This window comes from Gammaproteobacteria bacterium (assembly GCA_029881255.1).
Taxonomy (GTDB): Bacteria; Pseudomonadota; Gammaproteobacteria; order S012-40; family S012-40; genus JAOUMY01.
The window spans coordinates 1-86,746 of sequence record JAOUMY010000015.1; the positions used below are offsets into that span (position 1 = coordinate 1).

Genomic DNA, 86,746 nt, shown 5'->3' on the forward strand with positions numbered 1-86,746 from the left:
TCGCAAGAATGAACATGTTCTTGTCGTCAGCGCAGCTGCGGCTTGGCCATGCGGCACACTTGTCAGCACTGGTTACCTGGTTACGGTTGATGCGGTTCCAGTCAGCGTCATAGTAGTACGATGCATAAGAAACCATCGGTGGCAAGCTGCCAACTGAACCGTCAGTGATCGCTTCACCCGTCTTCGGATTGACCAGTTTCACATTGGTAACACGTGAACGCAGACCTTTACCGTACTTGTTAAAGTTTGGCTTGTATACATCAAGATCGAAGTTCACACCACTGTAGTTGAAGAACCAACCACCGCTCCAGCCAGGAACATTCGACTGCTGTGTACCATTACCAGACAATTCCATTTCCTGTACCAGGCTGCGTGGCCATGCCATGTAATGACAGTCGTTCTTCTTGTGGTTAACTTCAACAGAACCGATGAAACAACCTTTGCCGTCGCCATCGACATCGGCCGCTTCCGCTTCTGGAGAAGACGGAATTTCACCACTGGCAACCATCGCACCGATAGTCAAGCTGTGGTAAACGTCATCGATAGTCACAGGACCAGGCATAATGGTGTTGTTGTAACGGAAACCACGCAGTGCACCAACATCTGCATTAGTCAACGCGCGGAATGCATCCGTGTATACATCATGCAAGGTACCTTCGATGTCTGCTGGCATCTTCAGGTTGTCCTTCTCATGCTCGTAAGAGAAACGATTACGTTCCAACACGATCTGCGTAGAGGCCATCTGGAAATCCAGTGGCTTGGTCAGCGTATAACCGTTGAAAGGATTCACGAACTCATCGCCTTCTGTCCAATCACCACCCGCAACCGCGCTCATGAACGGTGCTTTCGCATCTTCGATCAGATCCGCAATTTCGGCGTCTGGTGCAACAGTTTCATCGATGTCGTAACGTGTCCAATCCCAACCAGCCAGTTTGCCATTCGCGAACTCTAGCTCGATCAAGCCAACCTGCATTCCGTCCTCACCTTCTTCGACGACAACCGTCTTGTTACCATCTTTGTTGGTAACAACCACAGGTTGACGTGTACGCTCGTGCGTATCGGAGGACAGTACCACTTCAGGAAAGCGAACACCTTCAGGCATCACTGCGTGTTCAGCATTCCACACGCTTTCAGGGATACCGGCTTCTGACATCAATACCACCAGGTCGACGCCTTCACCCTTGTAAGGCGCGCCAGTTTGAGAGTTGATGTACTTGGTGTCGCTATCTTTTGCTGCACGCAGAATTTCCGTGAATTTCACGATTTCTGGAACGGTTTGATAGCCAACAGTACTTCCCCACGGAGCAACTTCAGCGCCCGCTGGATTCGTAACGCTCACTTCTTTCGCTTTGTTGCGATTTGGGTGATCATCCGATGTCCACTGAATCGGCTTATTTTGTGGGAATTTCACATCACCCATACAGTTGGTGAATGTAACACCCTTGGTGACATTACTACTTACCACTTGTGGACCACGGTTCGTGGTACAACCGAGGAAGCCCACGCGAATGCCGTTAACATTTTGCACATAGTACGGATCGGTAAAATATTCACCAGCCGCTTTGGTATTTACACCTGGGCCTGGGTTTTCACCATTGTAGTAGGCATTAGCCGCAATGGTACGCCAGCGGCGTTTTTCACCATTTTGGTCGCTCATGATCGCATTTTTAGCGTTGAAACCCTGATATACCTGACCACTAGGATCCATCGGCTTCATGAACATTGAGCTGTATTCTGTTGGAGCGATAGGTCGAATATCGCCTTCTGCGCCAAACAACTGCTGATAACGGTACAGACCATACACGTATTCCCAGTTACCTGTTGCGAATACATCGGGAGCGAGCGCATCCCATACGTCGACAAGAGCCTTACCCTGAGTATAAGTGGCAATTGCACTACCCTGGATGGTATCACCGGTATGACCCCAGACAATCTTGCCTGCGTGGTCTTTTTTCAGTTTCTTAATGACTGTCGCCGCACGCGCCAATCCACCTTCCAATACGCCTGTCGCATCATCACGCGCGTTTGGATGTGTATCCAAATCACCGTGCAAATCACCGGTATGCATAATGTAGATCTTTTTTAGATCGCCATCATAGTTTTCATCCGCTGCGAATGCTGGAGTAACAGTTACTGCAGCTGTCGCTACTGCGGATGCTAATATCGATCTCCTGAACAGCTTTCCTACTTTCATATAAAAAATCCCCTTTTTTTTAAAACAAAATAACGCGCAAAATTTTTCCTCTGCGAGTTGCAACACCAAACGCGGATACCGAAAACGTGAACTTTCGGAACTGACGTTAGTTTTGCGGTGGGGATTGGACCGCGGGACAGATTAAGATGTCAAGTTAATTCATTAATATTATTAGCTTTTCAGGCTTTTGATGCCTACAATACATCAATATAATTAGGTTTATTATTTAATTTACTGATTAAACTATGGTTTTTGCCGTTTCTTTCCGCTACTTTTTTATCAAACTCAAGAAGATATCGTCTATTTGTCGTTAGTTCGCGACAATTAATACCCTATTCAAGACGGATAGGGACAGACACATTTAAAAATATCACTGTAGTGTCACATTAATAGTTCGACTACCATTCAAGACCACCGTGATCTCGTCGCCTGCATTTCCAAGAACATCGATACTTAAGGTGTTGTAGTCGACATAATCTACGGTGACATCAATGTTGGAAAGATGTGCGGTATCGAATTGTGACATGATGTCTGTGCCGTCTTTCGGAACGAAGTAAATGAAGCTTTTACCACTTTTGGAAATCGTGACATCGTTTTGTTTACTCGTTAAACGATAAACTGGCCCATCGAGTACGCGTGTTGTGAATCTCCACATAACACTCTTCTCAACACCGTCCTGTTGGTATTCCAGCTCTACACGATAACGTCTTCCCCATTCCAGTCGTTCCAGTGGAAATAAGGCAAAATCCAACTCGCTAAAATTCCCGTTTGGATCGTTTGTCGCGTCCATAAGGTGAGTACTAAGCACGTATGAATAAGTGGATTCGTCATATAGGTGAAAAGCGGTGATACTGGCGTTCTGCACTTTAGCAGGATTGAATTGCACAGAAATGGGATTGCCAGATACAGAATGATTTGGCAAAGGATCAGGCGTTTCTTCGTAAAATGCTGGAGGAATGTCTACTGCGTTTTGCTGCGGCCAGACGATCATTTCTGGATTTAGTTGAGCGATTTCATTAACCGCACCATCAACAACCGTCGCCGAAATATTAAACTTAGGAGAACAGATATCAGGATAATAACTACCACTACTTATGGCTGACTCCGTTTGGCAAACCTGATTCACTCGGCTATTTCCCATGTTGTGAACCAAAATGTCCAGGGAGGTGGCTTGTGGCGAAACATAGTGGATGCCGATTTCGTCGTACGTCACATTAAACAAAGTGAAGCGGTGATAAATCGCAGACATCAGATTGTCCATTGCGCCTGTTTGTGTGCGCGAATTGGCTATCCCCTCGCCCACGTTATACGTGCTGTAGCCAACGCTCACTGCTCGATCTCCAGCATGAACCCCTGTATACCCAGGCATACCCAGCGTTTCCTCATGCTGGATAATGCCGTTGTTAAGACTGAGATATTCGGCATGATTAACCGCTGACGCGACGAGAAATGAATTTTGCGTCACTTCAATCATCCCGGCGTTAGTGCGTAATAGATTGATATAATCATAGGGATCTTCGACGCCAACCGTACTCGTGTTTCCAAGATCCGGCAGTTCGTCTCCTGCCCATTCATTCGCTACGATGGGTGTAAATTTGCAGGCAGATAAAGCCAAACACATCACAACAATCGTTAGACAGCCTCTTAATTTCGAACTGAGTCCTATTCGATATTCTGTGTTAAGCGCTTCAGTCATTGGCTTTCTTTCCCTGTCTATGTTCGTCGCAGCAATGCTGCAACCATCAAATTCAATGCCAGGATAGATCGCCAATTCTCAATATTCAGCCTCATCGAAAAACCAGATCAATTCAGGTACTTCATTCATAACATATTCACTTGCCTCAACAATTTTGCATTTGTATAGTACGTGCCACAAGTTCGGTTAATCCGGCGCGAACCATGCTAAGGTTTTCTTGTCACAGGGCTGTAACAACAACGAAGAGGAATGAATTATGAGTCTTGTCCCCGATTGTCAACGTATCAGTAATTCTTCACTGGGCCAGGAACTGGAGCTGGATGAGTGCAAGGTGTTGGCAGGCGTGATGTCAGCTGTTTCGCTCAAAAAAGGAGAAACACTCGCATCCCGTGGCGACAAAAATACTGCTCTGTATCTATTGGTAGAAGGCAAGTTGGACGTCATTAGTGAAGTCGAGGGTGAGGATAAGACTGTCTACACCATGGTACCGGGAGAATGCTCAGGAACCCGCGCGTTCGTAGATAGAAATTCACGCAAGGCAACGTTGAAAGCGACGGTAGACAGCGTTGTCTACTCCATGGTGCCAGACAAATTCGAAACCTTACTCGACTCGCATCCGAGAGTTGTCTACAAGGTGATGCGCGCCATCTTTCGTATTACGCATAAAAATCTGATGAAGATGAATATGGAAAGTCAGCAATTGGCCAATTACATCAGCAAGAGTGGTGGTAGATATTAAGCGAGATTAGTTCGCCAGCAGGTGCTGGAGTTCTTTCATCTCGTCTTTAGCTTCCGCCAGTAATTCCATGCTTGCGCCTGGGCCTAGCTTAAACACAGGAAATTTCCCCATCGCCGGCAACTCTTCCAATGACGGCAACTCCTCTGCCTCTGGTTTGCCAAAGGCCGCATGGATTTGCGATACAAGAACTACGTCACCGTAGTCTGGGGTTTCCACAGGATCTCGATACCAATCCTCTGCTGCCTCAATCACGTCGACAAATTCCGTATCAAAACGCCAGTTGGACAATACCAATTTACCCAAGGCGACTCTTAGCTCCCGCTCCATACGAAATATCGCCTCAGGATCTTTGAGAAGATCGGCACGGCGTTCAAGATACCCCAATAGCGGTAGGACACCTACATCATGGATTAATGCCGCCAGCATGGCGTGATCGGGATGTAGCTTAGGGGTAATACGGGCCAATATAAACGCAATCGAAGCGACCTGGACGCTGTGCTTCCAAAGTTGCTCGACTCGCTTGCGCGTGGGCGCGCTTCGGGCCGTAAACGCGCGACGCAAGGCGAAGCTGGTTACCAGGTTTTTAGTAACATCTAAACCCAGGCGGGTAATTGCTTTGTGACAATCGTCGACAGGTTTAACCCCGCGATACATAGGACTATTGGCGATTTGAATCAACCTGGCAGTCAATGGGATATCACTCTGAATAATCTTACTAATCACCATGATATCCGCATTTTCCTTGGCAATAGCCTTGCGTACCCTCAGGGCAATATCCGGCAGCCCGGGGAGCATCTGTTCTCCGGACTTAAGCATCTCAGTGATTTCGATTAAAATTTCGCCTGGATTACTACTCATACACTTCTCTGTGTCGAATTACCTTTCTATCGACAGATAAGCTATGAAACTACAGGAATTGATCAGGGACACGACAGCGCGTGCCCCAGTAACACATCAGGAAAAAATATTGGTACATGCCGTAATCAATGCACCTGGGAATATTCCAAGTAGCAGTACTGCAAGACCATTTACACTAATTGCCGCCCGCATATCCACCCCAGCACGTATGGGCTCATGATCCGTGGCCTTATCAAAGTACATCAGTTTGATGACCCGTAGATAATAGAATGCGCCAACGATGGAAAATATCACTGCGACAATCGCTAACCATACATGCCCTGCATCAACAACTGCCTGTAACACAGCCAATTTGGCGTAAAAACCGAGAGTCGGCGGCACGCCAGCCATGGAAAACATCAAAATCAACATAATCAGAGCAAACCAGGGGCTGCGCTCATTAAGACCCTTGAAGTCTTCCAGCTCTTCCGCCTCAAACCCCTTGCGGCTCAACAGCAATATCATTCCAAAACCGCCCAGGCCCATCAAACCATAGGCAATCGTGTAAAACATGGCGGCGCTATAACCGTCCTTACTGCTTGACAGCACGCCTAGAAATAAGAATCCCATATGCGCTATCGTCGAATACGCCAGCATGCGTTTGATATTGGTTTGCGCAATCGCGACCACATTACCAATGACGAGTGACAGCACTGCCAATATCATCAGTAAATCATCCCACTGGCCGTGCAGACCGCCCATTCCTTCGACCAGCATACGCATCACCATCGCGAAACCAGCAAGCTTCGGCGCTGTACCGATATAGAGTGTTACGGCGGTTGGTGCGCCATGATAGACATCGGGCACCCACATATGAAATGGCACAGCACCTAGCTTAAAGGCCAGACCTACAACAGTGAACACCAGTCCGAGCAGTAACACCATATCCTTTTCTGTGGAAGCAGCGACGTGCTGACCCAGCTTGCTAATGTCCAGAGTGCCTGACGCACCATATAGCATTGACATTCCGTACAGCAGCAAACCGGAGGCTAATGCTCCAAGTATGAAATATTTCATTGCTGCTTCAGTCGCTCGCGCCGAGTCACGCTGCAAGGCGACCATGGCATACAGAGACAGTGATAAAAGCTCCAGGCCAAGATATAAAGAAATCATGTTGTGGGCAGAGACCATCACATTCATACCCAGTACACCGAACAATGCCAGTACCAGAAATTCGCCTTTGAACAAATTTCGATCCATCAGGTATTGGCGTGAATAGATGAGCGTGCCTATCGTCAAAAGATAAATAAACATCTTGAGCATAACGCCCATCTGATCACTGATAAATGTCCCGGACAATACAATTTCGGGCGCATCTGGCATTAGCTGAAAACTAATTACTCCCGCCCCAATCAGGGACAAAATCGACAGCGCGTAAACAATAGCGCGCATATCCTCGCCAAGATAGACATCGAGCAGCAGGATGATACACGCCATGCTGAGCAAAAAGATCTCAGGCAATAGTGGTACAAATTCGGTTAACGCAACACTCATGTACAAATCTCTTACGGTAGTTTTGGATCAGTGATATGAACCAGTAAATTATCCACACTGGCGTGCATAACCTCCAGCAATGGATTTGGCCACACACCAATCAACAAGGTAAATGCGGCGAGTGTTCCAAGGAATATCCACTCGCGTAAGTTAATATCTTTCAGTTTGGCGACATTGTCATTGGCGACTTCACCAAAGAATACGCGCTTGACCATCCATAGCGTATAGGCCGCACCGATAATCAGGGTCGTTGCTGCCAGGAAGGCAATCCAGAAATTTGCTTTTACAGACGCCAAAATAACCATGAATTCGCCAACGAAGGCAGAAGTACCTGGAAGGCCTGCATTGGCCATGGCAAACAACACCGCGAAGGCGGCAAAGGCCGGCATCGTATTTGTTACACCGCCATAGGCAGAAATGTCACGGCTGTGCATTCGGTCATACAGTACGCCGACACACAGGAACAATGCGCCTGATACAAAACCATGAGAAATCATTTGTACCATCGCACCTTCGATACCCATGGCCGCACCCTGCATGGTGCCATTATTGGTTTCGTAAATCATGAATGGAATAAAGAAACCGAGCGTAACAAATCCCATATGCGAGATTGACGAGTAAGCGATAAGCTTCTTCATATCCTGCTGAACCAGGGCGACAAAACCGATATAAACGACTGCTATCAAAGACAGCGTAATCATGAGCCAGTCGAGTTCATTACTCGCCGCAGGCGTGATCGGCAAACTGAAACGCAGAAAACCGTAGGCACCCATTTTCAACATGATCGCCGCCAGTATCACCGAACCACCTGTTGGCGCTTCAACGTGTGCATCCGGCAACCAGGTATGTACTGGCCACATGGGCACCTTAACTGCGAAAGCAATCAGGAAGGCCAGGAAGATAAGTATCTGCTCGTTCATGCCCAGTTTGAGGTCATGAAAATCGAGTATGCCAAAGCTGCCAGACTGAACATACATATAGATCAGCGCCACTAACATGAACACCGATCCGAGAAAGGTATATAAAAAGAATTTAATAGTGGCGTAGACGCGACGTACTCCACCCCACATACCGATAACCAGGAACATCGGTATCAACATCGCTTCCCAGAATACATAGAAAAGCACCGAATCCAAGGCAGCAAAAACGCCAACCATCATACCTTCCATGATAAGAAAGGCTGCCATGTACTGAGCGGTTTTATACTGGATAACTTCCCAGGCTGAAATGATGACCAGAACAGTAGTGAACGTCGTGAGTACAATTAGCGGCATGGAAATACCATCCACGCCGAGGTGATAAAACACATTGAAACTGCTGATCCACGAAACTTTTTCAACAAACTGCATCTCTGCAGTCGTGATATTGAAACCCGTGAACAGTGGGATAGACAAGACAAACGTTAATAACGAAACTAAAAGTGACAGGCCACGCGTGATACCTGCACTTTTGTCCGACCCCGTGGCCAGTACCAGCATACCGCCAAATATCGGTAGCCAGATTACGATACTGAGTAATGGTAAATCAGAAAACATTCAGTCGTGTCCTTTCCTTGCGGGCCCTAGACCACGTAAACCCACGTTAACAATGCTGCCAGGCCAAAAAACATGGCGAATGCGTAGTGATACAAATAACCGGATTGGATATTGCGTACTACGCTTGAAATCCAGCCAACACTTTTTGCCGTGCCATTAACCATCATGCCGTCAATCAGACGCGCGTCACCAACTTGCCATAGCAAACGACCAATACCGCGACTGCCGCCTGCAAAAACTTTTTCATTGAATGAATCAAAACCGTAAGCGTTATCAAATATGCGATGCACAAAAGCAAATTTCTGTTTCGCTGTCGCGGCGATATCCGGACGCTTCATGTAAATGAACCATGCGGTAAATAAACCGAGCATTGCCAGAACAAAAGCAGGGCTCATCATGCCATGCAAAATAAATCCGACAGGACCGTTAAAGTCGATCTTAGCTAATACATTACGCTGTTCAAACACCACCAGCGAAGAACCAAAATAATCACCAAACAACATCGGGCCAATCGCCACAAAACCTATCATCACTGATGGGATTGCCAACAGTATCAGCGGAATGGTGACAACCTTGGGACTCTCGTGTAGATGTGAACGTGTGTGCTCATCCATGCGTTCCTTCCCGTGGAAGACCAGGAAGAACATCCGAAAGCTATATAAAGCGGTAATGAACACACCTAGTAGTACCGCGACATAGGCGAATCCTGCGCCAGGTATCGTCGACGCGTGCACCGCTTCGATAATCGCGTCTTTCGAAAAGAAACCTGCAAACCCTGGAAAACCAATCAAGGCCAAAGAACCTACGAGTGATGTCCAATAGGTAATCGGCATGTACTTCTTCAAGCCACCCATTTTGCGAATGTCTTGCTCGTGATGCATGGCGATAATGACAGAACCTGCAGCGAGGAAGAGCAAGGCCTTGAAGAAGGCGTGTGTCATTAAATGGAACAAACCTGCCGCATAGGCCGATGCACCAAGCGCCACAACCATGTAACCCAACTGGGACAGGGTCGAATAGGCCACCACGCGTTTGATATCGTTTTGTACCAGCCCGAGGAAACCCATGAACAAGGCGGTGATCGCACCAATCACCAATACCACACTGAGTGCCATCTCGGACATCTCGTATAGCGGTGACATACGCGCCACCATAAACACGCCGGCGGTAACCATGGTGGCGGCGTGGATCAATGCGGAAATCGGTGTTGGACCTTCCATGGAATCGGGAAGCCACACATGTAGCGGCACCTGAGCCGATTTACCCATGGCGCCGATGAATAGCAAAATACAAATCACCGACATCAACGACCACTCAACACCAGGAAGTATCTGAACGGTAACTTCATTCATGCGTGGCGCAGCAGCGAAGACATCGTTGTAATCAAGGCTGTTGAAATACATCAACACCATGGCAATACCAAGAATAAATCCGAAGTCGCCAACGCGGTTTACCAGGAAAGCCTTTAGATTGGCGTATATTGCCGTCTCTTTCTTGAACCAGAATCCGATCAACAGGTACGAAACCAAACCTACCGCTTCCCAGCCAAAGAACAACTGCATGAAGTTGTTGGCCATGACCAGCATGAGCATCGAAAAGGTGAACAGGGAAATATAACTAAAGAAACGTTGATAGCCAGGGTCGTCGTGCATATAACCAATGGTATAGATATGCACCATTAGTGAAACAAAGGTCACAACCACCATCATCATCGCTGTTAGACGATCGACAAGAAAACCGACTTCTATGGTGATACCGTCGGTGAATCCCCAGACGTACACAGCCTGATTAAAAATTGCGCCGCCGTCCCATACGATGTTTTTGAACACATACATGGACAAGACACAAGATATTGCCACGCCAGCTATCGTTGCCCAATGTGCGCCGGCACGTCCGATTTGCTTGCCAAACAAACCAGCAATAATAGAACCTATTAAAGGGGCGAGAACGATCGCTATTAATATGCCTTCCATAGTCCGTCCCCTAGCCTTTCAATGAGCCAATATCGTCGACGTTGATACTTTGTCGGTTACGAAACAGCACCACCAGTATCGCCAAACCAATTGCTGCTTCCGCCGCTGCAACAGTGAGTATAAAGAACACAAAAATCTGGCCAGCTGTGTCGCCAAGATAATGGGAAAACGCAACAAAATTGAGATTGACGGCGAGCAACATTAATTCAATAGCCATCAATAGGATAATGACGTTCTTTCTGTTCAGAAATATACCGGCCACGCTGATACAAAACAGTATCGCGCCCAATATCAAAAAATGTGACAGTGGAATCATTTTTCCCTCAGCTCGACTTTTTATTTCTTGCTCTGGTCAGAACCGCGCTTCTTCTCCGAAGGCATTCTCACCATGCGTACACGATCATTACGCTTAACAGCTACCTGAACATCTGCGGATACGAATTTGGTCTGGCGAGATTTGCGCATAGTCAATGCTATCGCCGCAATAATCGCTACTACCAGTATCACCGCCGCCAACTCAAACGGATAGACATATGTCGTATAAAGAACGCGCCCCAATTCTTTGGTGTTACTGTATTCAGCACCTTTCGTCACCGGATCAGGCATGTTTTCCAAGCCAAATCGATCGCCGCCCAATACCATACCCAGTTCGATTACAACGACTATCGCGACGAACGCGCCGATGGGCAAATAACGGGTAAACCCTTCACGTAGTGGTATAAGGTTGATGTCGAGCATCATGACCACGAACATAAACAACACCATGACCGCGCCCACATATACCAGCACCAGCGTGACAGCTAAAAACTCCGCTTCCAGTAGAATCCACAAACCTGCGCTTGCAACAAAAGACAGTACCAGAAACAACGCCGCCTTAACGGGGTTACGAATGGTTATAACCATCATGCCCGCAGCGATCAGAATGGCGCCGAACAAGTAAAATAGGGCTAACTCAATATTCATCTGGCTTTCCTGTTCTAACGGTAAGGTGCGTCGGCTGTACGATCTGCAGCGATCTGCGCCTCTAGTTTATCGCCTACCGCTAATAATTTTTCCTTAGTCATGATGTTCTCGCCACGCTTTTCGAAGTGGTACTCGAATATACGTGTCTCGACTATAGAATCAACGGGACAGGATTCCTCACAGAATCCGCAAAAAATACATTTGAACAAATCAATATCGTAACGCGTCGTACGACGCGTCCCATCGGCGCGCTCTTCCGAGTCGATGGTTATCGCAAGTGCCGGGCAAACAGCTTCGCACAATTTACACGCAATACAACGCTCTTCACCGTTGGGATAACGACGCAAGGCATGCAAACCGCGAAAACGTGGAGACAACGGCGTCTTTTCTTCGGGATAGCGGACAGTGATCTTGCGGGAAAACATATAGCGCCCAGTCAGGCTCATGCCCTTGAGCAATTCCCACAAAAATAAACTTTTAATGTAGTTGACTACACCAGACATGAGTTACTCCAGTCCTTTTCCTAATCGAACCACGGTCCAACTTTACCAAGTATCATCACACCCACGACCAGTATCCAGACGATGGTGATGGGTATAAAAATCTTCCATCCCAGACGCATGATCTGGTCGTAACGGAAGCGTGGAAACGTGGCACGCAGCCAGATATAAAGAAATAAAAATATCGACGTCTTAGCTAGCAACCAAATAATACCCGGTACCCAGGCAAAGAGGTCTTCCAGCATGCCCATGCCCTGGAATGGTGACAACCATCCACCAAGAAACATCAACGATGTCAGCAGCGAGATCAGTATCATGGCTGCAATTTCTGCCAGCATAAACACGCCAAACATGATTCCCGAATATTCCACAAAGAATCCCGCGACGATTTCTGATTCACCTTCTGCCATATCAAAAGGCGGACGATTCGTTTCGGCAACACCTGCGATGAAATAGATAACAAACATGGGAAACAATGGAATCCAGAACCAAGTCCAGAAACCACCGGATTGCGCCTCGACGATATCGACCAGATTAAGACTGCCACCGGCCATCAACACAACCACCAGCGCGAATCCCATGGCAATTTCGTAGGAGACCACCTGTGCAGACGAACGTAGCGTGCCCAGGAATGCATACTTTGAATTTGAAGACCAACCGGAAAGAATAATGCCGTATACCGACATAGACGTGATCGCCAGAATATATAACAGCCCCGCATCGATATCCGCGAGCAGCATATCCTTATCAAACGGTATGACGGCGAAGGCCGCAATAATCGGCGTGAAAGACAATACCGGCGCCACCAAAAACATAAAACGGTTTGCATTGGTGGGAACGATGGTTTCCTTGAGTATCAGCTTAATACCATCGGCTATCGGCTGTAACAGCCCCCATGGTCCAACACGGTTTGGACCAAGACGTACCTGCGCGTAACCCAGTATTTTTCTTTCTGCCAGTATGACGTATGCACATCCGATCATAATCGGCAACACGATGGCGACGATCTTGATAACCGTCCATACCAAGGTTGGCAGCGGATCAGGCAAACCTGAAAACAGACCTTGTATTAAGTCAACCATGCAACGTTCTCACAATTCTCTCAAAAGCGATTTTGTTTGTTATGACTTGATCAAGGTAACTGGATCAAGCGAACCACCTAGCGGCAGTGTTTTAGTTGTTGCTGTAGCAATACGTACACAGGACTGCGCAACACGATTATCGATGACGACCTTTAGACGTGCGCTTCGATCACCCTGTTGAACATCAACGTTCTTACCTTCTTCTACTGCCAGTTGTTGCGCAGTCTGTTCGTTCATGAATACGGCTGCAACAGATGCATCTTCTGTTTTCTGCAAGGCATCTGCGCGCCTAACAATAGAATCTACATTATAAATAGGCATTTCAACAACTCGTTGTATGCCTTTCACCTCAGCACCAAGATCAGGTGGACAACGCCAGGTTAAATGGTTATCAACGCGTATGTCGCCAACACTTTTGCTGACGTCCCCGCGAACTTCTTCGATATCCATGTAATCAAATCCCTGGAGCTCGCACATATTGCCGAGTACACGTAAAACTTTCCAGGCGGGACGAGCCTCCATGTGTGGCGAAGTCATTCCCTCAAAAGATTGTACAGTACCTGCCGCGTTTACAAATGTTCCCGCTGTTTCAGCATAAGTTGAAATTGGCAATATAACATCCGCATATTGTTCAATCGTCGCCGTCTTATACGGCGTCAGACTGATAACGAAACCCGCCTTGCTCATCGCCTGCATAGCCTTTTGCCCGTCGATGCAGTCGTATTCCGGTTCAATATTGAGTAGCACATAGGCGTCTAGTTTGCTTTCGAGCATCGTCGAAGCATTCAATCCTGTTTTCGCTGCGGATTTATTTCCCGCTTCGCGATGCGGTAACACGCCAGCGGCTGATGCACCCACACTATTAGCTGAATGATTGAGAAAACCCAGCTTGCTCTCGCTCATTTGCGCAATGGCAAACGCAAGCATGCGCAGCTTGTTGTATTCGGGATGTTGCATAGCCTGCATTCCCAACAATACTGTCGCATTATTGTTTTGGACCAGATCCTTCGCCATCGCCTGATGTGTGGCATTGGATTCAACACCTTTTAACAAACCATCAAGCCCTTCCATAGCAGGCATTTTCGTTTGCGCTTGAACCGCTTTGGCTACGGCAGCTAATTCACGAACAAATTCCGATGGTGGTACAAGCGCGCTCTCGGCGACAGGAAAGCGAACTTCATAGTCTACGGCATTGATAAAACTAACTCGGGCTTGATTGTTAAGCGCCGCTTTGCGAATTCGGTGCGAAAGCAAAGGCTGGTCTTTGCGTATATTAGCGCCGACGATGAGCGCAGCACCGATATTTTCCAGATTCTCGATTGACTGTCCCAGACTTGTTGTCATGGGATCGCAGTCCTGGTCAGCAAAGTCACGCTGTTGCAGACGATGATCGATATTACTGACGCCCAAACCCCTCGCCAGCTTTTGGAATAAATAATGTTCTTCGAGCGTGGCATTGGCCGCAGCAAGAAAGCCCATTTTATCCGCACCCTGACTTACCACCGACTTCAAGCCTTCCACCGCATAATTCAAGGCAGTTTCCCAGCTAACTGTCTTCCAACCGCCGTTGTCCTTAATCATCGGCGAACCGACTCGGTCATCGTGATACAGACCTTCGTAAGCAAAGCGATCTCGGTCAGATATCCAGGTTTCGTTTATCTGTTCGTTGTCTAGTGGCACGACACGCATGATCTCGCCACGACGCACATGCGCGTTGATATTAGAGCCCAAACAGTCATGTGGCGCGATTGAACGATTCTGCTGCATTTCCCAGGAACGGGCGGTGTAACGAAATGGTCTCGAGGTCAAAGCACCGACCGGGCACAGATCTATCATATTGCCCGATAACTCTGAATCGACAGTCGCTTCAACATAGGTACCGATCTGCATGTGTTCACCACGACCGGTTGCGCCAAGCTCTTTAATGCCGGCAATTTCGCTACCAAAACGCACACATCGCGTACAGTGAATACAGCGCGTCATATCGGTTGCGATGAGTGGACCGATATATTTTTCCGCGACGACACGCTTGCGTTCAGAGAATCTTGATACATCGCCACCATAACCCATGGCAACGTCTTGCAATTCACACTCACCGCCCTGGTCACAGATCGGGCAATCCAGTGGGTGATTGATTAATAAAAACTCCATCACGCCTTTTTGCGCCATCAAGGCAATGCGTGAACGGGTAAATACTTTCATACCATCAGTCACCGGCGTCGCACATGCCGGTAATGGCTTACGCGCCTTGTCCACTTCCACGAGACACATGCGACAATTGGCCGCTACTGAAAGCTTTTTGTGATAACAAAAGCGTGGAATATAGACACCGGCATCATCGGCGGCCTCGATGACCATCGCGCCGTCTCTTGCCTGAATTTCCTTACCGTCTACTTCTATCTTGACCATATCGCTTTTCTCTACACCATGCACTTCTTGTGATCGATGTGATATTGGAATTCATCGCGGAAGTGTTTGATAAAACTTGCCACAGGCATTGCCGCTGCGTCGCCTAGAGCACAAATCGTATGTCCTTCAATTTTGGCCGCCACATCATCGAGAAGATCGAGATCTTCCGGACGCCCGTGACCGTGTTCAATGCGATGTACTACGCGCGAAAGCCAACCGGTTCCTTCGCGACACGGCGTACATTGGCCACAAGATTCTTCGAAATAGAAATGTGAAATACGCGCCAGTGTCTTCACCATGCAGGTCGAGTCATCCATGATAATGACTGAACCAGCACCAAGCATCGAACCGGCTTTGCCAATCGAATCGTAATCCATGGTTACGTCCATCATCTTACTTCCCGGAAGCACCGGTGTAGATGATCCGCCTGGAATGACAGCCTTGAGCTTACGGCCCTTCCACACGCCACCCGCCATTTCCAGTAACTCAGCGAACGGCGTGCCCATGGAAATTTCGTAATTACCCGGTTTGTTCACATGGCCAGAAACAGAAAATAATTTGGTACCGCCGTTGTTCGGTTTGCCGAGATCAAGAAACCACTTTCCGCCATTGCGTAAAATCGACGGAATGGAAGACAATGTTTCCGTATTATTAATAGTCGTCGGTCGGCCGTATAGACCAAAACTTGCTGGAAAAGGTGGCTTGAAACGCGGCTGCCCTTTTTTACCTTCGATAGATTCGAGTAATGCGGTTTCTTCACCACAAATATACGCACCCGCACCGAGATGTACTTCAAGGTCGAAATCGATACCCGAACCCATGATGTTCTTGCCCAACAAACCTGCAGCGCGAGCATCTTCAATCGCGGCCTGAAACCGTTCATACGGTTCCCAGAATTCGCCACGGATATAGTTGTAACCTTTCGTCGCGCCTATGGTGTAGCCAGCGATCGCCATGCCTTCAACTAATGCATGCGGGTTATATCGCAAAATGTCGCGGTCTTTGAATGTTCCTGGCTCACCTTCATCCGAGTTGCAGACAATATACTTTTGCCCAGGGGTGTTGCGCGGCATGAAACTCCACTTCAAACCCGTAGGAAAACCCGCACCGCCACGACCACGCAGAGCAGATGCCTTCACCTCGGCTATAATATCCTCAGGCGAAGTCTTTTCCTGCAGAATCTTCTTCCATGCCTCATAACCCCGGTGCTTTTGATAGGTTTCTATCGTCCAGGGCTTTTCTTCATGTAAGGTGCTAAAACAAACCTCGTTAACCATTCCTGACCTCTGCGTCTATTAGGATGCGGACTGCTCAAGCGCGTCCAGAATCTCATCAACCTTTTCAGGAGTGAGATTTTCATAATAGGTTTTATCAATCTGAAACATCGGCGCGCCACCACAGGCACCCAGACATTCCACTTCCTTTATTGAATACCTTCCGTCGTTACGCATTTCGCCGAGGCCTATACCTAAACGACTTTTCAGCTTGGCTACTATCTCGTCCGAGCCCCGCAGCATGCACGACACATTGGTGCACACGCAGATCTTGGTCTTGCCGACAGGCTTCAATTCATACATGGAATAGAACGTCGCTACTTCATAAACAGAAATCGCCGGCTGTACCAGATACTCGGCAATCGCGTCCATTAAATCATTGGTGAGATAACCTTCATTATTCTCTTGCGCAATACGTAAAGCCGCCATCGTCGCTGATTGTTTTTGTTCCGCAGGATATTTCGCAATCCACACATCAATCTCAGCGCGAACCGAATCACTTAACAAATGTAATTTGGAACTACTCATTAGCGGTCGACCTCACCAAATACGATATCCTGTGTACCAAGGATGGCGACGAGGTCCGCAAGCATGTGACCGCGGGACATTTCATCTACCGACGCCAGATGCGCGAAACCTGGTGCGCGTATCTTCATACGATACGGCTTGTTCGCTCCATCAGAGACCATATAGATGCCGAATTCACCTTTTGGATGTTCCACTGCAGAGTAAACTTCGCCTGCAGGCACACAATAGCCTTCAGAAAATAATTTGAAGTGGTGAATCAAGGCTTCCATGTCACCCTTCATTTGTTCGCGCGTCGGTGGCGTGACTTTATGATCATCTAACATCACTGGGCCCGGATTGCGACGCAACCACTCGATGCATTGATTAATAATGCGAATCGATTGACGCATCTCTTCCACGCGCACCAGATAGCGATCATAGGTATCGCCTTCTACGCCAACAGGAATATCAAAATCCACTTTGTCATAGGCCGCATAAGGTTGTTTCTTACGCAAATCCCATTCGATACCGGAACCGCGCAACATCGGGCCGGTAAAACCCAGTTGTAAGGCACGCTCAGGCGTGACTACACCGATACCAACCGTTCTCTGTTTCCAGATACGATTGTCGGTCAATAAAGTCTCATATTCGTCAATGTGTTTTGGGAAACGGCGAGTGAAATCATCGATAAAATCCAGCAAACCACCCTGACGATTGGCGTTCTTGTGCACCAGGTCACGAGAAGTTGTCCACTTGGACTGCTGATATTGGGGCATGCTATCGGGAAGATCGCGATAGACACCGCCTGGACGATAATAGCTCGCATGCATACGTGCGCCAGACACGGCTTCGTAGGCGTCGAACAAGTCTTCACGATCGCGGAAACACAAGAAGAACACGGTCATCGCACCGATATCCAGCGCCTGTGCACCTAGCTGCATCAGATGATTCAGTATTCGTGTGATCTCATCGAACATGACACGGATGTATTGAGCGCGAACTGGCGCTTCAATACCGAGCATCTTCTCAACCGCTAATACGTAGGCATGTTCGTTACACATCATGGATACGTAGTCGAGTCGATCCATGTAACCGATGCTTTGGTTAAACGGCTTTGTTTCTGCCAGCTTCTCTGTGCCACGATGCAAAAGACCGATATGCGGATCAGCACGCTCGATAACCTCACCGTCCAGCTCTAATACCAGACGCAAAACACCGTGCGCAGACGGATGCTGAGGACCAAAATTAATGGTGTAATTTTTGATTTCACTCATGATTAGGCCTCTGCGCTTTCTTTTTCGATGTAGCGAAAATCATCACGAATGACACGTGGAACAAGAACACGCGGTTCGATATCAACCGGTTCATATACCACGCGTTTCTTTTCTTCGTCATAGCGCATTTCAACATGACCGAAAACCGGAAAATCTTTGCGCAAGGGATGCCCGATAAATCCATAGTCTGTCAGCAGGCGTCGCAAATCTGGATGCCCGACAAAAACTATTCCGAACATATCAAAGGCCTCGCGCTCAAACCAGTTGGCGCAATTCCAGATACCGATGACTGAATCAATAAACAAATTTGCTTCGTCGACAAACACTCGAACACGAAGGCGCTGATTGTTTTTATATGAGATCAGGTGATAAACCACGCCAAAACGCGGTTTAGACCAGAGATGCTGGGCATTTTTATCTTTGATACGACCACGGCTAAAACCTTTTTCAGTCGCCTTTTCCGTACTCCATTCAGTATCGCCATAACCCAGATAGTCGATGCCACATAAATCGATTAATTGTTCAAATCGAAACGCATCATCATCACGCAAGGTTTTACAGACTTCGAGCAACCTGTTCTTCTGAACTTCAATCGTAATTTCATCAAGCGCTACCGTGCATGACGTTATCGCTGAACCTAATCGTTTATTGAGATTTTGTATTAGTTTATCCATAACAAGAACTCTGGATCTATGCTTGGCGAGCGATGGTGTTAGTACGAATGATCTTATTTTTCAGTGCCAGCATGCCGTAAAGCAATGCCTCGGCGGTAGGTGGACAACCTGGGATATATATGTCAACTGGAACAATTCGATCACAACCGCGTACAACAGAATAGGAATAGTGATAATAACCGCCACCGTTAGCGCAGGAACCCATGGATATTACCCAACGTGGTTCAGCCATCTGATCGTAAACTTTGCGTAGTGCTGGCGCCATCTTGTTACACAGCGTACCCGCAACAATCATCACGTCCGCCTGGCGAGGACTGGGACGAAAAGCCTCCCAGCCAAAACGGGCAACGTCATAACGCGGCGCAACAATGTGCATCATTTCGACCGCACAACAAGCAAGACCAAACGTCATTGGCCACAATGCGCCTGTGCGTCCCCAGTTGATCAATGCATCAGCGGAAGTCGTGATCACGCCTTCTTTAAGAACGCCTTCTATTCCCACTCCAGGGCCCCCTTCTTCCACTCATATATAAACCCTATGACGAGTATCCCAAGGAATACCACCATGCCGATAAAACCAAACCAGCCTATTTCTTCAAGCACGACGGCCCACGGGAAGAGAAACGCGATCTCGAGATCGAAGATGATGAATAGAATGGCAACCAGGTAATAGCGTACGTCGAATTTCATACGAGAGTCTTCGAATGCTTCGAAGCCACACTCGTACTGCGACAGCTTGGCCGGGTCCGGTTTTTGAGTAGCCGCGACAACGCTAAGCACCAACGGTGCACCGCCGAAGACAGCACCCAACAGGATGAACAGTAATATAGGAAAATAGTTTTCTAGCACACTCCCCCCTACAAAAGTGTGTTTCAAAAATCTGATTTACGAAAGCTGATTTAATTAATCAAACGACTTAGTTACTTGTTTGATTTTGACGCTATTTTAGAACGAAGCCAGTCTAGGCTAGAGACCATCTCCATGTCAAGCGGGCACCACGCTGATATTCACTTACAAAACAACTAGTTACAAACTCATTGAAATTTTCTTAATGCCACATTAAGCCTAAGGTCGAGAAGATTGGTGCGGATGGCCGGACTCGAACCGGCATGGCTTGCGCCACTACCCCCTCAAGATAGCGTGTCTACCAATTTCACCACATCCGCAATTTTTACTGCGCCGGCTCCTCAGGAACTGGCGACTCTACCGGTACCGCCGGTACATCTTCACTCATTGGCGCCGCGGGTATTTCACTTGAGGATTGAACTGGAACATTCCCATCCAGCTTATCCACAATACTGACACCTTCACGCGCCTGTCCGGCAAAATATGCCAGAGTCAAACTGGTGATGAAGAAAACTGCCGCTAATATGGCCGTGGTTCGAGAAAGAAAATTGGCTGATCCACGAGCTCCGAATACGGTTTGTGACGCGCCCGCGCCAAACGCCGCACCCATGTCTGCACCTTTGCCCTGTTGTAACATTACCAGGCCAATGAGTCCCAAAGAGGCAAACAGATGAATCAAGATAAGCGCTGTATCCAAGGATAACTACCCCGCTGCCTTACAAATAGTCAAAAACTCGTCCGCATCCAAAGATGCGCCACCTATCAAGCCGCCATCGATATCGGCCTGAGAAAATAATTCGGCTGCATTGTCGCCTTTAACGCTACCGCCATAAAGAATGCGAATAGTATCGGCAACCTTAGCACTTTGTCCACGTATCCAATTACGGATAAAGGCGTGCACCTCTTGGGCCTGCTCTGGTGAAGCAGTTTTACCCGTACCTATCGCCCAAACGGGTTCGTAGGCCACAACACACTGCCCCAGTGTGTCTATTCCACAATGGTCAACAACAGCCTTTAACTGACGTTCAACAACTGCTTCTGTTTGTCCGCCTTCACGCTCTTCAAGCAATTCTCCAACGCACAAAATCGGCGTAACGCCACCTTTGATTGCGGTGTCAACCTTTTGAGCCACCATCTCATCGGTGTCTCCATACAAACTGCGTCGTTCGGAATGTCCAATAATGGCGTATCTGCAACCAACATCTTTGAGCATATCGACGGAAACTTCTCCGGTAAACGCACCTGAAGTTTCTTTGGCCACATCTTGCGCACCAACAGCAACGGCGCTACTACCCAGCTGTCTAGCCACGTCAGAGATAAAGACATATGGAGGACATACAACGATGTCAGCCTTGGTAACGGCTTTACTGCCTGACAGTATTCCTTCAACGAGAGCCTGGACGCTGACCCGTGAGCCATTCAATTTCCAGTTCCCGGCAACCATTGGTTTGCGCATTATTGTCATTCCCCGAACTTCAAAAGCAGGCAAGCTTACCGACAGACCATGGAAAAATCAACCAGTTGTCGTTAAACAGGCACAATCCCCGCCCATCAGGACGGGATTCGAACACAACTTGAAGCCATGGAGAACAAGCGCTTAGCTGACAGCCTTTAGACCTTTTAGCGCAGACTCAACTTTTTCCGCCAATTCACGGGCCAATTGATCGACTTCCATAGCGTCATTGCCCTCTATCATCACCCGGACCAGAGGCTCTGTACCGGACGCACGTAGTAATACACGTCCATTGTCTCCAAGTTTGGCTTCCGTTGCTGCAACAGCCTCCTGAATGGATTTCTGGTTTAGATCTGGCTTACCTGCCACGCGTACATTAATCATCGACTGCGGATATTTACGCATACCAGACTTCAGTTCACTCAGGCTACGACCACTTTCGATCATTGCCGCTAATACCTGCAAGGACGAGGCAATACCATCGCCCGTGGTGGTGCGATCGAGACATATTATGTGCCCAGATGATTCACCGCCAAGCATCCAGCCATTTTCCTTCATCAACTCCATAACGTAGCGATCACCGACTTTTGCGCGCAGGAATGGAATCTTGTGCGACTTGAGCGCCTTTTCCATGCCGAAGTTACTCATCAAAGTACCGACAACGCCACCATTCAACTGTCCTTGCTGTTGACGAGAACGGGCAATCACGTAGAGCAACTCGTCGCCGTCAACTACCGAGCCTTTTTCATCCACCATGATCAGACGATCACCGTCACCATCGAGGGCGATACCTACATGAGCAGAATGCTCGAGTACTTTTTCCTGCAAGAACTTAGGCGCTGTCGAGCCAACACCACTATTGATGTTGATACCATCAGGTTGATTACCGACAGCAATAACCTCGGCGCCGAGCTCTTTATAAACTCGAGGGCCGACAAAATAACCCGCGCCATGGGCACAATCGACAACGATTTTTAATCCCTGAAGTTCCATGCTGAGCGGGATAGTACTCTTACAGAATTCGATGTAACGACCTGCCGCATCCTCAACGCGGGCCGCTTTGCCCAGTGTAGCGGAATCTACTATCGTCATCGGCTTTTCCATCTCAGCCTCAATCGCCAATTCAACCTGGTCGGGTAATTTCGTTCCATCTCCCGAGAAAAACTTGATGCCATTGTCATAATGCGGATTGTGTGAGGCGCTGATAACGATACCGGCACGCGCGTGCAGTGTGCGCGTAAGGTAAGCAATTCCAGGAGTAGGCATCGGCCCGAGCAAACGCACATCAACCCCTGCAGCAATCAAACCCGCTTGCAAGGCAGACTCAAACATATATCCGGATATACGCGTATCCTTTCCGATGACCACTTTACGCCGACCTTCTTTGGCCAATATGCGCCCAGCAGCCCAACCCAGCTTGAGTATGAATTCCGGATTGATCAGGGACCCGCCTACTTTTCCTCTGACGCCATCTGTTCCAAAATATTTGCGATCTGCCACTATGGGTTACTCCTCATCTGAGTTCGCTGATTTCATCGCGGTGTACATTCGTATTACATCCATTGTTGCACCGACGTCGTGAGTTCGGATGATGTCAGCACCACGCTCAAGCGCAAAAGCTGTTAGCGCTAAACTTCCGTACAACCTGCCATCAACCGTTCTATCTCCTAATAGTTTACCAATCGTACTCTTGCGAGACACTCCTACTAACAGGCTATAGCCCGATCCTTGATATAAATCCAGATGTTGGATTAACTGCAAATTGTGTGTAACTGTTTTGCCAAAGCCAAATCCGGGATCAAGGAGAATATTCTCGGCTGGAATTCCGGCAATCTCACACTCTTTTGCTCGGTTAATCAAAAACGCTTTCACTTCATCGACGACATCTTCATATATTGGATTTGACTGCATAGTACGAGGCTGACCTTGCATGTGCATTAGGCAAACGGGCACATTCAAAGCAACGGCCGCTTCTAGAGCGCCAGGCTCCCGAAGTGCGCGCACGTCATTAATCAAATTCGCGCCGGCAGAGACTGCCTCACGCATCACCACAGCCTTGCTGGTATCAATAGAAATGGGAATGTTGGATACGGCGCGTATCGCCTCTATTATCGGGATAACACGCGTGAGCTCTTCGTCTATAGTGACTGCGGCAGCGCCTGGGCGGGTCGACTCTCCACCAATATCAATGATACTGGCTCCCTCTTCGACCATGTGCATCGCCTGCTTCAAAGCAGCATCCCTGGAAACGAAATTACCCCCGTCCGAAAAGGAGTCGGGGGTAACATTCAGTATGCCCATAATCCTGGGCGAGGATAAATCCAGACGTCCGTCTAACACGTTGAACTCAGGATCAAGACTGGCCTACCGGCCCACCCAGTTCGCCTTTGCCTGATTTCTTGTCGTCCTTGGATTCGTCCGACACACCGGCGTCTGGTTTGTTTGCATCCAGATCAGACTCTTCCCAATCACTCGGTTCACCCGGTGGTTTACCGTCCATGATGTTATCAATCTGACCACGATCAATGGTTTCAAACTTGATCAAGGCATCGGCCATGGCATGCAACTTATCCATGTGATCAATCAGGATCTGCCTGGCACGCTCATAGTTGGTATCGACAAAACGACGCACTTCCTCATCAATCAGGTGTGTTGTCTCATCAGAGACCGCCTTGTGTTGAGTGACAGATCGACCAAGGAAAACCTCACCCTCGTCTTCGCTGTATACCATCGGCCCGAGTTTTTCCGACAGACCCCACTTGGTCACCATATTGCGTGCGATATCCGTGACGCGCTGGATGTCGTTCGAGGCACCAGTAGTCACAAAGTCAGCACCAAAGATCAGTTCTTCCGCAATGCGACCACCGAAGAGACTACAAATATTACTCTCCAGCTTTTGCTTGGAATAACTGTAACGATCTTCTTCCGGCAGGAACATGGTCACGCCGAGCGCACGTCCGCGCGGAATGATCGATACCTTATATACCGGGTCGTGAGACGGCACTTTGAGACCCACAATCGCATGACCGGCCTCGTGATAAGCGGTGAGTTTCTTCTCTTCGTCATTCATGACCATGGAGCGGCGTTCCGCACCCATGAGGATCTTGTCTTTGGCCTTTTCGAATTCCTGCATGCCTACCAGCTTTAGGTTGGCGCGCGCGGCAAATAAGGCCGCTTCGTTTACCAGATTAGCTAGATCGGCACCGGAGAATCCGGGCGTACCGCGAGCAATAACGCGTGGTTTTACATCGTCTGCTATGGGCACCTTGCGCATATGTACACGCAGAATCTGTTCACGACCACGCACATCGGGCAGCGGCACAGTCACCTGACGGTCGAAACGTCCGGGACGCAATAGCGCTGGGTCGAGTACATCAGGACGGTTGGTGGCGGCGATGATGATGACGCCTTCATTACCCTCAAAACCGTCCATCTCAACGAGTAATTGGTTGAGCGTTTGTTCACGTTCGTCGTGACCACCACCCAAACCAGCGCCACGATGGCGACCTACGGCATCGATCTCATCGATGAAGATAATACAAGGCGCATGTTTCTTGGCCTGATCGAACATGTCACGAACGCGGGACGCGCCTACGCCGACAAACATCTCAACGAAATCAGAACCGGAGATAGTAAAGAAAGGTACCTTTGCCTCGCCGGCAATGGCCTTGGCCAGGAGCGTCTTACCAGTACCTGGAGGACCAACCATCAACACGCCACGGGGAATCTTGCCGCCCAACTTCTGAAATTTACCGGGATCGCGCAGGAACTCGACCAATTCGCCAACTTCCTCTTTTGCTTCCTCTACACCAGCCACATCAGCAAAAGTGACCTTTACCTGGTCTTCGCTAAGCATGCGCGCCTTACTCTTGCCGAAGGACATGGCACCTCTGCCGCCACCACCGCCCTGCATCTGGCGCATGAAGAATATCCATACGGCGATCAACAGCAACATCGGGAACCAGGAAATAAAGATCTGCATCAACAGCCCCTGCTGCTCAGGTGGCTTGACGTCAATAATAACGTCATTGTCCAGCAAATCGCCGATCAACCCAGGGTCACCGGGGCTATAGGTCACAAAGCGCTCTCCAGACTGCTTGGCGCCTCGTATCATACGTCCTTCAATCAGAACGCGGGAAACCTGCCCGGATTTAATATCCTGAATAAATTGAGAGTACTCCGTGTGACGCGACGACGTCTGGCGTGGTGCGAAATTGTTGAAGATAGACATCAACACTATCGCGATGACGACCCACAGAATGATGTTTTTTACCATTTCGTTCAAAGTAATTCCCTCATCACTTATAACTTCGGGATATTCAATATCTTCCCACGTTTAAGCTGTTGAAATGCACCCTTTTTGTGCACAGAAACTGGGTATATATATTAATCGGACACCTGCCGGGATTCTACACGCCCCAACTGACCTAAACAATCCGCTCTCGCCCCAATAGATACACCTCACGGCTCTCAGCACGCGAGGCTTTTGGTTTGCGAGTCAATAACTTGGAGAAGGATTTCTGTATTTCACGGCGCATATCCTCAATTCCCTCGCCCTGAAAAACTTTGACCAGAAAATCTCCCCCGGGTTTTAAAACCTGTCTAGCCAGCTCAAGTCCAAGCTCCGATAAATACATCGCTCGCGGTATGTCTACCGACTTCAAACCGCTAATATTTGGGGCAATATCGCAAATTACAAGGTCGACTTTTGTATCGGCTATGGCATCAATGAGCTGTTGATAGACTTCGTCTTCACGAAAGTCACCTTGGATGAATTCCACGTTGGGGAAGGGATCCATAGGCAGGATATCGAGCGCAATCAATTTGCCATGATCTCCGATCAGATTTGCAGCGACCTGTGTCCAGCCGCCGGGTGCCGCGCCGATATCGATTACCATCATACCTGGTTTGATTAGTTTATCTTTTTCCTGAATTTCCAGCAGCTTATATGCCGCACGCGAACGATATCCATCACGCTGTGCGCGTTTTACATAGTCATCGTCCAGGTGTCGCTGCATCCAACGACTGCGCGGTTTACTTTTGGCCATTACTGCTATTATCGGACACATCAACGGCTTTCTGCGGTGCCTGTTTTAGAATGGAACGAGTGCGTAATAATACCCAAGTCATTCCTGCACCACCGATCCCAATAAGCGACACAAGTTGACCAACGGGGTCTGAGACATGAAATTCCACCAGAAGGCCCAACGCCACCAATACCAGTACAATTAGCCCCAGCTCCAGTTTTACCACATTCAGTGGGCTCGGGTTTACTATCAATCTACGCCGCGTTTGCGCTACACTATGCTCTCTTTCAGTCACCGGATTAAAACCTCTTTATGTCGATTACTTCGAAACAGAAGCAACACCTCAAAGCGCTCGCACATGCCCTCAAACCCGTCGTAATTATTGGTGCCAATGGCCTCAGTGAAGCCGTCAGCGTTGAAATCGAAAATGCCCTCGCACACCACGAATTGTTAAAAGTCAAAATTAACATTGGCGACAAAGACGATCGCATGGAAGTCGCCAATACCATCGCTACCAATCTCAATGCGGAGTTGGTCCAAAATATCGGACGCATTTCTATTTTCTACCGACCTTCACAAAATCACAAAATTCAACTGCCGTATTAGAGGAAGTGTTTTTTCTTATGAATACCGGCAAACAGCAACACCACGCCGGACAAAGTCGTGACCAAATACAGAACCGACGAAACGCCATGCAGAATACCAAAACGTTTCGCGTTTTCGCTGCCAGGTTCAATCCCCAGTGCTTTGATATCGGCAATTATTGGTTGCAACACAAAAAAACCCATTGCTACGCATAACACCATTAGTCCCAGGACCCAAAAACGCCATTCACGAAATGCTGTTTTTTTTGTCCGAAACTGGTAACTGAGAAATAGCGATATACCGATCACCAAGCCAACTACGGCTACGATGTAAAACATCTGTCCAGCCAGATTCCCAGCAAGACTGCGATCGTCCAGAGTCTTAAATAGAACCGGTGCAGCGATATAGCCGACTCCTACAAGACAGCCAACCCACAGAGACAAAAAAAGATTTTCGATGCGTTCGTGTAAATTCACTGGCAGATAACCTATTGTATTGGGACGGAGAGTATATCAAAGCCCTCGCGATAGATCCTCTTTGATATCTTCAATATCTTCCAGCCCGACCGCCACCCTCAACAATCCATCAGAGATTCCGGCGCTGGCTCGTTGCTCATCACTCAATCGTCCATGCGTCGTTGTGGCCGGATGGGTAATCGTCGTTTTCGCGTCACCCAGGTTGGCAGTTATGGAAACCATTTGCGTCCCGTCGACGAGCTTCCACGCCTGCGTTTTATCCGCAAGTTCAAAAGAAAGAATACCACCAAACCCAGATTGCTGTCTGGCTGCCAGTTGATGTTGCGGATGGCTTTCGAGGCCCGGGTAGAACACACGTTTTACCTGAGGCAAGGATTCCAGCCACTGAGCGAGTTTAAGCGCCGATTCACTATGCGCTTTCATGCGCAACCGCAGCGTCTCCAGGCCCTTTAGGAAAACCCATGCATTGAAGGGACTCATGCTTGGACCTCCTGTGCGTACAAAGCCGAAAACGTCCTGCCCGACGACTTCTTCGGTACCAATAATTGCGCCCCCCAGACATCGCCCTTGCCCATCAATGTACTTTGTCGCGGAATGAATAATGATATCGGCGCCAAGCTTCAGAGGTTGCTGTAACGCAGGAGTACAAAAACAGTTGTCCACTACCAAAAGACAACCATGTTTGTGCGCAATGCCTGCCAATGACTCAATGTCAGCAATCTCGGTCAATGGATTGGACGGTGTTTCCAGAAACAGGAAACGGGTATTAGGCTTGATCGCCGCTTCCCATTCGTCAAGATTGGTCTGAGATACATAAGTGATTTCGACGCCAAACTTGGCAATGAAATTATTGAACAATACCGTCGTCGATCCAAAAATCGCACGCGAGGAAATTATGTGATCACCTGCCTTCAACAGACCGTAGCAAGTCGTCATGATAGCCGCCATACCCGAGGCCGTCGCGACGCAACGTTCTCCGCCTTCAAGTGTTGCGAGACGCTGCTCGAATGTGCGCACGGTTGGATTGGTAAATCGTGAATAGATATTTCCCGGCTCCTCACCAGAAAATCGTGCCGCCGCCTGCGCGGCCGAATCATAGACATAGCTGGAGGTAAAAAATACCGGTTCTGAGTGCTCTTGCTCAGCTGTTCGCTGTATGCCCGCACGCACCGCCGCCGTATCGAATCGCAAATCTTTGTCTTTCATGGCTGTTTCCTTAAGTCGTTCGACGGGCGCAAAAAAACCCGCTTAGCACATGCTAAAGCAGGTTCGCTCCGCTTTAGCCGTATTTATTACGCGCCCGCAAGCTGTTAGATCAAATCGGCGCGAAGACGAAACATTAGCCTGAGGGACCTCTCTTGTCAACCTCGCCGGGACGCTTTCTTTTTAGACGTCGGATAAGAAATCTGGCGCTGTGTAATTGCGTAAGATGAGTGCGGGATAAACACCGAGGCGTGTCCTCAATCGTATCGGCGATTAATTCCGCCGATGCAACCGCGTTGGTCAGACCATGGGAACCGTGCCCGACATTGAGATAGAGGCCTGGGAGATATTGTGCGCTTAGATATAGTCTTGCAGGTCGTCCGTGATATAGATCATCGTAGCTGCGCCTATAGAAGGCGGGGTCATATACTGCCGAGACGATAGGCAAATGGTCGCGCGTCGCTGCACGAAATGCTGTTCGCCCGCCAGTAATATTGGCATCAATTTCATGCCCGACTAGCTCGGAAACGCTGTCGAGATTGTGCTGATGATCACTTTCGCGCACGCTTTTGTCGCTATCTCCAGGTTGGAATGTGGCACCTAGTATGTTCGCGCCATTGTGAATCGGAAGAATATAGGCATTTGCATTCAAGGGGCGTTTCAGCCCGATTAATTCCGATGACTCAACATAACTGAGTTGCCCGCGAACCGTATGCAGACTTAGTTCGTGGTGTGGTAATAATCGGTTTGCATCGACAGCGTTAGTCAATATTACATGTGATGAGGTCCAACTGTGCGTTGCTGAGCGCAACAGCCACGCATCCTCTTGAAACGCCAGGGATTCAATTTGTTGCATAGGTTCAACGCAAATGTGTTCGGAATACAAATCCAGTAGTTCGCGACAAAGCTTTTGAGGATTCAACATACCGGCTTGCGGAAAAAACACAGCGCTTGCCAAAAGTTGCAAACCGCTCATTTCCGCAATCTCGTGCTTATCTATAGCCTGCATAAACAAACGATTGATAACGCTCCAGTCAAAACGTTGCAGTTCGGCGATCTGTAATACACCACTGGCTTGCCATGCATCATATGCTTGGTAAAAGGCGCTGGCTTGCAGAAAAGCGGCTGTATTAAACGTCGACCAGGAATGCACACCACTGCCCAAATGTGGCGCCACCAAGCCAAGCGGATTTCCAGACCCTTCTTGTGCCACCGCCGCATTGCGTTCGATCAAAGTCACTTTCCAACCGCGACTCGCCAGGCTAAAAGCATTTAACACCCCAGCAATCCCTGCTCCTACAACAATTGCTTGTTTGTCACCTGAAAACGCGTCTGGAGGACAAAACCATGGTTGCTCATCCGGTGTCTTTTGTTCTCCAGTAAAACTCCCCCTCAACATCTCACGCTTGGCACCATAGCCAGAAAACTTTTCGACCGCAAAGCCGACGTTTTGTAAGCCTCTGCGAACGAACCCGGCGGCGGTAAACGTGGCGAACGTCGTTCCTGTTTTACTGTGACGAGCAATTTCACTAAACAAGTCATCATTCCACATACCCGGATTCTTTGAGGGTGCAAATCCATCCAGATACCAGGCATCTGCCTTTCCCTGCATTTCCGGTAACAAATCCTTTACATCACCTAGACACAGCGTAAGAACCACTCTATTGCCATATAGATAGAGCCTGTGCATACCCGCCAGCAAGGGCGGATAACGATCGAGCAATTCTTCACTGAGCTCGCCCAGATCAGCCCAATGTGCGTGTATTTTTTGGAGGTCCTCGCGACGAAAGAGGTGTTTTTCGAAACTGACATAGTGCAGGCGTTGATCAGGGCGGCTCTCCCTCAACCACAGTTGCGCCGTGGCGAGAAAATTCAATCCGGTTCCAAACCCGGTCTCAGCAATGACGAAACGCTCTCTGCCTTGCCAACGCTGCGGTAATCCATTCTGCCGAATGAATACATAGTGGCTCTCCTCAAACCCGCCTTCACGCGCAAAGTAATGATCGCCATAGCGATCAGAGTATGGATGCGCATCCTGAAAAGTTAATTCAGCTGGTTCTAAGTTCAGGTCAAGTTCATTGTTTTTTCTCATGATTCAGTATGACTTAAGTCTGATGCTCGATAGTTCAGCGTTGACAAGTACCAATTTAATGGCCCGGCACGAAAATAAGAAACCGAATGATACGGTTTATAACGCGTCGGGCAATGACTAATTTGCGCAAGTTGCGCTTTTGGAGGGGGTTTCCAATATGTCCAAGCTTCGTCATTCTGTCCTGATTCCTGTAATCGGGGCGATCTCGATATCTATGCTCAGTGGCTGTCTGGAATCACCCAAACCGTTTTCGGAGACCCATCCAGGTGCGGCAGATGCCGGAATGGACCACAGCGCTCACAATCAGAACAATCAAAATCAAAACCAGACACAGACGCAGAACACGACTATAGACTATGTACCGAGCCAATGGGGTGCGAAACAGGAACTTGCCACCGACAATGTCACTGATAGTGGCGTAATGTTACATAGCCTTAAATTTACGCCGACCGCCCAAGGAAGCGGTTACGCGAATTGGGAGATCATGGGCCCAACAGGTAAAAGCGGTTTTGCATACTATGATGCTTCTGCATCTGCTCCAACCTTGACAGCATCCTCGCCATTACCAACAGATCACACCGCATCTCATATCAGTTTTGCATACGATACATCCGCTGGCGATACGCTGGCTGCGTGGAGCAACAATAACACTATACACACCAATCTGTTTATGCCTGGTATGGGAGCGTCCTGGATGACTGCGCAGGCTCGCGGCGCAGGTAAAAACCCACACGCCTTTATCAATAGCACGGGAGACCAGTTTGTCCTGGCTGAAGTAGCACTGACAGACGGCTTCGCGCTAGGAATGTATTCAAAATTATCCAGCAGCAGCAATTGGTCAACAACCGCAGCTCAGCTTGACCGGATTGGAAAAACGTTAAAGCAATATACTGTCGCGGTAGATAAGGACGGTGCTCCTGTCGTTGCCTGGTTAGAACAAACGCCAAATGCGGCAACAACAGATGAGCAATTTAGCGTCAACGTTGCACGCTATTCCACCACTGGTGGCTGGACACAAACTGGAACCGATATTTTCCCGTCTGGCAGTATCGTCACCGACGGCAATATTGTGTCTATGGCCCTGGCGATTGATAACGCCAATAACACATATATGATTGTTAGTACAAGCAACAATGGGCGTCACATTTATTCTGCCAAGCAAAGCAGCACAGCTTGGAACACTACGCAATTGAACAACCCTAACAAAACCAATACACATGTTGAAAACACGCCCGTTGTTGCTGGCTTTAAAAACAACAAAATGCTAATCGCCTGGCTTGAACATGATTTGAATACAACTACGAACTCAGCAAAACCTGCGCTCTATTCGGGTGCCTCACTCAAAATCTACGCCCGTGAGGGTACCGGGGGAACAACGCGAATTATTGAACGTAGCATAAGCGCCGATACTCTCGCCGCTGAACGTGTTGTTGCTTCATCAACCACCGGTATGACTATCGGAGCGCTTAGCGCTAATCTTGTCAATTCCGGCGAGGCCATACTATCCTGGGCTGAGAAAGGGGCATCAACGACCAATATAATGTCCAGCAACTACACCATCAATACATCAGGCGCTGGCACCTGGTCTCAAAAAGAATTGATATTCTCGACGAACAGCACATCAATTCAGGTCGAAGCAACGTCGACTATGATAGACGCTAATAAAAAAGGCGTTACCTTCTGGAGTGAAAAACCACCGGCGACAACGACGGGAACAAGTATCAAGATCTCACGTTCAACCAGAACCAACAGTTTGAACATACAAAGTTCCAACAATAACGATACGACTAACAACAATAACGATAACAATCAGAATGATAATAACAACCAAAATTCCACGTTGAGCCCAAACTGGCTTTCTGGAAACACCGCAGACATCACATTCCAAAGTTTTGATGGTGAGCAGATCGAAGGGCCTAAGATGCTTATCGACAACCTGGGAAATCGGATTGTTTACTTTTCGCGTAGTCCGCAAAGTTACGATTTTAATCAAGCCATGGAAGTAACGAATTACTTTGTTCGCTATAGCAATGGCGTATGGACACGGTTGCTACAAAACAGCACCATTCTTGACGGCTTAGTTCAGCCTATTCGATTCAGCCAACTGCATATGGCAAAGAACACTGGAACGTTGGTGGGATTGGTTTCTGATCAGACACGTTATTTCGTTATATTCTATTCACCTGTCTCGGGGTGGAATAAATCGGTTGTTGAAGGAATTTCTGCGGGAAATACCCCGCCACGCCTTCATGTCGACGACGAAGGCATGGTGACGCTGATATACACAAAGTTTACACAAAATGTAACGACGCTAAACGCGGTCCACTATATGACTGCCACCAGCTTCAGCAATGTATTTGAACTCAGCATCCCGAATGGCTCATACGAACTTGGGCACAATCATAATGTCACGCCTGGTGGAATTGTGCATATTGGCTGGATCGATACCGTTTTACATCAGACCCAGGGAGTTATTCGCGAGCTACATACTGCGACTTTTACTCCTCAATCTGGATGGACGGAAACTACACAAGTATTATCTAGCAATCAATTGGATAATTATCTACATACCCACTATATTGTAACGCCTACTGGTAAACAGGTTTTTCTTCAAAACGATGTACTCAATCACCGGCTACGGTACTCAATAAGAAGCACTGACGGAAGCTGGGGCGCGATAACCACATTGATCGAAAACTTTGTACCGGTGTCTGACCAATATGACAATCTGCTATCGTCTAAATCTCTACATGTGGCCACAGGTCGAGATGACAATGTTTTAGTCGTCTGGAAAGAGCCAATGGAAAATACATCCGCCGTCCCCATGTTTATGTATAAGTCAGTGATGCTTAACGGAACGGACAATACATGGAGTTCTCCAAGCTCTATCTCTGGCGAATTACACGAAAGTCAGAAGCAATTGAATGTAACGCTTGTAGACAATACAACGGCTGTCGCTACCTGGGTTACAGGAGATTGGAAGAAGATTTATGCAAATACCTTTTCTCTCACTAGTGGTTGGGCGGTTACACCGAGTTTAATCGCAAATGAAGCTGGTGCTTCTAACTTATTGAAGCCGACTATTGTAAGCAACCTGACCGATACGATAATCGCTTGGAAAAAACAAACTCAGACAACAACCGGCTATGACAATAGCATTTGGAGTTCAGTAAACCAATAAAGTTGATCTATATTAACTTCATAGCCCTCAGGATCTAGATCCTGGGGGCTTTTTCATATAACGATTTCAACACTCAGCCATTGCTTCTCGTTTTGCACGGTCAGCCGATATTCCATCTGTCCCGATAAACCTTCGTCATCTAGTACGCAGCTGTTGAGCTAAAGAGTATCACCATTAAGAACCAGAGGAGTTTATTCTGATTATACGGAGTAGGCATTTGACTGATTTTACATCGCGATCGTGCAGACAGAATAGAACACATAGACAGCAAGAAACTAGTAATGCTTGCGACCCAAAACAAGAGCTCGCTCAGCAGAGTGAAGTCAAATCACGAATATTCCTTAGCCTAATATCACTCGCAATTTATTCCTACGTTTGGAGGTCAAAACATGGCAGGTCGGTTTGAACAGCTCAGGGTATTGGTATGCAATGGGAAACGCTGCAATCTATTCACGCGAAACCAACAGGGTTCTGTCTTGCATAAATAAAAAAAGCCTGCGGTATTCACCGCAGGCTTTAATTCAGGCCCCGTTCTTATTACTGTTGAGGACCCGGCCTGAACTGAAAAAACGTCTAGAACATCGCCTCAAGGGCAAATGTTGCTATCCAGGTAGTACGCATTTGCGGACCCCACAAGTTTTGATATACCGGCAAAGTCAGCTCTGCTCTTGCGCCCCACATGCGATCTGCCGTGTTAACCTTGAAACCTAAGGTTCCATCTAAGCGCATGCCGCCGTAAAGAGAAGGATCAGCAGCGGGAGAACCCGGCATATCCATCATGTTATGAGACATAGTAGTATTGATGTATATATGTTTGCCTTTGATTTTCTCTATGTCACTGAATGTGCCGCGCGCAAGTAGTGAAAAATAGCGAGAGACATGCCACTCAGTAAAAGCATTCAACTCACCCTTGTTTCCTAATCGGTACCCTGCGTTATTGTCATGAACTCTATAGATGTATTCGAATCCAGTACCCAGTGTGAAATCTCCGAAACGGCGCGAGTACTTGAGTGAAGGCCTAACATCGAAAGAACCAGAACCTAGCTGCATACCGTAAGGCAAATAGGTATCTTGTATATTTGTCGCGTCCATCACCATTTTGCCAGACTCATAAATTGAACCGCTAGGAATTCCAACCCCCATTCCAATCACAACATCAAATGGCGTGCTATACAATAAACTGACTACAGAATCTCCGAATCCAGCGCTGGTCATAGTAGAGTCGACGCCGGTACTGGTTGCACTGCCATTATTCGTCGTCATACCCATTTCGTTGGCCATGAAATGCACCATCGCCATCACTGTCAGATTATTGGTAATGCCATACATACCCATCAGCATGTGCATCTGCATACTCATATCAGTGGGCGACATCATATAACCATAGGAATTGAGCACATCTTTAGCTGTAACGATTTTGGTCGTGTCGAGCATGTCCGCCATATTCATATAGGAATAGCGATACTCAAACATCCACATTCCCTTACCATGAGACCCGTGATGATGTTGATGAGCACCGGAGTCACCTCCACCGCCACCTACGCTCGACATCAATGTGCCGTCAGGCATTAGGTGGTATCCAGCAGGTGCGACAGCAGTAGCAGGGTTATTGGCCATGATGCGTCCGTCTGGCATGCGATGAAAACCTGCAGGGACATCTTGCGCGATAACCCTTGCAGGTGGTGGCGGTTCCGCACCTTGCTCAAGTTTTACCAGGACACCATTTGCTCGCATGTAATATCCCGGAGGAGCGATGGCTGATGCAGGATTATTCGCCATTAGTCGTCCATCGGGCATTCGATGAAAGCCCGGTGGCGTTTCGAATTCGTCTACCAATACTGTCGCGGGCTGAGAAACTGCCGGTGCAGATTCTTCCAGCTTGACCAGGACGCCGTTAGAGCGCAGGAAATAGCCAGGAGGAGCAATTGCGGTGGCAGGGTTATTTGCCATGATGCGGCCATCAGGCATTCGGTGGTAACCGGGAGGGAGCTCCTCAGCACCAGCAGGCGATGCAGATGTTACGGATGCCGCGAGTAGCAACGAATAAAATATGCGCTGCTTAAAACCAGAACAAAACTGCATAATCGACTTTCCCACACATTTATAGTAATGCGTTGAATTTTCACATCAAAACCTGAAGTCAAAATTACGAATTACGCTATTATTTTTAATCTATATTTGGCTTGATTTTAACCAGGGAATTAAAGCCAAATCCTTGACGCCTTTGTGTTTTTTTCCGCTTGTTATAATCCTTTTGGGTGATACCCAGCTTAGTTTATTTCCTTTAGTATGGCCACCAGATAGAAAGACCTCAGCAAGGAGAATGGACAGGGACGTCACCTATTCCATGCTGTTAGGGAAAAAGAGAATGGATTCACCTTCAGGAACGATTCTAACGATATCGCCTACGCTGCAACTCTCGACAAACTCTCGATTCACTGCCTCAATCACTGTTCCATCGCTTAACGCTATCTCTACTTCACATTCATCGATTGATGTCACCACATGAATAATCTTTCCGGTCAAGGCCACTTCGTCTTTATGCGCTAGTCGCAAATCTGATCGCTTAAAATACAAGCGACCGCTTTCACCTTTAAACCCTGACTTGTATCTACAACTTCCCCAGGATCCAAACAAAGTATCGTTTTGGACTCTTTCAACCTCAAGACAGTTCGTCCATCCGAGCATTTTGGCTGCAACGGAATTTATCGGTTGTTCAAATAAAGTGTTCTGTTTTCCTGACTGGACAACAGAACCTTCATGCATCAAAACAAGCTCATCGGCGAAATACCGCGCTTCATCCAAATCGTGGGTAACTAAAATGACAGTTTGGTTCCACTCACGCAACACTTGCTTAATTTCACGACGTAACTGACGCCGCAAAGAAAAATCAATAGCGGATAGCGGCTCATCAAGAAGTAAGAGCGCCGGTTCGGTGGCTAGCGCTCTGGCCAATGCAACACGCTGTCGTTGCCCACCCGATAATTGCGCTGGTATTGAGGAAAGCTGATTTTCAAGATGTAGGCGTTTAGACCAATTAGTTGTTTGTTCTCGACGTCTATCCCGATTCACACCGAAACCTATGTTCTTTTCGACAGATAAATGTTCAAACAATGCGTAATCCTGAAACACCATACCGATGTGTCTATGTCGCGGTGGTAAGTAACGCTTATGTTGACTGTCAAACCAGCATTCATCGTTAAAATCAATTCTGCCCTCGTCGGGTTTTTCCAGCCCAGCAATGAGCCTCAATAATGTCGTTTTACCACTGCCCGATGGGCCGAGTAAGACAACAATTTTTCCACCTTCAAATTCGAGATCTACGGACAAGGCGAATTCACGGTATTGCTTGCTGCAAGTTATGCTCAGACGACTCATACCCGCACTCCGCGATACCATCGTCGATTTGAGGTATACACTGCCAACAGGACTATAAATGAGAACAGCAACAAGATCGCCGAACTGATATGCGCAGAGGCGAAATCTATGGTTTCGACTTGCTCATAGATGGCAATAGAAATAACTTTAGTCTCACCTGGAATGTTACCGCCTACCATTAAAACCACACCGAATTCACCAACAGTATGGGCGAAACCCAAAACCAGCGCTGTAATGAAACCGCGTCGTGCAAGTGGCATCACTATCAGAAAAAACGTTTGTACTTTGCTTTTTCCTAAGGTCCAGGAAGCTTCAATTACTCGTTTATCGATTAACTCGAAAGCGGTTTGCAAAGGCTGTACGACGAACGGCAACGAATAGAAACAGGACGCGATAACTAATCCACTAAAGCTAAATGTCAGTGAGACACCAAACATTGACTGCCACACTTCGCCAATGGTGCCATTGGGACCAAGTAGGATAAGCATGTAGAACCCAAGCACCGTGGGCGGTAAAACCAGCGGCAACGCTGTTATCGATTCGATTACCGTTTTCGTGGCGCTTCGTGTTGTCGCCAGCCACCACGCCAATGGCGTGCCCAATATCAACAGAACGAAAACCGTCAGTGCCGCCAGTTTAAAAGTCAATATGAATGGTGTAACGTCTATAGCCATAAACTACTCGGCGTAGCCCATTTTGTGGATGAGTGCTTGCGTCTTAACGGATTGCAAAAAGTCATAGAAAGCATGAGCTGCCGCATTGTCTTTCGCCCTTTTCAGGAGTACCGCTTGTTGCTCGATCGGTGTGTAATATTTCTGATTGGGAATCCAAACCTTGCCTACAGGTATTTTATCGTACGCCTCTATAATCTGCGAAAGCGCCACAAAGCCCATATCGACATTCTGCGAAACTGTATAAAGAAACACTTGTCCTACGTTTTCGGCGCGTATGAGATTGCGTGGCTCAACCGCCTTTGAATATTGCCTTAGCACCTGATCGGCAGCGACGCCATAAGGTGCGAGGAGAGGATTGGCAATCGCAATTCGAGCCGATGAGTTTACCTGTTCAATAGTTAACGACTTTTCTGCTTGTATTGAAAATAAGGCGAGAATTCCACGAGCGTAGGTAAAACGACTACCCGCCAGCACCCTACCTTCTTCCTCCAAACGCTGTGGCTCTGATTTATTTGCCGCGAGAAAAATATCGTATGGCGCGCCATTGAGTATCTGCGCATACAATTTTCCGGTCGATGCGCTGCTCATTTGTACTTTATGACCAGTCGTTGCTTCAAATTGTGACGCGATTTTTTTTGCGCTACTCAAAAAATTACTGGAAACCGCAATCGAGACTTGCCCGGCATCAACCCTCCCTGAACTGCAGAGCACACCGAATAGTAGGAGAATAACTCCCCCCTGAGTCGACTTTTGTCTGGAAAATAACGCCAAATTAATCACAGAAATCAAGGTATTGAAAGCCTAATTCAATGCATCAGCAAGCAATAATATACTGTTATTCTCAACTATACACAATCAATAACTCTATGTTTTCTTGGAATAAACCCACTAAGTCTGCAAATGAACAAATATGACTTATGGACGCTCATAGACCGAAAAAGATGTAATCCAGATACATAAACTTATTCTGAGACATGTCCGATATGCAATGAAATTTAACAATTCGTTTCAAATCGTTATCAGCGGTAAAGTGGCGAAGGCAGTATGAAACAGATCAAATTCAAACAATTACTATTCTTTATGGCTTTGGGTACCGGAACCCTGCTCAGTATATTTGGTATAGGCACATACCAGACCAGTAGTGATCTTACTGAAGCCATACGCAAACAAGAATCGCTTACCGACACCATGCTGTTACTGAAAGAGACACGTTTCAATATTGTGCAAATTCAGCAATTCCTGACTGATGTCGGCGCTACAGGTGACTACGGAGCGCAATCTGAAGCACAGGAACATCTCGCCGCTGCAAACTCCTTATTGGATAAACTTTCAAATGATCATCCCATACTCAAGGTGGCTCTGCTTGAGGCTAAGCAATCGCTACATGCGCTTTATGATACGGGTGTGCGGATGGCAGAGGCCTATGTAGAGATAGGCCGTGATGAGGGTAACGCGATAATGAAGGCCTCCGGCTCCGGATTTGATGATGCCTCAGCCCTACTCGCTTCACAGATTGAAGCCATGGTAAAAACGGTAGATGAAGAATATCGGGAATCTGTGCGCGTGCTTGACGAGGTAACTGCGCTAAAAACAAAATTTGGATACGCCAATGTTGCAACCACATTAATGTTATTCATGATTATTTTCAGTACGATTTATCGAAAAATTTTACCTCCATTGAATAATCTGATGCGCTCGCTTAACGATTTGAACAGTGGCCGCTCAGATCTGTCCCGCCGCTTGCCGGTAGACAGCTCAGACGAACTAGGACTCGTAGTAAATCAATTCAATCTATTCATTGACAAATTGCAGCGCATGGTCGACCAGCTTCGCAATTCGGTTACGCCTGTTGCAGACGCTGCACATAAAGTGGAAGAAGCCAGTAGCAAAACCCATGAAAGTTCACAGACCCAGGCTGAAGAGACTGAAAAAGTTGCTGCTGCGATCACTGAAATGGCTGCAACCGTGCAGGAAGTCGCAAGAAATGCGTCTACAACTATGGATGCCACTGACAGCGCAATGGATCAAGCCAAACACGGAAACGCTGTTGTTAAACAAACCATAGAAAATATCAATGCCTTGGCAAATGAAGTAGAAAACGCATCCAAGGTCATTAACCAAATGGATAGCTTTAGTATTGAGGTTGGTAACGTCCTCGAAGTCATCAAAGAAATTGCGGAACAAACTAATTTGCTGGCATTAAACGCCGCGATTGAAGCCGCACGAGCAGGAGAACAGGGTCGAGGATTTGCGGTTGTCGCGGACGAAGTGCGAACGCTTGCCGGACGCACCCAATCCTCAACAGCCGAAATTGAGGACATGGTGGACAAACTACAACGCACGGCGCGTACTGCGGTTAGCGCCATGCAGTCCGGCCATGAAAAGGCCAAACTAAGTGTTCATAGCGCCTCAATTGCGGGCGAGTCGCTCGACACCATCACCGCAGCGGTAACCACCATTCATAACATGACAGCGCAGATTGCAACTGCCGCAGAGGAACAAAATGCAGTCGCGGAGGAAATCAATCGAAACGTACTTGTTATCAGAGATATTGCCTCTAACAATTTTGTCTCGGCAAACGATGCGAAACGGGAACTCTCCGTGTTGGTCGAATTGGCCGACCATCTTAAAGAGGTATCGCAGCAGTTCTAAACTCGCCACTATGTATAAACTGATTGCGTTTCGAGAATACGCGACCTACCTAGGGTGATTTTCCTGTCCGATGATATCGAAACACCTCCAAGATAATGAAAATATAGAACTAGCGTCTCAATCGTCAGACGAGACAGTCCATTTTTTCAACACTCGTATCAACTGCTCTGGGTCTATCGGTTTTGCAACATAGTCGTTCATTCCAGCCTTAATACATCTGTCTCTATCACCTTCCATCGCATTCGCTGTCATAGCAATAACAGGAACACGATTCTTTTCGGACGCGAGTTTCCGTATTCGTCTTGTCGCCTCAAATCCATCTATCACCGGCATTTGACAATCCATAAAAACGAGATCAACTACGTAATCATTGAGCAAAGTCAAGGCCTCGTGTCCATTTTCTGCCACGAGAATATTTTGCAGCCCCATGCGTTCGAGCATCGCAATGGCAACGCGTCGGTTAATATGGTGGTCCTCTACGAGAAGTATTGTACATGTAGACAAACGAAAGTCGACTTTCGGAACGTTACAATATTCGTTCATATCATGTTTTAAACTGACGGTATCCGCTAGTTCTTGTTCAACGCTAAACCAGAGCGTGCTTCCACTCACACCGTCAGATACGACGCCTATTTCGCCCCCCATCTTCTTAACCAGCTGATAGCATATACTCAGCCCCAACCCTGTGCCTCCGTATTGTCGCGTGGTTGAACTATCTGCCTGGACAAATGCATTAAATATTTTTTTCTGTACGTTTACCGGTATTCCGATTCCAGTATCACTGACTTCGCACCGCAGAACGATGGATGAAGCTAATCTTGATTCTTCAAAGAGTGAGACTTTAACTTGCCCCTTTGAAGTGAATTTAATCGCATTATTGACCAGGTTCATGATGATTTGCCGAATCCTTGCAGGATCACCCAGATAATTCACATCAATTTTCGGGGAGAATTCTAATAATAGATCAAGATGTTTTTCACGAGCGGTAACCATCAAGACGGAAATAACGTCTTCTACTTCCGTCCGCAAAGTATACTCAACGTGTTCTAATTCCAGCTTCCCTGCTTCTAGTTTTGAAAAATCCAGGGTATCGTTAATCTGCTCCATGAGCATATCCCCAGAACGACAGGCGATATTGATATACTCTTTTTGTTCCTCGTTAAGTGGTGTATATTTCATGATATCTAACATGCCTAAAACGCCATTTAACGGTGTTCGGATTTCATGACTCATGTTTGCCAGAAATTCGGCTTTCACTCGCGTTGCTTCGTTTGCAGCTCTCAACGCGGTATCGAGTTGCTGATTCTTTTCTTCTAAACCTTTCCTGGAAAGTTCGAGCCGTGTATGCATAATTTGACGCTCCTGAATTTCCTCTGTCAGGTTAGCGATTAAATGTGACACTTTTTCGGCCATCTTATTAAACGAATCGACCAAGTCCTCGGTTTCTGCGAATGGTGCGTCTATGACGGGGTGATACTTCCCTTCGGCCAGAGATCTTGCAGAGTCTCGTACGGAATTTAGTGACAGGCGCATTTTACATGCCGCGATCCGTGACAACACGAGTATTGGACCTACAATTAAGATAGTAATGATGACGACGGCAATCGTCATGAAATCCATTCGCGCCTGAAATACACTGTTATCTGAACTTACCTGTATGCGCAAACCGGAATTTTCTTCTGTTGAATCCAACCAATGCTCAACAAAGAGATAATTTTTTTCTTCGGCAGGCTCTGGCCAGTCATCCGATTGCCAATGTATTTCACCCGCACCGTTACTCAAACGGATGGGCATTCCTAGCCTATCAACAAGCTCTCTGGATTTGAATGCCATATCTGCAATCAATTGTATATAATATGGCGGCCTCTCCTCGCCTAAAGGTCCAACGATATAGTAGTTGGTACTACTTCGATCCTTACAAATAGACCCAACAACATCTGTCTGTATGTTTTCCGAGAGAGAGGAAAACTCCTCGTGGACCAGTCCACACTGCGTCCTTTCCATCTCTTGCGCTTGTGTTTCATGAGCATTCGATACTTGATTTAAAAGTTGAAATTTTTCGTCGTAGATCCGTATGGTTTTTACATTGATGGCGTCTGCTGCGTTGCGGTGTATATTGAGTCGCTCCCCCAAAACACTAGCTATCTTCAATTTGTTTTTTGAGAACACGATTTCCTGAAGCTTCTCGTCGCTAGCCAGTTCACCGAGCAGATCAACCATATCCTTGGCCAATCCCATCTCTAGATTGCGCATTTCTCTTTTGACTATACGAGAAATTGCAGAACTCTCGTTGTCATAGGCGAGATCGACGAAAAGATTAATGCTGATCGTAAGCACCAACATAGACGCAATGCTGACTAGCAACACCACAATGATAAACACAGCGTTTATCGATGTTTTGTTTTCCTTTTTCATCGAACACTATCTATATGAGCACGTACAAATACTATCGGCGAACGATCAAATTAGTTTGATATTTCTATAGTTTTTATTTTGTCAGGTTATTCTCTGAACTTAACCTCCTTTAAAACATTCATGAAATTGAGATTCAATTTAAATCCAAGACTGACGATAACGAACTGAGATTGTGAATGACCGAGAAACATCATGAATTTCAATGTAAAACATCACGCGACAAAGATTTTTTTTGGCATTCTAATTCTTTTTGTGTTCGCCCCTACAAATGCAGCTGAACGTGATAACGTGCGATTGTATGGAAGCAAACCATTCTTCGGTTCAGAAACTATCCGCAATTATGTGTCCTGGAATAACACGTACAAACTTAACTATGATTTGGATAGCCTTAGACAAAGCGATGGAAAATGCAACGACGGTGACAAAACAAGCGCATTAGCATACGCCGGGCGTGGCTCTATATTTCACACGAATACCCGTGACAACAAAGATGAATTACTTTTTATCGAGTTTGAATATGTCGCGCCGGCAGAAAATCCACCAAAAAATGTCGCTAAAGCGGAAATAAATAAACCCTATTTTCTATGTCGCGATCGAAATATTACCAGCCCTAACTACTACCGCCAGGTGGGGGGCTTGAATACCGGTGTGCTCATTATTCCTCTTAAAATTCGTACCGATTTGACGATGACAGGTGCGGCGAGTATTGGTCCCTATTTTGGTCTGAGTAATGAAAAATTCACACTACTGGCCGCGGTGGGATTGTCACAACTACCCATTTTGCAAAACAGTGTTATTGAGAATAGAACCGGGCTTACCGCAGCCGTCGGCATAAACTGGCGCGTACAGGGCTACTTCAATCTTGGCGTAGTCGCGGGAATTGATCACTTACCGGGGGGAGACCAGAGCACGTATGCGTATCAGGACAAACCTTGGCTTTCATTTGCCGTGGGTTATACATTTTCCCGGTAATTGCACTCAGAAATCATAGCGTATTTCTCCAAACACGCGATCATTGCGCGCAACTGCATCGAGAAACAATCTGTCACCTGATTGATAGGCAATAACACCTGCCGAAACAGACAATGCATCCATCGGAATATACTTAGCCGATACCCGATAGAATCCGCCCCCCTCCGCCTTAAGACCAAATACGGAACCGAGAGCAACAATCTGCAATGTCTCGCGCAGGAAATTTCCGGTATAGCGAAACACAATCTGTGCAGCTTCTTCTTCCCTGTCATCTGGCGCCTGAATCAAGGCTGGCTGATAATCAAACAAATGCGACCACAGTGCTTCGACAGAAAATATATGATTATTGATGCCTGAGTAGTCAACACCTGCCATTAAATCACCACGGGAAAACTTGTTGTCCCCGGTGTTGAAAAACTGTATTCCATCGAACACCGCCAATTCTGATTTAATCAGCCAACTACCCACTACCAGATTGGTGGCAACTCCGCCCATACTGACGCGTGAATACGCTCGCTGGAGACTTGCATTACTAAGCTTGAAATGTGCTTGATCTTCGTAGACGCTAGCAAAATGTACGGATAAATCCCAAGCACTAAACTCGCCCGATATTGCCAACGCAAATTCGCTATCGCGCCAGTGTTCAGGGCGTTTCTCAGGCGGAAGGGGAAACGGTACCGGGAAGAAGTCGCTACCTTCCCCGGGAAACTTATTGCTACGGATTTCCGGTATCACCAGCGCTGTCACACTCCACGGAGCCTGAAAGTAATCCCCTCTCAGCATCGCTACAGGCAAACGTAAATCCTCGATATCCACCATACCGGGTTCACGCATATCGAGCGGATTGATGACATCAACCACGCGCAGGCTATCGGATTTTCCCCATACCACGATCTGCCTACCAAGCTTAATATCGACAACTTTGGCTATCGCACCGCGTACCCACAGCTCGCGCAGCTCCAATTCAGTTTCCGATACATCTAGATAAGTTGACGCATATTGATCACGACCGTTATAGCGAAAGGCACCGTCATAAAAACCACTTCCGCTGGTAAATACATCCCACTTTCGTGGTAAATCGATTTTTACCTCAGGTAATATTTTTAGACGAGCGCGAGACAGGCCGCGGAAATCTGTCTTCCCGCTCGCCGGTTTATCGTGCTGGTAGTTTATGCTCGCACTGAAGCTGCTATAGCCGCCAAAGGAAAGCCACGACGGCATACGTGAAGGTGTTTCTGGCGTGACGGCTACGCTTTCTTCGTTGCCGAATCCATCCATCAACGCGTCAATATCAGTCTTTTCCGGACCAGGTTTTTCACTGACTTCTTCTTGCGCAGCCTCTTCTGCCTGCTCTTCAAAGCCTCTCAGCAACTCGTCGATATTGTTCAACGCCCACGCCTGGGTGAAGGATAAAAACAAACACAATAGTCCCAGCCCCCATCTCTGCATAAAATTTAGAGACCTTTTTCCAAACGACGCGTAGAAAACATGCTGTCATCCATATTTTGATTGTATTTGACCTCGTCGAACTTCAATATGGTCTTGTGTAAGGTCTGCTTGCCTTGTTTTGTTGTCATATGCATTTCAAGTGGCGTCCAAATCCCGTCTATTTTTTTGAGTTCCTTGACATCCAGATACTTCATCCGACCACCATCTTTTTCCCAGCTTATGGCGCGTATTACGACGTAATTATCCTGGCGAACCAAAATAAGGGACTTCTTATAGCCAGTTTCATCTATCGTCTTTTGACTGCGCGGGACCGCCTCTATCGCCCACACTTTATCCCCATTGACTTCCATTTCTTTGCTGAGAGTAAAATCGTATTCATTCAAAGCGCGTGAGGTCATATCGGAATAATTAAAGTCCGAACCCATGAAGGAGCCACTCTTGTCACTGGCGGCGATGCGCTTGGTCTTCTTCAATGCCGGTAGATAAAGCCACTGGTCATCGTCCTTGGTCTCATCGTCGTAGTCGTAGGTCAGGAAACCGGTTCCCTCGACATCCGCTGGCGACTCGAAGAATATAATGCTTTGCGTATCCTTGCCCTGATCCCGCGAGTACGATACGGTACTGCGGACGCGCTCTTTGCCGCGTTTATCGATCAGTATCATCTGCATGCTTGAACGACGCTTGTCACCATCGTCCCTGTCTTCAACTTTCTGCATAATCTCCCTGGCCTTGGCATCATCTGCCAATACGACACCGGGGAAGAAAATCAAAAACAAAACACAGCTACCCAACACGGCCTTATATTTCATCTGCATCCTGACTCTCCAAATTCCTGTATTTGCTTAACCCTGGCCTGGTGACTTCTGATTTTTCTGCTTTCCATACATGATTTGCATCAGCGCTGGCGCTAGCATCAAATCCGCCAGCAATGCCAACAACACGGTTGCACCCACCAACGCACCGAAGCGAAAAACATTGTGCATATCACTTGCCATGAAAACGAAAAATCCCAGACATAATACAATTGTGGTGACAACAATTGCACGTCCTGTCGTCATCAAGGTATGCTCAACGGCCACTTTTACATCACCATAACGCTGATGATATCGCCGAAAATTATGCATAAAGTGTATGGTGTCATCCACAGCAAGTCCAATGGCGATCGAACCGACCAACATTGTGAACATATCCAGCGGTATTTTCATTAGCGACAAAGCGGCCAAGGCGATCACAATGGGTAAGAGGTTTGGAATCATGCTCACCAATCCCAACTTCAGGTCGGACAACAGCATAATCATCATCAGCGTAATTACCGCGACTGCAATCAGATAGCTGTCACGTGTACTTTTTATCGCCGCATCAAGCGTTCTGACAAACAGCGAACTCATCCCGGTAACATAGCTGCTTACCTCGTCGCCAAAGATCTCCTGCAATATCTGAGTTTCCTTCCTCACTGCCTCAGCGGAAGTTCCTGCGTCAGTCCACGGCCCCTTGAGCGTAATTCTCGCCTGCTGAAACTGGCTGTCGACAAAATTCTCCAAATCATCCGAACCTGAATTTTCAAATAAAAACAATTCCTGCGCGATCAGATCTCGCTGCTGAGGTACGCGATAAAAGGCTTCGTTATTTTCATGCAAGGCACGATTACTCTCCTTTAAAATATCGACGACGGAAACAGCCTTGCTTACCTGGTGCTCACCATATTGCAATCCGACTAAGCGCGCATGGCTCTGCTCTAGTCGGTTCATAATCGATGGCTCATATAACCCGTTTTCCTTACCCGTGTCGATTACCACTTCGACCGTGGTACTGCCTCCCATACGGGTGTCCACCAGTTCCGTCGCCTGACGAATCTCCCACTCTTCCGGAAGCCAGCTTAACGGGTCGTGTTTGAAGCGAATATCCATCACCACTACAACAGCGATTGCCATTAATACCAGCCCGAAGGCGACGATCGGCTTAGCGTGACGAATGGAAAAATGCCCCAGGGCCTGGAGAAAATTATCCATTAATGGATGATTGGCCGTCTCACGTTTACCACCGCGATGCTTAATCGGAAAAACCGCGATCATTACCGGCACCAGAATCAGCGTGTAGATCAGTGACAACATTACCCCTGCCCCCGCGAAACGGCCCAGATCAGAAATCGGCGATACCTCCGACGCAGCAAATGAAAGCAAGCCTGCTGCTGTGGTACTACTCGTCATGATGATCGCCAGACCAGAATGTCCCATGGCGTAACCTATCGCCGTACGTTTATTCGCCGTTTCATGATAGTTGCGATAGAACACTGCCAATAAGTGCACCGAGGCCGCGACGCTAACCGCCAATATTAAGGACGGCAATATCTGCGTCGGCAATTTTATTGCCGTACCGCTGGCCGCCATCAGGGCAATCGTCGACAGCAGAGACAAAATCACTACAACAAGCGGCAGCAATACCCCGGACAAGCGACGGAACAAAAAAAACAAGACGACGATGATCATGAGTAAAGCGAGCTTGGTAAAGCCTTGCATATCTTTTTGCATCGAACGCTTCAATTTATCGATGACGGCAGGTACGCCGGCAATATAAACGACGAAGTCATCTGCGCGATATTTTTCGACAATTTCGCGAACGGCTGCTACTGCCTCGCTGTTTTCCTTGTCTGTTAAAAAAACTGGCTTAGAATTTCCTTCTTCGTTTCTGCCCGGTTTACCGGTCGCGGCATCACTATCGTCAAACCCTTCCATCACGTTCTCACTCTGGCCAATGCTGGAATAGGCCTGAGTCTGGATAACAATCGTGGTTACCTTACCATCCCGTGATAAGACGAAATCCTGATAAGTGGTATTCGCCAACGCCCGTTGTCTTATCACGTTTAACGACTGTGGGTCTTTGGGCCAGTCCTCGAACAAATCTTCGACGATTAGTCGATCTCCTTCGCCGCGTGTATTACGGGCGTTGATCAAGCTGTTTACCTCATCCAGATGTGGCACTGTCTGTTCCAGTTCTCGATGTAAATCACGCAGTCGTTCGAGAAAGACCATATCGAAAATGTCTGGCGCTGTTATCGCCAGGAGTATCATTTCCTCCCGACCATATTGCGCGCGGTAATTATTGTATTGAATAAGGATAGGATCGTCTTCGTGGAGAAAACCTTCATTCGAGGTATCGATGGTAATCTTGGGTACCTGAGACAACAAGCCACCAACCAGAACCAACATAATCGGCAAGACAACGTATCGCTTGTCGAAAATGACGTGCCCAAGTGCCTCGAGTTTAGATTCTATAGCCGCGCGAATGCTCATGTTGCATATCCTTTTGCTAATTCGGGTCGCGGCACAGGAAAACCTACGTTCCGCGAGTTGCTATGTTATAACACCTAAACGGCTGGGTGCGATATACGGCTTCTAGCTGTAAGCTCTATATTGTTGCCCATTGGCGAGCGTCTATTTCAGTTTGCGCGACATTTAGCGCGTGTAAGTTTCCCTGCTAAGCTTCCACATTCGGCATATGACATCTATGCGAATTCAATTTCTGCATGCACTCAATCTTTGTTCATCAGTTCTGACCAACGCGCACCCAAATGCCTGATAGTTAGCATGTCATCTTTCAAAGGCGAAATGTTTCCCATTGTATTTTGTAGCGCGGCGCTTTTGCACCATAGTAGTTTAACATCTCTCAAGCCCCGCCTATTTCTGCAATCGTCCACTATCACTTTCTGGTGCTTTGTTTCCCTTTGTAAAACCTGGGTTGTACGCTGTTGACTAAAGTCACACATATGCCGATACTCACTTTACCCCAGTACAGCTGTCGGTTATTTATCTAGTCCCCGGTTTGCAAACCAGGAGAAAAACGGTGAGTGTTGCGATCGAACACGTACATCAGTTCGCCGAAGATATCGACGAATTCCTACTTAACGCATTCCCTACCGGGGTCATCATTTGCGACTCTGACGGCCTTATCATTCAGGTCAATAACGATTTGTGCGGCGCCTTTGGCTATAAGAAAGAAGAGCTCATTGGAAAACCGTTAGAGACACTGCTTCCCACGCCGCTACAACAAGGTCATCAATCGCACGTAAGAAATTTTCTTCAAAACCCGGAGAAACGCTCCATGGGTTCAGGCAGAAGTCTTTTTGGCATGCGCAAAGACGGAACGACTTTTCCCGTGGAAATCGGCCTGAACCCGATTCAAACCGCCGACGGTACGAGAGTGCTCGCTACCGTCTCTGATATATCACCACGGACACGCATCGAAGCCAATTTCCGTAAAATTATCGCGGCTGCTCCCATTGGAATTCTAATTATCGACAAGCAAGGAAAGATACTGGTCGCCAATCAGCAGATCACGTCTATTTTCGGATATGAGTTGGCGGAACTGGACAATGAACACCTGGAAATCTTGATACCGGAACGCTATCGCGAAAATCACCCCAGCTTGCGTCAACACTATCAGCGCAAACCTGTGACACGTACAATGGGATCGGATCGCGACCTGACCGGACGGCATAAAAATGGTTCTGAAGTTCCGGTCGAGGTCGGTTTGAGTCCCATCGAAACCGAAGACGGTCTGGCGATTGTAGCGACGATTATTGACGTTACTGCACGCAAAAAGGCCGAACTCGCTCTGAAACAGGCCAATGCCGACCTGGATGAATTCACTTATGTTGCCTCGCATGATTTGCGCTCACCGCTGCGCGGAATCAGCAGCCTGATCGAGTGGATAACGGAAGACCTCGGAGAAGTGCCCGAGGAAGTACAGAAAAATATCGATCGCATGGGCGTGCGTATTGAGCGCATGGAAAAACTCATCGACGACTTGCTTGCCTACGCCCGGGCAGGCAGAGTGCGCACCACGCCTGAAAGCATCGATGTGGAAAAAATGATTCATGACACCATCGAATTCATCGCGCCCCCCCAAAACTTCCACTTCGACGTAGACTGTAAGCTTGCGCGTATTTCTGCACATCGAACACCGTTAGAAACCGTGATACGAAACCTGCTGAGTAATGCCGTCAAACACCACGACAAAGACGCTGGACAAATTTCTGTCCGGGTTAGAGAAGACGATTCCTACGCGGTGTTTGAGATCGAAGACGACGGCCCAGGGATACCTGAGGCGGCACATCAACGTATATTTAAACTATTTCAATCGCTTTCCGCTGAGACCAATAATCGTTCCGGCGTTGGGCTGGCAGTCAGCAAACGCTTTGTCGAATCCCACGGCGGAACGATAGAAATCGTATCCGATAAAACGCGCAAAGGTAGCCTCTTTCGCTTCTTTTGGCCAAGATTTCAAAGGAGAGAACTTGAATGAATCCACAAAACGAATTCACCGTTTTGCTCGTCGATGACGACGATGTCGCATGTGAATCTGTGACTCGAAGCTTTCGCAAGCACAACATTCCGTTTCCCATTGTTGCCGCGCATGACGGACTCGAAGCCCTCGATATATTGCGTGGCAAACATGCGGAGAAATCTGTCACTGCGCCCTTGATTGTGTTGCTGGATTTGAACATGCCTCGCATGAACGGTTTTGAATTTCTGCAGGAAGTTCGCGCGGACCGGAACCTTAGCTCACTTGTCATTTTTGTGTTGACCACTTCCAATGATGACAGCGATCGCACCAGGGCTTATTCGGAAAACATCGCCGGATATATGGTGAAATCAATGGTAGGTCCACAGTTCAGCAAACTGGCGTCTTTGCTAATGGATTACCGACTTGCGGTTACCTTACCAACACACAGGATGGCCTCAAATGGCTAGTCAAAACGCAAAGCGGCTCCTCGACGAAGACCCTATCGTCCTGGACCACTGCTCTGCCAAACAACGAATCAATGAAGCATTCTTTGGACACAGTCGATTCGCATTTCTCGACGAGTCGAAAGATGACGCATTGAATGCCACTCGAAAAAGAAAACACCTTTTGGTCGTCGATGACGACGATGTTGACAGAGAGCGCATACACCGATACGTCAAAAAGTTTAAATTACCCCTGGCAATTATCGATGCCAGTAGTGGCTCAGCGGCACTTGAACAAATCCTGCAAAACGATATTGACATTATCTTAATCGACTACCAGCTCGGCGATATGACCGGTGTCGATGTGTTAAACAAGCTTCGAGACTCAAAAAATGCCGACATCCCGACCATTATGATAACCGGGCGTGGTGACGAATCGGCCGCATCCGAAGCTTTGAAGCTTGGCGTCGTTGATTATTTACCGAAACGAAATCTCTCGGCGGAAACGCTTTATTCATCGATAGAAGCAGTACTAGATGCCTCGCGCCTGCGCCAGGAAATAATCGAACACCAACGTAAACTCAAGCATATGAGTTTGTATGACGCGCTCACGGATCTTCCCAATCGAAATCTGTTTTTTGATCGATTGGAACAGGCCATCGAAATGGCGAATCGGGACAAGACCTGTTTTTCGGTGGTGATGATAGACCTGAATCTGTTCAAGGAAATCAATGACAGCATGGGTCATCCGGCTGGCGATAGGGCCTTGCAGTGTATTGCCGAGCATTTACAATCGGTGATGCGTAAGAGCGACACCGTAGCCAGGCTCGGCGGTGACGAATTCGTATGCATATTACGCGACACCAGGAACCTGGCCAACGCGACGCATTGCACCGAGAAAATACTGGATGCCATTTCCCAACCATTTCTTGTCAATAATCGACTTGTACAGATCGGCGCCTCTTTGGGTATCGCCAAATACCCCGAACACGGAAAAGACGCCAGCAGCCTGCTCTCCAATGCGGACAAAGCCATGTATAAGGCGAAGAAATCATCACGCAATTATGTGGTGTATAACGAAATCGATGACGGCCAACATACCGACTCGGTTCCACTAAGTCAGCTATTGTTCGATGCGCTCAAGGCCACAGACGAGGTATATTTGGAATACCAGCCCAAGATAAACCTCGACGACAACCGTGTTATCGGCGTCGAAGCGCTTGCTCGCTGGAATAGTCCAACATTAGGAATCGTCCCGCCCGATACGTTTATACAAGCCGCAGAACGCAGTACGCTTATACAGGACGTGACCAGCTATATCACCTGCATGGCGCTTAAACAGCTTCAAAAATGGAAGGCCGCAGGATTAAACATTCCCGTCTCACTCAATATCTCCGCGCGCAATCTCGATGATGAGTTATTTCCAGACTGGATGAATGCGCAATGTGCCAAGCATCGGATTTCACCCTCGGAAATCTCGCTCGAAATAACCGAGACCACGCTGTCTTCTAGCGGCGCTACCGCACGTAAAGTGTTGCGAGCCTTGAGCAACAGCGGATATCGCATCAGCGTCGATGACTTTGGTAAAGGCTATACCTCGTTTCAATTTATTCGTGATATTGATATCGATGAAATCAAGATCGACCGTATGTTTATAAACAACATTATTGACGGTGAGCGCGACAGCGCTATCGTGCGTTCATTGATTTTGCTTGCCAATAGTCTCGGATTAACTCCGGTCGCCGAAGGGGTTGAAACCAGGGAGCAGTGGGAGACACTCAAGTCTCTGGGTTGCCCTTGTGCCCAGGGTTACCACATCAGTAAGCCGATGAAACCCGAGCGCCTGATCGACTGGATAAAACAGCGTAAGGCCGGATAATTCCTTCCTATTGCCTGCTTACGCCTCCTATGCAATTTATTGCAACCCCTCCTCTATTCGGCAGATCTCATCCGTCTTTCTTTGATATACCTGACAAAATAACGGCTTGACCGATCACACCCATAGTTCTATAGTTCGAAACATGTCGAACTATGAAACTAATCCTCAGCAAACAGCCGAGATGTTCAAGGCCTTGAGCAATCCTCATAGACTCCAGCTGTTCAGACGACTGATGAGTTGCTGCGAGCCTGGCACCCGCTGTAGTACAGAGGAGGCAGTTCGCTACTGTGTCTCAGAACTCGGCCAGGGAGTTGATATCTCGCCATCTACTCTCTCCCACCATCTGAAAGAGCTTAATCGCGCTGGACTGGTGCATATGGAGAGAAAAGGCAAGTTTGTCGAATGCTGGGTCGAACCGGCGGTATTACAACATCTAAGTACATTTTTTGTAGTCAAATAAGGAGAAATTCCAGATGAATGACTGTTGCTCACCCAAGAACTCGCCCTCATCCCAAATTGAACACGACGGCCATCGCCAGCAAGTACGCGAGGCCTATAGCAAAGTCGCTAACGCCAGCAATGACACCAGGTCTTTTGGAATAGAAGGCAGTTGCTGTGGCGTGTCCGACGACAGTGCCCTCAATACGTTGATTTCGACGCGACTGGGTTATAGCGAATCTGATCTGGCCAGCGTTCCACAAGGTGCCGATATGGGCCTGGGGTGTGGCAATCCGCGCGCCATTGCGTCCTTACAACAAGGAGAGACTGTTGTTGACCTGGGTTCAGGCGGCGGCTTCGACTGTTTTCTTGCTTCGGCGGAGGTCGGTGAAACTGGCCGTATCATCGGTGTTGATATGACACCAGACATGATTAGCAAGGCAAGAGCGAATGCGCTTAAGGGCCAATTTTCGAATGTGGAATTCCGTCTTGGCGAGATTGAAAACCTGCCCGTCGCCAACGACAGTGCCGATGTCATTATTTCAAACTGCGTCATTAATCTTTCGCCCAACAAACAACGTGTATTCGATGAAGCCTATAGAATTCTAAAACCTGGCGGTCGACTGGCCATCTCAGACGTAGTTGCAACCGCGGATTTGCCAGAAGATATGCGAAATGACCCATTGTTGATCGCCGGATGCATGGGAAATGCGTCACTGATAGACGAATTGCACCAGATGATAGTAGACGCCGGGTTCAAGAATGTTCGCATCGCGCCGAAAGATGAATCAAAGGAATTCATTAAAGACTGGGCGCCGCAACACAATGTAACCGATTATGTGGTATCGGCAAGCATAGAAGCAGTAAAACCCGTCGCTAAACCCGGCTGTTGCTAGTTTCTTTATGGCAAATACCCGGCTTTGATTTAGCCGGGTATTTTAACCAGGCGTATTGATTTGACGACATGTTCAATTACAAATTTGTGGGGTAGTATCTGCTTATAATTAAAATGTATGCAGTAATATCATGAAAATTTTCATTTCGATTCTTATCATCGCGGGCTATCTATTGAGTACGCGCCTGGTTTCTACAGCGATCGAGCGCGTTGGCGCCGTGAAACAAGTGAATACCTATCGGATTAAATATGTTGTCCGTACAATTAATCTCGCACTGGGTGTTCTGTTTATATTCTTCTTACTCTTATTCTGGGGAATTCAATATTCCCAATTAGCCGTCTTTCTGTCCTCTGTTTTTGCCGTTGCCGGCGTAGCGCTTTTTGCGCAATGGTCTATTCTCAGCAATATTACCGCCAGCCTGATCATCTTTTTTTCCTTCCCTTATCGTGTAGGAGACCGAATTACCGTCGTCGACAAGGACGACGACATCAGCGGCATCGTCGAAGAGATTACCTTGTTTCACGTCATCATCCGCAATGGCGACCGGATAATTACCTATCCGAATACCATGATTTTGCAAAAGGCGGTAATTAAGGAAACCGGAATCCCCCCATCAGACTCGTCAACTGATTCCTAAATATTCCTGGCGACGCCAGTTCAAACATAAAATCTCTAAAGAGCGAAAAACGACTAAAAACGGGGGCTTTTACAAATTTCTGTTGACCGCAACACCCGAACACCTATATATAGCTCGAGGCTATTAAAAAAAATAATGAATTGTAAAGATAAACAAAATTTCTAGTAGAGTGGACTTACGCGGTGGATATCACTTTCATTCGTACTTATCTTGAGCTGTGTCGCAGTCGGCATTTCGGCAAGACCGCACAATCCCTGTTCATTACCCAATCTGCTGTTAGCGCCCGCATTCGACATCTGGAAGAACAACTAGGAGTCAAACTCCTGACCCGCGACCGAAACAACATTCAGTTGACCCCTGCTGGAGTGCGTTTTCAACGTCATGCCGAGGGCATCGTCTCTCTTTGGAATATTGCCCGACAGGAAACTGCGCTAGAGGACGAAAGTAAAACGCTTATGAGTATAGGCGGCGTCTATAGCTTGTGGGACACAGTTTTAATCTCCTGGCTTGGAAAGCTACGAGAAAGTCGCCCGGATCTGGCTGTACGCGCCGAGGCTCTGGACAGTAATTCAATCATTACCAGGATTAGAGAAGGCTCGGTTGATATGGGATTCTTCTTCGATGCCCCGCGAGTCAATCAGATCAAACTTTTTGAATGCGGCAAAGTTGAATTTGTGATGGTGGCCACCGAAGCAAATCTGACCGCCAAGCAAGCTGTCGAAAAAGACAATTATATTCTTGTCGATTGGGGAACAGAATTTACCACTTCCCATGCCAATTTGTTCCCGAATATGGCGACCGTTTCCCTACGCGTCAATCTGGGCCGACTGGCTCTGGACCAAATTGTCCGATACGGCGGTAGCGCCTATCTCGCGCGCGAAATGATACAACCCTATATCGATACCAAAGAAATTTTTCCAGTACTCGATGCGCCCACCATAGAGCGGAAGTTTTACATCGGATTCAGCATCAATAACCCGCGTCAGGACATGATAGAAGATATTTTAAACACGAGTTTCGCTTCATGCTCGGTGGTTTAAAGAGACGCAATTATGCTCAATGACAAAATCGTTGTTGGCAGTGAGGAATGGTGTAGCTTTCCAGGGCTGGGGGTTCCGGCCATAAAAGTCCGCGTGGATTCCGGCGCAAAAACGTCATCCATCCATGCATTCAATATTCATAGTTTTAAGCGTGACGGCAGAAACTGGGTTAGTTTTGACATACACCCGTTGCAACACAATCGCAAAGTCACCGTGCGTACAGAAGCACCTGTCATCGATCGACGCATCATCAAAAGTTCCAGCGGCCAGACTGACAAACGCTATGTAATCAATACCACTATGGGTATTGGCGGTCAAAGCTGGGTGATAGAGCTGACGCTGGCCAACCGCGATACCATGGGCTATCGCATGTTGCTTGGCCGCGAAGCGATGGAAAATCGCGTTCTTGTCGATCCATCGGAAAGCTTTCTGCTGGGTGATAAGACAGAAGAAGAAGTCGACGTTTTATATGGCAAACCTCAAAAACCTAAGCAGGGTTTGAAAATCGCCTTGCTTGCGAGCAATCCTGAACTTTACAGCAATCAACGCATACTGGAAGCCGGCACACAGCGCGGCCATGAAATGATTTTTCTGAATATCGCCCAGTGTTATATGAAACTCGACGCCAACGCGCCTGAAGTACACACCCGTGGCGGCGTTGTGCTTGACGATCTTGATGCGGTGATAACTCGGATACGCCCAAGCATGACGTTTTATGGCTGTGCATTGACACGGCACTTTGAAAGTATGGGCGTTTACACTGTGAATTCTTCTGCGCCGATTTCCCAGTCTCGGGACAAATTGTATGCGCTACAACTTTTGTTAAAAAATGGTTTGAGAATTCCTACTACGGGATTTGCCAATTCGCCGATCGACACGGGTGATTTGATCGAAATGGTCGACGGCGCTCCGCTAATCGTCAAACTGCTCGAAGGTACGCAAGGACGTGGCGTGGTCTTGGCCGAAACAAAAAAGGCGGCAGAGAGCGTGATTAATGCCTTTAAAGCTATCAAAGCGAATTTACTGGTACAAGAGTTTATACAAGAGGCAAAAGGCAAAGACTTGCGCTGTTTTGTTATCGACGGAAAAGTTGTCGCTGCAATCCAGAGAGAGGCCGCGCCGGGTGAATTCCGCGCCAACCTTCATCAAGGGGGTTCGGCTTCCGTGGTAAAGGTCACGCAGGAAGAGAAAAAAATGGCGGTCAAGGCTGCAAAAATACTTGGACTGCAGGTGGCAGGTGTTGATCTCATTCGTTCGGAAAAAGGTCCGTTATTATTGGAAGTCAACTCTTCTCCTGGACTGGAAGGTATTGAAACCGCCACGGGTAAAGATATCGCCGGGATGATGTTTGGACCGATAGAGAAGGCTTTGAGCTGGAAGGTAACCAATAGTACTCGCCGTCTGGACGAAGACGACACAGATGGATTTGATCCCGAATACACAATGCCAGACTCTGACGGTTGATTTCGTGGTTCATGCCATAACAACAAGACTCAATACATCTCAAGCTCTTGAGAAAAAAACAAGCTTAATCTTCGACGAGTAAATCCTCGATAGTCGCGCCATTGAGCATATTAATCGCCTCTTGCTTGCATGCTTCCAGCAATTCTTCAGCGAGTCGTTTGTCGTTCAAGGCACGGGCGACTGCGAGTCCCCCAATCATCATGGCGGTTGTCGCCATAACTCCCTGTCTTTCGCAATCGGAATACGTATCGACATATTTTTGAATAATCGCATTCATACCTTTAAACGTCTCTGTATAGGCCTTGCGAATTTGTGGGTCTCTAACTGCTACATCGGTCGCCAGTGACGCGAGTGGGCACTGACATTCACCATCCAGATTTTGTTTATGCAAATAGCCTTCGAGCAGAGTATGTATCCAGGATTCACCATCGACACTTTCCGGCTTATTTTGCTTAAGCCCACTCACACTCGCGGCATAGCGTATGGATTCCTGGTATAGAGCCGACTTGTTTTCAAAGTGGGCGTAAAACCCCCCGCGTGTCATACTGGCTTCGTTCATAATCTCATTGATAGAAACATTATCGTATCCTCTGGACGAGAATAAACGATAAGCACTCTCCAATATACGTTGTCGACTCTGCTGCTTGTGCTCTCCTGTGTATGGCATTTTACCCCACCCTCTAAATATGACCTTGATCATATATTATTTTGAACTAGCATGACTTGCCAGACTTTTTTTCAGAGGATGACCTATGAGGCGTGTGGTGGTAACCGGTATGGGTATCGTTTCAAGCATCGGAAACAACAAACACGAGGTGGAAGAGAGCTTAAAGACTGGACGATCCGGCGTCGTAAGGTCTGAAGAATATGCGGAGCGCGGGTTTCGCTCGCAAGTGCTAGGCTCGATTAAGCTCGATATCGAAGAGGTACTGGATAGGCGGACACGACGCTTTATGGGTGGCGCGGCGGCGTATTCCTATCTGGCCATGCTTGAAGCCATAGACGATGCGGGTTTGACACCAGCGGAGATTAGCAATGATATGACTGGGCTAATCGTCGGCTCAGGCGGACCGTCGACCAGCGCAATAGTGAGTGCCGCAGACATTGCCCGACAGCGGGGAGCCAGGCGCGTAGGTGTAACTCAAGTCCCCAAGGCCATGTCGAGTACGAGTTCAGCTAATTTGGCAACACTGTTTCCAATAAAAGGCGTGAGCTATTCCATCAGTTCTGCCTGCGCGACTTCCGCACACTGCATTGGCAATGCTGTTGAACTCATCCAATTAGGCAAACAAAATATGATGTTTGCTGGAGGTGGTGATGAAATCGATTGGACGTTTACCGTTTTGTTTGATGCCATGGGCGCACTCTCGTCGAACTATAACGACTCTCCTACTCTCGCTTCACGTCCGTTTGATGCACAGCGAGATGGATTTGTTATTTCGGGTGGTGGTGGAATACTTGTATTGGAAGAGCTCGAACACGCGAAGGCGCGCAGTGCGAAAATCTATGGTGAAGTCGTCGGTTATGGAGCAACGTCTGACGGTGTTGATATGGTTGCACCCTCTGGCGAAGGCGCGCAGCGCTGCCTGAAGATGGCGCTTAGAAAACTTGATTGTCCGGTGAACTATGTAAACGCTCATGCCACTTCAACAATAATTGGAGATGCGCAAGAACTACGTGCGCTAAAACAAATCTTCAATGAAAATCTACCCTATATCAGCTCGACCAAGTCACTCACTGGTCATTCACAAGGTGCGGCAGGTGTACATGAGGCGATTTACAGCTTACTTATGATGCAGCACAATTTTATTTGCGCTTCCTCCAATCTCGATACGATTGATCCGGAAACTCAAAGCACAAAGATCGTCACACAGACTCTCTTTGATATTGAATTGGATTGCGTGCTTTCGAACAGTTTCGGATTTGGTGGAACAAACGCCTGTCTAGTTTTTCGTAGGCTTGATATTTAATTGGCCGCGGTGAGAAACATCCTGACCGTGTGTAGCCTATCCTGAATATATTTTCTCACGTCAGGACTGAACTTTCCGATCTCGGCAGCACGTGTATATGCCTTTTCGGCTTCGGCGTATTGTTCTTCAAATTCATGGGACAGGCCAATACCTAGCCACCATCGCCCCTCATTTGGCTGAAATTCGATCGCGAGTGTGTAAGACTTAATCGCCTTTCGATATTCACCTATGCTCTGCTGCACCGCCGCCAAGGTACTGTGATACTCTGCGCTATCACGGTATTTACGAGGCGTATCCTCGATCAAGTCCAAGGCATCATCCTGATTGTCTATCGTCAAATACAACTGCGCCAGCAGTTCCCGAAAACGAAAATAGTCTGGCATCGCTTGTATACCGTCAGACAATAGTGTAATCGCGACATCGTTACGTTGCTGGCTGATTAACATACCTGCGAGTGTTTCTCTGGCGTCCTTGTGTCTGGCGTCAAATTTAAGTGCCGAATTCAGGTACTCTTCTGCCTTACGATAATCTTTATCTCGTATCAAGCGCAACGCAGCCGCATAGGTTTGTTGAGCCAGTTGTGGATTGGATAGCTCGTGTACTCGTTTTTCGACCACGCCATCGGTTTCCGACTGATTACTAGTCACAACTACATCTTCAGCACTTGTTTTTGCAGAAACTTTCTTTGCGAGCGCTTTTTTAACTTTCTCTGTTTTTGGCCTAGGCATTCCCTTTATTGGTCTTGCTTGTACTACCTTAGGCGTCGCATGAATCTCAGGCTTTGTTGTCGGGTGTGCCGATACTATAACGGGCTCAATCTGTTTGACCGGTTCAGGCTGTTTGACTGGACCAGGCAACTTTTCCGCAATCACCTCCGGCGTCGGTGTCGCAGCTTTCGGAATAACATGATTCTCGGCGTTATTTGCCTTATCGGGAACCTCTATACGACTAACAAATGGCTCTGAATACGAATGACTCTTGCTAGAGTCTCCCAGTATCTGCAATATTCCAAAGGTGACTATCGCTGTTAGCAGTATGCTAAGCAAAACATAGCTAATTGTGTTTCCTCCACTACGTTGCGGCACAGAATATCCTCCGCCAGAGTGACGGTGATTGTAGTCATTCATCATGCGACTAACGACGTTCACATGCGATACCTTATGTCATATAGTGCCATATCCCCAGTACACCCAAGCAGGTAAGCACAAAAGACGTCGCGATTACAGCCAACGCGCTCGCGAACCCAGAGCTATTCGCGTCTGCGCTGGCTTCGCGAATATGCTTCTTGTTAACTATCCTGTCACCCGTACCAAAGGCCAACATCATCCCCTTATGCGCTAGCGTATTTACTCGTCTCGGATTACCGCCGCTGGCTCGGTATATAGCATTGAGTGCCGCGCTAGAAAATACATCGCTGTTTCGATTACCACTGGATTTGATTCGTTGTGTGACATACTCTCGAGTCTGTGACTTGTTCATCGCCTTGAGTTCAACTGCAAACCCGATTCTTTGTACTAGACTATTGAGTCTGGGTTGTTTTAATTTTTGATCCAATAGTGGGTTCCCTAGCAGCACTAATTGCATAAGCTGCTGCGACTGCGATTCGAAAGCACTAAGTGTTGTCATGACCGCCAGCACACCGGTACTTAGCTGTTCCGCGTTATCAGCAACGAGTATGACCGGTATATTGAAGCGCTCATGGAAGGCGCGCAGACAGGAATAGAGTTGCTTCAACATGAATTGCGTACTGTAGTCACCGCGGTGTTCTATTCCCATTTCGTCGAGTATGCCCATGACGAAGGATTTCGGCGTGGCGGCAGTGCTCAACATATTCACGATAAAATGAGACTTGGCTAGTGTTTCCATCAATCTATTTGTCAGATATGTTTTGCCACTTCCGCTTTCACCACTTATCTTGACGATACCTTCACCGGACTGAATCGCATACTCTAACGTACTCAATAACTCGTACGCGGACGGATATACATAAAAAGTCTGACTATCCAGATTTGAAACAAAAGGCTTTTGAACAAGTGAAAAATGCGACAGGAACTCTTTATCCAAGGCCGGAGGAGTCGCTAGACTGTGGTGCTGTAGTTGATGATTTTCGCTTTGCAAGGCTAACATGTTCTCTCCTATTCAAGCTCGGAAAAACGTTCAATACCCAACTTGGCCTCGATATTCCAATCCGTTGGTTTCGAAATGACAGTAGGCTTCACCAATATAATGAGTTCTTTCTTTACTCTGCTGATACGCTGCTGCTTAAACAAATTTCCCAGGAGAGGAATACTTCCCAGCAAGGGGACTTTAAATCGATTTTCAATTGTGGATTCTCGCATCAGGCCGCCGACAACAATAATTTGTCCACTTTCGGCCTTGACGATATTATCAGTCTCACGGACGGTGCTGGCCGCCAAGGGCAAATCGAACGATCTCCCGTTGACAACAAAGTTCTTCGTTTTTTGTGCCACTTCACTGACCGTCGGATGCAGATGTAAGGTAATATCGCCGTTGTTTTCAATTTGTGGTGTAACATCCAATGCGATACCAGAGAAAAATGCTTCCAACTCGACAGAGGAATTAGGTTCTTGCGTTGTGCCCGCCTGATTATTTGTATAGTTGGTTTTGATTCCGGTAATAAAGAATTCGTCGCCACCCACCTTGATTACGGCCTTTTGATTATTCACAGTAGCAACACGCGGACTGGACAGCACACGCACATCGCCCTGCGACTGCATCAGCTCGATAAACGCACCAAAATTCGCACCTGTAACTGCCGCTGTAAACATTCCACCAAAGGCAGAAGTTGCCGTTCCGACGATGTTCTGAGTAACCAGATCCGGTGTACTTGCCCCGGAAAACGCCGCGTTAGTCCCCGGATCACTGAGATCGCCACTCCCAACCTGTCCTAAGGTAAGCGCGTTACCGGCAACGTTTAGTAGTTGTCCCCAATTCACGCCCGACTGAAAGGCATTGTTCAATTCAACTTCTAATATCTTGGCCTCAAGTATGACCTGGCGACTAATCGCGTTGTGTGTACTTTCAATAAATCGTTCAACCAATCTCAATTCACTATTCGATGCGGTGACAACCACGAGTCCACTTTGCGGGTTAACGATGACTTTGCGTCCTGTTTTTTTACCCACAATAGACTCCATACTCGCGGTGAAGCCTTTCCAGAAGTCTGTCTCCGTATCTGTCGTGACACCTACATTGGTTTTCTTGTCGGTAATTCCACCAGAGGATACATTCGTCGCCGAAGTCCCTTTGCGATTCACGTTAATATAGTTCACAGAAAAAATTCGCGTGCGTATGCCCTTGCCATAGACAAAGTAGCGATTTCCTTTTTTCTCGTAGTCGTAGCCATAGGTGTCACTCAAAGTAGCAAACACTTCATCCAGAGTGACGTTTTTGAGATTCAGCGTCACGCGCGCAGCAACGCCTTTATCCACAACCACGCTGAAGGATGTGTCTTTTACTAAACCAACGTAGACATCTCGGGCGATGGCGTTCTTTACCGAAAGATCAAATCGCTCATCGATCTCCGAATCCCCATCCTGATGCAGCCCAACAACTATCGGTGGCAGCAAGGCACGGCTCACGGCATGAGGAACGCCGACATTCTTTAACGACTGAGTATCCCTCGCCTCTTCCAGAGCTTCAGTAATGCGCACGTGGGTGGCGCCACTCCACATCGCAGGAAAAGACTGACATGCTGACATCATCAACAATAGGCCTGTTATGGTTAATCCGTACAAAAGCTGCCGCATGTTTGCCGTTTACCGGTGAATGTTTACCGGTTTGCCTCCATTGATCCTGTGTGCGTTATCAATTGTAATTCCATCTTTTTTTGTCCTTTTTGTAATACCACACTGTTATGTGAAATCGATATCACTGTTGCGCCCGTAATCTTGTCGCCGATGGACAGGGCCTTGCCGTTGATCACGGCAGTTTTTCTGTTTTGTGACAGCAGTATTTGCTGTAGTACTAACAAAGAGTTATCAAGCTTTTTTTGCGTAGGCGTATGGACTTTCGGCGCGCCATCCGGGTCAGGAGCGGTTGGATCTCGTAAACCCGAAAGTGAATCGGCTCTTGGCAGAGACACCCATAGGCTCAGCAACACAAAGATAATCAACGCTTTCATAGACGGGTATCAGCAACCCGTATGCCAAGCGTGTTTAGATAGAAATTGGGGAGATAGAGAGAGTTAGGCCGTGAGCAGAGAAACTAGATTCTTAGCCACTCGGCATCCATGCTTAGCGTATAAATCACTAATTGCAGCTGTGCATCCTTTTTCGCCTGGGTACGCAAGGTCGCACTGTTCCAGCTGATTTGCCAGGGGCTGGCTTCCAGTTTTTTAATATAACGAACTAAATCGAGGTATTTTCCACTTACCGTCAATTCGATGCCGTGACGATACATAATAAGCGCGTCTTTCTGGCTGGCAGCAGACGCCTGTGCTTGATTAGCATTTTTTACACTTTGCGCCTTTTCTTCGACTTCTGATGCCAGTTTGTCCGCCTGGGAAATTTGCGTGAGCTTTTCGACAGGAAGATTGTTCAAAGACTCCAGCTTGATGTGTCCGGTCTCGGACAATAGTTTGTGAATAAATGCGACCATTTTCTCCGGTGGAACAAAGCCGCGAGACTTTTGTGCGATTTGTGCATCAAGCGTCTTGTTTTTGCGTTTGAGCTGGACAATTTTTTCCTGGGTTGTCAGCGCAGGATCGATACCGGACTTGTTTTCCAACTCCAGAATACCCATTCCCAAGGCTTTGGTTTCCGCCTTTGCCTGCTCTATCTGACGAGTTAGCGCGCTGTATTCTTCCATGATGGGTTGTATGATCGCTGCATCCAGGATGAAATAGACGACCGCCAAAACACCGCTAATCAATAGACGTTTCACGCCCTTGCTTAACGAGCCGTATTCGCTTCTTACCTTGTCAAACGTCGTTGCACTCATTTACCTGTACCAAATAACTGGCCTTCCGATGCCTCGCCAAAATCTTTTGTTGAAATCAGAAACGCTGAATAGTTTCGGCCCTGATACTGTTTACTTTGATCGTCTGTGATCCGCATGCCTGTGAAATTGAGACCATGAAAACTGGTCTCATGGGAAAGCCGGTCAATATAGCGTGCCACTAAGGCCGGTGACGAAGCGGTGCCCGCCAGCGACACGACCAGTTCGCCGTCGTTCTTGTTTTCCAGATGTATGTTGCGCAACCATACGCCGCTTAGATCACCCTTGGCCAAAGACACGAAGTGATCCTGAAAACCCCGCGCTGATGTTGTTTTCTGCTGTTCGAGCAATTGTAACAATGCACTCTTCTTGCTGTATTCATCGCGTAGTGCTGCCAATTCCGCATTTTCTCGATCACGCTTTATCGATTCATTGGCTTGCTTGCGCATATTGTTAAAAGTGGTTTCTTTTATACTCTTTACCGATAACTCAAACTGGTACTGCTGTTGTAGTTGCTGAATTTTCCAGGACGCGGCATAGGTCATGGCAGCAATCGCGGCAATTGATAACAGGCTTAGAATTGTCGCTCGCGCAGAAAAAGGCCAGTGTTTTTTCGGCGGATAGAGGACGCGATAAAGATTAATCTGCTGTTTCACGACTAATCCCCTGTGCGCAAGGCTGCCCCCAAAGACAGCACGCTAATACTTGATTTGCTTTTTGGCAGTCGACGACGCCACTTGAAGTTCGCCTGATAGTCAAAATACGCGCAGGGAATAGACAGCTTTTTATCGAGATAGCCTGCAACATCTGGCATTTTTCCAGACATTGGAGCAACGACCATGCGCTCGATACCAACTGCGTTAAAATGGCGTTCAAAATATTCCAGCGAGCGTTGAACTTCCTGCGCCAGTTCTTTTGTCAATTGAGGCTGCTGCGCGAGGTGACGACTCCCGATATTCAAGGTACGGCAAAAATACATTATCGATTTACGTACAAATACCAACAGACTTTTCTCACCGCTGATATACAGAAACACCACGCCGTTCTTGTCCAGACCGACTGAGTTCATCAGATTTCTGATCGCTAGTTCGGGGACATCAATCGTCGTAAGATTCAGCCCGGCACTCTTAATTTGTTGCGCCTTAGCTTCGATAATACTTTTCTTCACAACAACCACGTTTACCTGACGCCCCTTGCCGATATTACTCACGGAAGGCACGTCATAAAATTCTAAAGCCAGGTCATCAACCGGTGTTTCGACAAATTCTGCGACCTGCCACTTGAGTGCATCGAGTAACTCATCTTCGGGAACGGCTGGTGCTTCTATGGAGAGTAACTGATATTCATCGATATCGAGACAGGTACTAACGGATTCATTCCTGAGCTTGTTTTTACTCACCAGGGAATGGAGTTGGTGTTCTGGCCCAACGCCATTGAGTTTTTCTTCGGCGTATCGCAACACCTTAGGACGTCCACGACCAGACACTACCCTGCTGACACTCAGGTAAGATGAACCGGATGAGATAGCGACGGAATTCGCCGTTTTTTTGCTGCCGAAAAATCGCATAAAACTAATATAAAAGCGGTTTTAGTCGACACAGTTAACGGACGAAACAAAGTTTTACTTTAATTTTTAAAGTAATTATAAAAAAAGGGTAATAGTAAAATGTAACGAATCATTGAGTTAGAAAAAAGGGCAAAAACTCAAATATCCACCTCCTCCCATCTGCTAACCGACCAGTCGGCACCCCCACCTCCACCGCCTACACTAGCAATATTGGTCAGCCGTATCTGGTCCATCGCCAGACTCGCGGTATTGCCAGTACCTCTTACACGCACGCGATACTCTATGCGCACGGTGTCATAGGTATTCGCAGGAATACTTACGCCAGTACTGCTCACCGATGTCCACCCGGCAACCGTATTAGTCCCAGCATCTGTAAATAACAGGTCAGCAGTCCCTGATGTGCGGATGAGCGATATCCAGACCGTTTGTATTAAGAAGCTGGTCGAGTCGGCCCAGCGATTGAGGTCCATAGAGATATCGGTGGTCAAAGTGCCCGACGTCGCATCAAGTGGGGGAAAAAGATTGTAATCGCGATAGCCGATAAACTCTGTTTGAAAGCCACCATTCTCTGCAAGTGCGTAAAACGAATTTCCGGTAGGTGTCGGTCCACAAGATGGATCGATACACAGCGTAGAACTACCTTCGTTCGCGGTAACGGTTTCTACCCAGGCATTATCAAGTTCTGTCTGATCGACGTAGTCGAAGGGTTCAAAAAAATCGAAGCCTCCTGTGCCGGCCACGCCGCCGGCATACACTGTCGTTGTGATAGACATTTCGTCGACAGAAGCCTGTGGATGGATATAACCGGGACCTGGATTCGTCCCGCGAAATTCAAAGCGAATGCGGATACGATCATAGACTCTTCCCGTCGGCAGAACGGTATCAGTAATATTGATTTGCTGCCAGCCGCTATCTCCGGTCGCAGTTAGATTGCTCCATAATTCTGTCGTTACGTTACTCCCGCTATCATGTAATTCGATATACAACCAATGACGAGTTGGTACGCCGCCTGTGCTGGAAAACTTACGGTAGCCTGCGCTAAACGATAGCGCTACATCGTCTACGGTTGTGTCAATATTTGGAATGACGGCTTCACGATATCCCCACATATCCCGCCAACCACCTGAGCCTGTGGTAGCGACATAAAAAGAATTGCCCGCAGGCGCGGCGGGAGAAGGCGGCGCAACACACGTACCAGCGGGACAATTGGCTGCCCCCCATCCCGACACACCTTCGCTACGCGTGAGCACTTCTGTCCAGGTTCCCGTCAGATCGGCGGTATTGACATAGATAAACTGTTCGAAGTAGCTAGGACCAGCGACACCGCCTCCGCCGCCACCTCCTCCACCGCCGCCGCCTCCACCACTATTACTTAGCGTGGACTCCAGATAGACAACGGTATTGTTGACCTGACCTTTGACCTTAACTGCACATGTGGATGTATCTCCTACTGGCGCATCGGCACCACCGAGCAATTCTGATGTTTCATCACCATTAAATGTTTGCACATCGGGCGCGACCAGGTTGCTGCAATCCGGATCGGTATTGTTGAGATTAAAAACCACGCGTTCTAATGCCGACTCTGCCAGAAACAAGGCCTGCATGTGTTCTGCCTGCCGGTTTGCATCCGACAAACTGCCAGAGGTGATGCGCAGACCAAAGATCACCATACCACCGAGTATGATTAACAAGATAAACACCGCGATCGCAGTCACGACGCCGCGTTGTAAAGCGAGCGCGTTCAATTATTATCCCTCAGCATTACACGACTACTGGTAGAGTAAGTCGCGTTGTTTTCTGTAATCGTAAAACTGTATTCGACGAAAACCAGATCAGAACCGTCGACTGCGGCAGCGGTTACACCATCGCTAGTGTAGTAATTAAAGGAAAACGCAGACATCTCACGACTAAGATCGCCATTAGTTGCAGGATTGGTGTAAGAGATATTCAATGTGTCAGTTCCGTTATAGGAAATCACCACATCATTGGCGCCGCTAATGTCGGTGTACTCAAACTTTGTTGCCGTCGTGTTTGCGGTCAATACATAGGCCCCGGCATTATAGTTTACCAGTCGCAATTCCTTCGCCAGGCGCTGATCGATATAGCGCATCTTCGTTAAGGCGGAAATATTCTCCACCGAACGACTAAAGCCAAGTATGCTTCTTCCCATGAAACCACTTATTGCAGCGACTACAAGTCCCAACACAATTATGGTGATTGCCAGTTCGATCAGACTAAAACCGCTTTGGAAAGATAATTTAAGTCTGTTTGATTTTCGATGCATGATTAATACACCAGATAAAAATACAAACTGGCTTTGGCCTGTGTCGCCGTTGCATTGTTTACTGCCACTGTCACCAGATCACATCCGCCCGAACCTGCCGGACAATTACCAGCGCCAGCCGCATCAGACGTAATGTTGAGTGTTTCCTGAGGTGAAGTAAAACCGGGAATAACAGGATCGTCGCATACTGTTAATGCGGGAGTAGCGGTAATTACGCCGGTTCGACGTTGTTGCAATACAAACTCGGCACACGCTCTCGCCAAACTATGGGCCTGAGTCAATTCCTTATCACTGATTTGCGTACGTGAGACATGCAAAAACGCATTGAAAAAAGGCACGGCAACAATACCCACTACGATGATGATAATTACCAGTTCGACCAGGGATACGCCTTGTTGTCTATATCCATGTATCATAACTTCACCACGGTGACATAGCCGGACAAAGGAACGACGCGAATTTCATAACTGACACCACTCTTGGTGAGTGTAAACACGGTGTCAGCACTGATGATACTTCCAACGATATCTATTGGACGTCCGAAGCTATCGAAGTAAAGGGTTTGATTGGCGCTAAAGACGATACCGTTAACCAACGTCGCAGTGAAATCGTTGCCGTTTCGTGGATCTTTTATCACGGTTGCCGCAGCGCTGCATATTTTTCCCGCGTAGCTGGATTTGCTCAAAACCTGATACTCAGCGGGCGCGGTTGTCGCGGCGATAGTCAGCTGACACCCCCAATGAATAGCCAGTGATTGGGTGTGGCGTATATCTGCAGCGAATGCCTCTGCCTGTTGGCTAAGGGTAATGCTTGACGTATTTACCCGTGTGGTCGCAATGGCCACTAAAATACCGATGACGACGATGCTGATGATTAACTCGATCAGGGTAATTCCATGCTGTCCTGATTTCATCGTATGTCCTTTACCCATCAAACAGAAAAGCCAGATGAGATTCCTCCCAACTGGCCTTTGTCTTTTTCGAAAATTCGGCGAGGCTTTAAACGCAAGTCAACTGGTAAGTATTATCTGCCTAACTTTCACCGACCGTATGATTTTGCTTCGTACAGACTACGCCCGCTCGTCCATCAATCTCCTGCGCTGTAAAAGGTGAACAGTTAATGTTAGTTCAGATTGACGCAGGGATCAGCGACCACAGGAGCAGCATTAACTGCGCCTTCTTTCATAGAAAATAATTGATCGGCGCCAGCAGCAACCGCGGTAACGCAGTTGGCGTCCGCGTAAAACTGGTATTGAACATCGGCATTCGTGTCACCATCAAAATCGGCAGAGTCACAAATACCGTTCGCCGCGCCACATGTCATATCGATAATCTTGCTGATGAATGTCGTCCAGGTCGGTGTATCCAGATCGGCGGCTACGGAAACCGTGTAGGCAGACATCACGCCTCCACGAGTACCCGCTTGCGCCGCTGCGACGGCGTCGGTTTTCAAATCGACAAATCGCGGCGCAGCAATGGCCGCAATAATCGCTAATACGATTATGATGATAACCAGTTCTATGAGGGTCATACCTGATTGCTGCTTCTTCACACTCGTTACCCTTAAGCCACGTATTCCATCTTCTACTCGCGTATCCCCTGAAATTGGTATTGGAGATTACGTTAGTTACATTCTTAAAACTAATTAACGACACAAGTTACCGAATACCTTAGTGAAGCGGCCTAAAAAAACAAAAAATGTGACATATTCGGCAATTTTTTCACTTTAAAAAATATCGAATGGACGAATGGAACAGGTTTTAAAAGAAAAATTGTAGCCTTTTCAAAGAAGAAACCTATGTTTTAAAGATGCAAACAGGGATTACGACTGAATTGTTGTGATCAGCTTTGAGCTAACTATTGCCAAGCATAGTAAGCACATTTGTTATTAGAAAAGCATCTGAAGAAAAATGACTAGCGTAGTTCGATACAGGCGTCAGCGGCGATGGGTGCGGCGTTTATCGCTCCCAGGCGAAAGGCAAATACCAGATCGGCACCTGCAGCAATGGCAGTGGTACATGTTGCGTCTGAATAGAATTGATATTGAAGATCGGCGTTGGCGCCCACATCGGTATCGAAATCTGCCGAATCGCAGATGCCGTTCGCAGCGCCACAGTTCATGTCTATGATTTTACTGATATATGTGGTCCATGTCGGAGTACCGAGATCTGCACCAACAGAAACGGTATAAGCCGACATCATACCGCCACGCGTCCCTGCCTGAGCGGCGGCAACGGCGTCGGTTTTGATGTCTACAAATCGGGGCGCAGCGATGGCGGAAATAATCGCCAGCACAATAATGATGATGACCAGTTCGATCAAGGTCATGCCCGATTGCTTTTTATGACTTTTCCCCATTAAATCTAAAACCTTAATTATTACGACTAAACCGAATCTTGCTCCGGCACTAATATTAACGACACGTTTTCATATTTATTTAGCCAATATCTCACAATTATTACGCAAGCCTGTGAAAAGAAGTCATTTTATAGCGCCTAGCAGACTGATCATGGGGAGAAATACACCCAGCGCCAGAATGGTCACAATGACGGCGATAAAGATAATAATAAGCGGCTCCAGGGCGGCAGAAAGCATCTTGATCGACTGATCAATCTCCCGTTCATAATATTCCGCTACCTCTGTGAGCATTTCATCCAGGGTTCCTGACTCTTCGCCGACATGAATCATTTGAATCACAATTGAGGGAAATATGCCTGCATGTGTAGCCGCGCGGGTAACACTTTCACCACGCTCTACCCGTGAGTGCATCGTCGCGATCTGCTGCTCCATATACAGATTGCCGACCACAGGACCAATGATTCTGAGACTTTGCTCCATAGGCACGCCAGCGCGATAGGTAATCGACATCGCATGAGCGAATCGACTGACGCTGCTTTGCTTAAGCAAGCTGCCCACAACGGGAATACGGTATTGTCGACGGTGCCAGAAGAAGCGACCTTCGTAGGTGCTAAGCCAGGCACGCATCAGCACAATAAAACCAAGCAGACCACCCGCCACGTAATAGCCATACATGCGCGTATATTCAGAAAATGAAATCAGTATGCGCGTCGCAATCGGTAGCGTGGCGTTGAAGTTTTTGTACAGCTCGACAAAGGCCGGTAACACAAAAAGATTCGCCACAACCAAACCAATGGTAACCACAATCATAACGGTGATGGGATACATCAATGCGGATTTTACTTTGTCCCGCGTGTCTTTTTCTTTTTGTAAGTAGTAGGCAATTGCACTGAAGATTTCATCCAGCTTGCCAGAGGTTTCACCTATACGTACCAAACTAATATATAGCCGGGAGAAAACATCATTTTGTCTCTGCATCGCGCCGGTGAGGTCGTAGCCTTCATCAAGACTGCGCCGTATACCTTGTATTGCTTTTTTCAGACGTTTGTTTTCACTGGTCTCGACCAGTCCATCGAGGGCGCTTAGAATCGGTACCGAGGATTTGGTAAGCGTATACATTTGCCGACTGAAAAATATCAGGTCATCAATTTTGAGTTTGTTGCGACCAAACCCTATTGCAGAACCAGACTCTCGCCCGTTATCTTTCACATGCTGCGGAGGCACGTCAGCATTAATGGCAATAGGTATAATACCGGAGGCTTGCAAATGCTTCGCGACAGCTTCCTTGCTATTGGCCTCAAGTTGACCAATCACTTTTTGCCCGGAGCGATTTCTTCCCTGATATCTAAAGATTGCCATCGTCTTCCTCTACGAAAGTCCCAGACGTATGACTTGTTCGACCGTCGTAATTCCCTTGGCGGCCATTTGTAATGCCGTTGTTTGCAGGCGCTTAAACCCCTTTTGTTGTCGCGCCAATTCTGCGAATTTGTCGATATCGGCTGCCTGAATGGCGCGCACCAGCTCAGGTTCCATCATCAGCATTTCATACACCGCGACACGCCCCGAATAACCCAGGTTCTGACATTTTACGCAGCCGCTACCCTGCTTGAAGGCAAGCCCGTCGATTTGCTCACCCCAGATTGAACGCATCAATTCCGTTTGTTTTTCATCCGGCTGATAGTCCTGGCTGCAATGTTTGCAGATTCGTCGCAAAAGACGCTGCGCCAGGATACCCTGTAACGACGAGGCGATTAAATAGGGTTGTGCGCCCATGTCGAGCAAACGGGTTATGGTAGAAATCGCATCGTTGGTATGTAGCGTGGACAAAACAAGATGACCTGTCATTGCGGCCTTCATACCGATTTCGACGGTCTCCTTGTCGCGCATTTCACCAACCAGAATGATATCCGGATCTTGCCGCAAGAACGTCCGCAGCACATCGGAGAAATCGAGCCCGATTTTTGGATTGACCTGTACTTGTATAATTCCGGGTAAGCGATATTCGATGGGATCTTCCACCGTGAGTATCTTGACATCCGGCTTGTTGATTTCGCTAAGCGCGCCGTAGAGCGTTGTTGTTTTACCGCTACCCGTAGGACCGGTAACCAGCAACATACCCTGGGCGGCAGAAGTCAGCTTTCTTACCTGCTCCAGTATGGCGCCCGTCATTCCGGTTTGTTCAAGATTGAGAATATCCTTTGATTGATCAAGCAAGCGCATCACGGCTGACTCGCCGTAATAGGCTGGCACCGTCGAGAGACGAACATCGATATCCGAATTTTTTATTCGTATCTGAAAGCGCCCGTCTTGTGGCAATCGTTTTTCCGAAATATCCAGACTGGCCATCAGCTTTAGGCGTGAGATCAAGGCAGCACAAAGTTTTTTGTCTGCCACTGCCTGCTCGGTTAACACACCGTCCTGACGCAAACGGATAGTGAATTTTTCTGCTCCCGGTTCGATGTGAATATCAGAGGCGTTTACCGCAATAGCGTCTTCAAACATGGTATGTAAAAACTTGGCTACCGGTGTCTCTCCGGTATTGACCGAGGTTTTTTCTTCCTTTACTGCATTGGCTTCGAGGTCGCGACCCAGTTCCGCAGCAAGGCCACGAATTTCAGAACCACGTCGGTAAACACTTTTAATGGTGTGCGTAATATCCTTACGCGGACCAATTGACGTAACAATGCGTTTGCCTAAAATTCTGGTCAGTTCATCGTAAGCATGTATATCGGTTGGATCGTCCATGACGACTTCAAAATGGGAATCGGTTTCGGCATAAACGAGACAGTTGTAATGACGGGACAACTGCTCCGGAAATTTTCTGGAAACATTGGGATTTAGCTTTAATTCGTTGAGATTGATTTTCGCGATGTTTAGTTGTTTTGCCAGTGCCTCAATCAAGGCATCTTCGTTAAGATGTCCGCCTGACAGCAGTTCCTGGCCGAGTTTTCGTCCAGATTTCTTCTGGGAATTCAGGGCGAGCTTGAGTTGCTTTTCGGTGATCACACCGCTTTGTAGCAACAGCTCACCCAACCGGAGACTTTTTGTCATGACTACCCGAGTCCAAAGAGGTGAATTTGCTATAGATACCAAGGGAGTAGCGACAAACCCGGATGTTTTCTTGAATCCAACCCTGTGGACGGATTTCCGCAGGTATAGGAACGCTTATGCTGAGAATATCGCGTATATTCTTTAACTTACCTCAGACCAAAAAGCGATGCCCTAATCCTGATTTAAACAAGTCTGCCTAGACTGGCGAAGCACAAGCGCCAAAAATAAGAATACGGGAGGAAAATGGCATGTTTTGCCAGCAAGGCTATACGAGCACGCAGATTCTGGCGGCGCTGCTAACCCTGGGCGTTATCTCCTCAACTTCCCTTCCCGCGCTGCAGCAAATCGTAAGCGAAGCGGACTACCACGCGTTGGCGCGAGCAAAGCAAGCACTACATAGCGCCATACAAGTGAATGCGACACTCGCACATGGCGTGGGTAAAACAATCGAGATCGACGGTGAAACGATTTTGACACGCAATGGTTATCCCCGAGCCTATTCCGAAAATCTACGCCGCTTAGCCACGCTCGAGGGTTTCGATATAGACGCGGAAGGCGATAAGGCTCGCATTTGGTCGCCAGGTCGACACTTCTGCCTGATCTACCAAGAACCCGCGCAAGATACCAACAAAACGCAATATCAACTGTCAGCGATTTATTCGGCTACAGAAAAGGAATGTGTTTAAGCAAACCGTTACACGTAGTGATCATCCGGCAAACTTATTGGACTTACTGAAGAGATGTGACAACGAGGCAAAAGCGCAACTCGTTGTCACTATGCTTTTAGGCTTCAAGCGCGACGACGGGCTCAAGGCAATAGTTGGGGGTCGAACGAGCAATTTCCAGTTCGGCCTCATTCATATCTGCCCCTATGTCACCAAACAAAGGCGTAGACAAGTATCGTTCTCCGGTGTCTGGAAGCATACACAAAATGTTGCTTCCTGCCGGTGCGGTTCTCGCCACTCTTAACGCGCCTGCCAGGGTTGCCCCTGCAGAAATACCAACAAAGATACCTTCTTTTTGCGCAAGGTCTTTGGAACAACGCATTGCGTCGGCGTTTTCAATAGCGAGTAACTCATCAAAGCTGTGACTGTCGATCACTTCTCTCACCAACTCAGGTATAAAATCCGGCGTCCATCCCTGCATGGGATGGGGCGTAAAACTTGGGTGCGTAATATCGAGGCCATTCTCGTCATGAGGTTGCGCAATACCACTGGCAATTAATTGTGCCGATGCAGGCTCGCACACGATGATCCTGGTATTCGGACTCCTTTCACGGAGTACTCGCGAAACCCCGTTGACGGTTCCACCGGTGCCGGTTCCACTCACCCAGTAATCGAGTGAAATATCGGCGAAGTCTTCAAGTATCTCTTGTGCCGTGGTACGCATATGCATTTCCGCATTCGCTGGATTTTCGAATTGTTTGGATTGCCACCAACCATGTTTGCGCGCCAGTTCATCGGCCTTGGCCACCATACCGGTCCCTTTCGTTGCGGCAGGAGTCAGTATGACTTTTGCGCCCAGAAAGCGCATCAACTTGCGCCTTTCGACGCTAAAGGACTCAGCCATCGTGATAACCAGCGGATAGCCGCGCTCGGCGCAGACCATGGCCAGGCCAATTCCTGTATTCCCGCTGGTCGCCTCTACGATGGTTTGACCTGGTTTCAACACGCCCCGCTTTTCCGCATCTTCAATAACACCAAGAGCCAGGCGGTCCTTGACCGAGCCCATAGGATTAAACGATTCCGCCTTAACAAACACATCTACACCTTTTGGCGCCAGCTTGTTTATGCGTATCACTGGGGTATTTCCCACTAGTTGTAGAATACTGTCGTATCTCCGCGTCACATTTCTCTCCTATAAAGATGTTTTCGCCAAAACAGCGATGGATGATTCCTAATTATTGCGTTACTGATTCTGACAGTCGCAACGTTCTTTATCTGTGTATCTGTCCCTGATTCATTGATTATAGCTATAGACCTTAACGATATGCCAGCAGCGAACTAGGCCAACAAATATTGACGCAACTCACCTGCACCTCAAGGGTGATGGCCACATTGGGTTCCAATCATTTCCGGCATGGCAATCCGGCATAGTTTGTAATACAAACAATATCTATCAAAATACTATTTATGCACAAAAAGAAAAGTGTATTAAGTTGGGAGGGGGTATTCTGAGCGAATTTTTATAAGTGAGGATATGCGTCGTTTTATCCATAACTGTCGATAAAAAAAGTCCTGTTGCATGAACAGGACTTTTTTCCGAGATGTCGGTTTTTACGGCTGGACGTAAGTGTAGCCCTGGCTCTGGAAATCCGATACTGCTGTCAAACCGGCGGTAACAAACTCAACACCCGCTACGATTTCGTTGGTTACATTACCCTGAGTCAACAAACCCTTGCTGATCAAAGATCTCGCAGCATTCTGACACATATAGAACTTAACACCTTTGTCTATCAGTTGAGTCACCTTACCTGCGAATGGATTATGTGTAGTATTGCTTAACATAAGCGGCGCACCAGCGGTATGTGCAATAACGGCTAATTCATAGTCACGACCGACTTGCATGCCGTGGGTAATTTCGTAGTCCTTAATCATGGAAAACAATTGTTGCAAGCCATAAGGACGTGTGCACTCAGAATTTGGCACGTTATCCATGCAATATGCATTTACTTGCATCATTAGCTTTACGGACTTTTGGTTGTCAAGGCAGTGTGTTTTCTCTGCCGCACCGGGTCCAAATTCATCATTCAGTGACAAATTGTTTACCAGTCCGACTACGCAGCCTTCATCGGCTGAAGCGGTATTGACAACACCCAAGACCAGGATCGCTGTGACGATCAACAGTACCTTTTTCATCAGAATATATCTCCGTTATTAAATTATTTTGGAGCGCAATCTATCCTACGACATTGTTTCGCACTTATAACTGTTTTCTAAAAAAACACTAAGAATTAAGCCAAGATAGTTAAAGGAAAAACAACGACATATTCCGGCAAGCAGCTCCGTACTTATACTTCATCCATATTACAAATACACGGCGTTATCCATGCAGATAAGACCATTAACGTGGCTTTCACCTAGCCTCGTCAACGCGGCGAATCCTAGTGAAATATAAAATCCCTGTCAACGAAATATTTCCGTTATCTGTCTCGAATTAATTTTTCGCATATCGCTACTGAAAAAGACAAAATAACCAACAATTATGGTTTGTCAATATCTCCAATTTTTCTCATCACGGTATCAATATTTTGTGGCTGCTGTAGTGAATATTTGATTTATATTTCTGACATCTAAAAATAAATACCTTAGTATTTCATTTTTTTTCATTTCACAGCGATTGCTAGCATGAAACTGTCTTGACGGTTTAAGTAGGCATTTTTACTTGAGTGTGATGTTAACTAGCCCATACTCGACAGCGTTTTCATAAATCGCTTTGGGTTGTCGCTAAATTCATCAAGTGCGTTCTGTACGCCGTTTTTTTTCATGTAGTCCAGTGAATGTTGGAATTCCGGAAGTTGCCTGCTCAGGCTGTTAGCATGTCTTGACAATTCTTCATCTCGCTCGTCAATTCCTCTTTCATGCAGAAAGTGTCTCGCCAGAATCACAGCGGCCGCCTCTGTCACCGTCTCACCGGAAAACCTCGCTATCGACTTCGCCTGTGCGCTATCCAATTTTTCTTTCAACTCACCCGCGTATTTCATCGCAGGGGTATGCGTAATCATGTGCAACAACTCGGAAAACGGCGATATCAGTGATGTCTCACCTCGGATAACATAAATGAGTCTCTGATCTGGATTGAAAATATCGCCTACGGAAGAATTCACGTAATGGATAGCGCGATTGACAGCTTGAGCATTAATCAAATGGGGTTCCAAAAGATGACCTTTTGCGTCAACCGCATTCACCCGCAAAACAAAATATGTGTGTTTTCCGACAAGCGCGTAGTCACCGTCAACATCATCGAAGTCCATATTGATGTCTAAACGCGCCCAACGCATATTCAATTCATCAATGTCACGAATGGTGTGATTTAAATACGTTTGAACCGACTGACAATATTCAATTAGTGGCTGCACAACAGAACTTTTATCAGGAACGCCATAGTGTTGATATGACCACGATAATCTATATTCTTCGTGCCATGCCTGGCCTGAGTTCATAAACTCCTCCTGCAAAACTCGGAGGGCATTCTGATACTCCGGCGTAGTCTCATCCATCGCGGGCAATGGCATCTCTCGATGCAATGCCACAAAGACCTCCTCTACATAAGGACCATCAATACGTGGTCCAAATCCACTTTTATCGACAAAAGGTAATTTTCGCGAAAATAATTTTTGTGTGGATTGTTGCGTGGCAAAACTGGTTGGGATGGGTGATATAAACGCTGCCAGACCTAGTCCCATTGCTTTGACTAGTCTTCTGCGGCTTATGAGGTCTGCCTGGTTCGCCATTCAACATGTCCCCCGATGTTAAATTGTTCAATGGAAACCCTGATGCACTCTGGTTTCACGCGATTTTTGGCAATACTGAATATCTTAACGACAGGCCTGCTTTCTCCTTTAATGCTGTCGCTTCTCGCATATAGTTACAGCTTGAATATAAAGACAATGACTACTTTTCTTGAGGAAATGATCTGCGCTTCCGTGCAACCATTAGTGTTGTCTCATCAAATTTTATGCCGGTTCACAAATTCTAATTCCCTTGTTTTTGCTTAACTAAATAGTTCTTTTGAATTAAGCAACACGCGCTATTTCATTCAAATAGTTAACTTTTTCGTCTTTGAACCGATAAAGAAACATCAGCTATGAACAATAGGTTTCACTCAAGATATGCAGGGGAGTTTGTGGTGTTAGTCCTTGTTAGTGGAAAAAGAATAACGGGAATGGTCTTAGTGGCTTTTTTCATTCTATTTCAAGCCGCTTTCGCCGAAACAAGCACGCCTGAGACAGCATCCAAAACCGATGCTGAAATCTTGAAATCTGCGAAACAACTGGTTCAACAAGGTGAATCGGAGCAGGCCTACAAGCTATTAATACCACTGGAAGAAGCGTACTCCGGTGAGCCCGCATATGACTATTTGTTAGGCGTCGCGGCACTGGATAGCGGCAATGCGAGTTACGCTGTATTCGCGCTTCAGCGAGCACTTGTCGTTAACACGAAGTTTGTTGGCGCAAAAATCGATCTGGGTCGTGCCTATTTCAAGCTTGGCGAATTTGACAATGCGGAAAAGGAATTCCAATCCGTACTTGCTGCCAAGCCCTCGCCGAAAGTGACGTCTTTTATCAATGACTACATCACACGCATCAAACAAGGAAATCCCGCACGGAATAAATACACGCTACAGCTATATATCGATAATAGTGCCGGTTACAGTTCCAATGCCAATAGCGCGACTGAGCTGGAGTCATTTCTCGGCCTGGATCTGTTGGATATCAATCGAAAATCACCGTCCCTGTTTTCATCCACAGGTGCCGGTATGAACTATAGCTATGCCATATTGCCAGCAATTTCAATGGTCGGTGTCATGAATGTTCATCGACGCGCCTATGAACAAACAAGTTTTATCGATAGCACAGCAATAGATGGCAGTTTGTCTCTACGTGGTCTATACGGCAAACACCTGCTCAATCTCACGTCTGGCTATTTCCGTTCATACATAGATCGTAACTACAGTGGCGACAACAAAAATGGCATGCTCTCCTGGATGTGGATGTTAACCAAGCAATTCAACATTACCAGTTTCTACCAGTTTTCCATGATACGCGCCGCGATTCCAGACTCGCCCACAGACACCAATACGCATACAGCGGTAATGTCTGCCTCGCTTGCCTCAGAACTCAGTTTTATTCCAAACATCAATGTGTCTCTCGTCGGTAGTAAGGCAATAGCCGAAGTTGCTGCATCTCCCTACGGACGACTCATGAATGGTGTTCAATTTTCACTCAGTAAATCATTGAAGAACGCGTACTCTCCAGTATTTGCATTGAGCGGGCGCGCGTTCATTAATGAATATGATGGTCTCTTTAACGGATTTGTTCGATCAGACGTTCAAAAAGGAATATCGGCGCAGATAACGCTTGTTCCCATTAGTTCAATCACGACCGGAATTACAGTGGGTTATAGTCAAAATACTTCCACTGTTTCCCTATTCTCTTATTCAGGATTCGAGGCGACGCTCAACGTCAGATGGGCATTCGACAAATGAGACATTTAAAAATCACGAAAACTCTTCGAATTGTTTTTATGCTAATTTTGTTTAGCGTAATGACAAATAGCGTCTTTGCTCAGCAGTCAGACGAGGCTATCGGAAAGTTCGTTTTCGTTATAGGTAATGTTTCAGTCGAAGACAGTCTTGGAAAAACACGAAAAGTAAAAAAGGGATCAGAGCTAAACGCTGGCGATGCCGTGGTTACCGGAAACAATGGCATGGCACAGATACGCATGATCGATAAGGCTTTCGTCTCTGTACGTAAGGAAAGTCGATTTGTAGTGGACAGCTACAACTTCGGAGTGCGCGCCGAGGAACGCGAGAGCAAACTCAAACTGGTCAAAGGTGGCTTTCGTACTATTACCGGCTTAATCGGTAAAACAAACCGAAACGGATACCAACTCAGTACACCCGTCGCCACGCTGGGCATACGTGGTACAGATTACGCTGTGAATCTTTCGCCTAAGGGCGATATTTTCGTCGGTGTACTTGCCGGTGGCGTGACGGTAAAAAACCGCGCCGGATCTCTCGATCTGAACCCCAATCAATACGCCCATGTAGAAACCGCAGATAAGGCACCGCGTAGCGTGCTCAAACCGGATTCTCTCCTCTTTGACAGCGAGTCATTCAAAAAGGAAAAAGAGGAACTGGAGGAGAACGAAAACACAGACTCTGCCGATGGAGACGCCAAGGAGTCCAATGCCGGCAAGGAGTCATCAACGTCGGAATCGGCCGACGACGATACCGACACTAATGAAAATAGTGACGAACAAAAAGCAACTACCTCTGCGCAGGCAGACGGCGATGAGTCTGAAGATGACACCACATCTGATTCCACGAAAAGCACCCAACAAACAGGTGCCAGCGATGACGTACAGGATGGTGATGACGATCAAACCACGGTAGCAACAAACGGCACAGATACGACATCCGGCTCGGAAACAGATTCATCATCTGTGTCTTCGGATACTGCGACGACGAACGACAGCACTGTTAGCGGGGAATTTGGATCAGACCTCAGTCTAAGCGAGGGAGAAAGTCTTACACTGGAGTCATCCAGCGGCGATTTGCTAGTCGGTTCAGACATGATGACGAATACAGGTGAAACATCGCCTGAAGCCACTCTGCTCGATGAATCCGCCGCCTTAAGCGATGTCGTAAAAGACGCAGGCACCGATGAGGCTCTGCAAGACGTATTGGAAAGCAATTTTAAAGAAGTCAGCGTTTCAAACACCGGCAAAAGACGCATGATACTCAGCGGCACTTCCTTACTCAATCCCAATGAGCTTGCGATAAACAATCAGGTAATTCCTGCAAGCAGCAACAGCTCAGGTCTTCTGACAGGCTTCTATATCACACGAGAACCTAGCCTGGGTTCACCAAATGTTGTGGAGACGATTTCAATCAACACTGCTGCGCAATTCGATGCGGGCCATGATCCGGAGACCAATCTGACATGGGGGCGCTGGGCCGAAGGCAGCGTGACGCAAACGCTAATGAATATATCTGAAACGAAAGATGTCAATCTGGGCGCCAATAGCCTGCATTGGATTTCGGGAATCGATAACTCTGAAATCACTTCGCTGCCAATTGAAGGCTCAGCCTCGTATCAACTGATCGGGAATACAAACCCTACCGATAATCATGGCAATGTGGGTGTACTCGGCAGTGCCACCCTGGATGTGAATTTCACCACCCAAACCGCAAAGAGCACATTAAATATTGGCATTAACAATCAATCCTGGAGCGGTAGCGCAAACGGACTCAACATCAGCAACGGCCAATTTTCCGGGAGTGTGTATGTACGCGCCACGGATAACGCGAGTGGTTCAACCGTTGTAGGCAGTGGTGCAATACTCGGTGGGTTCGTAGGACCAGTAGATACCAACACCAAGATTCCCGGCGGCGCGGCGATGTCATATCAGCTCAATGCGGCGCCAGCCCAGGTAGATACCAATGTTTCGGGTGTCGCAGCGTTTGGAGTTAAGAAGTAATGATGACAACGCATACAGCAATAAACTCTACCAGAAAATTCTTAGCTGCTTCAGTCGTAATTCTGATCTCGCTCACCTCTGCGTGTAATATCGATTTAGGCTCACCAGCGTCTGAAATCGAACAGCAGACACCTCAGAAAATCAGCGGCGCAGTAATCAAAGGCGCAGTGATTGGTGCAACCGTACGCATATTTAACCTGGATGCTTTTGGCAATATTAGCGGCGCTATGGTAGCGGAAACCGCGACGGACCTGAATGGAAAATGGCAGACTGAAGTCATCCCTTCTTCGACAACACGTTTGATAGAGGCCAGCGGTGGATATTTTATTGACGAGACCGATCCACAAACAGATATCAATCTAAAACGCAAAGTCACTCTCGCGGCGGGTCAAGTCATCTATGGATTACTTCCAGCGCAATCGAAGAGCGCGCCGGTCAGTATGCTGACCCATGCACTGTATATAAAAGTAAAAAACAATGTGGCCAAAGTCGGTACTTTTGAGCACGAATTTTCCAACATAAAAACCAACGCAACCACCGCACTTGGTTTCAATCCCTTTGTTGTCGTGCCTACAAACCCAATACAGCCGGACGCCACGGCAAGTGCGGAAGCGCTGAAGTACACCTTACTCATCGGTGGTCTGGCCCAGACCGGAAACAATATTGCCACGCGTGTCAATCGCGCCAAAATTGATTACGAAGTTTACTCCCGTCTGATTGATGATCTACAGGATTGTAAAGTCAACGGAAAGAAAAATTCGACAATACTGACCGTTACTAACGGACAACTGAATGTTATCATTCCCAGTGACGTAAGCGTCACTCAGCAGACGCGTATATTTGGAAATAACAATTATTACGCCTACCAGACTGTTCCCCTACCGACCTTCGATCTGTCTCCTGTGTGCCAGTTTACACCATTGGTTCACAGCGGTACGGATGAAGTCGTACTCAGTATCGATGGTCAAAAGGCGACGAAGTATCTTGAAACGCCGGATACCGGTAGCGCTGGCGATGTCATCATCAAGGGAACTTACGATAAAACGCTTGTTCCCGAAGCACTGACTGTATCACTTTTGCGCAACTTCAATGGAACGGACTACGCCACCCAACTCCATCTTTATATAAAAAGCACGACACCGGGTGAATACCAACTCGGTACGTCGGCTGATGCGAAATTTGTTTCCTCGGGCGCCACTTATAGCCATAGTCCTGGAAATACGGCGGGAACGATTATAGTCGACAATTACGGAATTGCGGGCGGCGACGTCATCGGAAGATATCAGTTCACGCTTTGCCGCGATGGTTATGACTGCACACTGAAGGCAAACATCAAAACTTTCGCCGGTCACTTTACTCTCAAGCGCGATGCGGACATCACAACGAAACCCGATGGCACTCAGGCCTTGCCGGTACTCATCAACCAAATACCTTATACGTCTACTGGAACGGGCACACTCTATTCTGCCGTTTCGGCAAGTTCCAGCTACTATCGCGTACAGACTTTCGCCAGAACACAGACTGTTATCACACTGGATAACCTCAGTGATGACATAGACCTTTATGTTTTCAATGATTCGGGATTCAGTGCATTAGTTTGTAGCTCAACGGGGCCACATGTTTCCACCGCCAGTTGTACAGCGCTAACGAATAGCGAAACCTATCTGTATGTACGCGTGGACTATGCCGGCTTGGGCACAGGTTCCAATTATGATATTTCTGTTGATTACCTAGACAGCGCGAGCATAGATGTCAATACAGGTGGCTCTACTACGTTTGTCGAAACTCAGTCCAATCCGGCGCTAGCAAACATTGGTGATGTTACCGTACGTGGTTTCTACAACCATGTAACGACGCCACAGCGTACCGAGTTGTGGCTACATCACAGTCACGACGGCATTACTTATCAGGGCGAGTTGATGCTAGCCTTTAATGCCTCAGTTACCGGTTCTTACAACCTGTTAACCAATACCGCAACGGCGACCTATATAGACAGTGGCATTACTTATATTGACGACAATATCAACGCCAATGGCAGCATCAATGTCAGTCAATATCAGAATATGCTCGGTGGAAAGCTTGTCGCCAGTTATATTCTTCATTTATGTAAACAGGGTGCACCGGACTGCGTAGCGCTTGGAAACTTTGTCGATCTCACCGGCACGTTTACGGTAAAACAGGATGCCGATCGTTATTTTGTTTCTGAAGGATCCGTTGTATCGCCAATGAATCTCGGCGCGATTCCCTACGATTCGTTGATCGCCCAACAGACACATGAAACCACATTCAGTGGTGCAAGTTACTATCAAATTGCAGTAGGCGCCAATGCGGACTATTCCATCGGCCTCAAAAACATATCGTCTGATGTCACACTGGAAGTCTACGCTGATAGTGGCTATACGATACTCTTGTGTTCGTCGAGCACAGGAATCAGCGAAGAAAATTGTGCCTATTCTCGTGGTGGAACATCAGGCAATCTGTATATCAAAGTCGTCTATTCCGGCGCAGGTGAAGGCAGTACTTTCGATATGAGTGTTGAGCGTGACTATCTCACTCACGATATCGACAATTCAGGCATACCAACTACCTATACTGAAACATATAACCATCCCTCGCTCGCAACGGTAAGTATGGACGTAGTTGTCGATGCATACTTTGATCACACGCTGGAACCGACCATGCGAACCACCGTGCGTATGCGAACAGACTATTCTGTGGGCGAATTCTTTACTGACTTGCAAATCAAATTCGCGGGTACGACTACAGGTGTTTTCACTGTATCGTCTGGTAGCGTGTGGGCGAGCAAATTGTTTGCAAGCCAGGAATATAATTCACAACACGCTAGTGCCAGCGGTTCGGTAAACATAACCCGTTATACCGGAAGTGCTGCCGGCAGCGATGGCATTATCGAAGGTTATTATAATCTTACCCTTTGCCTGGTCGGTTCAGACTGTTTAAGTCTAAACAAGAAAAATTTTTCCGGAGAATTCAAGATCACGCGCAACGCCGATCGTTTTTACATTTCCAATGGAAGCGGCGCCACTCCAGTTGTTCTACCATTTGGCACTTTCTATGATTCATCAAGCGACCCTACCAGCGACTGGATGGCGGCCGCAGGTGGCGCGAGTTACTACTCATTTTCAGGAACTCCAAATAGTGATTATCGTATCACTGCTTACAATATTAATACCGATGCGCGTCTGACTATCTATCTGGATTCTGGTTTTCTTTTTCCTGTATGTACGGCTGACGAATTCACGAACAATTTTGACGAAGTGTGCGCTGTCAGAACCGGCCTCGACAGTATGATCTACATTAAGGTAGAGCACCCCGGTGGATTCGAAGGCACGACCTACGATTTAAAAATAGAGCGCGACATCTTCGACATCGACGTCAACTACCTCGGTCCTATTTCATATATCGAAACCCAGTCCGATCCATTGTCGATTACCTTTGGCGACATCCATGCGTCGGCCTTTTTCAATCACACCACCGAACCGACTATGCGCACCGATGTGTTACTGCGTCGCTACTATAACGGTGCTGGATTCGACGAAGACTTACGCCTGTCTTTCGTGACGCCAACGCCTGGCAACTATTCGCTCCTCGGTGGCATGGCCTCGGCCTCATACAACCAGTTTGGTACCATCTATGACAGCAATCACGCCAGTGCCTCGGGGAATATTAATATCACCCGCTATACCGGTAATGACCTGGGTGGTAACGGCCTGATCGAAGGCACGTATAATGTAACGCTGTGTATACCCGGCTCCGATTGTTCCGCGGGCTTTATGGTCAACCTCAGCGGCAGCTTTAGCGTTACCCACGATGCTGATAAGTTGTATGAAACCGTTGGCTCCACACCGGGCAGTCAAATCAACCTCTTCGGTCCGGTTTACGACTCGACACTCGACGGCATGCTCACGCCTATGCTTGCCTCCGGCGAGGCCAGCCACTTTGTCTTTAGCGATTTAGCCAACGCCGACTACCGCGTGCGCGTCAAGAACATCAATACCGACGTGCGTCTGAGTTTGTACAGTGATGCCAGCTATACCTCACTGATCTGTACGTCAAATGAACCGGGATTCTTCGATGAGTGGTGCGCGATACGCAGCAACGGCAGCAACTCAATTTATATCAAGGTCGACTACCCTGGCGGCGTTGACGAAGGCGCCACCTTCGATCTGGAAATCGCCCGCGACATCTTCGACATCGACGTCAACTACCTCGGTCCTATTTCATATATCGAAACCCAGTCCGATCCATTGTCGATTACCTTTGGCGACATCCATGCGTCGGCCTTTTTCAATCACACCACCGAACCGACTATGCGCACCGATGTGTTACTGCGTCGCTACTATAACGGTGCTGGATTCGACGAAGACTTACGCCTGTCTTTCGTGACGCCAACGCCTGGCAACTATTCGCTCCTCGGTGGCATGGCCTCGGCCTCATACAACCAGTTTGGTACCATCTATGACAGCAATCACGCCAGTGCCTCGGGGAATATTAATATCACCCGCTATACCGGTAATGACCTGGGTGGTAACGGCCTGATCGAAGGCACGTATAATGTAACGCTGTGTATACCCGGCTCCGATTGTTCCGCGGGCTTTATGGTCAACCTCAGCGGCAGCTTTAGCGTTACCCACGATGCTGA

General features: G+C 47.6%; 72 protein-coding genes, 1 tRNA gene and 1 riboswitch. Of the genes, 18 read left to right on the forward strand and 55 right to left on the reverse strand.

The features are described 5' to 3' along the window. Both OEZ43_19645 and OEZ43_19650 read right to left on the reverse strand, forming a co-directional pair. The coding region (locus tag OEZ43_19645) for a bifunctional metallophosphatase/5'-nucleotidase (protein MDH5547798.1) at window positions 1-2,194 on the reverse strand (2,194 nt) is incomplete at its 3' end. A gap of 370 nt (window positions 2,195-2,564) precedes the next feature. After that, the gene (locus OEZ43_19650; GenBank protein MDH5547799.1) at window positions 2,565-3,890 is read right to left on the reverse strand and encodes a CAP domain-containing protein; all 1,326 of its coding nucleotides are present in this window, start codon (window positions 3,888-3,890) and stop codon (window positions 2,565-2,567) included. A 256-nt stretch (window positions 3,891-4,146) separates the two neighbouring features. On the opposite strand from OEZ43_19650, the gene OEZ43_19655 reads away from it, so the two are divergent. After that, complete coding sequence (locus OEZ43_19655; protein MDH5547800.1) at window positions 4,147-4,629, forward strand: cyclic nucleotide-binding domain-containing protein; 483 nt, start codon at window positions 4,147-4,149, stop codon at window positions 4,627-4,629. Window positions 4,630-4,635: 6 nt separating this feature from the next. Here the strand turns inward: OEZ43_19655 and OEZ43_19660 are convergent, their stop codons facing one another. The 23 genes from OEZ43_19660 to OEZ43_19770 form a co-directional block, all read right to left on the reverse strand. After that, window positions 4,636-5,487 carry an HDOD domain-containing protein gene (locus OEZ43_19660; GenBank protein ID MDH5547801.1) on the reverse strand — a complete coding sequence of 284 codons (852 nt, stop codon included), beginning with the start codon at window positions 5,485-5,487 and terminating at the stop codon, window positions 4,636-4,638. A 96-nt stretch (window positions 5,488-5,583) separates the two neighbouring features. Continuing rightward, window positions 5,584-7,020, reverse strand: a complete 1,437-nt coding sequence (nuoN, locus tag OEZ43_19665; GenBank protein MDH5547802.1) for an NADH-quinone oxidoreductase subunit NuoN — start codon at window positions 7,018-7,020, stop codon at window positions 5,584-5,586. An 11-nt stretch (window positions 7,021-7,031) separates the two neighbouring features. Then, window positions 7,032-8,555 (reverse strand): NADH-quinone oxidoreductase subunit M, encoded by a 1,524-nt coding sequence (locus tag OEZ43_19670; protein MDH5547803.1) that lies wholly within the window; start codon window positions 8,553-8,555, stop codon window positions 7,032-7,034. Window positions 8,556-8,581: 26 nt separating this feature from the next. Next, a complete protein-coding gene (gene nuoL / locus OEZ43_19675) occupies window positions 8,582-10,528 on the reverse strand; it encodes an NADH-quinone oxidoreductase subunit L (protein MDH5547804.1) in 1,947 nt (648 codons plus the stop codon). A gap of 10 nt (window positions 10,529-10,538) precedes the next feature. After that, on the reverse strand, window positions 10,539-10,844 hold the full coding sequence (nuoK, locus tag OEZ43_19680; protein MDH5547805.1) for an NADH-quinone oxidoreductase subunit NuoK: 306 nt from the start codon (window positions 10,842-10,844) through the stop codon (window positions 10,539-10,541). A 20-nt stretch (window positions 10,845-10,864) separates the two neighbouring features. Next, window positions 10,865-11,491 (reverse strand): NADH-quinone oxidoreductase subunit J, encoded by a 627-nt coding sequence (locus tag OEZ43_19685; protein ID MDH5547806.1) that lies wholly within the window; start codon window positions 11,489-11,491, stop codon window positions 10,865-10,867. A gap of 14 nt (window positions 11,492-11,505) precedes the next feature. Beyond that, window positions 11,506-11,994: an NADH-quinone oxidoreductase subunit NuoI gene (gene nuoI, locus OEZ43_19690; GenBank protein ID MDH5547807.1), complete on the reverse strand. Its 489-nt coding sequence runs from the start codon at window positions 11,992-11,994 to the stop codon at window positions 11,506-11,508. A 20-nt stretch (window positions 11,995-12,014) separates the two neighbouring features. After that, window positions 12,015-13,073, reverse strand: a complete 1,059-nt coding sequence (nuoH, locus tag OEZ43_19695; protein ID MDH5547808.1) for an NADH-quinone oxidoreductase subunit NuoH — start codon at window positions 13,071-13,073, stop codon at window positions 12,015-12,017. A 39-nt stretch (window positions 13,074-13,112) separates the two neighbouring features. Beyond that, entirely contained in the window at window positions 13,113-15,482 is a 2,370-nt protein-coding gene (gene nuoG / locus OEZ43_19700) for an NADH-quinone oxidoreductase subunit NuoG (protein ID MDH5547809.1), read from the reverse strand. Between the two features lie 11 nt (window positions 15,483-15,493). After that, complete coding sequence (nuoF, locus tag OEZ43_19705; protein MDH5547810.1) at window positions 15,494-16,759, reverse strand: NADH-quinone oxidoreductase subunit NuoF; 1,266 nt, start codon at window positions 16,757-16,759, stop codon at window positions 15,494-15,496. A gap of 18 nt (window positions 16,760-16,777) precedes the next feature. Beyond that, window positions 16,778-17,284 (reverse strand): NAD(P)H-dependent oxidoreductase subunit E, encoded by a 507-nt coding sequence (locus OEZ43_19710; protein MDH5547811.1) that lies wholly within the window; start codon window positions 17,282-17,284, stop codon window positions 16,778-16,780. Next, window positions 17,284-18,537, reverse strand: coding sequence for an NADH-quinone oxidoreductase subunit D (locus OEZ43_19715; protein ID MDH5547812.1), 1,254 nt, complete (start codon window positions 18,535-18,537; stop codon window positions 17,284-17,286). The genes OEZ43_19710 and OEZ43_19715 overlap by 1 nt, the downstream gene beginning before the upstream one ends. A 2-nt stretch (window positions 18,538-18,539) precedes the next feature. Beyond that, complete coding sequence (locus tag OEZ43_19720; protein MDH5547813.1) at window positions 18,540-19,211, reverse strand: NADH-quinone oxidoreductase subunit C; 672 nt, start codon at window positions 19,209-19,211, stop codon at window positions 18,540-18,542. A 16-nt stretch (window positions 19,212-19,227) separates the two neighbouring features. Further along, complete coding sequence (locus OEZ43_19725) at window positions 19,228-19,713, reverse strand: NADH-quinone oxidoreductase subunit B (GenBank protein ID MDH5547814.1); 486 nt, start codon at window positions 19,711-19,713, stop codon at window positions 19,228-19,230. After that, complete coding sequence (locus OEZ43_19730; GenBank protein ID MDH5547815.1) at window positions 19,704-20,060, reverse strand: NADH-quinone oxidoreductase subunit A; 357 nt, start codon at window positions 20,058-20,060, stop codon at window positions 19,704-19,706. The genes OEZ43_19725 and OEZ43_19730 overlap by 10 nt, the downstream gene beginning before the upstream one ends. Before the next feature lie 232 nt (window positions 20,061-20,292). After that, window positions 20,293-20,377: transfer RNA gene (locus tag OEZ43_19735), tRNA-Leu, on the reverse strand. A 5-nt stretch (window positions 20,378-20,382) separates the two neighbouring features. Continuing rightward, complete coding sequence (secG, locus tag OEZ43_19740) at window positions 20,383-20,754, reverse strand: preprotein translocase subunit SecG (protein MDH5547816.1); 372 nt, start codon at window positions 20,752-20,754, stop codon at window positions 20,383-20,385. A 6-nt stretch (window positions 20,755-20,760) separates the two neighbouring features. Further along, window positions 20,761-21,513: a triose-phosphate isomerase gene (tpiA, locus tag OEZ43_19745; GenBank protein ID MDH5547817.1), complete on the reverse strand. Its 753-nt coding sequence runs from the start codon at window positions 21,511-21,513 to the stop codon at window positions 20,761-20,763. A gap of 141 nt (window positions 21,514-21,654) precedes the next feature. Continuing rightward, a complete protein-coding gene (gene glmM / locus OEZ43_19750) occupies window positions 21,655-23,010 on the reverse strand; it encodes a phosphoglucosamine mutase (GenBank protein ID MDH5547818.1) in 1,356 nt (451 codons plus the stop codon). A gap of 6 nt (window positions 23,011-23,016) precedes the next feature. Then, entirely contained in the window at window positions 23,017-23,811 is a 795-nt protein-coding gene (folP, locus tag OEZ43_19755) for a dihydropteroate synthase (GenBank protein ID MDH5547819.1), read from the reverse strand. Window positions 23,812-23,863: 52 nt separating this feature from the next. Further along, on the reverse strand, window positions 23,864-25,786 hold the full coding sequence (ftsH, locus tag OEZ43_19760) for an ATP-dependent zinc metalloprotease FtsH (GenBank protein MDH5547820.1): 1,923 nt from the start codon (window positions 25,784-25,786) through the stop codon (window positions 23,864-23,866). A gap of 151 nt (window positions 25,787-25,937) precedes the next feature. Next, on the reverse strand, window positions 25,938-26,558 hold the full coding sequence (gene rlmE / locus OEZ43_19765; protein ID MDH5547821.1) for a 23S rRNA (uridine(2552)-2'-O)-methyltransferase RlmE: 621 nt from the start codon (window positions 26,556-26,558) through the stop codon (window positions 25,938-25,940). Further along, a complete protein-coding gene (locus tag OEZ43_19770; GenBank protein ID MDH5547822.1) occupies window positions 26,545-26,832 on the reverse strand; it encodes a hypothetical protein in 288 nt (95 codons plus the stop codon). Before OEZ43_19770 ends, rlmE begins: the two co-directional genes overlap by 14 nt. A 17-nt stretch (window positions 26,833-26,849) precedes the next feature. Between OEZ43_19770 and yhbY the strand changes: the two genes are divergently transcribed. Beyond that, entirely contained in the window at window positions 26,850-27,143 is a 294-nt protein-coding gene (yhbY, locus tag OEZ43_19775) for a ribosome assembly RNA-binding protein YhbY (protein ID MDH5547823.1), read from the forward strand. Here yhbY and OEZ43_19780 read toward each other — a convergent pair. The 3 genes from OEZ43_19780 to mnmC form a co-directional block, all read right to left on the reverse strand. Continuing rightward, window positions 27,140-27,598 carry a DUF4149 domain-containing protein gene (locus tag OEZ43_19780; protein MDH5547824.1) on the reverse strand — a complete coding sequence of 153 codons (459 nt, stop codon included), beginning with the start codon at window positions 27,596-27,598 and terminating at the stop codon, window positions 27,140-27,142. The genes yhbY and OEZ43_19780 overlap by 4 nt on opposite strands. Window positions 27,599-27,634: 36 nt before the next feature. Continuing rightward, the gene (locus tag OEZ43_19785; protein ID MDH5547825.1) at window positions 27,635-28,804 is read right to left on the reverse strand and encodes an O-succinylhomoserine sulfhydrylase; all 1,170 of its coding nucleotides are present in this window, start codon (window positions 28,802-28,804) and stop codon (window positions 27,635-27,637) included. A gap of 52 nt (window positions 28,805-28,856) precedes the next feature. Further along, window positions 28,857-28,935, reverse strand: a riboswitch (SAM riboswitch). Between the two features lie 2 nt (window positions 28,936-28,937). Next, on the reverse strand, window positions 28,938-30,893 hold the full coding sequence (gene mnmC / locus OEZ43_19790; GenBank protein MDH5547826.1) for a bifunctional tRNA (5-methylaminomethyl-2-thiouridine)(34)-methyltransferase MnmD/FAD-dependent 5-carboxymethylaminomethyl-2-thiouridine(34) oxidoreductase MnmC: 1,956 nt from the start codon (window positions 30,891-30,893) through the stop codon (window positions 28,938-28,940). A 157-nt stretch (window positions 30,894-31,050) separates the two neighbouring features. Between mnmC and OEZ43_19795 the strand changes: the two genes are divergently transcribed. After that, complete coding sequence (locus OEZ43_19795; GenBank protein ID MDH5547827.1) at window positions 31,051-34,074, forward strand: hypothetical protein; 3,024 nt, start codon at window positions 31,051-31,053, stop codon at window positions 34,072-34,074. 573 nt (window positions 34,075-34,647) lie between these two features. Here the strand turns inward: OEZ43_19795 and OEZ43_19800 are convergent. The 4 genes from OEZ43_19800 to modA form a co-directional block, all read right to left on the reverse strand. Next, the gene (locus OEZ43_19800; GenBank protein ID MDH5547828.1) at window positions 34,648-36,156 is read right to left on the reverse strand and encodes a hypothetical protein; all 1,509 of its coding nucleotides are present in this window, start codon (window positions 36,154-36,156) and stop codon (window positions 34,648-34,650) included. Between the two features lie 258 nt (window positions 36,157-36,414). Then, a complete protein-coding gene (locus OEZ43_19805; GenBank protein MDH5547829.1) occupies window positions 36,415-37,452 on the reverse strand; it encodes an ABC transporter ATP-binding protein in 1,038 nt (345 codons plus the stop codon). Then, window positions 37,449-38,126: a molybdate ABC transporter permease subunit gene (modB, locus tag OEZ43_19810; protein MDH5547830.1), complete on the reverse strand. Its 678-nt coding sequence runs from the start codon at window positions 38,124-38,126 to the stop codon at window positions 37,449-37,451. The genes OEZ43_19805 and modB overlap by 4 nt, the downstream gene beginning before the upstream one ends. A 3-nt stretch (window positions 38,127-38,129) precedes the next feature. Beyond that, window positions 38,130-38,837 carry a molybdate ABC transporter substrate-binding protein gene (gene modA, locus OEZ43_19815; GenBank protein MDH5547831.1) on the reverse strand — a complete coding sequence of 236 codons (708 nt, stop codon included), beginning with the start codon at window positions 38,835-38,837 and terminating at the stop codon, window positions 38,130-38,132. A gap of 333 nt (window positions 38,838-39,170) precedes the next feature. On the opposite strand from modA, the gene OEZ43_19820 reads away from it, so the two are divergent. Continuing rightward, window positions 39,171-40,778 carry a methyl-accepting chemotaxis protein gene (locus tag OEZ43_19820; protein MDH5547832.1) on the forward strand — a complete coding sequence of 536 codons (1,608 nt, stop codon included), beginning with the start codon at window positions 39,171-39,173 and terminating at the stop codon, window positions 40,776-40,778. Window positions 40,779-40,895: 117 nt separating this feature from the next. On the opposite strand, the gene OEZ43_19825 is transcribed toward OEZ43_19820, so the two are convergent. Beyond that, window positions 40,896-43,193, reverse strand: coding sequence for a response regulator (locus OEZ43_19825; protein MDH5547833.1), 2,298 nt, complete (start codon window positions 43,191-43,193; stop codon window positions 40,896-40,898). Window positions 43,194-43,385: 192 nt separating this feature from the next. Between OEZ43_19825 and OEZ43_19830 the strand changes: the two genes are divergently transcribed. Then, window positions 43,386-44,165: a hypothetical protein gene (locus OEZ43_19830; protein MDH5547834.1), complete on the forward strand. Its 780-nt coding sequence runs from the start codon at window positions 43,386-43,388 to the stop codon at window positions 44,163-44,165. A 6-nt stretch (window positions 44,166-44,171) separates the two neighbouring features. On the opposite strand, the gene OEZ43_19835 is transcribed toward OEZ43_19830, so the two are convergent. Genes OEZ43_19835 through OEZ43_19845 form a run of 3 tightly spaced genes read right to left on the reverse strand, consistent with a single transcriptional unit; the run spans window position 44,172 to window position 48,904 of the window. Further along, entirely contained in the window at window positions 44,172-45,614 is a 1,443-nt protein-coding gene (locus tag OEZ43_19835; protein MDH5547835.1) for a DUF1302 family protein, read from the reverse strand. A gap of 5 nt (window positions 45,615-45,619) precedes the next feature. Next, the gene (locus OEZ43_19840) at window positions 45,620-46,429 is read right to left on the reverse strand and encodes an outer membrane lipoprotein-sorting protein (protein MDH5547836.1); all 810 of its coding nucleotides are present in this window, start codon (window positions 46,427-46,429) and stop codon (window positions 45,620-45,622) included. A gap of 27 nt (window positions 46,430-46,456) precedes the next feature. Then, window positions 46,457-48,904 carry an efflux RND transporter permease subunit gene (locus OEZ43_19845; protein ID MDH5547837.1) on the reverse strand — a complete coding sequence of 816 codons (2,448 nt, stop codon included), beginning with the start codon at window positions 48,902-48,904 and terminating at the stop codon, window positions 46,457-46,459. 550 nt (window positions 48,905-49,454) lie between these two features. On the opposite strand from OEZ43_19845, the gene OEZ43_19850 reads away from it, so the two are divergent. The 8 genes from OEZ43_19850 to rimK all read left to right on the forward strand — a co-directional run bounded on the left by OEZ43_19850 (window position 49,455) and on the right by rimK (window position 57,694). Next, complete coding sequence (locus OEZ43_19850; protein MDH5547838.1) at window positions 49,455-50,915, forward strand: PAS domain-containing sensor histidine kinase; 1,461 nt, start codon at window positions 49,455-49,457, stop codon at window positions 50,913-50,915. Next, window positions 50,912-51,364, forward strand: coding sequence for a response regulator (locus OEZ43_19855; GenBank protein ID MDH5547839.1), 453 nt, complete (start codon window positions 50,912-50,914; stop codon window positions 51,362-51,364). The genes OEZ43_19850 and OEZ43_19855 overlap by 4 nt, the downstream gene beginning before the upstream one ends. After that, window positions 51,357-53,219, forward strand: coding sequence for an EAL domain-containing protein (locus tag OEZ43_19860; GenBank protein MDH5547840.1), 1,863 nt, complete (start codon window positions 51,357-51,359; stop codon window positions 53,217-53,219). Before OEZ43_19855 ends, OEZ43_19860 begins: the two co-directional genes overlap by 8 nt. A gap of 142 nt (window positions 53,220-53,361) precedes the next feature. Continuing rightward, on the forward strand, window positions 53,362-53,679 hold the full coding sequence (locus tag OEZ43_19865; protein ID MDH5547841.1) for a metalloregulator ArsR/SmtB family transcription factor: 318 nt from the start codon (window positions 53,362-53,364) through the stop codon (window positions 53,677-53,679). Between the two features lie 13 nt (window positions 53,680-53,692). Beyond that, window positions 53,693-54,553, forward strand: a complete 861-nt coding sequence (locus tag OEZ43_19870) for an arsenite methyltransferase (protein MDH5547842.1) — start codon at window positions 53,693-53,695, stop codon at window positions 54,551-54,553. A 130-nt stretch (window positions 54,554-54,683) separates the two neighbouring features. Further along, on the forward strand, window positions 54,684-55,190 hold the full coding sequence (locus OEZ43_19875; GenBank protein ID MDH5547843.1) for a mechanosensitive ion channel family protein: 507 nt from the start codon (window positions 54,684-54,686) through the stop codon (window positions 55,188-55,190). A 182-nt stretch (window positions 55,191-55,372) separates the two neighbouring features. Then, on the forward strand, window positions 55,373-56,230 hold the full coding sequence (locus OEZ43_19880) for a LysR family transcriptional regulator (protein MDH5547844.1): 858 nt from the start codon (window positions 55,373-55,375) through the stop codon (window positions 56,228-56,230). A gap of 12 nt (window positions 56,231-56,242) precedes the next feature. Beyond that, window positions 56,243-57,694 carry a 30S ribosomal protein S6--L-glutamate ligase gene (gene rimK, locus OEZ43_19885; protein MDH5547845.1) on the forward strand — a complete coding sequence of 484 codons (1,452 nt, stop codon included), beginning with the start codon at window positions 56,243-56,245 and terminating at the stop codon, window positions 57,692-57,694. A 64-nt stretch (window positions 57,695-57,758) separates the two neighbouring features. Here the strand turns inward: rimK and OEZ43_19890 are convergent, their stop codons facing one another. Next, the gene (locus tag OEZ43_19890; protein ID MDH5547846.1) at window positions 57,759-58,361 is read right to left on the reverse strand and encodes a TetR/AcrR family transcriptional regulator; all 603 of its coding nucleotides are present in this window, start codon (window positions 58,359-58,361) and stop codon (window positions 57,759-57,761) included. An 85-nt stretch (window positions 58,362-58,446) separates the two neighbouring features. Between OEZ43_19890 and fabB the strand changes: the two genes are divergently transcribed. Beyond that, window positions 58,447-59,664 (forward strand): beta-ketoacyl-ACP synthase I, encoded by a 1,218-nt coding sequence (gene fabB, locus OEZ43_19895; protein ID MDH5547847.1) that lies wholly within the window; start codon window positions 58,447-58,449, stop codon window positions 59,662-59,664. Here fabB and OEZ43_19900 read toward each other — a convergent pair. The 15 genes from OEZ43_19900 to OEZ43_19970 all read right to left on the reverse strand — a co-directional run bounded on the left by OEZ43_19900 (window position 59,661) and on the right by OEZ43_19970 (window position 73,882). Beyond that, window positions 59,661-60,812 (reverse strand): tetratricopeptide repeat protein, encoded by a 1,152-nt coding sequence (locus OEZ43_19900; protein ID MDH5547848.1) that lies wholly within the window; start codon window positions 60,810-60,812, stop codon window positions 59,661-59,663. The two genes, fabB and OEZ43_19900, sit on opposite strands and share 4 nt — an antisense overlap. Window positions 60,813-60,822: 10 nt before the next feature. Then, window positions 60,823-61,791 (reverse strand): AAA family ATPase, encoded by a 969-nt coding sequence (locus OEZ43_19905; protein MDH5547849.1) that lies wholly within the window; start codon window positions 61,789-61,791, stop codon window positions 60,823-60,825. Between the two features lie 8 nt (window positions 61,792-61,799). Continuing rightward, entirely contained in the window at window positions 61,800-63,434 is a 1,635-nt protein-coding gene (gene mshL / locus OEZ43_19910) for a pilus (MSHA type) biogenesis protein MshL (GenBank protein ID MDH5547850.1), read from the reverse strand. 23 nt (window positions 63,435-63,457) lie between these two features. After that, a complete protein-coding gene (locus OEZ43_19915; protein ID MDH5547851.1) occupies window positions 63,458-63,808 on the reverse strand; it encodes an MSHA biogenesis protein MshK in 351 nt (116 codons plus the stop codon). Window positions 63,809-63,891: 83 nt separating this feature from the next. Then, window positions 63,892-64,626: a hypothetical protein gene (locus OEZ43_19920; protein MDH5547852.1), complete on the reverse strand. Its 735-nt coding sequence runs from the start codon at window positions 64,624-64,626 to the stop codon at window positions 63,892-63,894. Then, window positions 64,623-65,279: a hypothetical protein gene (locus OEZ43_19925; GenBank protein MDH5547853.1), complete on the reverse strand. Its 657-nt coding sequence runs from the start codon at window positions 65,277-65,279 to the stop codon at window positions 64,623-64,625. The genes OEZ43_19920 and OEZ43_19925 overlap by 4 nt, the downstream gene beginning before the upstream one ends. Window positions 65,280-65,281: 2 nt before the next feature. Next, complete coding sequence (locus tag OEZ43_19930) at window positions 65,282-66,109, reverse strand: hypothetical protein (GenBank protein ID MDH5547854.1); 828 nt, start codon at window positions 66,107-66,109, stop codon at window positions 65,282-65,284. 218 nt (window positions 66,110-66,327) lie between these two features. Then, entirely contained in the window at window positions 66,328-67,935 is a 1,608-nt protein-coding gene (locus tag OEZ43_19935; protein ID MDH5547855.1) for a hypothetical protein, read from the reverse strand. Next, window positions 67,932-68,474 (reverse strand): prepilin-type N-terminal cleavage/methylation domain-containing protein, encoded by a 543-nt coding sequence (locus tag OEZ43_19940; GenBank protein ID MDH5547856.1) that lies wholly within the window; start codon window positions 68,472-68,474, stop codon window positions 67,932-67,934. The genes OEZ43_19935 and OEZ43_19940 overlap by 4 nt, the downstream gene beginning before the upstream one ends. 2 nt (window positions 68,475-68,476) lie before the next feature. Continuing rightward, window positions 68,477-68,890: a hypothetical protein gene (locus tag OEZ43_19945; GenBank protein ID MDH5547857.1), complete on the reverse strand. Its 414-nt coding sequence runs from the start codon at window positions 68,888-68,890 to the stop codon at window positions 68,477-68,479. Then, entirely contained in the window at window positions 68,887-69,387 is a 501-nt protein-coding gene (locus OEZ43_19950) for a type II secretion system GspH family protein (protein ID MDH5547858.1), read from the reverse strand. Before OEZ43_19950 ends, OEZ43_19945 begins: the two co-directional genes overlap by 4 nt. Window positions 69,388-69,596: 209 nt before the next feature. Further along, window positions 69,597-70,025: a prepilin-type N-terminal cleavage/methylation domain-containing protein gene (locus OEZ43_19955; protein MDH5547859.1), complete on the reverse strand. Its 429-nt coding sequence runs from the start codon at window positions 70,023-70,025 to the stop codon at window positions 69,597-69,599. 362 nt (window positions 70,026-70,387) lie between these two features. Then, complete coding sequence (locus OEZ43_19960) at window positions 70,388-70,831, reverse strand: prepilin-type N-terminal cleavage/methylation domain-containing protein (GenBank protein ID MDH5547860.1); 444 nt, start codon at window positions 70,829-70,831, stop codon at window positions 70,388-70,390. Window positions 70,832-70,954: 123 nt separating this feature from the next. Then, window positions 70,955-72,190 (reverse strand): type II secretion system F family protein, encoded by a 1,236-nt coding sequence (locus tag OEZ43_19965; protein ID MDH5547861.1) that lies wholly within the window; start codon window positions 72,188-72,190, stop codon window positions 70,955-70,957. A 9-nt stretch (window positions 72,191-72,199) separates the two neighbouring features. Beyond that, a complete protein-coding gene (locus OEZ43_19970) occupies window positions 72,200-73,882 on the reverse strand; it encodes a GspE/PulE family protein (GenBank protein ID MDH5547862.1) in 1,683 nt (560 codons plus the stop codon). A gap of 248 nt (window positions 73,883-74,130) precedes the next feature. Here OEZ43_19970 and OEZ43_19975 point away from each other — a divergent pair, with 248 nt between their 5' ends. Further along, a complete protein-coding gene (locus OEZ43_19975) occupies window positions 74,131-74,568 on the forward strand; it encodes a hypothetical protein (GenBank protein MDH5547863.1) in 438 nt (145 codons plus the stop codon). A gap of 97 nt (window positions 74,569-74,665) precedes the next feature. Here OEZ43_19975 and cysK read toward each other — a convergent pair whose 3' ends face one another. From cysK to OEZ43_19990, 3 genes are all read right to left on the reverse strand, one after another. Continuing rightward, window positions 74,666-75,730 (reverse strand): cysteine synthase A, encoded by a 1,065-nt coding sequence (cysK, locus tag OEZ43_19980; protein ID MDH5547864.1) that lies wholly within the window; start codon window positions 75,728-75,730, stop codon window positions 74,666-74,668. A gap of 428 nt (window positions 75,731-76,158) precedes the next feature. Next, the gene (locus tag OEZ43_19985; protein MDH5547865.1) at window positions 76,159-76,740 is read right to left on the reverse strand and encodes a DsrE family protein; all 582 of its coding nucleotides are present in this window, start codon (window positions 76,738-76,740) and stop codon (window positions 76,159-76,161) included. Between the two features lie 542 nt (window positions 76,741-77,282). Beyond that, the gene (locus OEZ43_19990; protein ID MDH5547866.1) at window positions 77,283-78,335 is read right to left on the reverse strand and encodes a hypothetical protein; all 1,053 of its coding nucleotides are present in this window, start codon (window positions 78,333-78,335) and stop codon (window positions 77,283-77,285) included. A 353-nt stretch (window positions 78,336-78,688) separates the two neighbouring features. Between OEZ43_19990 and OEZ43_19995 the strand changes: the two genes are divergently transcribed. The 3 genes from OEZ43_19995 to OEZ43_20005 all read left to right on the forward strand — a co-directional run. Beyond that, complete coding sequence (locus tag OEZ43_19995; GenBank protein ID MDH5547867.1) at window positions 78,689-80,089, forward strand: tetratricopeptide repeat protein; 1,401 nt, start codon at window positions 78,689-78,691, stop codon at window positions 80,087-80,089. Window positions 80,090-80,148: 59 nt separating this feature from the next. Then, window positions 80,149-82,086 carry a FecR domain-containing protein gene (locus OEZ43_20000; protein MDH5547868.1) on the forward strand — a complete coding sequence of 646 codons (1,938 nt, stop codon included), beginning with the start codon at window positions 80,149-80,151 and terminating at the stop codon, window positions 82,084-82,086. After that, on the forward strand, window positions 82,086-86,746 hold a 4,661-nt coding region (locus tag OEZ43_20005; protein ID MDH5547869.1), incomplete at its 3' end, for a hypothetical protein. The genes OEZ43_20000 and OEZ43_20005, both read left to right, overlap by 1 nt.

Bases quoted from the DNA above. Each gene is read 5' to 3' on its own strand.
- OEZ43_19960 (MDH5547860.1), bottom strand. From the start codon at position 70,831: ATGGGGAAAAGTCATAAAAAGCAATCGGGCATGACCTTGATCGAACTG.
- OEZ43_19990 (MDH5547866.1), bottom strand. From the start codon at position 78,335: ATGGCGAACCAGGCAGACCTCATAAGCCGCAGAAGACTAGTCAAAGCA.
- OEZ43_19715 (MDH5547812.1), bottom strand. From the start codon at position 18,537: ATGAGTGAAATCAAAAATTACACCATTAATTTTGGTCCTCAGCATCCG.
- OEZ43_19805 (MDH5547829.1), bottom strand. From the start codon at position 37,452: ATGAGTCGTCTGAGCATAACTTGCAGCAAGCAATACCGTGAATTCGCC.
- OEZ43_19655 (MDH5547800.1), top strand. From the start codon at position 4,147: ATGAGTCTTGTCCCCGATTGTCAACGTATCAGTAATTCTTCACTGGGC.
- OEZ43_19800 (MDH5547828.1), bottom strand. From the start codon at position 36,156: ATGCAGTTTTGTTCTGGTTTTAAGCAGCGCATATTTTATTCGTTGCTA.
- OEZ43_19950 (MDH5547858.1), bottom strand. From the start codon at position 69,387: ATGAAATCAGGACAGCATGGAATTACCCTGATCGAGTTAATCATCAGC.
- nuoN (MDH5547802.1), bottom strand. From the start codon at position 7,020: ATGAGTGTTGCGTTAACCGAATTTGTACCACTATTGCCTGAGATCTTT.
- rlmE (MDH5547821.1), bottom strand. From the start codon at position 26,558: ATGGCCAAAAGTAAACCGCGCAGTCGTTGGATGCAGCGACACCTGGAC.
- OEZ43_19835 (MDH5547835.1), bottom strand. From the start codon at position 45,614: ATGCAGAGATGGGGGCTGGGACTATTGTGTTTGTTTTTATCCTTCACC.
- OEZ43_19890 (MDH5547846.1), bottom strand. From the start codon at position 58,361: ATGCCATACACAGGAGAGCACAAGCAGCAGAGTCGACAACGTATATTG.
- OEZ43_19995 (MDH5547867.1), top strand. From the start codon at position 78,689: ATGAACAATAGGTTTCACTCAAGATATGCAGGGGAGTTTGTGGTGTTA.
- OEZ43_19845 (MDH5547837.1), bottom strand. From the start codon at position 48,904: ATGAGCATTCGCGCGGCTATAGAATCTAAACTCGAGGCACTTGGGCAC.
- OEZ43_19650 (MDH5547799.1), bottom strand. From the start codon at position 3,890: ATGACTGAAGCGCTTAACACAGAATATCGAATAGGACTCAGTTCGAAA.
- nuoK (MDH5547805.1), bottom strand. From the start codon at position 10,844: ATGATTCCACTGTCACATTTTTTGATATTGGGCGCGATACTGTTTTGT.
- folP (MDH5547819.1), bottom strand. From the start codon at position 23,811: ATGGGCATACTGAATGTTACCCCCGACTCCTTTTCGGACGGGGGTAAT.
- nuoL (MDH5547804.1), bottom strand. From the start codon at position 10,528: ATGGAAGGCATATTAATAGCGATCGTTCTCGCCCCTTTAATAGGTTCT.
- OEZ43_19685 (MDH5547806.1), bottom strand. From the start codon at position 11,491: ATGAATATTGAGTTAGCCCTATTTTACTTGTTCGGCGCCATTCTGATC.
- OEZ43_19825 (MDH5547833.1), bottom strand. From the start codon at position 43,193: ATGAAAAAGGAAAACAAAACATCGATAAACGCTGTGTTTATCATTGTG.
- OEZ43_19870 (MDH5547842.1), top strand. From the start codon at position 53,693: ATGAATGACTGTTGCTCACCCAAGAACTCGCCCTCATCCCAAATTGAA.
- nuoH (MDH5547808.1), bottom strand. From the start codon at position 13,073: ATGGTTGACTTAATACAAGGTCTGTTTTCAGGTTTGCCTGATCCGCTG.
- OEZ43_19965 (MDH5547861.1), bottom strand. From the start codon at position 72,190: ATGGCAATCTTTAGATATCAGGGAAGAAATCGCTCCGGGCAAAAAGTG.
- tpiA (MDH5547817.1), bottom strand. From the start codon at position 21,513: ATGCGCAAACCAATGGTTGCCGGGAACTGGAAATTGAATGGCTCACGG.
- OEZ43_20000 (MDH5547868.1), top strand. From the start codon at position 80,149: ATGACAAATAGCGTCTTTGCTCAGCAGTCAGACGAGGCTATCGGAAAG.
- OEZ43_19830 (MDH5547834.1), top strand. From the start codon at position 43,386: ATGAATTTCAATGTAAAACATCACGCGACAAAGATTTTTTTTGGCATT.
- OEZ43_19945 (MDH5547857.1), bottom strand. From the start codon at position 68,890: ATGATACATGGATATAGACAACAAGGCGTATCCCTGGTCGAACTGGTA.
- OEZ43_19865 (MDH5547841.1), top strand. From the start codon at position 53,362: ATGTCGAACTATGAAACTAATCCTCAGCAAACAGCCGAGATGTTCAAG.
- nuoG (MDH5547809.1), bottom strand. From the start codon at position 15,482: ATGGTCAAGATAGAAGTAGACGGTAAGGAAATTCAGGCAAGAGACGGC.
- OEZ43_19820 (MDH5547832.1), top strand. From the start codon at position 39,171: ATGAAACAGATCAAATTCAAACAATTACTATTCTTTATGGCTTTGGGT.
- OEZ43_19660 (MDH5547801.1), bottom strand. From the start codon at position 5,487: ATGAGTAGTAATCCAGGCGAAATTTTAATCGAAATCACTGAGATGCTT.
- OEZ43_19670 (MDH5547803.1), bottom strand. From the start codon at position 8,555: ATGTTTTCTGATTTACCATTACTCAGTATCGTAATCTGGCTACCGATA.
- OEZ43_19915 (MDH5547851.1), bottom strand. From the start codon at position 63,808: ATGAAAGCGTTGATTATCTTTGTGTTGCTGAGCCTATGGGTGTCTCTG.
- OEZ43_19795 (MDH5547827.1), top strand. From the start codon at position 31,051: ATGTCCAAGCTTCGTCATTCTGTCCTGATTCCTGTAATCGGGGCGATC.
- OEZ43_19860 (MDH5547840.1), top strand. From the start codon at position 51,357: ATGGCTAGTCAAAACGCAAAGCGGCTCCTCGACGAAGACCCTATCGTC.
- OEZ43_19875 (MDH5547843.1), top strand. From the start codon at position 54,684: ATGAAAATTTTCATTTCGATTCTTATCATCGCGGGCTATCTATTGAGT.
- OEZ43_19720 (MDH5547813.1), bottom strand. From the start codon at position 19,211: ATGGATAAACTAATACAAAATCTCAATAAACGATTAGGTTCAGCGATA.
- OEZ43_19855 (MDH5547839.1), top strand. From the start codon at position 50,912: ATGAATCCACAAAACGAATTCACCGTTTTGCTCGTCGATGACGACGAT.
- OEZ43_19920 (MDH5547852.1), bottom strand. From the start codon at position 64,626: ATGAGTGCAACGACGTTTGACAAGGTAAGAAGCGAATACGGCTCGTTA.
- OEZ43_19785 (MDH5547825.1), bottom strand. From the start codon at position 28,804: ATGAAAGACAAAGATTTGCGATTCGATACGGCGGCGGTGCGTGCGGGC.
- OEZ43_19940 (MDH5547856.1), bottom strand. From the start codon at position 68,474: ATGCATCGAAAATCAAACAGACTTAAATTATCTTTCCAAAGCGGTTTT.
- yhbY (MDH5547823.1), top strand. From the start codon at position 26,850: ATGTCGATTACTTCGAAACAGAAGCAACACCTCAAAGCGCTCGCACAT.
- OEZ43_19985 (MDH5547865.1), bottom strand. From the start codon at position 76,740: ATGAAAAAGGTACTGTTGATCGTCACAGCGATCCTGGTCTTGGGTGTT.
- OEZ43_19975 (MDH5547863.1), top strand. From the start codon at position 74,131: ATGTTTTGCCAGCAAGGCTATACGAGCACGCAGATTCTGGCGGCGCTG.
- nuoI (MDH5547807.1), bottom strand. From the start codon at position 11,994: ATGTCTGGTGTAGTCAACTACATTAAAAGTTTATTTTTGTGGGAATTG.
- OEZ43_19840 (MDH5547836.1), bottom strand. From the start codon at position 46,429: ATGCAGATGAAATATAAGGCCGTGTTGGGTAGCTGTGTTTTGTTTTTG.
- modB (MDH5547830.1), bottom strand. From the start codon at position 38,126: ATGGCTATAGACGTTACACCATTCATATTGACTTTTAAACTGGCGGCA.
- rimK (MDH5547845.1), top strand. From the start codon at position 56,243: ATGCTCAATGACAAAATCGTTGTTGGCAGTGAGGAATGGTGTAGCTTT.
- nuoF (MDH5547810.1), bottom strand. From the start codon at position 16,759: ATGGTTAACGAGGTTTGTTTTAGCACCTTACATGAAGAAAAGCCCTGG.
- mnmC (MDH5547826.1), bottom strand. From the start codon at position 30,893: ATGAGAAAAAACAATGAACTTGACCTGAACTTAGAACCAGCTGAATTA.
- fabB (MDH5547847.1), top strand. From the start codon at position 58,447: ATGAGGCGTGTGGTGGTAACCGGTATGGGTATCGTTTCAAGCATCGGA.
- OEZ43_19905 (MDH5547849.1), bottom strand. From the start codon at position 61,791: ATGTTAGCCTTGCAAAGCGAAAATCATCAACTACAGCACCACAGTCTA.
- ftsH (MDH5547820.1), bottom strand. From the start codon at position 25,786: ATGGTAAAAAACATCATTCTGTGGGTCGTCATCGCGATAGTGTTGATG.
- OEZ43_19970 (MDH5547862.1), bottom strand. From the start codon at position 73,882: ATGACAAAAAGTCTCCGGTTGGGTGAGCTGTTGCTACAAAGCGGTGTG.
- mshL (MDH5547850.1), bottom strand. From the start codon at position 63,434: ATGCGGCAGCTTTTGTACGGATTAACCATAACAGGCCTATTGTTGATG.
- OEZ43_19710 (MDH5547811.1), bottom strand. From the start codon at position 17,284: ATGAGTAGTTCCAAATTACATTTGTTAAGTGATTCGGTTCGCGCTGAG.